The sequence below is a fragment of the Craurococcus roseus genome (assembly GCF_039523795.1).
In the GTDB taxonomy this organism is placed as follows: Bacteria; Pseudomonadota; Alphaproteobacteria; order Acetobacterales; family Acetobacteraceae; genus Craurococcus; species Craurococcus roseus.
The window spans coordinates 217,881-329,977 of sequence record NZ_BAAAFZ010000008.1; the positions used below are offsets into that span (position 1 = coordinate 217,881).

The following is a 112,097-nucleotide window of genomic DNA, read 5'->3' on the forward strand; positions in this document are numbered from 1 at the left end:
GCCCCGCTGCCGCCAGCCGGCAGCAGGGCTGAAACCACCATGATCTCCGGCACCTTCGTCGACCGGCCCCGGCTGGCCATCGTCATAGCCATCCTGACCACGCTGGCGGGGCTGCTCGCTTTGCTGCGCATCCCGGTGGCGCAGTTCCCCGACATCGTGCCGCCGCAGGTCTCGGTGCAGGCGACCTACCCCGGCGCCTCGGCGGCGGTGGTGGAGGCGACGGTCGCGCAGATCATCGAGAGCGCGGTCAACGGCGTCGAGAACATGATCTACATGCGCTCGAACAGCGCCAACGACGGCACCTACCAGCTCAACGTTTCGTTCCTGCTCGGCTCCAACCCGGACATCAACACGGTCAACGTCAACAACCGCATCCAGGCGAACATCGCCCGCCTGCCGCAGGAGGTGCAGCGGGCCGGGCTGATCGTGCGCAAGCAGTCCTCCTCCGTGCTGCAATTCATCGCGCTCGCCTCGTCGGACCCGGCGCACACGCCGCTGTTCCTGAGCAACTACGCCACGATCAACATGATCGACCGGCTCGCCCGCACGCCCGGCGTGGGCCAGGTGAACCTGTTCGGCCTGATGAACTACTCGATGCGGGTCTGGTTCGAGATCGACCGGCTGACCAACCTGAACCTGACGCCGAGCGACCTGGCCGACGCCATCCGGAGCCAGAACGTCCAGGCCGCGGTGGGCCGCATCGGCGCGCAGCCCATCCCGGACACCCAGCAGTTCCAGATCAACATCCAGACGCTGGGCCGCCTGGTCACGCCCGAGCAGTTCGGCGAGATCGTGGTGCGCGCCAACCCGGACGGCTCCGTGCTGCGGGTGAAGGACGTGGCGCGCGTGGAGCTGGGCGCGCAGTCCATGGACACCCAGAGCCGCCTGAACGGCCAGCCGGCGGTGACCATGGGCGTCTACCTCTCGCCCGGCGCCAACGCCGTGCAGGTCTCGGGCGCGGTCCAGCGCACCCTGGACGAGCTCGGCGGCCGCTTCCCGGAAGGTATGCGCTCCCAGGTCCTGTACGACAGCTCGACCTTCGTGGTGGACACCATCTACGAGGTCATCAAGACCCTGCTCGAAGCCTTCGTGCTGGTCGTAATCGTGGTGTACCTGTTCCTGGGGTCGCTCCGCGCCACCCTGATCCCGACCATCGCGGTGCCCGTCAGCCTGGTCGGCGCCTTCGTGGTCCTGCTCGCCATCGGCTACAGCGCCAACACGATCTCGCTGCTCGGCATGGTGCTCGCCATCGGCATCGTAGTGGACGACGCCATCGTGGTGGTGGAGAACGTCGAGCGGGTGATGGCGGAGCACCCGGACTGGACGCCGGCCCAAGCCGTCAAGCAGGCGATGCGGGAGATCACGGCGCCGATAATCGCCATCACCCTGGTGCTGCTCTCGGTGTTCGTGCCGGTGGCCTTCATCCCCGGCCTGTCGGGCGTGCTGTTCCGGCAGTTCGCGGTGACGATTTCGGCGGCGATGGTGATCTCCGCCATCAACGCCCTCACCCTGTCGCCGGCCCTCTGCGCGCTGTTCCTCCGGCCCCACCACGGGCCGAAGCGGGGCCCGATCAAGTACGTGCTGCGGAGCATCGACGCGGTGCGGGACGGCTACGCCGCGGTTGTGCGGCGGCTGGTGCGCGTTTCGATCCTGTCGCTCGTCGCCACGGCCGGGCTCGCCTTCGCCGTGTGGACCATCGGTTCCAAGACGCCGCAGGGCTTCCTGCCGCAGGAGGACCAGGGGACCTTCTTCGTACAGGTGCAGTTGCCGCAGGCCGCATCCCTGTCCCGCACCCGCGATGCCGTGGTGCAGGTGGAGGGCATACTGAAGCAGATCCCGGCGGTGGAGAACGTGCTCGCCATCGTCGGCTTCAGCCTGATCGACCAGGGCGCGCAGTCCAACTCCGCCTTCGTCGTGGCGCGGCTGAAGCCGTTCGAGGACCGGACGGCGGCGCAGGACTCGGTCTTCGCCGCCATCGGCCAGGTGTTCGGCGCCGGGCAAGCGGTGCGCACGGCGAACGTGATCGCCTTCAACCTGCCGCCCATCATCGGCCTCGGCACCGGCGGCGGCTTCGAGTACCAGCTCCAGGACCTCCAGGGCCGGGACGCCACGGAACTCGGCGGCGCCATGCTCGGCCTGATCGTGCAGGCCAACCAGGACCCGCGGCTGGCGCAGGTGTTTTCCACCTTCTCGCCCACGACGCCGAGCATCTTCCTCGACATCGACCGGGACAAGGCGCAGGCGCTCGGGGTGCCGATCTCCTCCGTGTTCACGGCGCTCCAGGCCTCGCTCGGCGGCCTTTACGTGAACGACTTCAACCAGTTCGGCCGGACCTGGCAGGTGAACATCCAGGCGGAAGCGGAGGACCGGAACGACATCCCGGACATCTGGCGCATCCGCGTGCGCAGCAGTCGCGGCGAGATGGTGCCTTTGCAGGCCTTCGCCGAGATCCGCACGGTGGTCGGGCCGCAGACGATCCAGCGCTACAACAACTTCCGCTCGCTCACCATCAACGGCGCGCCGCGGCCCGGCGTCTCCTCCGGTGACGCGCTGGCGGCGATGGAGCAACTCTCCGCCCGCGTGCTGCCCGCCGGCTACTCCTTCGAGTGGACCGGCACCGCCTACCAGGAGAAGCTGGCCGCGGGGCAGACCATCTACGTCGTGGCCCTCGCGGTGCTGTTCGCCTACCTGTTCCTGGTGGCGCTCTACGAGAGCTGGACCATCCCGATCCCGGTGCTGCTTTCGGTGGTGGTGGGCGGCCTCGGCTCCTTCCTGGCGATCCAGGTCGCCGGGCTGAGCCTGGACGTCTACGCGCAGATCGGCCTCGTGGTGCTGATCGCGCTGGCGGCCAAGAACGGCATCCTCATCATCGAATTCGCCAAGGAGGCGCGGGAGCGCGGCATGGGCATCCGCGACGCGGCCGTGGAGGGCTCGCGCCTCCGGTTCCGGGCGGTGATGATGACCTCCATCGCCTTCGTGCTCGGCCTGGTGCCGCTGGTGTGGGCCGAGGGCGCGGCCATGCTGTCGCGCCGCGCGGTCGGCACCCCGGTCTTCGGCGGCATGCTGGCGGCGTCGCTGGTCGGCATCTTCCTGATCCCGATGCTCTACGTGGTGTTCCAAACCATGCGGGAGCGGGTGAAGGGCTGGTTCGGCGTGCGCCCCGTCGAGCCGCCGGGCCAAGGCCCCGGGGAAGGGCCGAAGCCGGCGGCGGACCAGCGTGTGCCGGAGATGGCGAAGTGACGCCCGCCGCTTCCCGGGGCCTTCCCAAGGGCGCCGTCCTCAACACATGATGGGCAGGAACCGGAACGGGGGAACGACCTCATGGCAAAGTTCGGGCTGAGCCAGCCGCTGCGTCGCATCGAGGACCCGCGCCTGCTATTGGGCGGCGGCCGTTACACCGACGACTTGGCGCCGGCGGGTGCGGCGCACGGTGTGGTCCTGCGCTCCCCGCACGCCGCGGCGAAGATCCTGTCCATCGACACGGCGGCGGCGCTGGAGGTGCCGGGCGTGCTCGCCGTGATCACCGCCAAGGAGTGGCGCGAGGAAGGGCTCGGCGAGATCCCCTGCATCATCCCGCTCAAGAACGCCGACGGCTCCGACCGCGCCGAGACGCCGCGCATCGCGCTCGCCGAGGACCGGGTGCGGCACGTCGGGGATGCCGTGGCCTTCGTGGTTGCCGAAACGGCGCAGGCTGCGCGAGACGGCGCGGAAGCCGTGACGGTGGACTACGACCCCATGCCCGCCGTGGTCGATCTCGCGGTGGCGCACGAGCCCGGCGCCCCGAAGGTCTGGGACGGGATCGAGAGCAACATCGTCTTCGACTGGGAAGCGGGCGACAAGGCGAAGGCCGACGAGCTGGTCTCCAAGGCCGCGCACGTCACGCGGCTGACGGTGGTGAACAACCGCGTGGTCGTCGCCAGCATGGAGGGACGCGCCGCGACCGCCGAGTACGACAAGGCGGAGGGCAAGTTCACCCTCCACTGCGGCACGCAGGGCTCCTGGCTGGTGAAGAACCTCCTGGCCGACGCCGTCTTCAAGCTTCCGCCGGAGAAGTTCCGCGTCGTCACCCCGGACGTGGGCGGCGGATTCGGCATGAAGCTGTACCTCTACGCCGAGTACGCGCTGGTCTGCATGGCGGCGCGGCGCCTCGGCCGGCCGGTGCGCTGGGCGGCGGAGCGGAGCGAGGCCTTCGTGTCCGACACCCACGGCCGCGACAACATCACGCTGGGCGAGCTGGCGGTGGACAAGGACGGCAAGTTCCTGGCGCTCAGGACGCGCAACTACGCCAACATGGGCGCCTACCTCTCCACCTTCGCGCCCTTCATCCCGACCGGGGCCGGCACGAAAGTCCTAGCCAGCGTCTACGACTTCAAGGCGATCCACGCGCGCGTGCTCGGCGTGCTGACCAACACGGTGCCGGTGGACGCCTACCGCGGCGCCGGGCGGCCGGAGAGCAACTACCTCGTGGAGCGGCTGATCGACGCGGCGGCGCGCGAACTCAACATCGACCGCATCGAGATCCGCAAGCGCAACATGGTGCCGCAGAGCGCCATGCCCTACGTCACCGCCATCGGCCAGCGCTACGACAGCGGCGACTTCCGGACCGTGATGGACGAGGCGTTGCGCAAGGCGGACTGGGACGGCTTCGCCGCGCGCAAGGCGGCGTCCGAGCAGCGCGGCAAGCAGCGCGGCATCGGCCTCGCCTACTACCTCGAGGCCACCGGCGGCGGGCCGACGGAGCGCGCCGAGGTGCGCTTCGCCAAGGACGACATGGTCGAGGTGCTGGTCGGCACGCAGAGCACCGGCCAGGGGCACGAGACCGCCTATGCGATGCTGACCAGCCACGAGCTGGGCATCCCGATCGACCGCATCCGCATCGTGCAAGGCGATTCGGACCAGATCCCGACGGGCGGCGGCACCGGGGGCGCCCGCTCCCTCTACTCGGAGGGGCAGGCGATCCTCCTGACCACGGCGACGGTGGTCGAGAAGGGCAAGCAGGCGGCGTCCGAGCACCTGGAAGCGGCGGTGATCGACATCGAGTTCGCGCCCTCGGGCGGCGGCCGCTTCTCGGTCGTCGGCACCGACCGCGGCGTGGACATCATGTCGCTCGCCAAGATCCAGCGCGAGCGGGCGGCGAAGGGCGAGCCGGCGACGCTGCTCGACGCCGCGGAGGTGGCGGAGATCAAGTCCCACACCTTCCCCAACGGCTGCCACGTGGCGGAGGTGGAGATCGACCCGGACACCGGCGTCATCGACGTGCCGCGCTACATCGTGGTGGACGACGTCGGCCACGCCGTGAACCCGATGATCGTGCGGGGCCAGGTCCACGGCGGCGTGGCGCAGGGCGTGGGCCAGGCGATGCTGGAGCGCACCGCCTACGACAAGGACAGCGGCCAGCTCCTCTCGGCCTCCTTCATGGACTACTGCCTGCCGCGCGCGGTGGACCTGCCGGACATCGAGGTGGATCTGATCGAAGTGCCCTGCGAGACGAACCCGTTGGGCGTGAAGGGAGCCGGCGAGGCCGGCGCGGTCGGCTCGCCGCCGGCGCTGATCAACGCCGTGGTCGACGCACTCGCGGGCGCGGGCGTGAACCACATCGACATGCCGGCGACACCGGAGACGGTGTGGAAGGCCCTGCACGGGGCCAAGGCGGCCTGAGCGAAGGCGGGCGGCAGGGCGGAGACGCCCTCCGCCCGCCTCTAGTAGGGCCTTGGGGAGCGGCGGCGGATGGCGGGTTTCGTCGGGCGCTGGCTGTCGGACGCCCTCCGCCTAGGGCTTCCGCTCGCCCTCGCCCTGCTTGCGATGCAGGTGCCGGCCGTGGCGCACGGCTACGCCGCCGCGCTGCTGCAGATCGCCGAGGACGCGCGGCGCGACATCGAACAAAGGAAGGCGTCCGCTCGACGCTTCTACCGCGGCGCCGGGGAGGCCGACGAGGCGGTGATCGCGGCGCTACAGGCCGTGGAGCCGGCCAACGCGCAGGCGCTGGCGGCTTCGGTGGAGCGCGCCCGCGCCCTCCGCGCCGCGCACGACCGCATCGAGGCCGCGCCGCCGCTGCTGCGGCCCGTCACCGCCCTGGTGGACGCGGCCGAGGACCCAGCCGGAGGGGACAAATGGGCGGTGCTGCGGACCGCCTTCGACACCCACGTGCCGCAGGTCGTCCTCAGCGCGGCGGCGGCCGTCTACGGGATCGCCGGGCTGGTCGCCGGCTCGTTCGTGGCGGAGTTGCTCGTTTCGGCGTTCGGCGCGGTGTTCGGTCCAGGGCGGCGGGGCCGCGGCGACGCCGCCCGCTTCGCGCCCTGACCTGCAGGGCCGGTTTCAGCGCACGACGTAGTCGTTCATCTCGCAGGTGTTGATGTTGCGGCGCTCCTGCGCGTCGCCGCCGCGCCACACCACGCGCAGGTCGTACCGGCACTCGCCCAGCGGCAGGCGCACGGCGAAGCGGGCTCCGGGCTGGACGACGTCGTTGCCGAGCCGGTCCGGCCCCCAGCCCTGCTGCGAAGAGGGCGACGCGTAGAACTGTTCGATCACCCGCCCGCTCTGGTTGACCAGGTTGAAGGACGGGTTGGTCTGCGCCGCCTGGGGCGCCGCCGCCGCTTGCCCGCCGCCGTCCAGCACCACGTCCACCAGGTCGCAGGTGTTGAGGTTGCGCTTCTCCTCGCTCTTGCCGCCCTCGTACACGAAGCGGAGGTCGTAAACGCAATTCCCGTCCGCCGGCAGCCGCACGATGTGGCTGGCGCCCGGTTGGACGACGTCGGTGCCGAGCCGGTCCTGCCCCCAGTTCGGCTGCGTGGACGGGGAGGCGTAAAGCTCCTGCACCGCGCTCGGCGAACGGTTGACCACGCGAAAGGACGGGTCCTTGGACTGGGCGTAAACAGGCGCACCCGACCAGCCGAGCAAGGGCCCGCCGAGGAGCGCGGCGACGGTCAAGGCGCGGCGGCGGGGCATGCGGTCCTCCGGATGCGTGCGCCGCCATCCTACAACGGCCGTGCGCCGGCCGCACGCCGTACCGGCGGCGTCGGCACGCCCGGGAGGACGGCCCGGACCCGGCCCAGGCTGCGCGGCACGCTGTTCGCGCCGACTGCCCTTCAATCCTCGTCCGCGGCTTCGGCGGCATCCGCGCCGAGGGCGGCCAAATGGCGGTCGAGCCGCGACAACACCGCGCGCAACCGCTCCCGGTCGTCGGCGGAAAGCGGCCCCAGCATCTCGCTTTCCAAGGCGTGGACCAGCGGCATGGTGCCGGCCTGGACGCGGCGCCCGGGCGCGGTGATGGCGAGCCGCCGCATGCGCCGGTCGCGCCGGTCTTCCGCGCGCCGCACCAGCCGGCGCTCGATGAGGGACCGCACGGCGCGGCTCACCTTCACCTTGTCCATCGCCGCCTGCCTCGCCACGTCGGTCGCGGACAGGTCGCCGGAGCGCGCGAGCACCGACAGCACCTGCCATTCCGGCACGGAAAGCCCGGCCCGGTCCGCGTAGGCGCGCGCGAACAGGCGGTGCGCGCGGGCGCTGACCACGGAAAGCCTGTGGGGCAGGAATTCCTCCAAGGCGAACGCCGCCGGCGCGTCCCCCGCTCCCCCGGCCCCCGGCCGTTGCGCAGCGAGCCTCCGTTCCATCGGCTCCTCCCCCTCAGCCCGTCCCCTGGCCCCGCCCCCTGCCGGCGCGCTTGGCAAGGCGGCCGCGGCGCGCCATGTCACCCGTCGCAGCGGCGCGCGGGAGGGCACCACATGGCCGGCTTCGCCTCCACCACCGACACGGCCGAGAAGGCCGTTTCCTTCGACGAACTCGGCCCCGGCCTCTACGCCTACACCACGGAAGGCGACCCCAACTCCGGCATCATCGTCGGCAATGATGGCGTTGTCGTGGTGGACGCGCAGGCGACGCCGGCGATTGCGCGAGATGTGATGGGGCGCATCGCCGCTGTCACCGACCGCAAGGTGACGCAGGTTGTCCTTTCGCACTACCACGCGGTGCGCGTGCTGGGCGCTTCCGGTTACGGGGCGCACGCGGTGATCGCCTCCGACGCGACGCGCGCGCTGATCGTGGAGCGCGGGCAGCAAGACATGGAAAGCGAGATCGGCCGCTTCCCGCGCCTGTTCCGCGGCCGCGAGAGCATCCCGGGCCTGACGTGGCCGACGCATTCCTTCGAACGGAAAATGGCGCTCTGGCTCGGTGAGCGGGAAGCGCAGGCGATCCACATCGGCCGCGCCCACACGGCGGGCGACACGGTGGTGTGGATGCCGAAGGAGCGCGTGCTGTTCGCCGGGGACACGGTGGAGTTCGGCGCCACGCCCTACTGCGGCGACGCCCATTTCGCCGACTGGCCCGCGACCTTGCGGGCCATCCGCGACCTCGGGCCGGAGAAGCTGGTGCCTGGGCGGGGCCGCGCCCTGCTCACGCGCGAAGACGTGGCGCAGGGCTTGGCCGACACCGAGGCGTTCACGAGCACGCTCTTCGCCCGTGTGCAGGAGGGCGTCGCCAAGGGCTGGGCGCTGCGGGAGATCTACCGCGACACGGTGGACCACATGCGCCCGCGCTTCGGCCACTGGGTGATCTTCGACCACTGCATGCCGTTCAACGTGTCGCGCGCCTACGACGAGGCGGGGGGCACGCATCACCCGCGCATCTGGACGGCCGAGCGCGACCTCGAGATGTGGCGCGCGTTGGAAGGCGACGCGCCGGTGAAGTCCGCCCAAGCCCGGCCCTGACCGCGCGATGCCGTCCTCCCACGTCTGCCCGCGCTACGCCTACCGCCGCCCGGCCGCGCTCGACGGCCCCGGGAGGGCGGAGGATGCGCGCGTCGTGGTCGTCGGCGGCGGCGTGGTAGGGCTGACGCTCGCGCTCGACTTGGCGCGGCGCGGCGTGGCGTCCGTCCTGCTCGACGAGGACGACACCGTCTCCGTCGGCAGCCGCGCCATCTGCTGGGCCAAGCGCACGCTGGAGATCTACGACCGGCTCGGGCTCGGCCAGCGCTTCCTGGAGAAGGGCGTCACCTGGAACACCGGCCGGGTCTTCTTCCGCGACGCGGAAGCTTACAGCTTCGACCTTCTGCCGGAGCAGGGCCACGCCTACCCGGCCTTCGTGAACCTGCAGCAATACTACGTGGAGGAGTGGCTGGTGGAGGCTTGCGCCGCTACCGGCCTCGTGGACCTCCGCTGGCGCAACCGCGCGGCGGCGATCGAGAACCGCCCGGACGGCCCGCTGCTGACGGTCGAGACGCCGGACGGCGCCTACAGCCTGCGCGCCGGATGGCTGCTCGCCTGCGACGGCGCCCGCAGCGGCATCCGCCAGGCGCTCGGCCTCCCGTTCGTCGGGCAGGTGTTCCGAGACCGCTTCCTCATCGCAGACGTGCGGATGGACCTCCCCTATCCCGCCGAGCGCCGCTTTTGGTTCGATCCGCCCTTCCATCCCGGCAAAACGGTGCTGCTGCACCGCCAGGCGGACGGCGAGTGGCGGATGGACTTCCAGCTCGACGCGGACTCCGACCCGGAGGCGGAGCGGCGGCCGGAGCGCGTGGAAGCGCGGCTGCGCGCGATGCTCGGTCCGGACGTGCCGGTCGGGATCGGCTGGGCCAGCGTCTACACCTTCCGCTGCCGCAGGCTGGAGCGCTTCCGCCACGGCCGCACGTTCTTCGTGGGCGACTCCGCGCACCAGGTCAGCCCATTCGGGGCGCGCGGCGGCAACAGCGGGGTGCAGGACGCCGACAACCTCGGCTGGAAGCTCGCGGCGGTGCTGGAAGGCGGCGCGCCGGAACCGCTGCTCGACAGCTACGACGCCGAGCGCGGCCCGGCCGCGGACGAGAACATCCTGCACTCCTCCCGCAGCACGGATTTCATCACGCCCAAGTCCGGCGCCGCCCTCGCCTACCGCGACGCCGTGCTCGAACTCGCGGAGACGCACGCCCTGGCCCGGCCGCTGGTGAACTCCGGCCGCTTGTCGCGCCCGACCGTGCTGGCCGGGAGCCCGCTCTCCACGCCGGACGGCGGCGCCCCGCCCGCGGCGCTGCCCACCGGGTCGCCGCCGGTGGACGCGCCGGTGCTGCGGGACGGACGGCCGGACTGGCTGCTGCGGCACCTGAACACCGGCGGCCGCTTCACCCTGCTCGCCTTCGACGAAACCGGGCTGCGGGCGCCCCCTGCGCCCCCCGGTGTGGACCTCGTCGTCGTCGCCGAGCGCGAGGCGGCGCCGGGGCACCTCCCAGGCGTGCTGGTGGACCACTCCGGCCTCGCCGCGCGCCGCTGGGGCTGCGTCCCGGGCGAGGCGCTGCTGCTGCGCCCGGACGGCCACGTCGCTGCCGGCTTCCGCGCGCCCACGCCCGAAGCGGTGCGGTCCGCCCACGCCCGGGCGCTCGGGAACGCGGTAGCGGCGGCCGCGGCATGACGGTCCTCCGCACCGAACCCCGCTTGGCGGACCCGGACGGCTTCTACGCCGCCTTGATGGAAGCGCACCGCGACCTGGACGAGGCGGCGTCGCGCCGCCTGGACGCCAGGCTGGTCATTCTGCTGGCCAACCACATCGGCGACGACGCCGTGCTCCGGGAAGCCATCGCGCTCGCGCGCGCGGCGGGCGGCGGCGGCGCGGCCCCGGACGCCGAACGCTAATCCTCCTCGCGCTTGGTCACCCGCAGGGTTTGCGGGTCGAGTTCAAGGTCGTACTCCTTCCCGTCGGTGGAGCGGGCGTCGTCCACCTCGACGCGGCCGTCCCGTTTCATTTCGATCTCCTCCCAAGCGGTGTAGCCCTGCTCGCGCAGCGCCGCTTCGATGCGGGCCTTCATCTCCGGCGCCGGCTCGCGCGCTTCGGCGGCGGCGAGCGGCACCAGGAACGCGGCGGCGAGGAACGGTGTACGGCGCATGGCGGCGGTGCTCCCTTGGTCGCCGCGAGAACGGCCCCGGCGCCGGCGGGTTGCGATCTCCCCTCGTGTGTCGCATCGGCGCCTCGACCAAGCGAGAAACGCGCCGGAGGCCCCGGCGGGTTTGCCCGGCCCCGCCGGACGGGGGATAATGGGGAGACCAGGAGACACCCTTGAACCCCATCGAGCACATCCGCGGCTGGCAGGACCAGCTCGCAGCGTGGCGCCGCGACTTCCACGCCCACCCCGAACTCGGCCTCGAGGAGCACCGCACGGCCGCCCTTGTGGCGGAACGCCTCCGTTCGTGGGGCATCGAGGTCCGGACCGGGATCGGGGGCGCCACCGGCGTCGTGGGCACCTTGCGGAACGGCCGCGGCAACCGGGCGGTGGGGCTCCGCGCCGACATGGACGCGCTGCCCATGGAGGAGGAGAACGGCTTCCCGCACCGCTCCACCGTGCCCGGCAAGATGCACGCCTGCGGGCACGACGGGCACACGACAATGCTGCTCGGCGCCGCCCGCTACCTCGCCGAGACGCGCCGCTTCGACGGCACGGTCCACTTCATCTTCCAGCCCGCCGAAGAGGGCGGCGGCGGCGCCCGCGCCATGGTGGCCGACGGCCTGTTCCGGCGCTTCCCCTGCGACGCGGTGTACGGGCTGCACAACCGCCCCGGCTTGGCGGTCGGGCGCTACGGCATCCGCCCCGGCGCCATGATGGCGGGCTGCGCCTTCTTCGACATCCACGTCCACGGCAAGGGCGGCCACGGCGCGCGGCCGGAGAACACGGTGGACCCGGTGGTCTGCGGCGCGCAGATCGTCTCCGCGCTCCAGTCCGTGGTGGCGCGCAACGTCCCCTCGGCGGAAGCCGCGGTGGTGAGCGTCACCGGCTTCGACGCGGGCCGCGCCTACAACGTGATCCCGGAGCGGGTGGCGCTGCGCGGCACGGTGCGCGCCTTCGCGGCCGGAACGATGCGGTTGGTGGAAGCGCGGATGCGCGCGCTGGCCGAGAGCATCGCCGCCGGCTTCGGCGCGACCGCCGCGCTGGACTTCCGCGAGGTCACCATCCCGGTGGTGAACGCCGCCGAGCAGGCGGAGGTCTTCGCGGACGCCGCCGCCTCGTTGGTGGGCGAGGAGGGCGTCGAGCGGGACCGGCCGGCGGTGATGGGGTCGGAGGATTTCGCCTACATGCTGGCCGAGTGCCCCGGCGCCTACATCGTCACCGGCAACGGCGTCGGCGGGGACGCGGGCGGCACCGAGGTCCACAACCCGCAGTACGACTTCAACGACGCCGCGATCCCCTACGGTGCCGGCGTGCTGGCCGCGGTGGCGGAACGCGAGCTGCCGCCGGTGTCGGAAGCGCCGCCCGCGCCATGACGGTCATCGTCGCCACAGGGATGCGGGCGGAAGCGGCGCTGCTGCCGCCCGGCCTGCGCGTCGTGGTCAGCGGCGGCGATCCGGCGCGCCTGCGAAGCAAGCTGGACGAAGCCGCGGAAGGCGCGACGGCGGTGCTGAGCTTCGGCATCGCGGGCGGGCTCGACACCGCGTTGGAGCCCGGCGCGTTGGTGGTGGCGACGCGGGTGCGCGCGCCGGGCGGCGCTTGGCCGGCCGACACGGTTTGGTCCTCGGCGCTGGTGCGCGCGAGCGGCGCGCGGCTCGGCGTGGTCGCCGGCGCGTCAGCGGTGGTCTCGGGGCCCGACGCCAAGCGCTCCTTGCGCCTGATGACGGACGCTCTGGTGGTGGACATGGAGAGCGCGGTGGCCGCGGCCTTCGCCGCCTCGCGCGGCCTGCCCTTCGCGGTGCTGCGCGCGGTGGCCGACACCGCGGAGGAGGTGCTGCCGCGCGCCGCCGCGGTCGGCCTCACGCGGACGGGCCGCCCGGCGCCGGGCCGCGTGGCTATGGCGCTGCTGCGCCGGCCGGGCGAGCTGCCGGCGCTGGTGCAGGTGGCGAAACGCAGCCGCACCGCCTTGGAGTCGCTCGCCAGGGCGGCGCGCGATCTGCCGCGGCCGGGAGGGGCGGCGCCCCTCCCGGCCAACGACATGGGCTAGCGGACGCCGCTCAGCCCTTGGCCTTGTTGTACAGCTTCTGCGCCATCTCCAGGATCTCCTGGGGGTGGTAGTCGGGGATGAACGCCTCGGACGAGCCGTCCAGGTCGTACTGCGGGCCGCCCTCCGGCGGGCCGTCGCGCACCTCCAGCGGGCCGGAGTTGTCCAGCGCTTGGCCCTGCCAGATGGACTTGATCTCGTCGTAGTCGTTCGTGGAGAAGCGGTACAGGCGGCGGTGCCAGCCTTCCTCCAGGAACGGGCGGCTTTCCGGGATCTGCTCCGGTTGCAGATTCGGGATCGGCAGCATCTTCTTCATGTCCACGCCCGTGAGCTGCTCCAGCGCCAGCGCGTAGGCGTGCGCGTGGACGCCGCCGCGGGTGAACAGGTAGCCCAGCATCCGCCGCGCCGCCGGGTTGGTGGTGAGCTGGTACGCGCGCAGCTTGGCGGTGCGGGCGCCGTTCTCCAGGAAGAAGTTGTGGAGCAGGTCGAGGATCAGGTTCCCCGAGTTGAAGATGTAGTCGCCCTTCCACGGGTTGCCGAGGCTGTCGGCGCACATGATGCCGGCGTGCGGCCCCGGCGCGACGTGCGCCTTCAGCGCGGCGCCGGTGAACATGCCGGCGAAGGACGGCTCGCCCTTGCTCATGTCGCCTTTCGGCTGGATGCCGTTGAGCAGCCCGTTCACAGCGGCGCCGACCAGCTCGATGTGGCCCAGCTCTTCCGTCGCGATGTTGGCGATCAGCGCGTAGAACGGGCGCAGCTTCTCGCGCTGGCGGAAGTTGAAGCTCTGGAACATGTAGGTGTTGAGCGTGGTCATCTCGCCGAAGCGCCCGCCCATCAGCTCCTGCACCGCAGCGGCCGCGACCGGGTCCGGCTCCTTCGGCAGGGGCATCTCCACCTGCAAGCGGTCGATCCTCAGGAACATATGCGTCCTCCTTCTCGGTGGACGGGAGGCTGCTGCCGCCCGCCGCGGAGCGAAACGTGGAGGCGGCGGCGCGATAGGGGAAAGAGATTGATCTTGTCGGCCCGATAGCCGTTGCCTATCGTGTTTGGCACAGCCCGGAGCGTCAACCCTGTCACTTGCCGGCTTGTCCCTGCGCGACCTTGAATATTTGGTGGCGGTCGCCGAGTGCCGCCATTTCGGGCGGGCTGCGGAAAGGTGCGGCGTGTCCCAGCCGGCGCTTTCCGCGCAGGTCCGCAAACTCGAATCCTGGCTCGGTGTGACGGTGTTCGAGCGGTCGCCGGGGCGCGTGCTGCTGACCGGCCAAGGCGCCGCCCTGCTGGCCCGCGTGCGGGGCGTGCTGGCCGAGGCCCAGGGCTTGGTGGAGTTAGCACGCGCCGCCGGCGCGCCGCTGGCCGGCGCCTTCCGCATCGGCGCGATCCCCACCATCGGCCCCTACTTCCTGCCCCACGCGCTGCGGCCCATGCGGGAGGCCTTCCCGGACACGCGCCCGGTCGTGTCGGAGGCCCGGACCGTCGACCTGGTGGACCGGCTGAAGAACGGCGAGCTCGACGCGGCGCTGCTCTGCCTCCCGCAAGAGGACCCCGCGCTCGCGCTCCACCCGCTGTTCTTCGAGCCCTTCCTGATGATGCACGCCGCCGGGGCGCAACCCGGCTGGCCGGAAGACGGCGGGGACGGGCTGCTCGTGTTGGACGAAGGCCACTGCCTCCGCGACCAGACGCTCGCCATCTGCGGCTTGCAGGCCCCGCCGGGCCGGCGGCACGCCGCCGGGTTGGAGTTGCTGCGGCAGATGGTCGCGGCCGGAGAAGGCTACGCGTTGATGCCGGCCCTCGCCGCCGCGGCGCTCGGCGATGCGCCGTCGCTCGCGTACGGGGAATTGGCCTCGGAGGTCGGGCGGGAGGTCGCCCTGGCCGTCCGCCGCACCGACCCGCGGGCGGCGCACTTGGCCGCGGTCGTCGGGCTGTTCCGCCGCATCGCGCCCGCGCCGTTGCGGGTGGCGTGTTGAAGGCGCGTCGCGGCCGGCCAATCCTCGCAGCGCACCAACGCAGAGGTTGAAAAAAACCGAACGAACCCTGCATTGTGGTCGCCATGCCCATCAAGCTTCCCCACCCCACAGGCCGACCCGCCGGCGCGCCCGGCATCGGCCAAGCGGCCTGGAGCTGGATCGCGCTTTGGGCAGGGGCCGCGACCGTGACGGGCCTCGCCGCCGCGACGGTCGAGCCCATCGTGGAACTCGGCCCGGGCGCCGTCGTGTTCGCCGGCCTGGGCGGCGCCTGCGCGGCGGGCTTGGCCTTCGCCACCGCGGTCCGGCTGGGGACGCCGCGCGGCGGCCCGTCCGCCGCCCCCGCCGCCGGGGGCGACCCGATCGTGCGGGAATTCGTCGCCGCGGTCTCGGCCCAGCTCGCCCGGCTCGACGACAAGCTGGGCACCGCGGCGACGGGCGGCGGCGGTGCGGGCCGGGAGGCCCAGGAGGCGCTCCTGCGCGCGGTGCAACGGATGGAGCGGGAGCAGGGCGCGATCCTCGCGCGGATCATGGCCGAGGCGGAAAACGCGGAGCGCCGGTCCAAGACTCAGGTCGAGGCGCTCAGACGGTCGGTCCTGCCCCAGGTGGCCGGGCTGGAGGAGCAGGTGGCCCAACTCCGCCACGCCCTCGCCGAGAAGGACGCGCGCATGCGCGACTTCGAAGGGCAGGTTTTCGACATCCTGCGCGCGCGCGATGCCGACGAGGTGCTGCGGCGCCTAGACGCCGAGGCGTCCGACCTGTTCGACCGGCTGTTCTACGCCGACGGCCGCAGCCACGCCTCGGCGGAGGCTTGGCGGGCCGACTACGCCGAGTGGCGGTCCCGCATCAAGAACTTCTGGGACATCGTGCGGGGCTACAAAACCAGCGTCGACCAGCCCTTCGCCGTGACCGACGCGGAGATCGAACGCGCCGGCGGCATACCGGACACCGCGCTGTTCAGCGGCCCGGAAATGCGGGCCCGGTTCAGAATGCTCGTCGTCGTCAACGAGCGGCACATCAAGTTCAGGGACGACGCCTTCTCGTTCAATGCGAAGAAGGGCACCCCGCCCGACGCGGCCGCCCAGCTCGCCCCGCGCGAGGCGAGCGCACCGCATGGCGGGCTGAAACCCGTCACCGCCTGAACGCCGCTGCCGAGCGCCAGGGTGCGACGACGGCGCGGGCGCGGCGCGGGAGGTGCGGGGCCGGTGCCCGAAAAAAGGTCCGCCGCCGCGGCGGCGCCAGCGACAAGGCCGGTAGCCTCCGAAGCGGCTGCCGGCGTCACGCAACGGCGCGGCGTCGCGCCCGGCGCCCCTCTCCATCGAGGCATGTCCGGCCCGCCGCGGGGAGCCGCGCGTCGCCGAAGGATCGAGCGCCTGATGCCGCTGAGCACCGGGCCGCGTTCCACCACACTTTTCGAGCACCGGAACCGGCGGTTCGCCGACCGCTGCGGCGCATGGTCGCCCACGCGTCGGCAAGGGCAGCGGGAAGCCGGTGCCGCGCCCGCGTCGCTCCAAGCGGAGCGGCCCGGAGCACAGGCGCGCGGACGGCGACGAAGCAGGCCGATTGTCCGATGCTCGCCCGTCGTCCAGGCCCGCGGGCACGCGCAAAGGAACGGCGCGCGGTCGGTGCCGCCGCCGCCCGATCCTCTTCCGGCGTCCCCGTCCGTAACCGCGCACCGGGCCGAGTTCCAGCGGATCGCGGCCGCCGGCCGGACGGAGAGGCCAGCGGTGAGGCGGCGCGGGCGGCCACGGGCCGCGCGCGCCGCCTGCCGTCGTTCAGGCTTCCCAGATGGGCTTGCCGTCCGGCCCCTTCACGCGGCGCCACACCTGCTTGATCGAATCGTGCAGGGCGGCCGGGAGCGGGACGAAGCCCAGGCCCGTGGTGGCTTCGCCGGCGTTGCTGAACGCCCAATCGAAGAACTTCATGGTGTTCAGGCTGGCCGTCACCTTGTCGGCTTCCGGGTTGGACGGCATCAGGATGAAGGTCGGCGTGACGATCGGCCACGCACCCTCCGCCTCAAGGTCGACCATCTCGGTGACGAAGCCCGGCGCCGACCAGTCGCCCGCCTCGGCGGCCTTGGCGAAGGCGGCGGCGTCGGCGGCCACGAAGGCGCCGGCGCGGTTCCTGAGCGACACCGTGGCGAGTTGGGCGCTCTTGGCGTTGGACGCCCCGGTGTAGCCGATCGCGCCCGGCGTGGCCTTCACCTTCTCGATCATGCCCCCGTCGGCCGTCACGCTCTGACCCGTCGGGAAGTTCACCTTGTTGGAGGCGCGCGGCCCCTGTGCCCAAGCCTCGGACACGCGGGTCAGGTAGGTGGTGAAGTAATACGTCGGGCCGGACGGGTCGGCGCGATGCACGGGCACCACGGGCATGTCGGGCAGGCGGAGGCCGGCGTTCTCGGCGGCCAGCTTCTTGTCGTTCCATTTGGTGATCTTGCCGAGGAACAGGTCGGCCAGCAGTTCGCCGGTCAGCTTGAGCTGGTTCGGCTGCACGCCCGGCAGGTTCACCACCGGCACGTAAGCGCTGAGCACGGCGGGGAATTGGATCAGGTGCTGCTCGCGGAGCATGCCCGGGCGCTTCGGGTTGTCGGTCCCGGCGAAGTCCACCTGCCGGGCGACGACTTGGTCCGCGCCGGTGTTCGAGTTGCTGCCCTGGTAGGTCATCTGGATGCCCAGGGCGGCCTGCGCCAGTTGCGCCCATTTTTCATAGGCTTGCCGGGGCGAAACGGCGCCGCCGCCGACGATGCTCGCCCCTTGGGCCAGCGCCAAGCGAGGCAGGAAGGGGGAGGCCGCCGCGAGGCTCGCCGCGGTGATGAGAGAGCGTCTACGCACGCGCTGGATTCCTTCCTTCGCCAAAGGCTTGCCGCCCAACAGGGTCCGACCGGACGGGGCCATAATGACGAAAATCTTACGGCTTATTCAACCATAAGGCAACAACGCCGCGTGCATCCTGGTGGGAGTTGCGAGTGCCAGTGCCGGGGCGCGCGACCGCCGGGTCGTGCGCGCCCATCCGGGACTGGCCAAAGGTCTACAGACGACCGTGGAGGCGATGAAGCGGCGGCAGGAAGGAAACCGCCCGGCGTCCGTGACGGGAAAGCGTCGGGAGACCTCGCGCCCCGCCGCCGTGCACCGCGAACATCGCCGGAGGGCGGCCGCGAGGGCGCTCCGCACCGAGCGGCAGACGGCATCGGGGCGGGACGGCCCCGCTCCGGTCCTCGCCGCGTCCGCCTCGCTTGGACCTGCGGCCTCGGCGCCGTCCGGGCTTCCCAGACCGGTTGCCCGTCAGGGTCCTTCACCCACGGCCAGACATCCTGGGCAAGCGCGTGCAAAAACGGGTAGTGGGTCAGTTTGAATGTTGCCGAACTGGAAGATAGGACGCATGTCTCCCTTGCCCGATTTCGGGGTGTCGGGCCACGGTGCCCGCCGCATCGTTCATCTTTCCCGTCCCGAGGCGCATGGCCGTAGCACCGACCCTCATTTCCGCCGCGCAGTCGCACAAGGAAGCCGTCGCCTTCATCGAAGCTTTCGCCCGGGTCAACATCGAGGTGATCCGCCGCGGGCTGGGGACGCCCGCGGCCGAGGTCGCGCGTGCCGAACGTGGCCTGCGTCCGGACTGGGACGACCCGCACCGCCTTTTGGAAAGCGGCATCCATCCGGAGCAGGTGGACGAGGACGTCCGCGCGGGTACGCGCCACCTCCATATAGACGTGGCGGCATCCGCAAGCGGCGTCCGGGCCACCAGGGCGTTCCTCGCCCTCACCGGCCTGTCGGCCAAGCTGCAATCCACCCTGTTCCCGGAACTTTCTTCGCAGCCGCCGCGCGATCGTGCCCGGCTGTCCGAGGAAGTCGTGCGGCTGAACGCATGGCTGCGGTGGGTGCGTGGCGGCGGCTTCGATCCCACCGCGTTCATCACCTACCAACGCAGCCTCACGACGCACGGCAAGACGCAGAACCTGACCGGCGCCATCGGCGCGACCGGCGCCGCCATCGCCTTCCTCGACGCCATCCGCGGCCTCGACGCGGCGGCCGTGGTCGATCATGCGGGGGAAATGCCCCCCGCTCGCGTGCGGTCGCCACAGGAGATATCCGACTGGCGCGCGGCGAACGCCAAGGCGACGCTCAAGGCCCTGCTCCTGCGGAACGGCCGCGCGCTGGTCTTCGCCAGCAGCAAGGACGCGAACATCTTCATGCCGCTCGGCGGCGAAGCGCCCTTCGCCGACGCTGCCGACGCCCTGGCGCGGTTCAACGAGGTCAGGAACGACCAGGAGGCGAGATCGCAGGTCCTGCACGAGTTCGCGGTGGGCGAGGTGAAGACCGCGACCGACCTAGCCAACCTGCACGAGCGCTTGGGGCTGGCGTCGCGCGAGACGCAAACGGAACTGAGGACCGACCGCTTCCTGATGATGGCCGTGCTCAACCGGGAGATCCTGGAGGGCGGCGTCCAGCGCAGGACGATGAACAACCGTGACCTCACCCGGTTCAGCCACGTCTTCAACCTGCACCATTGCTGGGGGTGGGACGGGGGCCGCACGCGGCACCCAGACCATTGGGGGCACTTCGTCTCCAGCGTGCGCAGGTGGTGCCGCCTCTGAGGCGCTAAGCCGCTCGCCGCACAGTCACGGGCGCGCCCGCCACGCGCCGCAGGTCCGACAGCCGCAGGCACGTCCTCGGCATCACCCACTCCGCCGGGTCCGGCTTCCGCCCCGTCACCGACCAATCGACGCAGGCGGCGATCTGCCACGCGACCAGCGGCGGCACGGCGTCGCCGATCGCCCTGTAGCGATTGGCGACGGATTTCGTGGGGAAGCGATACGTGAAGGGGAAGCCCTGCAACGTCGCCATCTCGCGCACGGTCAGGAGGCGGTTCCTTTCGGGATGCGCGTAGCGGCCGTTCCCGACGTGCGCGCATTCGCGCTTGATGGTCGGAGCCGGCCGGTCCCACCACATGCGGCCGTAGACGTCCGGGTGCGAGCCGAGGTCGCGTATCTCCCAACGCCGCAGACAGTCCGGGGTGCAGAGGTGCCGCGTTTCCGGGTCGCGGGCGACGTCCACCCAACCCCCGCCGTCGGCGGGCGTGGCCGCGAGCCGGGCCAGCACGTCTTCCCGCATCCCCGGAACGGCCGAGCCGTCCGGATCGTCCGGATGCTCCACCAGCCATTCGTCCAGCCGCGACAGGGCGCTGCGGACGGTCACCGCCTCCGGGGTGACCTCCCAGCCATCCCACAGGTCTTCGAGGGTCCGCGCCGGGCCGACCCGAGACGCCACGATGAGCGCGCGTTCGCGGACCTGTGGCAGCCCGAAGCGGCTGAGGAAGTGCACGTCGGCCCGCACGTCGTAGCCCGATCCGACCAGCCGCTCGCGCAACCCGCGGAAGTGCTGAGGGTGGTTCCCGGTGATGAGTTCCCTCGCGTTCTCCATCACGAAGGAGGCGGGGTCGAGGGCGGCGGCGAAGTCCCCGGAGCGTCCGACCAGCGTGTTGCGGTCGCGGTCGGCCATGTGGTTGTCCGGGTTGGCCCGCGAGAAGTCCGTGCACGGCGCGCAGGATATCAGGCACCCCGTCTCACCGCGCCGCAGCCCGGCCGCTTCCAGGAGCGCGGCCGGCTCCATGACCGCGAGGTCGGCCGAAATGGGGCGGATTCCATGGTTGGCTTCGTAGATGTCGTTGCAGCCGGTTTCCCCGGCCGCCTTGCCCGAGGGCTTCGCCACCTCCAAGTCAACGGCCGCCGCGAGCCGCCAACCGGGCCGTTCGGCGAAACCGGCGCTCATCCCGCCGCCGCACGAGAAGAGGTCCACGACCACGCGGGGCTCCGCCTCTGCCGCGGCGGCCTCATGCTCCGGATTCGCTCCCGCCATGCCCGGACCGTAGCACACCGGCCGGCTTCCCGGCTTCCCGGTTTCGTGCGGGGTGGCGCCCGACACCCCGCGCGCGGGAGGGCCGAGGAAATCGCGGACGCGTCCCGAGAGGGCGCGCGTGTCGGTGAGTTCGCATTCCCAGAGCACTAGAACCTCCCAACCCATCCGCTCGATCGCAGCCAGGTTGCGCGCGTCCCGTGCGGCGTTGCCATCCAGCTTCTCCCTCCACCAATCCCGCCGCGTGCTCGGGAGCGAGGCGCGCGCGCATCCGGGATGGCGGTGCCAGAAGCACCCGCGCACCTCGATGGCCTTGCGCCGGGGACCGAATGCGAGGTCGGGTCGTCCGGGGAGGTCGCGGCGGTGCAGCCTGTAGCGGTATCCAAGGCCGTGCACGATCCGGCGCACGAGCATTTCGGGACCGGTGTCCTTGCCGCGCACGGCCGACATCATCTTGCGGCGCGTGCCGGGCACGTCGGGCATCGGTCGCGTCACGGCTGTTCCCCGTCAGGCATCCGCCTTCGCCTCCCACTCTTCCAAGACCCGGACCATGTCCGCGAGGTCCCAAAGCCTCCGCGTCACGCCGGCAGCCATCGCCGGGGTCACACGCAGCGTCTGGTGGATGCGGACGAAGTTGTAGTGCATGAAGTAGATGGCGAGCGCGTGCGCGTGGTTCTCGGCCTTCTTCGAGAAGGCGTTGGTCAGACGGGTGAAGCGCCGCATTCCCATACGCATCGACAGGTTGGCGCGCTCGGCATAGCTGGTGCTGATGTGCGCGGGGTTCGGGTTGCCCTCCACGCGGCGTTGCACGGCGCCGACGCACTCCGCGGGGCTGTAGCGACCCGCCGGGCCGGGGGCTTCGCCGTAGATCTTCACCAGCATCGCGTAGTCGATGTCGGCGCCGAAGGACTGCTCCACGGCCTCCAAGTACGGTTTGTGGCCGTCGCTCGTTAGCTGCACCCGGTTCGCTAGGCGCCCCGCCAAGTCGCCGATGAAGTGCTGCGCGGCGGCGCCGTCGCGGGCGCCGACGTACCACGACGGGATTAGCTTCGTATCGGCGTCGATGGCCGTCCACGTCCAGATGTCGCCCGCGTCCGCGGGGGCGGCCTTCGCGCTCGGGACGTTCTTCTGCTTCGCGTAGACGAAACTCCAGATCTCATCGACTTGGATGCGCTTGCACGTGAGGTTACGCAGGGTGCGGTCCTGGTAGTCCGAGAACGCCTCCCCGGCGTCCGCCAGCAGCTTGACGACGGTGTTCTTGCTGGCCCCCGTCATCCGCGAGATGGCGCGGATGGAAACGCCCTCGACCATCATCCCGAGGATCTCGGCACGCCGTTCCGGGGGCAACTTGTTCATGCGGCCATGTTGTGACCTTTGCATTTGTCGGTCAAGCATAAAGGTCAGTTAAGCGTTGGAAATCCAACGGTCCATCACGGCTTGCCGAGCGATTCCGGAGTGTGCTACGCGCAAAAGCGCCGGGACCTGATGGCCCCGGCGCCGCGCCGCCTACTGGTCCGCCGAGATCCCGTGCGGGACAGTGGGCGTCAGGAAACGGGTCTGTTGCTGGGCTGCCAGCCCATGAAACGCGGCCTCCTTTCTTCGCAAACTAGTGTCGGTTGAAGGGGAGCCCCGGGTCCGATCCGGGGTTCCTCCCCTCCGCGGAACCCGCGCCACTCTCGGGCGCAGGTGGCGGCTCGGACGTCACGGACGGCCGCAGGCTGAAATTGCCTTTGCCGTCGGACGCGAATTCATCCCTCCAGTCGGAAAGGTAAGCGGCGAGGGTCGCCATCGGATTGCCTTCCCGGGTCATGATCCCTGCGTCTTGCAGGCGTTCGAGTAGGGCCGAGCGGTGCAGCGTTCCGTTGGCGGCCAAAAGGCCCCTGGCGGCTGCCTTCAAACGGGCGGCCTTGGTCCGACCGTCTTGGACTTCCGGGCGTGGCACGGCCGGCAGGGCTGGCGTGGGCGGGATCGGGAACGATGTCGCGTGGTGGGGAGAGGTCGGGTCAAGGGCGGCGTTCGGCGGTCCGTCGTCTCCCGCCGGGTAGAGCGTCAACAGTTCGACGATCTTCTCCGCCCTGCGCGCGCGCGGGTCGTTGCGAAGCTCCTCTTGGAGCCGCGCCAACTCCTGCTCAAGCGCGTTACGGAATTGGTCCATGGCCCGCCCTATATGCAGGCCATCCCCAACGTGTCAACGGAGGCGTTGGAGAATCGTTGAGAAACCCAATCCGCGGCCTGGGGCATAGAACGAGCTTCTATTTCTTTCCCCAACGGCGAGCGGCGGCAGCCCGGGCGATTTCAGCCCGTTGCGTAGGCGTCAACCGTTCAGCCCTCGCTTTGCCGCCCTTCAGCCCGCCGCTCCTCCCCAACTCCGACGCGGCGGGATCCTTCCCGTCTTCAACGCGATCCTCGACCTGCCCCGTGGCGATGTCGCCGACGAGCTTCGCCAAGGCGATCGGATCGCGGGGTCTGGGGATGCGCTTCTGAGCCATAGCTAAGACCTTAGTTAAGGCCGTAGCCAAGGGCGAGCCAAACCGGTCAGCGTGATCTAGGAAACTATTCAAACTGACCCACTACCCAAAAACGCCCGGAGCGTTGCAAACCCGGGCCCTGTCGCCCCTCGCCGGCGTCGCGGCAGGCCCGATAAAGGACGTCGGTGCCGCCGAAGTCCAGTCGGCGGGCGGCGACCTGCCCCGTCCCCGCGCTCGACCCGACCGGCCGGCGGTTCAACCCGACGCCACGGGCGCCCCATGACGGTTCGCCCTGTCGAGCGAAGCACCGCCTCGGACCTTGCGCTGGGGGCGGAGCCCCGGGGCCGAAGGCTTACTTGGCCGCGACGGTCGCCGCCGCCGCCGCGCCGCCGTGCTTCGCGCCGCGGCGTCGGGCGGTGGGCGGCGGCGGTTCGTGCGCCATGTCCGCCAACGCCTGCTGCACGTGGCGGCTGAACACGAACTCCGCTGGCCGCTGCCCGTCCAACGGGATCTCCGGCGCCATCCCGCCCTCGGTCTTCGGCCCGCGGAGCTGCGCCGCTACCGCCTTCCAGGGCTTCTTGATCGCGTCCACCACCGCCGTCGCCTCGAAGCCGCTGTGGACCATGCAGTCGGCGCACTTCTCGTAGTTGCCGGTGCCGTAGCGGTCCCAGTCGGTGGTCTCCATCAGCTCGGTGAAGCTTTTCGCGTAGCCTTCTCCCAGCAGGTAGCAGGGCCGCTGCCAGCCGAAGACGTTGCGCGTCGGGTTGCCCCAGGGCGTGCAGTGGTACCGCTGGTTGCCGGCGAGGAAGTCGAGGAACAGCGGCGAGTTGCCGAAGCGCCAGCCCTTGCCCTTGCCGCGCGCGAAGATGCCGCGGAACAGCTCCTTGGTCTTGCGCCGGTTGAGGAAGTGCTGCTGGTCCGGCGCGCGCTCGTAGGCGTAGCCGGGCGAGACCATGATGGCGTCCACGCCCATGGCCGTCACGTCGTCGAAGAACCGCGCCATGCGCTCCGGCTCGGCGTTGTTGAACAGCGTGGCGTTGATGGCGGTGCGGAAGCCCTTCGCCTTCGCCAGCTTGAGCGCGGACACGGCACGGTCGTACACGCCCTTCTGGCTCACCGCCCAGTCGTGCTGCTCGCGGTCGCCGTCGAGGTGGATGTCCCAGGTGAAGCGCGGGTGCGGCGCGTAGTCGCCGATCCGCTTTTCCAAAAGCAGCGCGTTGGTGCAAAGGATGACGATCTTGCCCCGCGCCAGGATGCCGCGGACGATCTCCGGCATCTCCTTGTGCAACAGCGGCTCGCCCCCGGCGATCGCCACCACCGGCGCGCCGCACTCGTCCACCGCGTCCAGGCACTCCCGGACCGAGAGGCGCTTGTTCAGGATGGGGTCGGGATAGTCGATCTTGCCGCACCCGGCGCAGGCCAGGTTGCAGCGGAACAGCGGCTCCAGCATCAGCACGAGCGGGTAGCGCTTCCGGCCGCGCAGGTGCTGGCGGAGGACGTAGGCGCCGACCTTGATCTGCTGGCGCAGCGGGATGCCCATGCGTGGCGGACTCCGTCGAGGCGTGAAGACGTGCGAGCGGCGCTGGTAGCACAGCCTTCCAGCGAACGCACCACGCCGGTCGCGCGCCCCTGGCTTGCGGGGGCCGCGGTGCTCGCGCATACGCCGTGGCACCCCGGCACCGCAGGAGGATCGCATGGACGCGCCGGATTGGTCCGAAATCCCCGCGCCGACCGACGACGGCGCAGCCCGCCACCTGCCCCGCTCCCGCGTGCCCTCCATCCCGCTCGCCGCGACGGACGGCGGCACCGTGGACCTGTCCGCCCTGCCCGGCCGCGCCGTGGTCTACGCCTACCCGCGCACCGGCCCGCCCGACGGCGCCAATCCCGAAGGGTGGGACATGATCCCCGGCGCGCGGGGCTGCACGCCCCAGTCCTGCGCCTTCCGCGACCACTTCGCCGAACTGAAGGCCCTCGGCGTCCCGCGCCTGTTCGGGTTGTCCACCCAGGACACCGCCTACCAGCGCGAAGCCGCCGAGCGCCTCCACCTCCCCTTCCCGCTGCTGTCCGACAGGCGCTTGGCCCTCGCCGGCGCCATGCGCCTGCCGACCTTCGAAGCCGCCGGGATGGTGCTGTTGAAGCGCCTGACGCTGGTGCTGCGCGACGGCGCCGTCGAGCGCGTCTTCTACCCCGTGTTCCCGCCGGACCGGGGCGCCGCGGACGTGATCGCCTGGCTTTCCGCGGAAGGCGAACGGCCCGGCTAGGACGCCCCGCCCGCGCCCGGTTGCCTCCGCCGCGCTTTGCGTCATTCTGCGGCGGCACATCCGCCCGTGCCCGTGCCGACCGACCGAACGACCGCGTCCGGCCAACGGAGGCGCCCGCCGCCGCAGGAAACGCGCCCTTGCCGCCCAACACCCGCCGCCTTGTCCTCCCGGCGTCCGCCGCGCTGGCGCTGGCCGCGCTGCTCCTGCGGCGCGCGTGGGCGCACATGCTGGTGGTCGAGGCCGAGCCGGCCGCCGGCGCCGTGTTCGCGGAAGAGCCGCCGCCCCGCGTGCGGCTGCGCTTCAACGGCCGCATCGACCGGACCCGCAGCCGCCTCGTGCTGCACGCCCCGGACGGCGGGCAAACGCCGTTGCCGCTCGCCTCGGGGAGCGACCCGACGCTGCTGGAAGCCCGGACCGACATCGTCCCCTGGAAGCCCGGCGCTTGGCGCTTGCGCTGGCAGGCGCTGGCGCTGGACGGCCAGATCACCCGCGGCGACGTGCCCTTCACGGTCCGCGCCGCGCCGCACTGAAAGCGGCCGACCCGCCGCCTTGGAGCAACTCCTCGACCTCTACGGCGTCGTCGGCGTGGTGCCGCGCGCCGCCGGCCTCGCCGCCGCGCGGGCGCGCTCGGCGGCGGCGCTGCTGCACGCCTTCAAACGCTACGCGGGCGCCGAGCGGGCCAGCGCGCCGCTTGCGGCGCCCTCGGCGGTTGGGTAGGTGCGACCGATGTTCGCGCCCTTCTTCGCATCCTTGTCCCGGCTGCCGGCGCGTCCGGCGCTGGCGACGGCCTTCGGCCTCGGCCTCCTGTCGGCCCTGGCCTTGCCGCCGATCCACGCCGTGCCCGTGCTGCTGGTCGCCTTTCCCGGGCTGCTGGCCTTGGCGGCCGGCCGCGACCGCACTTGGCGCGGCGCAGCCCTGGTCGGCTTCGCCTGGGGTTGGGGCCACCACCTCGCGGGCATCTACTGGGTGACGCACGCCATCCTCACCGATGTCGAGACTTGGTGGTGGCTGGTGCCCCTGGCGGCGCCGGGCCTCGCCATACCGCTCGCCTTGTTCGCCGTGCCGCCGGTGCTCGCCGCGCGCGCCCTGCCGGCGGGCTGGCCGCGGGTGCTGGGCTTCGCCGGCGTTTGGGTCTTTTCCGAGATGGCGCGCGGCGTCCTGTTCACCGGGTTCCCTTGGAACCTGATCGGCAGCGTCTGGGCCTTCGACGCGCTGCCGGTGCAAGGCGCCGCCCTGGTCGGTGTCCACGGCCTGTCCTTGGCGACGGTGCTGCTTGCCTGCCTGCCCCTGCTCGGCCGCGTCCGCCCGCTGATGGTCGGCGCGGCGGCGGTGGCCGCAGCGGCGGCGCTGGGTGCGTGGCGCATGTCCGAACCGCCGCCTCCCGCCGCGGCTCCGGGCCCGCGCTTGGTGCTGGTGCAGGGCAACATCGCGCAGCAGGTGAAGTGGCGCGAGGACCAGCGCGTCGCGATCTTCCAGCGCTACCTGGACATGACGGCCGAGGCCGCCCGCCGCGCCGCCGTCGCCGAAGGTCCTGGCGACCAACCGTCCGTGGTGGCCATCTGGCCGGAAACCGCCAGCCCCTTTCTGCTGGCGCAAGACCCCGAAGCCAAGCGCCTGATCGCCGAAACGCTGCCGCCCGGCGGCGTGCTCCTGGCCGGCACCATACGGGGCGAATGGGGCGAGGACCGCATCCTCCGCCGCGTCTTCAACAGCTTGGTGGCGCTCGACGACGAGGGCGAGGTGGCGGCGCTCGCCGACAAATTCCACCTCGTGCCCTTCGGCGAGTACATGCCGCTCGCGGGCCTGATCCCGATCCGCATGGTGGTGGGCGGCATGGACTTTTCAGCCGGGCCGGGGCCGGAAACCATGTCGGTGCCGGGCCTGCCGCCCTTCGGCGCCCTGATCTGCTACGAGGTGATCTTCCCCGGCGCGGTGACGCCGACGCCGCGCCCCGCTTGGCTGCTGAACATCACCAACGACGCATGGTTCGGCTTCTCGTCCGGTCCCTGGCAGCACTTGGCGGCGGCCCGGATGCGCGCCGCCGAAGAAGGTTTGCCGCTGGTGCGGGCGGCGCAGACCGGAATCTCCGCCGTGTTCGACGCGCAAGGGCGGCGGCTCGCCTTTCTGCCGCTCGGCACCGCCGGGACGCTGGACATCGGCTTGCCGGGCGCCCTTCCGCCGACGCCGTTCGGCCGCTTCGGCCTGCTCATTCCGGGAGCGCTGGCCGGGTTGTGCCTCCTCGCGGCCTTCGCGGCGGTACATCGCGCGTCGCGAAGGGTTGTGCCCGAGCCGATGCCACCAACCATTGCAGGACGTCTTTAAAACTGAGATTTCTCAAATTCATTGACCTTCGTTGCAGTATGCTGAATAAACGGTATTCGAGGCGAATGGGCGTGAGCGGCATCCACAACCGGGGCGGAGCGGACATGCAAAGCGACGAAATTGCCGATCGCCCCGACCGCGAACACCGCCCCAGCCCCATAGACGTGCATGTCGGCGGCCGCGTGCGCCTGCGTCGGACGCTGATGGGCATGAGCCAGGAAAGGCTCGGGGAGGCGCTCGGCCTCACCTTCCAGCAGGTCCAGAAGTACGAGCGCGGCGTCAACCGCATCGGCGCGAGCCGGCTGTTCGACCTCGCGCGCGTGCTGGACGTGCCGATCGGCTTCTTCTTCGACGACATGCCCGACGGCGTGGGAGGCGGCGCGTCCCCCGGGCTCCCGCGCCGGTCCGTGAGCGGTTTCGCCGACTCCCAGGACGGTTTCGAGGACGACACGTTGCACCGCCGCGAGACCCTGGAGCTGGTGCGCGCCTATTACCGCATCACCGACCCGGCGGTCCGCAAGCGCGTCTTCGACCTCATCAAGAGCCTCACGCCGACGGAGTGACGCCCGCCCCCCCCGGCGGCGCCTTCACTCCCGGAGTTGCGGATTGTCGAACACCGGCTCGCGGTAGCGCCGCAAGGCTTCCGACAACATCGCGGCCAACTCCCGCCGTTCCGCGTCTCCGAGCAACCCCCCGATCTCGACGTCGCGCCGGCGCTCCCTGAGCACGAGCCGACTCACCGTGCCGGGCCGCTCTTCGACGGACACGCGCGCCCAATACGGATCGAGCGTCAACTCTTCCCGCCTTCCCCGCGCGTCCGTGCGGCGCACCTCCAGTCGGTCGCCGACCAGGGCCAGGATCTCCACCGCCCGCCGCGCGCCGCGCCGGTGCCGCGACAGCAGGCCGAGCACCAAAACCACCTCCAGGCCGGTGAAGCCGATCACCGGCCAAGCGCCCAGGGCCGAGAACAGGATCGCCACCGCGGCGGAGGCGACGATCACCAGGATGGCGACCGCCCGCATCCCCCGGTCATCGAGGCTTTGGTGGGCGGTGCATACGGCCTCGAACAGCACGGGCTCCGGCTGCGGCGGCGTCGGGTGGGCTGACATCGCAAGGATATCTGGGGTAGGCACCCAGACCTGCCATGCCCCTCCGCCCCGCCCCGCGGCGAAAAGCCGCCGCTCCACCGGCCGACGACGCGGCCCCGGCCCCCACCACCAAGCACCCGCCGGCGCTCGGCGCCCCGGTCCGGCGAACCCCGACGACGGCGGCGGTGCACGGCACCGTGCGCGAGCCGCTCGCCCCGTCCCCCCGCATGGACGCTGCGCAGGCGGCGGCCTTCATCCGGGCGCTGGCGGAGGCCAACCCGCTGCCCCGAAGCGAACTCGCCCACCAAGACCCATTCGAGTTGCTGGTGGCCGTGGTGCTCTCCGCCCAAGCGACCGACGCCGCGGTGAACCGCTGCACGCCGGCCCTCTTCGCCGCCGCGCCCGACCCGGCCGCCATGGCGGCGCTGGGCGAGGCCGGCATCGCCCCCTTCATCCGTTCCATCGGGTTGTGGCAGGGCAAGGCGCGCAACCTAGCGGCGCTCTCGCGCCTGCTGCTGGAGCGGCACGGCGGCCAAGTGCCGCGCGACCGCGCCGCGCTGGAAGCCCTGCCCGGCGTCGGGCGCAAGACCGCGAACGTCGTGCTCAACGTCGCCTTTGGCGAGGACGCCATGGCGGTGGACACGCACATCTTCCGCCTGGGCAACCGAACCGGCCTCGCGCCCGGCCGCACGCCGCGCGAGGTGGAGGACGGCCTGGTGGCGCAGTGCCCGCCGGAGCTGCTGCGGGACGCCCACCATTGGCTGATCCTGCACGGGCGCTACGTCTGCAAGGCGCGGATGCCGGAGTGCTGGCGCTGCGTCGCCCTGCGGTTCTGTAGCTACTCGAGCAAAGTGCTGGCGCTGCCGGCGGCGGGCGGGCCGAAGTCGCGCCGGACCGCCTGATGCGGCGCCGGCGCGGCGCGCCATGCCCCGGCGATCAGGCGGGCCGCTCGAAGCCGACGTCCTGATTCATGGCCGGCTCGGGCAGGGCCGGGCGCGGCGGCGCGATGCGGGCTGGCGCGGTTCTGCGGGGGAGACGGTCCAGGCCGTAGGGGTCCGGATGCAGCACGAGCCGCCCGTCCAGGCCCGGCCAGGCCGTCAGGTAGGCGATGGCGACGCGGACCTCCTGCGTCGGCACCAGCTCGCGGGTGCGGCCGGTCGCCACGGCGGCCCGCAGCGCCTCCGGCGTCATGTCGAGCATCCAGGCCGCGAGTTCCACCACCCGCTCCACCCGGACGCAACCGTGGGAAAGGGTGCGGTGTTCGCGCGCGAACAGCCGCGGATCGCTCGTGCCGTGCAGGAACACGCCGTCCGAATTCTCCAGGCCGATCCGGACTGGGCCGAGCGGGTTGCGCGGGCCCGGCGGCTGGACGAGGCGGCCGTTCACCGTGCGGAAACCCGCCGCGCCGGACGCGCGGACCGACGGCTCGATGCTCGGCGGGACGTACCAAGGCGGGTTGAGCCGGACGGAGGGCACGGCGCTGGCCAGTTGCGGCGTGCGGGTCCGACCCGCCCCGACGATGGCGCGGGAGCGCAGCACCTCGCGGCCGTCCTCGTAGGCGACCACCTCGGCGGCCGCGATGTTGGCCAGCACGAAGCGGCCCCGCGCGTGGTCGGGGGCGAGCACGTCCAAACGCGCCAAGGTGCCCTCGACAGCGGCCTTCGTGCGGCCGTCGAGACCGGGCGACGCGAGGGACGCTTGGCGGACGAGCGACGCGAAGTCGACGGCGCCCTCGGACGCCGCGGCCGCGGCGCCGTCCTGGGCACGCGCGGAGGCGCAGGGCAAAGCGGCGATGGCCGGGAGCGCGACGGCTCCGGCCAGGGTTTTGACGAAGGATCGGCGGGTACGGACCATCGGGGGGAGACAGTCTGCATGTTTGGATATCGATATGATATCTGGAGAGACCCGGCCCATACACGTCGCGATTTCGTTATGAGACGGCATCATGTTTTTTGCGCAGTCGCAGGCGACGGTCTCGCCAGCGCGGGCGCCTGACCGGCCGTCGGGGCGTTCCGGCCGGATGCGCCCGACCCTGCACCCGCGCCTGCTGAACGGACGGACCGGCGATCCAGGCGTTTACCTGGAAGCCCTCCACCTGCCCGGAGCGATCCTCCTCGATTGCGGCGACCTGTCGGCCCTGTCGCCGCGGCACCTCCTGCGGGTCGGCGCTCTCGCGGTGTCGCACGCGCACATGGACCATTGGGCCGGCTTCGACCGGCTGCTGCGGCTGCTGGTCGGCCGCGAGAAGCGTCTGCCTGTGGTGGGCCCCGCGGGCTTCGCGGAGCGGCTGTTCCACAGGTTGCAGGCTTACACGTGGAACCTGGCCGACCGCATCCCGGCCGATTTGGCGTTTGAGGTGACGGAGGTGGCCCTGCCCGGCGCAGCCGGGTGGCCCCGCACCCGCTTCGGGCTGCACGGCGGCTTCCGGCCTGAAGCCCTGCCGCCATCGCCGGCCGGGCCGGACGGCGCCGTGCTGCGCCTCGGCCCGCTCCGCCTCCGCGCGGCGGCGCTCTACCACGGCACGCCGTCCCTCGGCTTCGCGGTGGAGGAGGCGATGCACGTGAACGTCTGGCGGACCAGGCTGGCGGAACGCGGCCTGCCCACCGGCCCGTGGCTCGCGGCGCTCAAGGCGGCGGTGGCCGCGAACGGCCCCGACGACCTGCCGATCCCGGTCTTCGCCCGGGCGTCCGACGCGCCCGGCGCCCCGTCGCTGCCGCTGGGCGCGCTCCGCGACCTCGTCGAGGTCACGCCCGGGCAGCGCTTGGCCTACCTGACGGACTTCGCCGACACGCCGGAAAATCGCACCGTCGCAGTGTCCTTGGCGCGCGACGCCGACATCCTGTTCATCGAGGCGCCCTTCGCGGCCGAAGACGCCGCCATCGCCGCCGACCGCCGGCACCTCACGACGCGCGCGGCGGGCGAGATCGCACGGGCGGCGAGGGCGCGCCGCGTCGAACCGTTCCACTTCTCGCCGCGCTACCAAGGGCAGGAAGCCCGGTTGCTGGCCGAGGTCGCGGAAGCGGCGGGTTTGGGGAGGGGCTTGGTAGCGACGGGCGGACTTGAACCGCCGACCCCGGCATTATGAGTGCCGTGCTCTAACCAGCTGAGCTACGTCGCCGAAACCGGGCCGGAGTTAGGCCGCTGCCCCAGCGGTGTCAACGCTTTCGGCCCGCCGGATGAAGCCGCCGCCCAGCACCCGCTCGCCCCCGTAAAGCACGCAAGCTTGGCCCGGCGCGGCGACCGAAGGCGACGCGGGCCGCACCCGCAGCAGCCCCGCGCCGGCGTCCCACTCGGCCACCGCCGGCTGCGGCGCCTCCCGCGCCCGCAGCTTCACCTCGCAGGGGAAGACGCCGGCGGGCGGCGGGCGGAGCCAGTTCACCTCGCCCGCCACGACCTCCTCCCGCGGCAGCGCCGCGCGCGGCCCGACAACCACGCGCCGCCGACCGGCTTCCACCGCCGCAACGTAGAGGCGCTCTTCCCCGTCGCGGGAAGCGGAGCCGAGGCCCCGCCCCTGCCCCACAGTGTAGCGCGCCACACCCGCGTGCCGCCCGAGCACCCGGCCGTCGATGTGCGCGATCTCGCCCCCCTCCGTCGCGTCCGGGCGGAAGCGCCCGACCACCTCGTGGTAGCGCCCGGAAGGGACGAAGCAGATGTCCTGGCTGTCCGGCTTCTCCGCCACGCGCAAGCCGAGCCGCGCCGCCTCCGCCCGCACCGCCGCCTTGTCCCGGAAGCCGCCGAGCGGGAAGCGGGAGAAGGCGAGTTGGTCCGGCGTGGTGGCGAACAGGAAGTAGCTCTGGTCCCGCGCCGGGTCGGCGGCGCGGCGCAGTTCCGGCCCGTCGGGGCCGTCCACCCGGCGCGCGTAGTGGCCCGTGGCCAGCGCCTCGCAACCGAGATCGCGCGCCAGCTCCACGAGGTCGTGGAACTTGACCGTCTGGTTGCAGCGCACGCAAGGGATGGGCGTCTCGCCGCGCGCGTAGGCGTCCGCGAAGTCGCGCACCACCGCGTCTCGGAACCGCTCCTCGCGGTCCAGCACGTAATGCGGGATGCCGAGCCGGTCGGCCACCCGCCGCGCGTCGTGGATGTCCTGCCCCGCGCAGCAGGCGCCGCGCTTGGCCGTGGCGGCGCCATGGTCGTAGAGCTGGAGCGTGGCGCCGACCACCTCGTGCCCCTGCTCGTGCAGCAGGCCCGCGACGACGCTGCTGTCCACGCCGCCGGACATGGCGACCAGGATCCTCATCGCGCCGCGTCCAGGCCCTGCTGCCAGAACCGCGCCTCCAACCGCGCCGCCTCCGCGAACACCGGCGCGAGCAGGGCGAAGCGCGCCTCGCCGCCGTGGCTCCGCCCGAGCGCGTCGATGCGCGCCGCCGCGCCGCGCGCGAGGCGCTGGTACTCGTCGCCGGCGTACATGGCGATCCAGCTTTCGTAGGGATTGCCGCGCGCCATGCGCCGGTCGTCGGCGAGGATGCGCAACGCCACCTCGCCGTACCCCACGGCGCAAGGCGCCAGCGCCACCTCCAGGTCGAGGATGTCGCCCGACAGGCCGCGGTCCATCACGTAGCGCGTGTAGCCCACCGTCTCAGCCGACTCGGGCTCCGCCCGCACCCCGGACTCCGGCAAGCCCCAGTCGGCGCAGTACAATAGGTGCATCCGCGTCTCGTCGAGGATGGCGCCGACCGCCGCCGCCTTTTCGCGCATCGCCTCCACGCTCTCGGCCTTCACCACCGCCAACGCCTCGGCCCGCGCGAAGTGGAGCAGGAAAAGGTAGTCCTGCACCAGATACCGCCGGAACGCGGCGAGCGGCAGCGTGCCGTCCGACAGCGCCCGCACGAAGGGGTGCCAGGTGTAAGCCTCCCACTCCGCGGCGCAGCCGTCGCGCAAGCGGCGGAACAGCCCGCCCTTGGCGCCGAACTCCGTGCTCCAGCGGTCCACGGCGTGCCTACCCCTGCGCGTTCCGCGTCCCGGCCGGCAGCCTCACCACGAGGCCGTCCAGCGCCTCGGTCATGATGATCTGGCAGCCGAGCCGGCTGGTCTCCTGGAGGTCGAAGGCGAGGTCCAACATGTCCTCCTCGTCCTCGGTCGGTTTGGCGAGCTTGCCGAACCAGGCGCCGTCCACGATGACGTGGCAGGTCGAGCAGGCGAGCGAGCCTTCGCAGGCGCCCTCGATGTCCACGCCGTGCTTGTGCGCGATCTCCAGCACCGACAGCCCGAGCGGCGCCTCCACCTCGCGGCGCGAACCGTTCTGCTCGACGAAAACCATCTTGGGCATATCTGGGGCCTACTCCACCGCCTCGGGGGCGCGGGCGGGTTCGGTCCCCGCAGCCACGCGCCGCCACGCGGCGGCGAGGGCCGCCGCCGCCCGGTCCACATCCGCGGGCGAGGTAAAGCGGCCGATGCCGATCCGCAAGGTGGCCCGCGCCTCCGCTTCCGGCAGCCCGATGGCCCGGAGCACGTAGGAAGGCTCCACCGCCGCCGAGGAGCAGGCCGAGCCGGTGGACACGCACACCTCCGGCGCCGCCGCCATCAAGGCCTGGGCGTCCACGCCGCCGGGGAAGGTCAGGTTGAGGTTGCCCGGGACGCGCCGCTCCGGGTGGCCGTTCAGCCGCACGCCCGACACCTCGGCCCCCAGCGCCGCCATGAAGCGGTCCCGCTGGCTGGCCACCCGCCCACCGTCCAGGATCATCTCCGCCGCCGCCAGCCGCGCCGCCTCGCCGAACCCCACCACCAGCGGGGCCGGCAAGGTGCCGGAGCGCAGGCCCCGCTCCTGCCCGCCGCCGGAGAAGAGCGGCGCCAAGCGCACGCGGGGCCGCCGCCGCACGTATAGGGCGCCGATGCCCTTCGGCCCGTAAACCTTGTGCCCGGACAGGGAAAGCAGGTCGATGCCCGCCTCCCCCACGTCGAGCGGCACGCGCCCGGCGGCCTGCGCCGCGTCCGTGTGGAACAGCGCGCCCGCCTCCTTGGCCATCGCGCCGATTGCGGCGAGGTCCTGCGCCACCCCGATCTCGTTGTTCACCGCCATGACGGAGACCAGCAGGGTCGGGGCGGCCGCGAAGGCTCCGCGTAGAACGTCCAGATCGAGCAATCCGTCCGCCCCGACCGGCAGCACCACCGCCTCGAAGCCCTCGGAGGCGAGGTCGCGCACGCACTCCAGGACGCACTTGTGCTCGGTGGCGAGCGTCACCACCCGCTGCCGCCCGCTCCCTTGCGAGGCGGCGAAGCGCGCGGCACCTTTGATGGCGATGTTGTTCGCCTCCGTGGCGCCGGAGGTGAAGACGACCTCGCGCGCCTCGGCCCCCACCAAATCGGCGACATGGCCGCGCGCCGCCTCCACCGCCTCCTCGGCCTCGCGCCCCATGGCGTGCTCGACGCTGTGCGGGTTGGCGAAATTCTCCTCCCACCAGGGCCGCATGGCCGCGAGCACGCGCGGGTCGGGCGGCGTGGTGGCGTGGTTGTCCAGGTAAACGGGGCGGTTCGTCGGGCGCATGGCGCCCTCGACATGGGCCTTCAGGCGGCGCGGCGCGAGAGGCGCGAGCGCATGGCGGACCACCCGAGGAGGAAACGCTCCGGGGCGTCGTCCGGCGCGTCCCACGGCAGGGACACCCGGATGGCGCAACCCGCCTCCGCCCCCAGGCCCATGGCCGCGAGCACGTGGCTCCGTGCCACCTTGCCGGAGGAACACGCCGCGCCGGCCGAGACCCGCACGCCCGCCAAATCCAGCGCGATCACCTGCGCCTCGGCCGCGACGCCGGGCAGGAGGATGCAGCTCGTGTTCGGCAACCGGCGCGGGGCGTCCGCGCCCACCACCACCGCTTCCGGCGCCGCGGCGAGCGCACCGGCCTCCAACCGCCCGCGCAGCGCCGCGAGTCTGTCCGCGGCTTCCGGCTTGGCGGCGACCGCCGCCGCGGCGAAGCCGGCGATGGCGGGCAGCGGTTCCGTGCCGCCGCGCCGCCCCCGCTCCTGCCCGCCCCCCCCGATGAGCGCCGGCAGGTGCAGCCCCGGCCGCAGCAGCAACGCCCCGGCCCCCGGCGGTCCGCCGAGCTTGTGCCCCGACAGGGCCGTGCTGTCGGCGAGGCCGGGATCGAGCGCCACCCGCCCCGCCGCCTGCACCGCGTCCACGTGCAGCAGCGCCCCGTGCGCCCGGCACAGCGCCGCCGCGTCCGCCAGCGGGTGCAGCACGCCGGTTTCGTTGTTCGCCGCCATCAGGCACACCAGGGCCGGCGCGCCGGCGTCGGCCGCGAGCAGCGCCGCCAGGGCGTCCAAATCCGCCGTCCCGTCGCGCCGCACCGGCACCGTCGCCGCCCCGGCCGGCGCGGCGGCCAGCACGGCCGCGTGTTCCGTGGCCCCCACCAGCACCCGGCGCTCCCGCCCCAGCCCCGCCAGGGCGAGCGCGTTCGCTTCGGTGCCGCCGGCGGTGAACACCACGTCGCCGGGATCGGCGCCGAAGCGTTCGCCGATCGCCTCTCGCGCGTCCTCCAACCGCCGCCGCGCCGCCCGCCCGGAGGCGTGGACGGAGGACGGATTGCCGGTGAGGTCCAAGGCCTCGACCGTCGCCCGCCGCGCTTCCGGCCGCAGGGGCTCGGTGGCGTTGGCGTCCAGGTAGAGCGGCTCCCCCGCCGTCACAGCGAACCCGCTGAGATGTCCACGGGATGCGCGTCGTCGCACGCGTCGGACGCCAGGAGGGGGCGCGCGGCGCGGCCGAGCACCCGCCCTTCGACGACGTCGAGCAGCGTCACATGCGCGAGGAACAGGTGGATCTGCTCGCCGAGTTCCACCCACAAGTCGTGCGTCGGGCACCGCTTGCCGGCGGCGCAGCCGGGTCCGCCCTCCTCGCAGCGCGTGGCGCGGATGGTTTCCTCAACCGCCTCGGTGATCTCCGCCAAGGTGATCTCCCCCGGAGGCCGGCCGAGCCGGTAGCCGCCACCCGGTCCGCGCACGGACGCGACAAGGCCGCTGCGGCGCAGCCGGGCAAACAATTGTTCGAGATAAGCCAGGGACAGGAGCTGCGCGTCGGCGATCTCGGCGAGGCTGACCGGCCGCCCGGCATCCCGCTTCGTGCCACGGCTGCCATTGCGCGACGCGAGCTCCACCATCGCCATGACGGCATAGCGACCTCTGGTGGAAAGTCTCATTCAGCAGCTCTCTCGTACCGGTTCACCGCCACGGATGTGTGGTGGTCGGGACGTGCCGGCACGCGTCCACGCCGGTAAATCCGTTATGAAACCTAGCGGTAACTGCCTATATTCAAGGAGCCTCGGAATCCGGAAGCCTGTCCGGGGCGCACGACGACAGCGTTTGAACCGCGGCCGAGGTGGCGTGTCTGACCAGGAAGCGTCGGATCGGACCGAGGCTATTTCGCCCGACACCGGTGGTCAACCGCCGTGCCGCGGGGGGCGTTTGTCGCGTGTGGTCCCGGCGTGGCGCCGCCGGGAAGGTTTCCCCATCTAGCGCCACGCGCGCTCGGGCCGGGTCGTCGGGGGCATGCCTCCGCCGGGCCGCTGGCCGGGCCCTCGTGGCGTGAGCGGAACAGGAGCTCCTGCACGATGCCTGAGGTGATGTTCGCCGGTCCGGACGGACGGCTTGAGGGCCGGTACCACCACGCCAAGAAGCCCAACGCGCCGGTCGCCCTCCTGCTCCACCCGCATCCGCTGCACGGCGGCACGATGAACAACCGCGTCGTGCACGCGCTGTACCAGCGCTTCCAGGGCATGGGCTTCTCGGTGCTGCGCTTCAACTTCAGGGGCGTCGGCCGCAGCCAAGGGCGGTACGACGGCGGCGTGGGCGAGATCAGCGACGCGGCCTCCGCGCTCGACTTCCTCCAGGCGGTTAACCCGAACGCGCAAAGCCTCTGGGTCGCGGGCTACTCCTTCGGCGCCTATGTCGGCATGCAGCTCCTGATGCGCCGGCCGGAGATGGGGGGGTTCGTTTCGATCGCCGCGCCCGCCAGCCACTACGACTTCGGCTTCCTCGCGCCTTGCCCCTGCAACGGCCTCATCCTGCATGGCGCCGACGACGAGCTGGTGCCCGAAGGCGCCGTGAAGAAGCTGGTGGAGAAGCTCAACACCCAGCGCGGCATCGCCATCGACTACCGCGTGATGGCCGGCGCCGGCCATGTGTTCACGCCGGACCAGACCGCGCAGGTGGTGGACATGACGGAAGACCACGTCTCGTCCGTGCTCAACCGCAGCCGCATGGCGCTCGCCGCGGACTGAAGCCGCGGCGGCGCGCGGGATCGACATTCCGAAGGGCCGGCGGGTCGCACCGCCGGCCCTTCTCGCATGCACCGCCCCAGGGAGGAAAAACGAATGACCACCCGCCGAGCGCTGCTCGCCGCCGCCGCGGCGCTGCCGCGCCCCTCCGGCGCGGCCGAGTGGCAGCCGGACCGCCCCGTCACGATGATAGTGGCCTTCGCCGCCGGCGGCGGCACCGACACGGCGGCGCGCACCCTGGCCGGCTTCATGGAGCGCGACCTCGGCCAATCCGTCGTGGTGGTGAACCGCGCCGGCGCCGGCGGCGAGATCGGCTGGGGCGAACTGGCCCGCGCCAAGCCGGACGGCCACACCATAGGCTTCACCAACACCCCCAACATCATCACCGTCCCGATCGAGCGGCAGGCGCGCTTCCGCTTCGAGGACTTCGCCTTCATCGCCAACATCGTGGACGACCCCGGCGGCATGTGGGTCCTCGCCGGCAGCCCGATCGCCTCCCTGTCCGCGCTGGTCGAAGAAGCGCGCCGCCGGCCCGGCGAGATCTCCTACGGCACCACCGGCGTCGGCTCCGACGACCACCTGGCGATGCTGGCGCTGCAACGCCTCACCGGCACGCGCTTCCTCCACGTCCCCTTCGGCGGCTCCTCGCAGGTCCGCACCGCGCTGCTGTCCCGCCAACTCGCCCTCGCCGTAGTCAACATGGCCGAGGGCGTCGCCGACTGGCGCCAGGGCTTGGTCCGCCCCCTCGGCGCCATGGCGCCGAGCCGCTGGGAGGGCGCGGCCGCGGTGCCGACCTTCCGCGAGCAGGGCTTCGACGTCGTCGAAAGCTCGCTCCGCGGCGTGGGCGCCCCCGCCGGCCTTCCCCGCCCGGTGCTCGACCGGCTGGCGCTCTCGGTCAAGCGCGCGGTGGAGCACCCGGAATTCAGGGCCGCGGCCGCGCAGCAACTCCTGCCCCTGCGCTACCTCGGCCCGGACGAGTACGTGGCCGAGCTGATGGCGCTCAAGGCCGGCTACGAACGCCTTTGGCGCGAGCACCCCTGGCGAGAGTGACGCCGGCACGCGTTCGGTGCATGGCGCACCTGCGGTGCCATGCGCCCCGCGCAATTGCGGCCGCGCTCCCCTCCTTGCCACTGTTCCGGGAGCGCGGCTGACGACGCGCGGATGTGGAGACGCCGAACCGCATGACGACCGCCGCCGCCCCCGACCGCGTCCCGGGCCTCCGCGTTTCCGTGGGCGTCCTGCTCGCCTGCGCCATGCTCGCCGCCGCCCTAGGCATGGGCTTGCGCCAGACCTCCGGCCTCTTCCTCGCGCCCATGACAGCGGCCCACGCCTGGACCGCCTCCGGCTTCGCCTTCGCCATCGCGCTCCAGGTGCTGGTCAACGGCATCACCCAGCCGATCTGCGGCCAGGTCGCCGACCGCATCGGCGGGCGGACGGTGCTGATGGCCGGCGCCGCGTTGCAGGCCGTGGCCGTGGCCGGCATGGCGCTGTCCTCCTCGCTCGCCGCCTTCACCTTCTTCGCCGGCATCGTCATGGGCGTCGCCGTGTCGGCCGCGGGGATGCCGGTGGTGATGGCGAGCCTCACGCGCCTCCTGCCCGAGTCGATGCGCTCCCGCGCCACCGGCCTCGGCACCGCCGGCTCCTCCTTCGGGCAGTTCCTGGTGGTGCCGCTCGCTGGCCTCGGCATCGAGGGCTTCGGCTGGCAGGCGGCGCTGCTGGGCGTCGCCGCCGCGTCCCTGCTCATCATCCCCCTCGCCCTGCCGCTGAACGACGCGCCGGCGCCCGCGCCCGCCGCCGGCACCGCGGGCGCGGTCGGCGACGGGTCGGCGCGGGAAGCGCTCGGGGCGGCGCTGCGCGACACCACCTTCTGGTGCCTGTTCTTCGGCTTCTTCGTGTGCGGCATGCACGTCAGCTTCATGTCCGTCCACCTGCCGGGCTTCGTCGCCTCCTGCCACCTGCCCCTCGCGGTGGGCGCGGGCGCCATCAGCCTCATCGGCCTGTTCAACGTCGCCGGCTCGCTGATCTCCGGCGAGCTGACCGGGCGCTGGAAGCGGCGGGAGCTGCTGGTGACGATCTACGCCGGCCGCGGCGTGGTGATCGCGGCGTTCATGTTCGCCGAGAAGACCACCGCGACGGTGCTGGTCTTCTCCGCCGCGATGGGCCTGCTCTGGCTCTCCACCGTGCCGCCCACCGTGGCGCTCTGCGCGCGCAACTTCGGCACGCGCTGGCTGGCGACGATCTTCGGCCTGGTCTTCCTCGGCCACCAGATCGGCGGCTTCACCGGCGCCTTTCTCGGCGGGCTCGTGCTGGACCGCACCGGCTCCTACGACCTGATGTGGACGATCAGCATCCTCGCCGCCGCCTTCGCCGCCCTCATCCACCTGCCGGTGCGCGACGGGCCGAAGCCGGCGCCGGCCGTCGCCACGGCCTGACCGCCGTCACAAGGGCGCCCCGCCCGGCGGCTTCAGCGCCTGCAACACGAAGGAGCTGCGCGTCTCCTTCACGCCTGGCATCCGCAGCAGCGCCTTGAGCGCGAAGTCGGCGTAGGCCTCGAAGTCCGCGGCGGCGACGTGGAGCAGGTAATCCATCTCGCCGCTCATGGAGTAGGCGGCGAGCACCTCGGGCCGCCCGGACAGCGCGGCCTGGAAGCGCGCCACCACGTCCTCGGCGTGGCTGTCCAGCGACACCAGCACGAAGGCCTGCAAGGGCAAGCCGAGCCGCGCGAGGTCGAGCACGGCCGTGTAGCCGGCGACGACGCCCTCCTGCTCCAGCCGCCGCACCCGGCGCTGGCAGGGCGTCGGCGACAAGCCGACCTCCTCCGCCAGGGCCACGATCGAAAGGCGCCCGTCGCGCTGCAAGGCGCGCAGGATGCGCCGATCCACGGCGTCCAGCTCCGGAGCGTTTTTTCCTCTCTTGCCGTCCATTTTTGGTGATTTCCACCACGATCGGCCGTGGTCGAGCCGTTTTTCCGCCTCGCAACCCTACGCGCCCTCGCGGAAAATGCCAGCAACAACAGGAGGACTCGGACATGCTGGCGAACGCCCCCGCACCGGCGCTGCCCGAGGGCCTGCGCGGCGACTACGCCGCGGCGCGGCCCGACTTCACCGTCGCCCAGGACATGGCGTCCTACACCGAAGCCGACCACGAGACCTGGCGCACGCTCTACCGCCGCCAAGCGGAGATCCTGCGCGACCGCGCCGCGACCGCCTACCTGGAGGGCCTGGACCGCTTGCCCTTCCGCGACGGCGTGCCCGACTTCGCCGCGGCCTCCGCGGTGCTGGAGCGCGCCACCGGCTGGACCCTGGTAGCCGTCCCCGGCCTGATCCCGGACGACGCCTTCTTCGACCACCTCGCCGAGCGCCGCTTCCCCGTCACCCATTGGATCAGGAAGCCGGAAGAGCTGGACTACATCGTGGAGCCCGACATCTTCCACGACGCCTTCGGCCACGTCCCGATCCTGCTGCAACCCGACTTCGCCGAATTCCTCGCCGCCTACGGCCGCATGGGCGCGCACGCCAAGCGCCTCGGCGCCCTCAAGCCGCTGTCCCGCCTCTACTGGCACATGGTCGAGTTCGGCCTGCTCCGCGAAGGCGGGCGCATGGTGGCCTACGGCGCCGGCATCCTGTCCTCCGCCGCCGAGACCATCCACGCGACGGAAAGCGACAAGCCGCGACGGCTCCGCTTCGACCCGTGGCGCGTGCTCCGCTCCGACTACTTCATCGACGACCTGCAACCGACCTTCTTCGTCATAGAGGATTACGCCGAGCTGTTCGCGGCAATGGAAGGCTTGCCGGCGCTGCTGGAAGCGGCGCGCGACGCCGAGCCCATCCCGCCCGGCGCCGCCTCGCCCGACGACAAGCCCTACGCCCCCACCGGAGAGGAGTGACCCCGCCATGGACATCGCCCCCGACCGCACCGCCTTCGCCGGCGTCTTGTCCGAACACAACCCGATGGGCACGGACGGCTTCGAGTTCGTCGAATTCACCGGCCCCGACGTGCCCGGCCTGGAGGCGCTGTTCCGCCGCCTCGGCTTCTCGCCCGTCGCCCGCCACCGCTCCAAGGCGGTGACGCTGTGGCGCCAGAACGGCGTCAACTTCATCCTGAACGCCGAGCCCGGCAGCTTCGCGCAAGCCTTCCAGCGCGAGCACGGCCCCTCCGCCTGCGCCATGGCCTTCCGCGTCGCCGACGCCGACGCCGCGATGAAGCGCGCCGTCTCGCTCGGCGCCAAGCCCTTCAAGGGCCGCAACGGGCCGGGCGAGCTGGACATCCCGGCGATCGAAGGCATCGGCGGCAGCCTGCTCTACTTCGTGGACCGCTTCGGCCCGCGCGGCTCCATCTACGACCACGACTTCGCCTGGCTCGACGGCGCCGACCGCGCGCCGCGCGGCCACGGCCTCACGGTGATCGACCACCTCACGCACAACGTCCACCGCGGCCGCATGGACGTTTGGTGGGGCTTCTACGAGAAGCTCTTCAATTTCCGCGAAATCCGCTACTTCGACATCGAGGGCAAGCTGACCGGCCTCAAGAGCCGCGCCCTGACCTCGCCCTGCGGCCAGATCCGCATCCCGATCAACGAGAGCTCCGACGACAAGAGCCAGATCGAGGAGTACCTGCGCGCCTACAAGGGCGAGGGCATCCAGCACATCGCGCTCGGCACCGACGACATCCACGCCAGCGTCGAAGCGATGCGCGCCGCCGGCGTCGAGTTCATGGACACGCCCGACACCTACTACGAGCTGCTGCCCCAGCGCCTGCCCGACACCGGCGAGGACATCGACCGCCTGCGCCGCAACCGCGTCCTGATGGACGGCGCGCCGACGCCGGAGGGCGGTCGGCTGCTGCAAATCTTCACCGGCACGGTGATCGGCCCGATCTTCTTCGAGCTGATCCAGCGCAAGGGCGACCAGGGCTTCGGCGAGGGCAATTTCCGCGCGCTGTTCGAGAGCATCGAACTCGACCAGGTGCGCCGGGGCGTGCTGAAACCGGCGGCGGAGTAACCCGCCTCCGATGAGGCGCGGCGCTCGCCGAGGGCGCCGCGCTTCACCCCCGCCCGCGCCCGCCGGAGGCGAGGCTGTGGGCCTTTCTGCCGGCCGCGTCGTCGGCGGCGAGTTGCGCCTTCCCCAACAGCCGCGCCCGCGCCTCGGCCTCGCGCTCCGCCAGCAACTGCTCGATGCACCGCTCCGCCACGCGCGCCTCCGCCAGCGCAGCCCGGCCCTGCGCCATGCGCTCCACCGCGTGCGCCGCGCCCAGCGTCGACCGGTCCCGCTCCGCCATGCCCTTGCCGAGCCAGGCCGCATAATCCGCCGCGGCCCCGGCGCCCTGCTCCGCCAGCAGCGCGGCGCGCGCCGCCTCGGCGCGCGCTTCGGCCGAGGAAAGGCGATCGGCCGCCTCGGCCAACCTGCGCCGCGCCGTCCCCGTCTCGAGCCGCCGCAACCGCGCCAGCGACTCCAAAGGATCAGTCCGCGCCGCCATCGTCGTCCTCCATGGCGGCCGCCAGCGCGGCGAAGGCCCCCTCCACGGTGCCGCGCTCGCCCTTGCCCTGCGCCAGCACGGCCTCGATCCGCGGCGCCAAGCGCAGCGCCTCGTCCACCGCCGGGTCCGTCCCCGCGCGGTAGGCGCCCAACCGCACCAGGTCGGCCATCTCCGCCTGCACCGCCAGCAAGCGGCGCGCGCGCTTCGCCAACGCCCGCTCCCCGGGCAGCAGGCACCCCGGCACGGTGCGCGAAAGGCTCCGCAGCACGTCCACCGCCGGGTAGCGCCCGCGCTCGCCGATGCTCCGGTCCAGCACGACGTGGCCGTCCAGGATGCCGCGCACCGCGTCGGCCACCGGCTCGTCGTGGTCGTCGCCCTCCACCAGCACGGTGAACAGCCCGGTGATGGCGCCGGCGCAGCCCTCGCCGCGCGGGCCGGCGCGCTCCAGCAGCCGCGGCAACTCCGCGAAGACGCCCGGCGTGTAGCCCCGCGTCGCCGGCGGCTCCCCCGCCGCGAGGCCGATCTCGCGCAGCGCCAAGGCGAAGCGCGTCACGCTGTCCATCAGCAGCAGCACCTGCTTGCCGGAGTCGGCGAAGTGCTCCGCCACCGCCATCGCCGCGTAGGCCGCTTCCCGCCGCATCAGCGCCGTGCTGTCGGAGGTGGCGCACACCACCACGGAGCGGCGCATCCCCTCCGGGCCGAGGTCGTCCTCGATGAACTCCCGCAGCTCGCGCCCGCGCTCGCCCACCAGCGCCAGCACCGCCACGTCGCAATCGGCGCCCGCCGCCAGCATGGACAGGAGCGTGGACTTGCCCACGCCCGAGGCCGCGAACAGGCCGAGCCTCTGCCCGCGCCGGCAGGTGGCGAAGGCGTCCAGCGCCCGCACGCCGAGGTCCAGCCGGGGGCCGAGCCGCCTGCGCCGGCCGGCTTCGGGCGCCGCCGTGCGCACCGGCCGGAACCGCGGGCCGGCCGGCAACGGTCCGAGGCCGTCGAGCGGCCGGCCCAGCGGGTCCACCACCCGCCCGAGCCAACCGTCGCCCACCGGGAGGCCCGCCTCCGAGGACGCCAGCACCGCCGGGCACCCGGCCGGCACGCCGTCGAGCGGCTGGAAGGCCACCGCCTCGGCCCGCCCGTCGCGTAGGCCGACCACCTCCGCCGTCACAGGCGGCCGCCCCGGCGCCTCAATTGAGAGACGAGTCCCGACGCACAACCAGGGCGCGAGTCCTTCGATGGTTACAGATGTTTGCCCCGCCGCGACCACCCGCCCGGCCAGCGCCGCGCGGGGGAGCGACGAACACATTGATTTTGCTTGCGAAAATATGGAGCTGGTCACACAACCCTGGCGAGCATAGCCGCTGACCCCTCCTTTCGAATGCCGTGTCTCAACTTTCGATACGCCTCAAACGTGAAAAACATCTTTGCGACACACGCAAAAGTGGTAGTTTTGATTCAGCAACGCTCTGTCGGAGATACCAGGATGCGTATCCTTTTGGTTGAAACTGACCACAACGTGAAACAGGGTCTGGTCGCCGTGCTCAAGGCCGCTTCCATGGTGGTGGACGCCGTGGACACCGGGGAAGAGGCGCTGGAGTACTGCCGCCTCTGCGACTTCGACATGGTCCTGCTCGCCGCGCGCCTGCCGGACATGGAGGGCTACGACGTGGTGCGCCGCCTCCGCGCCGCGCGCCTCGCCACGCCGGTTCTCATGCTGTCCGAGAGCGCCGCGCCCCAGGCCAAGATCAAGGGCTTCGCCGCCGGCGCCGACGACGTGATCGCCAAACCCTTCGACACCCAGGAGCTGGTTGCCCGCATCCAGGCAGTGGTGCGCCGCGCCAAGGGCTTCGCCCAGCCCAACTTGACGGTGGGCGAGCTGACCCTGAACCTCGGCTCACGCGAGGCCACGGTCGCCGGCACGCCGGTCCACCTCACCGGCAAGGAGTACGCCATCCTCGAACTGCTGGTGCTGCGGAAGGGCATGGTCCTCACCAAGGAAGCCTTCCTCAACCACCTCTACGGCGGGATGGACGAGCCCGAGGTGAAGATCATCGACGTGTTCATCTGCAAGCTCCGCAAGAAGCTCGCCCAGGCCGGCGCCGACAACCTGATCGGCACGGTGTGGGGCCGCGGCTACATGCTGCGCGACCCGGCCGCCGCCGCCGCCAGGGCCCAACCGGCCATGCCATCGAAGGTGCCGGCGCTCGCCCAGGCGGCCTGACCGCCGCCGCCCATCGCCCCAACGGCGGGCGCCCACCCCGCCGGCAACCAAGCCTCGAGGACGGTTCCCGACACTCCCACCCAGGGCGGAAGTGTTGGAACCGCCGGAACAAAACGCGTACGATACCGCCATGTCCCACGCGGAGGCCGGCGCATTGGTCGAAGCACAGCACGAGCCCGAGAGCGGGCACCGAGCGGCGAGCCGGCGTCTCGCGGAGCCACACGGCCCCGCTGCGCGCGCGCCTCCGGGCGATTTGTCCGAAACGCGCGAAAGCGGCCCGCGAGCGGCCCGCGGCCTCGCGGGCTGCCGCCCCGCGGCGCGGATGACCCGGCATCCCTTCCCCATCCGCCGCCCGGCGGCCGATTTGTCCGATTGCTGCAAAAGGCCGCCGGGAAGCGGGACCGTCCGGCCCCCGGCCCGCCCGACCCGGCGGCACGTCGCCCGAAGCGCCCCGCACCGGCCGCACCCCAGGCCGGCTGGGCGGGATCGCGAGGCGGCCAGAAACAAAGGCGTGGGGTCCGGGGCCGTTGCGGGGGCCGGCGGCGGGTGGTCTGCTCCCTCCCCGATGCTTCGCGGACACCCGGCGGCGCCATGCCGAGCCACATAGAACCCGGGATGCGGGTGCGGCACCCCGACCGCCCGGACTGGGGCGACGGGCAGGTGCAGTCCGTGATCGGCGACCGGGTCACGGTCAACTTCCCCGAGGCCGGCAAGGTCCTCATCAACGCGGCCGTAGTGGACCTGACCATCCTTTCGGACGACGAGCCGCGGCGCGGCTGACTCGCACGGGCCGGGGTCTTGCGGAGGGGCGGCCGGGACGCCCAATTGCAGGGCGCTCCCGCGAACGAGCGCGCATCGCCAAGGACACCGACCCATGATCGATCCGTTCGGCCGGCGGATTTCCTACCTCCGCGTCTCGGTGACGGACCGTTGCGACCTCCGCTGCGTCTACTGCATGGCGGAGGACATGACCTTCCTTCCGAAAGCCGAGGTGCTGAGCCTGGAGGAGCTGGACCGCCTGTGCGGCGCCTTCATCGGCCTCGGCGTGGAGCGCATCCGCCTCACCGGCGGCGAACCGCTGGTGCGGAAGAACGTGATGAGCCTCGTGCGCTCGCTCGGGAGCCGCGTCGGCAAGGACCTGCGCGAACTCACGCTCACCACCAACGGCACCCAGCTCGCCAAGATGGCGGGCGACCTCCACGCCGCCGGCGTCCGCCGCCTCAACGTCTCGCTCGACACGCTGGACCCCACCGTCTTCGCCGCCGTCACCCGCTGGGGCAAGCTGGAGCAGGTGCTGGACGGCGTCTTCGCCGCGAAGGCCGCCGGCCTCGCCATCCGCATCAACGCCGTGGCGCTGAAGGGCGTGAACGACCACGAGTACGACCGCATGATCGCCTGGTGCGGCGAGCACGGCTTCGACCTCTGCCTGATCGAGACCATGCCGCTCGGCGACATCTCCGGCGACCGCACGGACCAGTACCTGCCGCTCTCCGTCGCCCGCGACCGCATCCGCGCCGTCTGGACCCTGGACGAGACCGACTACCGCACCGGCGGCCCCGCCCGGTACTACACCGTGAGGGAGACCGGCCGCCGCGTCGGCTTCATCACGCCGATGACCCACAACTTCTGCGAGTCCTGCAACCGCGTGCGCCTCACCTGCACCGGCACCCTCTACATGTGCCTCGGCCAGGAGGACGCGGCGGACCTCCGCGCCGTCCTGCGCGACCCGGCCGTGTCCGACGAAGGGCTGAAGGAGGCCATCCAGGACGCCATCGCCCGCAAGCCGAAGGGCCATGACTTCGTGATCGACCGGCGGAACGCCCGCCCGGCGGTGGCGCGGCACATGAGCGTCACCGGCGGCTGAGGTGCCGCCTCCCGCGCCTTCGTGCTTGGTCGCGCCCGCCGCGGCGGGATACATAGGCCCCGCCCGCGTACCGTTGGGGAGGCACGATGGCTTCGCTCCAGGACCTCGCGGCGCGCTTGGCCATCCCCGGCTTGCCGGAGTGGACCGGCGTGGCCGCCCTGATCGCCCTGCTGCTGGTGGGCCTCGCCTACCTGCTGATGCCCTTCAGCGTCTTCGGCGTGAAGGGGCGGCTGGACGCGCTCGAAGCCCAGCTCGACGAGATCCGGGACGAGATCCGCGGCCTGTCCATCCGCATGTCCGACGGCCCGCGCCGCCCAGCCGCCGAGGACTGGGTGGACCCGCCCCGGATGCGCAACCCCGCCATCGACGAGCAGCCGCGCACGACACCGCCCATCCCGCCGCCGGCCTCCTGGCCCGACCCGCCCCGGGGCGGCCGGCCGGAACCGCGGTTGGACTGGCCGACCCGGCGCTGACCTTGGATCGCACGGGGCGGAAACACCCGAGGCGCGCATCGCCGGGCCAACGGAGCAGGCCCGTCCCGAACCGACCGAGATCGGGCCGGAATGGGGGCCAACCCCGGTACGCGGATCGGAGCCCCACGCTGTCGGGTCGTTGATGAGCCCACCGGCTTACCCATTGCCACCCCGATCCAGTCCCCCGGCTCCAGCCAGCGCGCCCCGCGCCTCGTTAGCGCCCCGGCCTGGAGCAGCGACGGCCGGCGTGGGCCGAGTTTCGCCGTGAGGGCCACCGCGCGCCGCCGTCCACGGCACCGGAGCGGGCCTCGCCTCTTCGAACGAATCTCACCAAGCGCCCCGCCGCCGAGGCCACCTGTCGTTCATCCAGCACCCGCGTCCGGCGTATCTCGCGGTCCGGCGGAGGCGTGTCCAGCGCGCGTCCGGCCAGACGGCGCTCCCCCGCCCACGCCAGGTGGGCGGGCGGGTGGAGCGCCGGCGACGATCACCGCCGGGTGGTGCTGCACCCGGTCCGGATGAAATTCTGTTCCGCCGCGGATAGGCGTGCGCCTTGCTGGAAGCGGAACAAGGCTTGGCTGCACGCGCGGTCGATGACCGGCGAGGGCCGGGACGAAGGTTGCGACGAAACCGCCCGTACCGGCGGCGGTGTTGGGGCCCGCGGCGGCGCCGGCGGCAAAGCTTCGCCGAGCGGCACCGCGTGCGACACCCGCGTCTCCAAAGGCGGTGCAGCCTGGGCCGGGGCCGCGGCCCCGGCAGCGGCACCCAGAGCCAGGCCGGCGACCCTCTGCATGGCGGCGGGATCGTCGGGCACCGCCGGCGGCGGCGCTTCCGCGGTGGCGGGCTCCGGCACCGGATCGGGTCGGGCCGCGGAGGACGACGGCACCGCGGGTACGGTCCCGCCCGCCGCGGCCGTTCCGGACGCGGCGGCCTCGGCTTGGGGCGCCGCGGCCGCTTCGGTCACCGGCTTGGGCGCCTCCGTTGATGCAGCCGGGGTCGCCGCCGCGACCTCCAGCGGCTTCGGTGGCGCCTCCGGCGGCGCAGCGACGGCGGCGGACTGGGGCTGCTCGGCGGCCGGGGCCGGCTGGTCCACGGACGCGGGCGACTCCAAGAGCAGGAAGCCCGAAACGAGGCCCAGGCCGAAGACCGTTGCGAAGGACAAGGGCAAGATCGCCAACCGGCCCCAGCGGCGCGGCCGTGCCGAAGCGCGCGACGATGCCCGGCCCGGTCGCGGGGCGACCGCGTCCTCGACGTCCCGGGTGGTGGCAGGCGGCGTGTCCGGCATCGGTTTGGGTTGCCCCGGTAGTTCCCAAGCAGGATCAACCGCCATCGCTCGTCGTACTCCTTCGATCCATGCGGACCCGCCCGGCACGGTCAGCGGCGGCAGCGCCGAAAACCAGCGCTCCAAAGCCCACGGCAGGCTGCGGAGCGCCGCCGCGTCCAAGCGGTTGTGAACCACCGGCAAGGTGCCGGGGAAATCGGGCCAGAACTCCACGGCGGTGAGGGCGCGACGCAGGCGGGCTTCGGCGTTGGGCGTCGCGTCCGGGACGATGTCGATCAAGGCGACACCGGTTTTCGGGTGGGCGAGCGCGTAGCATCCAGTCGCGTGCGGCCCGGGCACCCCCGTTCCGAAGCGGCACCGGCCGATGACGCTCCACCCGTCCGGCAAGGCCGGGAACGGCGACTGTTCCTGAGACGCCGACCAGGAGGGCGATGCCGCGGCCAGGCGCGCCGCGCCTTCGACCGCCGGGGACCCGACCCTGACATCCTCATGGGTTTCCGATGACGTGCCCAAACACCTCTCCTCCCGTCCCGAGCCGTCCTCTCTGTGGCGCAACGACCATTGCAGGTCCAGGTTGCGCGCTGGGACTTCAACTCAAAACCGAGTCCGGCTGTCACAAGCCAACTACGGATCGGGAGGCCGCGTCCAACGGGCCGACGGCGCAAGAGATCACGCCGTCGAGAGCGTGGCGCTTACGTCACGCTGTGGCGTTTGGGTCAAATTTCCTTGCTTTATTCAGAACGATCGCGTGAGCGACTTCCCTGTCGCGCGGCTCCCGCAGGCTCGTCCTTCAAACGACGCCGAGGCCCATCCAGACCAGCCGGTGGTCGGAACCCGGGAAGCCGCCCGGCAGCGCCGGATCGAAGTTGCCCACCAGCGGGAAAAGCGGGTCGTCGGACTGCGGCCAGAACACGCCCGCCGCGCGGCGCCAACCCCTCAGCGGAAGGCAGCGCGTAGTCCACGCGGAGGTTGCCGGGCGCGGTGTCGGAGAAGTCGGCCGTGTCGAACGCCGGGTCCCCGCGGTGCGACGCGTTGGCGCCGCCCCGCAGCGCCGCTTGCTCCGGTCCGCCCGCGGCCGCCGGCCGGAGCGAGTCGTCCACGGCCGGATTGTCGAGCAACTGGCGGATGGCGTCGTCCACGCTGTCGCCGTTCTCGTCGGCATTGCGCAGCCCGTTGCGGTCCTCCGGCCCGTCGAAGGCCGGCGGCGTCGGGTGCGCCGCCAGCAGGTGGACGACCTCTCCGCCCACCAGCACGGGCACGTCCCAAAAGCTCTTGGACGGGAGGCGGAACACCTCCAACTCCTCGGCTGAGTACCAGTCGCCCGGCCCCGGCGTCGCGGGGTCGTCCGGCAGGCGGGCGCCGGGCATGTCCTTCCACAGGAAGGGTTGGAAGGTGCGGACCTCGTCGCGCAGGATCGGGTATTCAGAGAACACCGCCATCCCGTACTGGCCCGGGAAGACGCCGAAGCCGAGTGCGTCCTCGCCGTAGCCGCGGTCCCCCGGTTCGGAGGCCACGGCGCCGTTGTTGTCGAGGTCGAAGCCGGAGGCTACGCCGGTGTTGGACGGCGCGACGAAGACGGGGGGGTATTCGATCGGCGGCGCGGCCGCGCCCAGGCCGAGCGTGTCCTGGCCGCGCTCCAGGTAGTTCAAGCGGAACAGGTCGGCCGCCGCGTCGTATGCGGCATAGTCGAACTCGTTCACCAGCAGCAGGTCGGGCGCCACGCGCTGCACGATCTCCGCGGCGGTCCTCGCCTGCGTGTCGCCCGGCGTGGCGAGGTCGGACACGAGGCCGCCCTCCGCATTGCGGAAGAGCGAGGCGTTGAAGGTGGCGACGCGGATCTGGATCTGGTCCGCGCCGGCCGGCGTGGCAGGCGTGATGGCTTCGGTCATTTGGTCGGCCCTTGCTGCGGCGGCGCGCCGGTCGCCGGCGCGCCGCGCGTCCAATCACGGTCAGGCGAAGAGGGCGTCCACGTCCCCGCGCATCAGCAGGAGCTGGCCGCCCTCCACCATCTCGATCCGGCCGGAGCTGCCCGGGGCGCCGAACGGGTAGTGCGCCTGCACGTCGAGCAGGATAAGCCTCTTGCCCGTCGCGGCCGAAGATGCCCGTCACGTCCACCACGCCCGAGGACTCCTCGTTCGTGTTGAAGGGCGGCGTCGGCGCCAAGCCCGTCTCGTCGCCGAAGCGCGCCGGGTCGTGCCGCGCCACCTCGACCAGCTTGTCGGTCTCCGGGTCGTAGGCCCAGATGCGGGCCGACCGGGCCTCGTTGCCGGGATCCTCCTGGATGACGACCTTGCCGGTGCTGGAGACCGTGAGGTTGTCGAGCGCCCGGATGCCCTCCGACCCGTCTAGGAGCTGCGTCACGGTGCCGCCCAGCTCCGGCCGGGCGCCGTCGATGAAGTCGAGTGCCCAGAGGCGCGTCGGGGCGTCGGCGGTGCCCGTGGTGGCGAAGAAGAAGCGGTTCGGGTCCTGCGTGTCCCAAGCGCCGTCCTCGGGTCGGCCGAACTCCGTCACGCCGCGCTCGGCGCTCATGGCCTGGAGCTGGGCGCCGGTCATGCCGCTGACGTCGCCGAGGTCTTCCAGCAGGAAGGCGGACTGCTCGGGGGAGGCGTCCGTGTCCAATTCGTAGCTCGCGCGGACGCCGTAGAGGCTGCCATCGGTGAGGCCGGCGCGCTCGACGGTGTTGCCCTCGCTCCGCTTCTCGCCGACGTAGACGTAGGCCTGCCCGGGCGTCTGGTCGTCGAGGCCGACCACGACCGTCCTCTCGCCCGCGTTCGGGTTGGCCACGGAGTTCTCCCAGGAGAGCTTGCCGAGCCAGGGCAGGTCGTAGACGTTGCCGGTTTCCGCGCCGGACGCGACCCAGGCGAACGCCCGGCCTTCGTCGCCGATCTCCTCGCCGTTGAGGAGGATGCGGTCATGCGTCCCCTTGCCGGTGGCGGCGTCGAAGAACGCCGACGGGAGCGCCAAGTCGGCCGAGCAGAGGCGGCCGAGGGCGGTGGTGCCGAGGGCGAAGGCGCCCGTGGCGGCGTCGTACCGGCAGAACCGGTCGCCGAGGCCGTCGGCGGCGGCCACTTCGAGCGTGTCGATGTCGACGACCAAGCGGCTGACGAAGGCGCCGATCGAGCCGTGCTCGCGCACCACGCCGTTGGCGGCGCCGATCCCGTGGTTGACCAGTGCCGTCGCCGTTGCCGAAGGCGCCGATGCCGTCCGTGATTCCGACGAAGCGCCACGCGGTGCCGTCGGGGTTGGTGGCGCCGACGATCTCGTCGCCGGCGCTGAGGATGGAGGTGAAGGCGACGCCGGGCGCCGCCGGGACGAGGTACGGCGTTTCGGGCGTCGAAGGCCCGGTCGCGGGCGTGGTCATGCAGGTGCGTGCTCCCCTCGGCCCCGCGCGCTCGCCGCGCGGGGACCGGGGGCATCTCTGGCCACCCGGCGTGACACCGGCGCGAGCCGGCAAAGATGATCGCATGACGTGTTGATGCCGCAAGAAGCCGGTCCCGTGGCGCGGGTGCCTCGGCCGGGTTTGCGCCGCGGGCGGCCGATGGCCACACTGGCTGCAACAGCGGTCGGGAGGCCCTGGGCCCCGCCGCGCGCACATGGAGGGCGCCATCGCAATGTACCCGAACGTCCGATTGCACATCGCCGGCGAGTGGCGCGACGCGCGCGCGGGCAAGACCATCCCGGTCATCAACCCTGCCACGGAGGAGGTGATCGGGCAGGTCGCGCACGCCGAGCGGGCCGATTTGGACGAGGCGCTGGAGGCGGCGGAGCGCGGCTTCGCGGCGTGGCGCAAGGTCTCGGCCTACGAGCGCGCCAAGGTCATGCGCAAGGCGGGCGATATCCTCCGCTCCCGTGCCGATGACATCGCGCGCTTGATGACGCAGGAGCAGGGCAAGCCGCTGGTCGAGGCGAAGATGGAGACGCTCGCCGCGGCCGACCTCATCGACTGGTTCGCCGAGGAAGGGCGCCGCGCCTACGGCCGTGTCATCCCGGCGCGCGCCGAGGGCGTGTACCAGCTCGTGATCCGCGAGCCGGTCGGGCCGGTCGCGGCCTTCACGCCGTGGAACTTCCCGATCAACCAGGTGGTCCGCAAGCTGTCGGCGGCGGTGGCGACGGGCTGCTCCATCATCGTCAAGGCGCCGGAGGAGACGCCCGCCTCGCCGGCCGAGCTGATCCGCGCCTTCCTCGACGCCGGGGTGCCGGGCGACGTCGTGGGCCTCGTCTACGGCGTGCCGGCGGAGATCAGCTCCTACCTCATCGCGCACCCGACCATCCGCAAGGTGACGTTCACCGGCTCCACGCCGGTCGGCAAGCAGCTCGCGGCGCTGGCCGGGCAGCACATGAAGCGCGCGACGATGGAGCTGGGCGGGCACGCGCCGGCCATCGTCTTCGACGACGCCGACCTCGACCTCGCCGCCAAGACGCTCGCCGGCGCCAAGTTCCGCAACGCCGGCCAGGTCTGCGTCTCGCCCACGCGCTTCCTGGTGCAGGAGAAGCTCTACGAGCCGTTCGTGGAGAAGTTCGTCGCCGCGGCGAAGAAGGTGAAGGTCGGCAACGGGCTGGAGGAGGGCGTGCAGATGGGCCCCCTCGTCCACGACCGCCGCATCCCCTGGGTGGAGGGCCTGGTCGCCGACGCCCGGCAGCGCGGCGCGGAGGTCCGCACCGGCGGCGAGCGCATCGGCAACAAGGGGTACTTCTACGAGCCGACGGTGCTGACCGGCGTGGACCGCGAGGCGCGCATGATGAACGAGGAGCCCTTCGCCCCCGTCGCCATGATCGCGCCGTTCCGCGAGTTCGACGAGGTGGTGGAGGAGGCGAACCGCCTGCCCTACGGCCTCGCGGCCTACGCCTTCACCCGCTCCGCCAAGACGGCGAACGCCATCGCCAACAAGGTCGAGAGCGGGATGATGACCATCAACCACCTCGGCCTCGCCCTGCCCGAAGTGCCGTTCGGCGGCGTGAAGGACAGCGGCTACGGGAGCGAAGGCGGGTCCGAGGCGATCGAGGCCTACCTGAACACGAAGTTCGTGTCCCAGGCCGGGCTCTGACCGGGGCGGCGGGCGCGTCGGAAGCTCCGGTCGGGCGGCGGCTTCGGCGGCGCGCCCGTCGCCGCTGCCGGGAGGAGCAGGGTAGCATGGCCATTGCGCAGGAGGGCGTCACCGACGACGAGATCGCCGGCCTCGTCCGGCGCTCCGCCGACGCGAACGCGGCGTTCGTGCGCGGGGACATGGGCGGGTTCCTCGCGCTGATCGCCCACGCGGACGACTACACGCTCATGGCCCCGTTCGGCGGCGCGCCAGTGCGCGGTTTTGACGCCTCGCCCGAACGTTTGGCGGAGTTGTCACGCTGCTTCCGAGCCGGCGCGTTCGAACAGGAGCTGGTGCAAACCCAGGTCTCGGGCGACTTGGCGGTCCTGGTGACGATCGAGCGGCAGCGGGGCGAGATCGGCGGCCTGCCTGAGCAGGACTGGCCGCTGCGCGTCACCCAGGTCTTCCGCCGCGACGCATCCGGGTGGCGGCTGGCGCACCGCCACGCCGACCCCCTCCTGCGGAACATCGGCCTGGAGCGGGCAGCGGCGATCGCCCGCGGCGACTGACCCGGCGCCGGCGCCGCACCACGCGGCTCAATCGAGCGTCGCGCCCGACAGCTCCACCAGCTCCTTCCACACCTGCTCCTGCGCGCGCCAGTAGGCGCCGAATTCCGCCGGCGTCGCGTCCGTGACCGGGGTGAAGCCCGTTGGCTGAAGGCGCCCCCGGAAGTCGTCGGACATCGCCACCTGCCGGAAGGCGGCGTGCAGCGTACCGACGCGGTCCGCCGGCACGCCCGCGGGCGCGACGATGGCGTACCAGCTCTGCATGTCGATGCCGGCGCCGGGCAGCAGCTCCTTCATGCCGGGCACGTCGCGGATCTCCGGCACGTAGCCGACGCGGTTGGCGGAGCCCACGGCGAGCGCCCGGAAGCGGCCCTCCCGCACGTGCGGCATGAGGGCCGGCATCACGTCGAACATCATGTCGATGGAGCCGCTGAGCAGGTCCTGGATGGCCGGGCCGCCGCCCCGGTAGGGGACGTGGGTGATGTCCACGCCGGCGCTCTTCTTCACCTTCTCGATCGTCAGGTGGCTGATGGTGCCGGTGCCGGAGGAGCCCATGGTGAGGCGGCCCGGGCTCGCCTTGGCCGCCGCGACCATCTCGCCGAAGTTCTTCCACGGCCGTTCGGCGTTCACCACCAGCAGCACCGTGCCGGTGGCCACGCGGGTGATCGGCTGGAGGTCGCGCAGCGGCTCGAAGGGCATCGAGCGGCGGTACAGGAACTTGTTGGCGCAAAGGATGCTGGCCGCGCCGAGCAGGAGCGTGTGGCCGTCCTTCTCGCCCTTCGCCACCGCGTCGGCGCCGAGGTTGCCGCCGGCGCCGCCCCGGTTCTCCACCACCACCTGCCCGAGCGTGGGTTGCAGGCGCTCGGCGAGCAGCCGCCCGGTGATGTCCACCGCGCCGCCGGGCGCGAAGGGCACCACCAGCCTTACGGGGCGGGCGGGGAAAGCGCCCTGCGCGAAGGCGCGGGACGCGGCCGGCAACAAGGGCGCGGCGAGGAGGGCGCGGCGGCTGGCGGGCATGGCGGGAACTCCGGCGGTTCCGGCGTCCAACACCGCACCCGCCGAACCGTTCCGGGCCGGCTTGTCGCGGCGCCAAGAGAGCCGCGGGCCGGGCCGCCGGCGGGCACAAAAAAGCGGCCCGTGCCGGCGAACCGCCCCTCTCTCCCGAACCGGGCGCGGCGCTACTCGGCCGCGGCCGCTTCCTCGCTCTCCTCGCCACCGCCGGAGGCGTCGAGCATGGCGTCGGCGACGATGCCGGCCTGCGCGCGCACCCGCTGTTCCACCGACTGCGCCATCTCGGGGTTGTCGCGCATGAACTGCTTGGCGTTCTCGCGCCCTTGCCCGATGCGCTGCCCGTCGCAGGAGAACCACGCGCCGGACTTCTCGACGATGTTCGCCTTGACGCCGAGGTCGATCAGCTCGCCGGTCTTGGAGATGCCCTCGCCGTACATGATGTCGAAATCCACCACGCGGAACGGCGGCGCCATCTTGTTCTTGACCACCTTCACGCGGGTCTGGTTGCCCACCACGCTGTCCCGGTCCTTGATCTGGCCGATGCGCCGGATGTCCATCCGCACGGAGGCGTAGAACTTCAGCGCGTTGCCGCCGGTGGTCGTCTCCGGGTTGCCGAACATCACGCCGATCTTGAGGCGGATCTGGTTCAGGAAGACCAGCAGCGTGTTGGAGCGCGACACCGAGCCGGTGAGCTTGCGCAGCGCCTGCGACATCAGGCGGGCGTGCAGGCCGACGTGGCTGTCGCCCATCTCGCCTTCCAGCTCGGCGCGCGGCACCAGCGCGGCGACGCTGTCCACCACGAGCACGTCGACGGCGCCGGAACGCACCAGCGTGTCGCAAATCTCAAGCGCCTGCTCGCCGGCGTCGGGCTGGCTGATCAGCAGGTTGTCGATGTCAACGCCGAGCTTCTTGGCGTAGCCGGGGTCGAGCGCGTGCTCGGCGTCGATGAAGGCGCAGGTGCCGCCCTTCTTCTGCGCCTCGGCGATGGCGTGGAGCGCCAGGGTGGTCTTGCCCGAGCTCTCGGGGCCGTAGATCTCGACGATGCGCCCCTTGGGCAAGCCGCCGATGCCGAGCGCGATGTCGAGGCCGAGCGAGCCGGTGGAGACGGTCTCGATCTCCTGCGCCTGCGCCTGCTTCGCGCCCATCTTCATGATCGAGCCCTTGCCGAAGGCCCGTTCGATCTGGCTGAGCGCGGCGTCGAGCGCCTTTCCCTTTTCCATTCTGGACTTCCCGTTCGAGGAGGGGTTGCCCCCGACCACAACCAATGATTGCGGAGCGGGGCTTTTATCGCGTCGGCCGCGGCGCGTCACCGGCCATTCGACAGCCAGCAGAGTATGGCGATTCCGGACAGCAAAAACAAGAACATTTGGGAAACAGGAGCCTCGCCTAAGCGCCGCGGGCTACCCCGCGGACGCGCCCCCGGCGCGGGCGGAGGGCCGGCGCAGGCGCAACACGTAGGCGATGATCTCGGCCACCGCCTGCCAATGCTCCGCCGGGATCTCCGTGTCGAGGTCCAGGCGCCACAGGGCGCGGGCGAGCGGCGGGTTCGGCACTATCGGCACCCCGTGCTCGGCCGCCGCCTCCCGGATGCGCGCGGCCACGGCGTCCACGCCCTTGGCGACGACCCGGGGCGCCGCCGCCCGCCCCTGATCGTAGGCCAGGGCCACGGCGTAGTGGGTGGGGTTGGTGACCACCACCGCGGCCTTGGGCACCGCGGCCAGCATCCGGCGCCGCGCCCGGCTTTCCCGCATGCGGCGGAGCCGGCCCTTGACGTGCGGGTCGCCCTCGCTGTCGCGCATCTCCTGCCGGAGGTCCTCGCGGCTCATGCGGAGCTGCCGGTGGTGCTTCCAACGCACCCAGGCCAAGTCGGCGCCGGCGACCGCGGCGAGCGCCGCCGCGGCGGCGAGGAACAGGCGCAGGAGCGCCGCGGCGGCGTCGCCGAGCATGGCACCCGCGGGCCGGTGCAGCGCGCCTTGCAGGGCGTCGAGGTCCAAGCGATGCCACACCACCGCGCCCACCAGGGCCATCTTCGCCAGGGCGCGCGCCGCCTCCGTGACGCCCTGCACGCCGAACAGGCGCTTGAAGCCCGACACGGGGTCGAGGCGCGACCAGGACGGCGCCAGCGCCTTGCCGTGCACGAGGCCGCCCGTCTGCCCCATGGTGGCCGCGACCGCCGCGGCCGCGACTGCGAGGAGCACCGGCAGCGCCGCGAGCGCCCCGGCCCGCAACACGGCGAAGGCCTCGGCGCCGAACAGCGCACCGTCCGCGGCGCCCGCCGCCGCGCCCACGGACAGCGCCGCCCGCATGGCGCGCAGCCATTCGGCGGCCGCGCCCGGCATCGCCAGTATGGCGACCAGCGTGGCGCAGAGCAGCGTCGCCAAGCCGACGGCGTCGCGCGAGAGCGGGACCTGGCCCTCTTCCCGGGCCCTTTCGATCCGCTTGGGTGTCGGGGCTTCCGTGCGGTCCTCGGCGTCGGCGCCCTCGCCGCCTCCCTCCGCCACGGCTCAGCGCGCCTCCAGGAGGTGCAGGAAGGCGTCCTGCACCGCCGCCGCCCAGACCGGGACCAGCGCCGGCAGCACGAGGGCGAGCAGCAGCAGCCCGGCGAGGACCTGCCCCGCGCCGGCCACCGCGTAGATCTGCAGGTTCGGCGCCAGCCGGGCGACCAGGCCGAGCGCGACCTGCCCCAGCACCGCGGCGAGCACCAGGGGCGCGGCCAGCCTGAGCGCCAGGCCGAAGCTCTCGGCGACCGCGCCGGCGACCGCTTCCGCGCCCTCGCCGAGCGGCAGCCCCTGCCCCGGCGGCAGCACGGCGTAGCTCTCGGCCAAGGCGCCGAGCGGCAGGGCGTAGAGGCCGGTGTTGAACACCAGCACCGCTGCGAGCAGGCCGAACAGGCGGCCCGTCGCGGTGCCCTGGCCGCCGAACACGGCGTCCGTCTGCAACGGGGAGGACAGGCCGACCATCAGCGCCACCACCTGCCCCGCCTGCGCCAGCGAGAGGACGGCCACGCGCGCCAGGAAGCCGAGGAACACGCCGACCAGCGACTCCGTCGCCACCAGCCGCGCCAGTTCCGGCACCGCTTCCGGCAGCGCGGGCAAGCCCGGCGCGAGCGGCGGCAGCAGCAGCGCGACGAGAGCGAGCAGCAGGCAGAGCCTGACGGTGGGCGGCACCTCCGGCTCGCCCACGCCGGGCAGCAGCATGAGCGCGCCGCCGACCCGCGCGGCCACCAGCACGGCGCCGAACGCAAACCCGGGCAGCGCGTCGAACACCATCAGGGCATGCCGCCGGCGGAAACGATGCGGCCGAGCAGCGCTTCGGCGTAAGCGCTCATGGCGCCGCCGATCGCCGGGCCGGACAAGAGCAATACCAGCGCCATGGCGACGAGCTTGGGCAGGAAGGCCAGGGTGGGCTCCTGCACCTGCGTCACGGCCTGCAACACGGACACCACGAGCCCGACGGCGAGCATGGCCATCAGCGGCAGGCCGGCCACGCGCAGCGCCAGCCACAGCGCCTCCACCGTCGCGGACATCACCCCGCCGTCACCGTCCATCGTTTCCGCCTCCTGCGGAACGCCGCCGACCTGGGACCGCCCGGGTCAGACCGGTTTGGCGGAACGCCACGCCGACACGAGAGAGAGAACGCAGCGATCGCAGATGTTTGTGGGCACAAGGGCGATCCTTTTGTAAACATCCTGTCCGGCAGGAACATCCTGGCCCGGACTTGTTTACATTCGGTATCGAGACGGCGCGAGAAGATCTAGCGGCGGAGATTCGATTTGCGGTGCGGTGCGGGGCCGGGCGGCCAGAATGGCGTGCACTGCCCCGGCGCGTGGCTTCGCCGGGACGACGCGGTTGCCCGAGTTTCGCGGGGGCTCTGCCCCCACGCCGCCGCTCGGCGGCGGCTCCCCCGGGATACGGGGCACAGAAACGCCGGAGCGCGACGCAAGGGACGGCGAGCCCGCCGTCGACAGGCGGCTCATCGCCCGTCGGCAGCGCGCGATCTTGTCGGCACACGTCGCCGTCCTTGGCGATGACCGTGCCGCTCCCGAGTTGCGGGCTTCGGCGCGCTCCCCCTCGAGCGAGACCGCGCAACGTGCGCATCATCGCACCGCGGACCCCGGGGACGGATAGGCCGCGCACGGAAACCGGGACACCGCCAGCCGCGCCGCGGCCGGCGGTGTTTCGTCCCCGTCTCGTCAAGCAGGCCAGAGCGCGTCGTGCGCCGGCGGCACCGCTCGTGCCCGGACGCACGCTCGCGCGGTATTAGGTAGCAACCGCCACCACGCGGCCGTTGATGCAGAACAGCATCATCCTAGCTGGCGGGATGGAAAACGAACATGTCCTGTTCGGCCTGATCCGCAAGCGCGCGGAGGTGGCCGGCGAGTTGGAGGCGGCGCAGCAGCGCGTCCGGCAACTCACCATCTGGAGCGCACCCCAATTCGACCGGACACACGGCGCAACCGTGAGGGCCTAGGCGGAAGCCTAGGCGTGCGCCCATGTCGAAGCCCGCCGAGCGCGTCGAGATCATCACCGGCCGGGAGCGCCGGAGGCGCTACACTGCCGCCGAGAAGGTGCGGCTGGTCGAGGCGGCGGCCCGGCCCGGCATGACGGTTTCCGCCGTCGCCCGGCTGCGCGGCGTCTCGCCCAGCCTGCTGTTCGGGTGGAGGCGGCTCATGGCGGAAGGCGGGTTCGAGGCCGTCCGGGCCGACGAGGACGTGGTCGCGGCCAGCCGGGTCCGCGAACTCGAGGCCAAGGTGCGCGAGCTGGAGCGCCTGCTCGGCCGCAAGACCATGGAGGCCGAGATCCCCCGCGAGGCGTTGGGGCAGGCCCGCCCCAAAGAACACGCGTGGCGCTCGCCGTCGCCGCCACCGGGCGCTTCCCGGTGAAGGCCGTGGCCAAGGCCCTGGACGTGGCCCGTTCCAATCTGGTCGACCGGCTCCGGCGTCCCGAGCGGCGCCGCCGCGGCCCGCACCGGCGCGGGGGCGACGACGAGCTCCTCGCCGAAATCCGCGCCGTCACCGATGCCCGTCCGACCTACGGCTACCGCCGCGTCGCCGCCTTGCTGAACCGCGCCAGGCGCAATTCCGACGAGCCGCCGGTCAATCGGAAGCGTGTCTTCCGCCTCATGCGGCTCGGCTCGATGCTGCTCCGGCCCTGCACCGGCAGGCGCGCCGGGCGGGCGCACGACGGCACCGTCGTGGCCCCGGCCTCCAACCGCCGCTGGGCCTCGGACGGCTTCGAGGTCCCCTGCTGGAACGGCGAGGTGGTCCGCGTCGCCTTCGCCATCGACACCCACGACCGAGAAGTCATGGCCTGGGTCGCCACCGCCGGGGCGGGGATCAGCGGCGGGATGGTCCGCGACATGATGCTGGAATGCGTCGAGCGCCGCTTCGACGCCGTCCGTGCCCCGGAGCCCGTGCAGTGGCTCGCCGACAACGGCTCGGCCTACACCGCCGGAGAGACGGTCGACTTCGCCGCCGCGCTGAACCTCGTGGCTTGCTTCACACCGGTCCGCAGCCCGGAAAGCAACGGCGTCTGCGAGGTCTTCGTGAAGACCTTCAAGCGCGACTACGCCCGGGTGAGTCCACGGCCGGACGCCATCTCCGTCCTCCAGCGGCTCCCCGCTTGGTTCGACGACTACAACACCGCCCACCCGCACAGCGGCTTGCGCATGCGGTCGCCCCGTGAGTTCATCGCTGACCAGTCGTCCACCCCTGCCGGGTGTCCGGTTTGATGGGGAGCACTCCAGCTTTGGAGCCCCCTTTCGCGAAGGCCTCCCGCGCGGCCGGATCCGCCTTGGGATGCGAGGGCCTGGCCTTCTGCCGCGACAAGCCCAGCGCGCGCACGAGCTTGGACATGTGCCCCTCGTGGCGGCGGACGCCCCAGCGCGCTTCCGCCTCATGGCGCAGCTCCGCCAGCGTCCAGGCCGATACGCCCGTGGCTTCCACCTCCGGCCCGTCCAGGACCAGTTGGCGCAGCGCCGCCCGGCGCGCCTCGTCCAGCCGCGGCTTGGACCCGGGCCGGGGCCGGTCGTGCAAGCCCGCCAAGCCTTCGGCGTTGCAGCGCACCACGGCATCGCGCAACGCTTGCCGCTCCATGCCGGCCAAACGCGCCGCCTCCGCCCGCGTCATGCCCTCCATCGCGTCGGCGATGGCGGACATCCGCGCGGCGGCGGCGCGGCCGGGTTCCCGCCGGGCCAGCCGCCGTAGCGTCGCCGCCGACACGTCGTCGCGGATCGCAAGCCGCTTGCCGTTCATCGTGCCCGCCCCGTCCAGGTCAGGCCGCAACGGCACCAGAAGGCTCCGCGTCGCGCCAAGTCACAGGCGAGTCAGTTCCGACGCGGACCGGTATAAGCGCCCCGCGGGCTCAATCCGCCAAGAAGGCCCGCACCCGCTCGCCGACCGGCGCCACGTTCAGCACCCCGTTCAGGTGGCCGCGCTCGCCGCCGATCTCCACGACCTCCACCGGCCGCCCGGCGCGGCGGAGGATCTCCACCATCTCCTGCACCCCTTCGCGCAGGAACACCCGATCGGTCGGCGAAGGCACCACCAGCCAGCGCGCTTGGCTGCGGGAAAGCGCCGCTTCCAGGCTCGGGTACTCCCGCAAGGCGAGTTGGTTGGCGCGGACCATGTAGAGGAAGGAGTTGGCGTCCGAGGTGCGGGCGCGCGCCTGGCCCGTGGCGTCGAGCGCCCGCTCCACCTCGAAGCGGTCGCCGATGCGCTTGGCGGGGTCCTGCCCCTCCGGGATGCGGCGCTCGAACTGCCGGGCCCAGGGCCGGTCGTTGGCTTGCAGAGTCACGATCTTCCAAGCTTCGGCCAAGCCGCGCAGCGGCGGTTCGCGGCCGGGCGCGTAGTAGTCGCCCTCGCGCCAGTTCGGGTCGAGGCGGATCGGCGCTTCCCACACGTCGAGCCAGCCCTGCATCCAGGCGTCGATCTCGCCGGCGATCACCGGCATGACGCGCTCCACCATCTCCGGATAGGCGGCGGCCCACTCGATGGCCTGGAGGCCGCCGTTGGACGGGCCGGCGACGAGGGCGAGGCGCTTCACGCCCAGGCTGTCTAGCAGCTTCTTCTGCACCTCCACGAAGTCGCGCATGGACACGACGGGGAAGGCCATGCCGTAAGGGCGGCCCGTGTCGGGGTTTATGGTGGCCGGGCCGGTCGTGGTGGTGTTCGGGTCGCCGACGTTGACGTTGACCAGGGTGTCCGAGGACACGACGAAGAAGCGGTCGGTGTCGATCGGCTTGCCCGGGCCGATGATGGCGTCCCAGTAGCCGACCGGCCCGGTGGCGCCGCCGAGCCGGCCGAAGGCGTGGCTGTTGCCGGAAAAGAAGTGGGCGATCAGCACGGCGTTGTCACCGGCGTCGTTCAGGCGACCCATGGTCTGGTAGCCGATCCTGACGTTGGCGATCGTGCCCCCGCCGCGGGTCTGGTAGCTCCCGGCCTCGAAGACGCGCTTCTCCACCTGATCCTGCGCCATCGCCGCTCCGCCGGATAGACCCAGCGCCAGCAGCGCCGCCGCCGCCAGCACACCGCCGCGCGTCATCGCCGTTCCCCTTCCCCTGTCGCCCGATCCGGCGGACGGAAAGACGATATCCGGTTCCGGGCGGCGCCGGCAATGCGGAGCGCGGCGGTTCCGCGCCGCTATTTCCAGCGGAGGCGGCGCATCGTGGCACGGCGGAAGGCGCCGATGCTTCGTCCGGACGCGCAGCATCGGGCCGCTCGAACGGCGGAGACTGCCCGGCGCACGGAACGCACGGGGCCCTGCCATGAACCCTCCTCGACACCGATCTTCGCCCCGGGAGCCGCGCACGGCTCCCGCGGCCGGACCCGCGCGCGAAGGCCCGATAGCGCGCGCATTGCGGTGGGCACAGGACCGACGGAGCTTGGTAGAACTCGACGACCGGCTGCTCCGCGACGTGGGCCTGACGCGCGGCGACGTCACGCTCGGGACTCCTCTCGCTTCGCCACCGGGGCGCGGCCGGACGGGGTTGCGCGCCGCCCCTCCGCCGGGTGCCTTCCGCGCGGGTCGCCGCGCGTGAGCGCCGGCGCCGCGGAGCGGCCGGCGGTGTTCTTCGGTTGGCGGGTGGCCTGGGCCGCCTTCGCCATCGCCGTGTTCGGCTGGGGCGTCGGGTTCTACGGGCCGCCGGTGTTCCTGCATGCGATCCGCGAGGCGCGCGGCTGGCCGGTGTGGCTGGTGTCGGCGGCCGTCACTTGCCACTTCCTGCTCGGGGCGCTCGCGGTCGCCAATCTGGCGTACCTGCACCGCCGCTTCGGCCTCGCTGCCATCACCCGAGCGGGCGGGGTGGCGGCGGCGCTGGGCGTGCTCGGTTGGGCGCTGGCGCGGGAGCCGTGGCAGCTCTTCGCCGCCACGCCGCTCAGCGCCTTCGGCTGGGCCGCGACGGGCGCGGCGGCGATCAACGCCATGGTGGCGCCCTGGTTCGACCGCCGCCGCCCGGCGGCGCTCTCCACCGCCTACAACGGCGCGAGCGTCGGAGGCGTGCTCCTGTCGCCGCTCTGGGTGGCGCTGATCGCGGCGGTCGGCTTCCCGGGCGCGGCGGCGCTGGTGGGCGGGGCCATGGTCTTGGCGCTGTGGTGGCTGTCGGCGCGGTTCCTCGCCCGGACGCCGGCGGCGATGGGGTTGGAGCCCGACGGCGGCGCGCCGCCAGCGGCCGGCACCGCGCGGCCCGTCCCGCAAACGGCGGCGCTGCCCGGCGCCCTGCTGTGGCGCGACCCGCGCTTCGCCACGCTCGCCGCGGCGACCTCCATCGGCCTGTTCGCGCAGGTCGGCCTGATCGCGCACCTGTTCTCCTTGCTCGTGCCGGCGCTGGGCGCGCAGTTCGCCGGGTTCGCCGCCGGGCTGGCGACGGCCTGCGCCATCGCAGGGCGCACCGGCCTTGGCTGGCTGCTGCCGCCGGATGCCGACCGGCGGCGGGCCGCGGCGGCCAACTACGGTTTGCAGATCTGCGGCTGCTTGGCGTTCTTCGCGGCGGGCGGCGCGGACGTGCCGACCCTGCTGCTCGGCGTGGCGCTGTTCGGCCTGGGGATCGGCAACGCCACCTCGCTGCCGCCACTGATCGCGCAGCGGGACTTCGCGCACGCGGACACGGCGCGGGTCGTCGCGCTGGTGACGGCATGCAGCCAAGCGGCCTACGCCTTCGCGCCCGCCGCCTTCGGCGCTTTGCGGGACCTGCTGCCCGCCGCGCCCGGTGCCGCGGAAGGCGCGGCGCCCGCGGTGTTCCTGGTGGCGGCAGGGTTGCAGGCCGCGGCGGCCGCGGTGCTCCTCCTCGGGCGGGGCCGGCCTAGCGGCCCCTGGACGGTTCGAGGGCCGACACGCCTTCGCCCTCGCCCTTCGCCTTCGCCCGCTCGATCGCCTCTTGGATGAGCCGTCGCGCTTCGGCGGCGTCGCCCCACCCGATGACCTTCACCCACTTGCCGGGCTCGAGGTCCTTGTAGTGCTCGAAGAAGTGCTGGATCTGCTCCAGCGTGATGGGCGGCATGTCGGTGTAATTCTTGATGTGCTCGTAGCGCCGCGTGAGCTTCGGCGCCGGCACGGCGATGATCTTCTCGTCGCCGCCGCCGTCGTCCTCCATCTTGAAGACGCCGACCGGCCGCACGTTGATCACCGCGCCCGGCACGATGGGGCGCGTGTTGGCGATCAGCACGTCGATCGGGTCGCCGTCCTCCGACAGGGTGTGCGGCACGAAGCCGTAGTTCCCGGGGTAGCGCATCGGCGTGTACAGGAAGCGGTCAACGACCAGCGTGCCGGCCTCCTTGTTCATCTCGTACTTGATGGGCTCGCCGCCGATGGCGACCTCGACGACGACGTTGACGTCCTCGGGCGGGTTCTTGCCGATGGGGATGGCGTCGAGGCGCATGGGGAAACTCCGGGAGGTGCTGGGCTAACGGGCGCTGTGGCGCCGCCGGGCCGAGGCGAGTAACAGAACCCGCCCCGCGGCGCCACAGCGCGGCCCGAACGCACAACGGCCGGGCCACGCGCCGTTGCGGGCGCGGCCTGCCCAGCTTAGCTTGCCGCCCTTCACAATGACGTGGCGCCGGTTCCGCAACGGTTACCGCGCGGACACGAGGGGGGCTTAACATCCGATGACGTTATCCTTGTTGCTGGTGATCCTGCTGGGGGCGGCCTCCATCGCCTACGGCGTGGTCACCGGGCGCCAGGTCTTGGCGCTCAACGCGGGCACCGCCCGCATGCAGGAGATCGCCAAGGCGATCGAGGAGGGCGCCTCCGCCTACCTCCGGCGGCAGTACACCACCATCGGGATCGTCGGCGCAGTGCTGTTCGTGCTGGTGGCGATCTTCCTGGGCATCGCGGTGGCGATCGGCTTCCTGATCGGCGCGGTGCTCTCGGCCGCGGCGGGCTTCATCGGCATGAACGTCTCGGTCCGCGCCAACGTCCGCACCGCGCAGGCCTCGACCCAGTCCCTCGCCGCCGGCCTCGACGTGGCGTTCAAGTCGGGCGCCATCACCGGGATGCTCGTCGCCGGCCTCGCCTTGCTCGGCGTCGCCGTCTACTTCTTCATCCTGACCTCGCTCGGCGGCTACGCGCCCAACGACCGCACGGTGATCGACGCGCTCGTCGCGCTCGGCTTCGGCGCCTCCCTCATCTCCATCTTCGCGCGGCTGGGCGGCGGCATCTTCACCAAGGGCGCCGACGTCGGCGGCGACATGGTGGGCAAGGTCGAAGCCGGCATCCCCGAGGACGACCCCCGCAACCCCGCCACCATCGCCGACAACGTGGGCGACAACGTCGGCGACTGCGCCGGCATGGCGGCGGACCTGTTCGAGACCTACGCCGTGACCATGGTGGCGACCATGGTGCTGGCCGCCATCGCCTTCCCGGCCGACTGGATCAGCGCGGGCATGCTCTACCCGCTGGCGATCGGCGCGGTGTGCGTCATCACCTCCATCGCCGGCACCTACTTCGTGAAGCTGCCGGCCAACAACTCCATCATGGGGGCGATGTACCGGGGCTTCGCCGTCACCGGGGCGCTCTCGCTGGTGGCGCTGCTGCCGCTGACCTACCTGGTCTTCGGCTCCGGGCCGATCTCCGCCGGCGGGGTGAGCTTCTCGCCTTTCTCGCTGTTCCTCTGCGGCGTCGTCGGCCTCGCGGTGACGGGGCTGATCGTGTGGGTGACGGAATACTACACCGGCACCAACTTCCGGCCCGTGCAGGCCATCGCCGAGAGCTCGGTGACGGGGCACGGCACCAACGTGATCCGCGGCCTCGCCGTCAGCATGGAGAGCACGGCGATCCCGGCGCTCATCATCATCTTCGGGGTGCTGATCTCCTTCAACCTCGCCGGGCTCTACGGCATCGCCATCGCGGTGACGACCATGCTGGCGCTGGCCGGCATGGTGGTGGCGCTGGACGCCTTCGGGCCGGTGACGGACAACGCCGGCGGCATCGCCGAAATGTCGGGCATGCCCGCCGAGATCCGCCACACCACGGACGCGCTGGACGCGGTGGGCAACACCACCAAGGCCGTCACCAAGGGCTACGCCATCGGCTCAGCGGGCCTCGGCGCGCTGGTGCTGTTCGCCGCCTACACGCAGGATCTCGCTTATTTCCAGGCCAACGCGGCGACCTACCCGTACTTCGCAGGCATCCCGCCGCTCACCTTCTCGTTGGCCGATCCCTATGTCGTGGTCGGGCTGCTGTTCGGCGGGCTCTTGCCCTTCCTGTTCGGCGGCATGGCGATGACGGCGGTGGGCCGGGCGGCGATGAGCGTGGTGGAGGAGGTGCGGCGGCAGTTCCGCGAGAAGCCCGGCATCATGCAGGGCACCGACCGGCCGGACTACGCCCGCGCGGTGGACCTGCTGACCAAGGCGGCGATCCGGGAGATGATCATCCCGTCCCTGCTGCCGGTGCTGGCGCCGCTGGTGGTGTACTTCGGCGTGCTGCTCATCGCGGGCAAGGCCGCGGCCTTCTCGGCGCTGGGCGCGATGCTGCTCGGCGTGATCGTCACCGGCTTCTTCGTCGCGGTCTCCATGACCACCGGCGGCGGGGCGTGGGACAACGCCAAGAAGTACATCGAGGACGGCCACCACGGCGGCAAGGGCTCGGAGGCCCACAAGGCCGCCGTCACCGGCGACACGGTGGGCGACCCTTACAAGGACACGGCGGGGCCGGCGGTGAACCCGATGATCAAGATCACCAACATCGTGGCGCTGCTGCTGCTGGCGGTGCTGGCGCACTCCTGACCTGTTGAGGGGGAAGGGCGGGCCGGAGCGGGGCCCGCCCTTTTCGCACGCGCCCCGGTTGCGCTCCGCGCGGGGCGGCGCACATGGACGGCGGGGCAAGGGACCCGCAGCGGTCCCGCCCGGCGGAGGCGAGCGTCCATTCATGTGCAACCTGTACGCGTCCCAGGAGCCCGAGACCTACGCGCAAGAGACGCGGGCGGTCCGGCTCAATGGCCACTGCACCAGCATCCGGTTGGAAACGGCCTTTTGGGACGTCCTGGAGGACATCGCGGCGGCGGAAGGGACCACCGTGGCCCGCTTCGCCTCGACGCTTTACGGCGAGGTGCTGGAGCGGCGCGGCGAAGTCGGCAACTTCGCGTCCCTGCTGCGCGTGGCCTGCACCGTGTGGTTGCGGCAGCAAGACCACGCACGCCGCCGTGAAGCCCCGCGCGAGGCCGCGATAGCATAATACTACCCGCCCTTCCGGGCGGCTCCCTACCCTTTCAGCCCTGACGGAGCGCCGCCCCTCGGTGACGGCGGACCCGTTCGACCGCCAAAGAGGAAGGGAGCAGCCAGCCGTGGCAAAAGCCATCCACACCATGATCCGCGTCTTGGACGAGGAGCGCTCCTTGCGCTTCTACCGAGCCGCCTTCGGGCTGGAGGTGGCCGACCGCTTCGCCTTCGACGGCTTCACGCTGCTTTATCTCCGCAACCAAGACGCGGATTTCGAAGTGGAGCTGACGGTCAACCACGACCGCAAGGAGCCCTACGACCTGGGCGACGGCTACGGCCATCTCGCGGTGGCGGTGGACGACCTCGAAGCCGAGCACGCGCGCTTCGAGCGCGAAGGGCTGTCGCCCCGGCCGGTCAAGGAAATGGGGCACGGCGGCAAGCCGCTGGCCAAGTTCTTCTTCGTGCAGGACCCGGACGGCTACCTGATCGAGGTGCTGCAACGGCAGGGCCGCTACCGCTGAGCAACGGCGGAGCGGAAGACACAACGGAGGGGCGTTCGATGAGAGACGTGGACAAGCGCGCCAGGGCGACGCGCAGGGTGTTCCTGCGCGGCGCCGCGGCCGCCGCGCCGGTGGCGGCCGTGGGGTCGGCCGGGCTGCTGGCCGCCGACGCGGCCTGGGCGCAGGCGGCCGTGAACCTGAAGCCGGGCACCATGGTCGCGCTCGCCAAGCTGGCGCGCGACATCTTCCCGCACGACAAGGTGCCGGACCGCTTCTACGTCGCCGCCGTGCGGCCCTACGACGGGAAGGCCGGGCCGGACGCCGCGTTGCGCGCCATGCTGGAGGACGGCGTGGCGAAGCTCGACACGGCGGCGACGGAGCGGTTCGGCGTCCGCGGCGGCTACGTCGCGCTCAACTGGGAGCGGGACCGGCTGCCGCTGATCGAGGCGATCACCGGCACGCCCTTCTTCCAGACGCTGCGGAGCGACCTCGTGGTGTCGTTCTACAACCAACCGGAGCTGTGGCCGCGCTTCGGCTACGAGGGGTCGAGCTTCGAGCACGGCGGCTACCTGGAGCGCGGCTTCAACGACATCGACTGGCTGCCGCAGGCGTAGGGGGGCGGGCGCGACATGGCCAAGTTCGACCTGGACGACGACGGCGTCGTCGTCATCGTGGGCTCCGGCGCCGGCGGCGGCACGCTCGGCAACGAGCTGGCGCAGAAGGGCGTCAAGGTGGTGGTGCTGGAGGCGGGCAGCCGCCACGAGACCTCCGATTACATCAACGACGAATGGGCCTCCTTCGCCCAGCTCGCCTGGAAGGACATGCGGACGACGTCGGGCTCCTGGCGCGTGGCCCGGGACTTCCCGAACCTGCCGGCCTGGGTGGTGAAGGCGGTGGGCGGCAGCACCGTCCACTGGGCCGGCGCCTCCATCCGCTTTCAGGAGCACGAATTCCGCGCCCGCACCACCTACGGCGAGCTTTCCGGCGCGCAGCTCATGGACTGGCCGATCACGCTGGCCGACATCGCGCCCTTCTACGACCGGGCCGAGCTCAAGATGGGCGTCGGCGGGACGCACGGCATCGCGCGGCTGCCGGGCAGCAACAACTTCAAGGTGATGGAGGCCGGGGCGCGCAAGCTCGGCTACAAGGACATCACCACCGGCAACATGGCCATCAACAGCGAACCGCGTGACGGGCGCACCTCCTGCCGGCAGCTCGGCTTCTGCTTTCAAGGCTGCAAGATGGGCGCCAAGTGGTCCACCACGTACACCGAGATCCCGGCGGGCGAGGAGACCGGCAACTTGGAGGTCCGGCCGGACTCCATGGCGCTCCGGATCGAGCACGACGCGCGCGGCAAGGCGACCGGGGTGGTCTACGCCGACGCCCAGGGCAACCACCACCGGCAGAGGGCCAGGGTGGTCTGCGTGGCTGGCAACTCCATCGAGAGTCCGCGCCTGTTGCTCAACAGCGCGTCCTCCATGTTCCCGGACGGCATGGCCAACTCCTCGGGCCAGGTCGGGCGCAACTACCTGCGGCACCTGACCGCGAGCGTCTACGCCGTCTTCGAGAAGCCGGTGCGGATGTACCGCGGCACCACCATGGCCGGGCTGGTCAAGGACGAGAGCCGCTTCGACCCCTCGCGCGGCTTCGTCGGCGGCTACGAGATGGAGACGCTCTCGCTCGGCCTGCCCTTCATGGCCGCCTTCCTCGACCCCGGTGGCTGGGGGCGCGGCTTCACCTCGGCGCTCGACAGCTACGACCACATGGCGGGCATGTGGATCGTGGGCGAGGACATGCCGCAGGCGAGCAACCGCATCACCCTCGACCAGTCCGCCAAGGATCAGTACGGGCTGCCGGTGGCCCACGTCCATTTCGACGACCACCCGAACGACGCCGCCATGCGCGAGCACGGCTACCGCCAGGGCAGCGCCATCTACGACGCGGTGGGCGCGACGCGGGTGATGCACACCACCGCCTACCCCTCCACGCACAACCTGGGCACCAACCGCATGAGCGCGAACGCCCGGGACGGCGTGGTGGACCGGAACGGCAAGGCGCACGACCTGCCGAACCTCTACGTCTCCGACGGCAGCCAGTTCACGACGGGCGCGGCGTGCAACCCGACGCTGACCATCGTGGCGCTGGCCATCCGGCAGGCCGAGCACCTGGCCGGTCGCATGGCGCGCGGCGAGGTGTAGCCCCGCCGGCGCGGGGTGCGCGAGAGGCGGGAAAGGGGCGGGCCGAAGCCCGCCCCCGCCTTTCGTCCGTCCGGCCCGGGCGTCAGAGAGCCCAATCCAGGTCGTTGCGAGCCTCCTGCGTCATGGAAAAGTGCAGGGCGACCTCGCCCCGGCCCACGGCGCCCGAGGCGAGGAGGCCCACCCAGAAGTCGAGCCCCGCCGCGTCCGCCCCGCGGCCGGCGCCGTCCCGGTACAGGCTTTCGACGAACGCCTCGTCCGAGGACGCGCCGTGGCGCGCCCCGAACTCTGCCGAGTCGTCGAACACGTCGCCGAGTGTCCGGAGGTCGATGCCCTGCCCCAGGAGGTTCGACCAATGGAGCAGCCCCGGCGCGTCCGCCTCGCGGCCGAGCGCGCAGTGGTAGAGGCTGCGCGCCTGGATGCCCTCCACGTCGGCGACGAACACGCCCGTCGTGGAAGCCTGCATGTGGCCTCTGGCTTCGCCGCTGCCGGCGATGGCGGCCGCGATCTCCGCCCGGGAAAGACCCCCGTCCAGCGCGTCGGTCCAGAAGCCGCGCTCCGAAGCGTCGCCGCCGCGGCCGAGGAAGGCGGTGTAGAGGCCTTCCACGAACCCGGCGTTCGTCTGCTCCCCGTGGCGCGCTCCGTACTCCCCGCTGGCGAGGAACATGCGCGCCAAGTCGGCCCGTGACGCGCCGTCTTCCAACGCCTGCCCGGCATGGGCCAAGCCCTCCACGTCGCCCCCGCGCCCGAGCAGGCCGAGGTAGAGGCGCGCGAGGAAGGCTTCCGCGGTGCCCGTCCCGATGGACAGGACGCCGTCGGCGAGCCGGACGCTTTCCACGCCGGCCGGCGGCGCGAAGGAGCCGCCGTCGGCGATCATCCCGGCAAGGTCCGTCGAGGTCCACTCGTCCGCGGCGGAGTCCCGCTCGGTCTCGCCGCTTTCCGGCGGCGGCAGCATGATGGCGCGCGCGGCGACCACGCCGGTTTCGGCGGACACCGTCTCGGCCGTCCCGTGCCCGTCGGCCCACGTGGCGACCACGCGGAGGACGTGCCCCACATCGGCCTGCCCGAATGTGTAGGCGGCGGCCGTGGCGCCGGCGATGGGCGTCCAGGCGTCCCCGTCCGCGCGCTCCCATCGCAGCGAGATCGGGCCGATCCCGTCCGCGTCGGCGAGCGGTGAGGTGGAAGCGGCGACCGTCTCGCCTCGCACGGTTCGGCCGGACAAAGCGACCGCGCCGGTCGGGGCGTCGTTCGCGTTGGCGACCGCGGAGGCCGTCACCAGCGTGAAGCGCTCCACCGCGCCGCCGCCGTCGGTGTAGCTCGCCTCGACCTTGAGGCGGCCCCCGACATCGGCGTCGCCGGGGGAGTAACTGGCCCCGTCGGCGCCCTGGATGACCGTCCAGCCGCCCTGCCCGTCCTCGCGTGACCAGACGTAGGCGAAGGCGCCCAGGCCGTCGGCGTCGGTGACGCCTGCGACACTCACCGTGACCGGGCCGTCCTCGGCCGGCGCCCCGCCAGGGCCTGCGAGCAAAGCGGGCGCGCCCACGGGCGCGTCGTCGGCGTTCTCGACCGCTGCGGTCGCGGCGCTGGCGAAGGTTTCGGGCGTTCCGTTGCCGTCGATGTAGCGGACCACCCCGCGCACGGCGCGGCCGACCTCGGCTTGCGTGAGGGTGAAGGTTTCATCCGCGGCGCCGGCGATGTCGGTCCAGCCGCCGTTGCCGTCCGCCACCTGCCATTTGTAGGTGCCGTCCGCGGCTTGGTAGCCGTCGGCGTCGGTGACGCTGGCCGCAGCGGTTAGGGTCTGGCCCTGCCGGGCCGTGCCGGCGACGAGCACGGCACCTTGCGGCTCGTCGTTGACGTTCTCGATCAGCGGCGTGCCGCCGGTGGCTGGCGTTTCCCACTGGCCGTGATCGTCTTGGTAGGCCAGCACCGCGCGTACCGAACGGCCGACTTCGGCCTGGGTCAGGCTGAATGTCGCGGCCGTGGCGCCCGCGATGTCCGTCCAATCCCCGGCGCCGTCGCGCACCTGCCATTGGTACTCGCGGATCGCGTTCTGCATCCCGTCGGCGTCGGTCACCGTGTCCACCAGGGACAACACCTCGCCCTGCTTGGCCGTGCCGACGACGGCCAAGGCGCCGCCCGGCTCGTCGTCGACGTTCTCGACCGCGAGGGTCGGCTCGCTTTCCACGGTTCCGGCCGCGCCCAGACCGTCGGTGTAGGACAGCACCGCGCGGACCGCGTGGCCCACCTCGGCCTGCGTCAGCGTGAAGGTCGCGCCGTTGGCGCCGGCGATGTCGGCCCAGGCGCCGGGCGAGCTTCCCACCTGCCACTTGTAGGCCCGTGCGCCGGCAGCGATGCCGTCCTCGTCGGTCACGCCGTCCAGCAGGCTGAGCGTCTGGCCTTGCCGCGCCGAGCCGGTGAGCGTCACGCTGCCATTCGGCGCGTCGTTGGTGTCCTCGACCGCCAGGGTCGGGGCGCTGGCGACCGTCTCCGGCGTGCCCTGGTCGTCAATGTAGGACACGACCGCCCGCACCGCGCGGCCCACCTCGGCCTGCGTCAGGTTGAAGAAGACCTCGGTGGCGCCGGCGATGTCGGTCCAGGCGCCGGGCGCGGTTTCCACCTGCCACCTGTAGCTGAAGGCGGCGTTCTGCGTGCCGTCGTCGTCGGCCACGGCGTCCACCGCGAACAGGGCCTCACCCTGCCTGGCCGTGCCTACGATCGTGACGTCGCCTTGCGGCAGATCGTTGACGTTAACGACGTCTTCGCCGTCGCTGGAAGCCGTTTGGCCCTCGCCGAACTGATCTTCGTACAGCACCACGACGCGCAGCGACATGCCGGCCTCGGCGTCGCTGGGGATGAAGGTTTCCTGCGTGGCACCGGAGATGTCGGTCCAGGTGATCCCGTCGGCGGAGGCTTGCCATCGCTGGCCGATGACGGCCCATTCCATCGGCGCGTTGGAGTTGTAGCCCAGCGTCGCGTCTTCGGTCGGCACGCCGTCCAGCGTCACATTCCAAGCCATCTAGCTCACCGCTCCAGATCACCGGAGGCGGGGGTCGGCCTCCCCTTTGGAGCACGACTTTCCCGCTTCACGCGAAGCATCCGGGAGCCGGGTTACCGCGGAGTATAGAAACCTGCCTGTTCGTCGCTTTTGGCGACGGTCGGTCACGGCGCGGCGGACCGGAACCGCGAGACGCACAGCCGAAACGCGACGGGGGGCGGGCCGAAGCCCGCCCCCCGCGTTCGCTGGTCCAGCCGCGGTTCTCAGAGAGGCCAGTCGAGGCCGTTGCGGACTTCCTGCGCCATCGAGAAGACGAGGGCGAGTTCGCCCCGCCCCATCTGGCCGGACTCGAGGAAGCCGGTCCAGTAATCCAGCCCCGCCGCGTCGGCCTGCCGGCCCATGCCGGTTTGGTACAGGCTCTCGACGAACGCCCCGTCCGTCGAAGCGCCGTGGCGCGCGTTGAACTCGGCCGACTCGTCGAACTGGTCGCCGAGGGTACGCAGGGCGATGCCTTGCTCCAGCACATTCGACCAGTGGAGCAGGCCCGGGGCGTCCGCCTCGCGGCCCAGGGAGCAGTTGTAAAGGCTGCGGGCGTAGATGCTTTCCACGTCGGCGACGAACACGCCCGTCGTGGAAGCCTGCAGGTGGCTCCCGGATTCCGCGCTGCCCGCGATGCTGGAAGCGACGCCGGCCCGGGAAACGCCCCCGTCCAGCGCGTCGGTCCAGAAGCCGCGCTCCGAAGCGTCGCCGGCACGGCCGAGGAAGGCGGTGTAGAGGCCCTGCACGAACTCGGCGTCCGTTTGGTCCCCCACGCGCGCCTTGTACTCGGCGCTGGAAAGGAACACGTCCGCCAGGACGGCCTTCGGGAAGCCGTCCCGCGCCGCCTCACCCGTGAAGGCGAGGCCTTCCACGTCGCCTTCGCGCCCGAGCAGGCCGAGGTAGAGGCGTGCCACGAACGCCTCCGTCGTGCCCGTCCCGAAGGACAGGACGCCGTCGGCGAGTTGGACGCTTTCGACGCCGACCGGCGGGGCGAAGGTGCCCCCCTCCGCGATCATCCTGGCGAGGTCCGTCGAGGTCCACTCGTCCGCAGCGGCGTTTTCCCGCGTCTCGCCCGGCTCCGGCGGCGGCAGTTCGATGGCCTTGCCGGCGGCGGCGACCGCGCCGGTTTCGGCGACCACCTTCTCGTCGGTCCCGTGCCCGTCGGTCCAGGTGGCGACGGCGCGCAGGACGAGCCCGACGTCGGCCTCCGCGGGCGTGTAGGCCGCAGCGGTGGCGCCGGCGATGGGCGCCCAGCCGCCGTTGCTGTCCGCGCGCTCCCATTGCAGCGAGATCGGGCCGATCCCGTCCGCGTCGGCGAGCGACTCCGTGGACGCGGTTATCGCCTGGCCGCGCACGGCTTGGCCGGAGAGCGCGATCGCGCCGGTCGGGGCGTCGTTCACGTTGCCGACCGCGGCGGCCGTCTCCGCCGTGACGACTTCCTTCGCGCCGCCGCCGTCGGTGTAGCTCGCCTCGACCTTGAGCTTGGCGCCGACGTCGGCGTCGCCGGGTGTGTAGCTCGCCCCGGTGGCGCCCGCGATGGGGCTCCAGGTGCCGTTCGCGCCTTCCCGCGACCAAGCGTAGGTGAAGGTGCCCACGCCGTCGGCGTCCTTCACGGCCGTGACGTCCACCGTGATGGCGGCGTTCTCAACCGGCGCGTTGCCGGAGCCGTAACCCAGCACGGGCACGCCCGTGGGCGCGCTGTTGCCGGCGGCGGCGACGGGCGCGGACGGCGTGCCCAGGACGGTCTCGGCCTTGCCGTCGCCGTCGGTGAAGCTCACCACGGCGCGCAGCGGACGGCCTAGCTGGGCCTCCGTCAGGGTGAAAGGCTGGTTCCCCGAGGCGCCTTCGAGGGGGACCCAATCGCCGTTCGCGTTCTGCACCTGCCACTGGTAGGAGCGGCCGTCCGGCGCGATGCCGTCGTCGTCGTACACGAGGTCGGCCATGTTGACGGTTTGGCCCACCTTGAGCGTGCCTTCGACCGTCAGGCTGCCGCCTGGCGCGATGTTGGCTTCCGCGATGTTCGCAATGGCGTTGCTGTTGACCGACTCCGGGGTGCCCTTGTCGTCGGTGAAGCTCACCACCGCCCGCACCGACTTGCCCACCGTGGCCTGCGTAAGGGTGAAGGTCGAGTCCGTGGCGCCGTCGATCTTGGTCCATGTGTCGGGCGCGGTCTGCACCTCCCACTGGTAGGTACGGCCGCCCGTGGTGCCGTCGGCGTCGCTCACGAGGTCCGCCGAGGTGAGCGTCTCGCCCTGCGTCGCCGTGCCGGTGATGGTGAAGGTGCCGGTCGGCAGGTCGTTCAAGTTGGCGACCACGGCCGCGTCGCTCGTCGCGGTGGACGGGGTGCCGCCCTCATCGATCTGCACGACCACGCGCAGTGACTTGCCGGCTTCGTCGTCGCCCGGGGTGAAGGTCGGGGCCGTGGCGCCCGGGATGGGGGTCCACACGGTTCCGTTGGTGGAACTCTCCCACACCTGGGAGGTGGCGACACTCGCCGGGGGATCCAAAGTGTAGCTCAGTGCTGCGTCTTCGGTGGGGGTGCCGCTGAGGACTACGTTGGTGGCCATGCGATTGACTGCTCCAGGTCGTCGCGGACGGAGGCTGCGCCCCCTTTTGGAGTGCTTGCCTGCGGACGCCTCACGGACCCTCGCCGCCATCACTTACCAGAAAGTTGCTGGTCGCGCGATGAGCGCAACTGCTGGCTTTAACGTGAACCCAATTGCAACCGTTCCGGTATTGGCAGGCCCAGCCGATCCGGCACCTGCCACAGCTCGCGCACCGCCCTGACCGGGCGGAAGCCCGCGGCGATGTAGTTCGGCAGCGCGCGCGGGTGGTCGGCGGTGCAGGTGTTGACCGTCACCGCCCGCGTGCCGCCGGCCCAGGCCGCTTCCACCGCGTGGCGCAGCAGCGCGCGCCCCATGCCCCGCCCGATCGCGTGCGGCAGGAGGCCGAAGTAGGAAAGGTTCACCACCGGCCGGTTGCGCCGGTCCAGCTCGTAAAAGCCGGCCGGCTCCCCTTGGTGCATCAGCACATGCACGCTGTTCACCGGATCGGCGAGGATGCCCGCGAGTTGCTCGTCGGTGAGCGTCCGCCGCAGCCACCACACATGGCGGCGGCCGACGCCGTCGTAGAGGTAGCGGTAGAAGCCCACCGTGCATCGCTCCGCGACCACCACCGCCGCGCCGGGCGGCGATGGCGGACGGGGGCCCTCCGGCGGCCGGTCCATCCGGAGGAAGGTCACTTCGACGGCGACCGGCGTTGCCGGTTCCGCCGCGAAATCCACGCTCAACTGTCCAGGAAGGAGCGCAGCTTCCGGCTGCGGCTCGGGTGCTTCAGCTTGCGCAGCGCCTTGGCCTCGATCTGGCGGATGCGCTCGCGCGTCACGTTGAACTGCTGCCCCACCTCCTCCAGCGTGTGGTCGGTGTTCATGCCGATGCCGAAGCGCATACGGAGCACCCGCTCCTCGCGCGGCGTCAAGGAGGAGAGCACGCGCGTCGTCGCTTCGCGCAGGTTGGACTGGATGGCGGCGTCGAGCGGGATGATCGCGGCCTTGTCCTCGATGAAGTCGCCGAGGTGGCTGTCCTCCTCGTCGCCGATCGGCGTCTCGAGCGAGATCGGCTCCTTGGCGATCTTCAGCACCTTCCGCACCTTCTCGAGCGGCATGCCGAGCTTCTCGGCCAGCTCCTCCGGTTGCGGCTCGCGCCCGATCTCGTGCAGCATCTGCCGCGAGGTGCGGACCAGCTTGTTGATGGTCTCGATCATGTGGACCGGGATGCGGATGGTCCGCGCCTGGTCCGCGATGCTCCGCGTGATGGCCTGGCGTATCCACCACGTCGCGTAGGTGGAGAATTTGTAGCCGCGACGGTACTCGAACTTGTCCACCGCCTTCATCAGACCGATGTTGCCTTCCTGGATCAGGTCCAGGAATTGCAGGCCGCGGTTGGTGTACTTCTTGGCGATGGAGATCACGAGGCGCAGGTTCGCCTCGATCATCTCCTTCTTCGCCTGGTTCATGTCGCGCTCGCCGCGGCTCACCGTGGCGTAGACGCGGCGGAACTCGCCGACCGGCAGGCTGGTGTCCTGCGCGATGCGCGCCATCTGCGCCCGCACGGCCTCCGCGTCGCCGCGGGAGCAGGCGACGAACGTCTTCCACCCCTTGCCGGGCAGCTTCTCCAGGCGGTCGAACCAAGCCGGGTCCAGTTCGTGGCCGCGCCAGTGCTGGAGGAACTCCTCGCGCTTCACCTTGTTGGCCTCGGCCAAGCGCAGCACCTGGCCTTCCAGCGCGGTGAGCTTGCGGTTCAGCGCCTTGAGCTGCTCCACCAGTTCTTCGATGCGGTTGTTGTGCAGGTGGACCTTCTGCACGGCGGCCACCAAATCCTGGCGCTGGTTGTCGTACGCCTTCTCGTCCTCCGGCCCGAGCGCCTCGCCGGCGACGTAGGCTTCCATGCGCCGGGCGGAAAGCTCGGCGAAGCCGCCGTACAGCGCCTCGATCGCCTCGAAGGCGGCGAAGGCCTCGGGCTTCAGCTTTTCTTCGAGGGCCGACAGGGAAAGGCCGGGAGCTTCGCCCTCCTCGCCCTCCTCGAACTCCTCCTCCGGGTCGGGCTGGGCCGGCGGCTCCGGTGTGTCGGCGGAAGCGGTGGCCTCCAGGTCGATCACGTCGCGCAGCAGCATGCGGCCGTCCTTGACCGCCTCGTGCCAAGCGATGATGGCCTTGAAGGTCTGCGTGCTCTCGCAGAGCCCGCCGATCATCATGTCCCGGCCGGCCTCGATGCGCTTGGCGATCGCGATCTCGCCCTCGCGCGAGAGCAGCTCGACCGTGCCCATCTCGCGCAGGTACATGCGCACCGGGTCGTCCGTGCGGCCGAGGTTGGCCTCGTCCACGTTGCCACCGGACTCTTCCTCGTCGTCCTCGGACTTGGCGGCGCCTTTGGGCGCGTCGCCGCCGTCCTCGCCCTCCTCGGAGTCCACCACGTTGATGCCGATGTCGCTCAGCATCGCCATGGTGTCCTCGATCATCTCGGAGGAGACCTGTTCGGAGGGCAACGCCGCGTTGAGCTCGTCCACCGTGACGTAGCTGCGTTCCTTGCCCCGGGCGATCAGCTTCTTGATCGCGGAGCTCATGGTGTCGAGGAGCGCCCCGTCCACCACGTCGTCGCGGCTTTCGACCATGTCGGTGCCGTTCGCGAGCTTGCTAGCCATGCCGTGCTCCACTGCCGACGCGGGCGCCGCAACGCCCCCTGCGCCTCGTGCTGGTTACCGTTTGCTAAACGCCGTACCGTTCGGTCTGTGCGCTCCGTCTCTCGTCGAATGGGTAGCGAGCGGTTTTGTTCATGGGTCCGCGCCCGTCCCCAGGCCGATTTCGCCGCCGCGAAGCGCTAGTCGCGCCTCCGTGAGGTGCTTCAGGCGCCGCTCCGCCGCGGGATCGTTGGTCACGGCCAAGAGGCGCTCCGCCCGGGCGCAATCTTCGGACAATTCGGCTTCGCCCCTCAGGAGGGCGAAAAAGTGCCACCACGCGGCCAGTGCTTCCGCCGGTTGTGCGTCCGGCCGCGCTTCCTTGGCCAATCCCGGTCCACGCAGAGCCCATGTGACCGCCTCGCCTGCTCTCGAAGACGCGAGTTGATCCAGGAGCAATGTTGAGTCAAGCACATCTGCGCGAGCGAACCAGGCGAGTAGGGCGGCGCGAAGGGTCTCGGGGTGGCCTTCGGGGAGGTCAATGCCCGCCAGGGATTCCTCTATTTCCGGTATGATTACCGGGTTCTTTAACAGGATCGCGAGCAGATTCCGGGCCCGTTCGGAGCGGATCGCAGGGGGGTCCACCGCCGCACGTTGTGGCTTGACAGCCACTCTGAAATTTTTCTTGCGACTCGCCTCGAAGAAGCGGTCGAGCAGCGCCCGGCGGTATTCCGACGCCAGCGCCTTGTCGGTGATGGCGCGCGCCGCCGTTTCCAGCCGGGCGCGGAGCGCGGCGCGCTGCTCCGGCGTGGCGGCGGGGCGGCCCTCGGCCAGCAGGTCGTAGAGCGCGGTCGAGAGGGGCTTCGCGCCCGCCAGCACCGCCCGCACCGCCCCCGGACCGCCCTTGGCGAGCAGCGTGTCGGGGTCCTCGCCGTTGGGCAGCGTGGCCAAGCGCAGCGTGCGCTCGGGGGCGAGCAGGGGCAGGGCGATCTCCGCGGCGCGGGCGGCGGCGCGGGCGCCGGCGGCGTCGCCGTCGAAGCAGAGCACCGGCTCGGGCGAGAGTTGCCACAGCTCGCCCAACTGCTCGGCCGTCAACGCTGTGCCGAGCGGGGCGACGGCGCCGCCGAAACCGCCCTGGTGCAGGGCGATGACGTCCATGTAGCCTTCGACGGCGACCACCGCGGCGCCGCGGAAGGCCGCTTCGCGGGCGAGGTCCAGGCCGTAGAGGCCGCGGCGCTTCTGGAACAGCGCCGTTTCGGGGCCGTTGACGTACTTGGGCTGGCCGTCGCCGAGGACGCGCCCGCCGAAGGAGATGGTCCGCCCGCGCCGGTCGCGGATGGGGAACATGACGCGGTTGAAGAAGAAGTCGTTGTAGCCGCCGCCATTCCCCTCTCTCGGCTTCAGCAGGCCGGCCTCGGCGAGCTGCGCCGGCTCGATCCCTTCCGCCGCCTTGAGTTCGGCGGCGAGCGCCCCCCTGCCCTCGCCCGACCAGCCGAGGCCGAAGCGGGCGATGGTCTCGTCCGTGAGGCCTCGGCCGCGGAGATAGTCCAAGGCGGCGCGGCCTTCCGGGCGGTGGAGGCGGGCACGGAAGTTGGCTTCGGCGGCGAGGAGGACGCCGTGGAGGTCGCGCTGGCGCCGTTCGCGGGCCTGGGCTTCCCGGGTGGGCTTGGGGACTTCCAGCCCGGCTTCGGACGCGAGGCGCTCCACCGCTTCCGGGAAGGAGGCGCCTTCGGCGCGCATGAGGAAGGCGATTGCGTCGCCGTGGGCGCCGCAGCCGAAGCAGTGGAAGTGGTCGTCGTAGACGTAGAAGCTCGGCGTCTTCTCGTTGTGGAAGGGGCAGCAGCCCTTCCATTGGCGGCCGTTCCGGTTCAGCCGGACCTTCCGGCCGATCAGGCCGTGGAGCGGGGTGCGCGCGCGCAGCTCGTCCAGGAAGGCGGGGGGCAGGGCCATCTGTTCCGGCGACGGTAGCGGTCGCGGCGGTCGCTCCACAACCGGGCCCGGCCGGCGCGGGGCCGATTGGGGGCCGGGTGTGGCGCCGTTTCCTTGCCGCCTGCCTTATCTCCTTACCATCTTACTATAGCGCCATCCCGCTTCCTTGCCCGCCCTGGCCGCCGCCGGAAGGCGCGACTCGGGCGTTGGCGGGCCCAGCGTACCCTTTACGTTCCAGCGGGGCGAGCGTTTCCGCCGCGCCTCCGCTCCTTGTACCCGGCCCTTGGGGCGCAACCTGTCCCGCGGCGGGCAACGGAAGCGGGGCGGGCGTGGCGGCGAGCAACGGCGGCGGGGGACGGCGGAAGGGTGGTAAACGGCTCCGGGCGCTTCTCCTGGGAGCGGTGGCGGCGACCTTGCCGGGGTGCGCCGCGCTGGCGCCCCGGGAGGCGGGCGTGGACCGGCGGCTCGCCGATCTGCCGCGCGCCGGGCTCGACCTCCGGCGTCCCGTCACCGTCCGCTGGAACGACCACTTGGTCCCTTGGATCGAGGCGGAGACGGACGCGGACCTCGCCTTCGCCCTCGGCCTGGTCCACGGCCACCTGCGCGGCGCCCAGGTTTCGCTGCTGCGGATGGTGGCGCGCGGGCGCCTGTCCGAGATGGCCGGCCCTTTCGCCCGCGACATCGACCACGCGCTCCGCGTCCTCGACTTCGGCCGGGCGGCGCCGGCGATCGAGGCGGCGTGGCCGGCGGAGACGCAGGAGTTCGTCCACGCCTTCCTGGCCGGGCTGAACCACGCGCTGCTCCGCGGCCGGCGGCCGCCGGAGTTCGGGCTGCTCGGCCTTTCGCCCGAGCCCTTCACCGTGGCCGACATGCTCGCGGTCGGGCGGCTGGCGGGCACCGACATAAACTGGCTCGCTTACTTTTCCCTGCTGGCGGAGCGCGGCAACCCGGGTTTCACGCGGCTGTGGCGGCGGACGCTGGAGGCCGGGGCGGGCTTGGCCGACCCGGCCGAGCACGCCGGCGCCGACCCCAAGCGCGCGGCGCTGGGGTCCATCCTGGCCGGGGTCTCGCGGAGCGGCAGCAACGCGGTGGCGGTGGCGCCCTCCCGCAGCGCGTCCGGCGGGGCGCTGCTGGCCTCCGACCCGCACCTCGGCCTGTCCCTGCCGAACCTGTGGCTGGTCGCCGGGATGCGCTCGCCCTCCTTCCACGCGGTCGGGATGATGGTGCCGGGGCTGCCCATCATCGGCCTCGGCCGCAACCCCGGCGTCGCCTGGGGCGGGACCAACCTGCGCGCCGCCTCTTCCGACCTGTTCGACGTTTCGCGGCTGCCGCCTTCGGCCTTCGCGGAGAGCGAGACGGTGATCCGGCAGCGCCTGTGGTTCCGCGCGCGGCGCAAGGTGCGGACCACGACGCTCGGGCCGGTGGTGACGGACGCGCCGCCGGTGCCTTCGCGGAACGGCGAGGCGCTGGCGCTCCGCTGGGCCGGGCACGAGCCGACGGACGAGATCACCGCCCTGTTGCGCGCCGTCCGGGCCCCGGACGCGGAAGCGTTCCGCGAGAGCTTCGCGCGCTTCGGCGTGTCACCGCAGAACATGCTCTACGCCGACCGCGCCGGCACCATCGGCCGCGTCACCGCCGCCGTGCTGCCCGGCCGCGCCGGCTTCCCGGCGGACGGCCCGGTGTTGGACGGGAACGACCCCGCCGCGACGGCGCCCTGGGACCGGCTGCGCGACGCGCGCGACCTGCCGCGGCTGGAGAACCCGCCGGAGGGCGTGATCGCTTCCGCCAACGAGAACCCGAACACCTGGGCGGAGGACCCGCCGCCGATCGGTTGGTTCTTCAGCGACGGCGACAGGGTGGAGCGGCTGCGCCAGTTGCTGCTGGCCAAGCCGAAGCTGACGCCGGCGGACATGGCGGCGTTGCAGATGGACACGCGCGCCCCCAAGGCCGCCGCCCTCGCCGCCGGGCTGCTGGCGCGGTTCGACGCGCTGCCGGGCGGCCCGCCGGAGCCGGCGATGCTGGCGCGGTTGCGCGGCTGGGACGGCGACTACGCGGAGAACAGCGAGGCGGCGCTGGTGTTCGAGCTGCTGCTCGGCAAGCTGGTGCCGGCGTTGCTGCCGGAGGGCCGCAGCGGGGGCGGGCGCGGCGCCGAGACCGGCTGGAATTTCTTGACCACCTTCGCGCTGCGCGACCTCGACGCCCTGCCGCCGGAGCGGCGGGAGGCGGCGCTGCGGGCCGCGGCGGCGGAGGCGGCGCCGCTCGCCGCCCGGTACCGGACCTGGGGCGAGGTCCACCGGCTGCGGGCGGCGCATTGGCTGGTCAACGCGCCGGTGGTGGGCCGCCGCTTCGTGTTCGGCACCTACCCGGTCGGCGGCTCGCGGGAGACGCCGATGAAGACCGGGCACGGGTTGGTGTCCGGCCCGCACGAGGTGAGCTTCGGCTCCATGGCGCGGTTCGTGTCCGACCTCGCCGACCCGGACGCCAATTGGTTCACGCTGTTCGGCGGCCAGGACGGCTGGCTCGGCAGCGCGGCCTTCGCGGACCAGGTGCCGCTCTGGCGCGAGGGCCGCGGCATCCGCGTGCCGCTGCGGCCGGCCACGGTGGCGGCCGAATTCCCGCGCGCCACGGTGCTGTCGCCGCGATGAGCCGGCGGAACGCCCCCTTCGACGCCACGCCGCTGCTGCGCGCGGTGGCGGGGCGGCGGCTGGCGCGGATCAAGGCGCTGGACCCTGCGGAGGCGCAGCGCTCCTTGCTGCTCCGCCTCGTGCGCCGCGCCGCCCGGACGCGCTTCGGCCGGGCGCACGGCTTCGGCTCCGTCGACAGCATCACCTCGTACCAGGCGCGCGTGCCGCTCCGGCGCTACGAGCAGTTCTGGGAACAGTGGTGGCGCCCCACGGCGCCGGTGCTGGTGGACGCCACCTGGCCGGGGCGGGTGCCGTACCTCGCGCTGTCCTCGGGCACCACATCGGGCACCACCAAGTACCTTCCGGTGACGCGGCCGATGGTGCGGGCGAACCGCGGCGCGGGGCTGGACACCTTGGCGTGGCACCTCGCCGCCCGCCCGCGGAGCCGCGTCTTCGGCGGGCTGTCCTTCATGCTCGGCGGCTCCACGGCGCTGGAGCGGGTGGCGCCGGGCGTGCGGCAGGGCGACCTGTCGGGCATCGCCGCGGCGGAGGTGCCGGGCTTCCTCGGCGCCTGGAGCTGGCCGCCTCGCCGGCTCGCCTTGATGGCCAACTGGGACGCCAAGCTGACGGCGCTGGCGGAGGAAACGCCGGCGGCCGCCATCCGCGTGTTGACCGGCACGCCCTCCTGGCTGCTCGTGCTCTTGGAGCGGCTGGCGGCGCGGCACGGCTCCCCGCCCCTGCCCGGGCTGGAGCTGCTGGTCCACGGCGGCGTGGCCTGGGCGCCCTACCGGGACCGGCTCGCGCCCTTTCTGCCTCCGGGCGGCTGCGACACGCGCGAGGTGTACCCGGCGAGCGAGGGCTTCGTCGCCATCGCCGACCGCGGCGAGGGCGAAGGGCTGCGCCTCAACCTGGACCGCGGCTGCTTCTTCGAGTTCGTGCCGGTGGGCGAGCTGGACTCGCCAGCGCCGACGCGGCACTGGGCGGCAACGGTCGAGACCGGGGTGGACTACGCGGTCGCGGTGACGTCCTGCGCAGGGCTCTGGTCCTACCTGCTGGGCGACACGGTGCGCTTCGTGGACCGTTCGCCGCCGCGGCTCTTAGTAACGGGACGCACCGCCTACGGGCTCTCGGCCTTCGGCGAGCACCTGACGGGCGAAGAGATCGAGGCGGCGCTGCTCGGCGCGGCGGCGGCGGAGGGCCTGCTGGTGGCGGAGTACACCGTGGGTCCGGTGTTCGAGGGCGTGCGCGGCGGGCACCGCTGGCTGGTGGAGACCACGACGCCCGCCGGCCCAGGCGCCGCGGTGTCGCTCGCCGAGTCGCTGGATCTCGCGCTGCGGGAGGCCAACGACGACTACGCCGCGCACCGGCGAGGCGCGCAACTCGCCCCGCCCGAGGTGGTGTTGCTGCCGCCGGGCGCCTTCGCGGCGTGGATGCGCTCGCAGGGCAAGCTCGGCGGCCAGCACAAGGTGCCGCGCGTCATCGCCGACCCGGGGCGCTTCGCAACGGCGGAGGCGGCGTTGCGAGGCGTCGGCGGCGGCAAATGAGGGCGGGGCGGCTCAGCCGCCTTTGGCGCCCGTCTCCTCGTCTTGGTCCGGCGCCGGGGCGCTGTTGAGCTGGATGTAGCGCTCGATGCCGATCTGCTTGATGAGGTCGAACTGGCGGTCGAGGAAGTCCTCGTGCTCCTCCTCGTTCGCCAGGATGCGCAAGAGCAGGTCGCGCGAGACGTAGTCGCGGACCTCCTCGCAATGGGCGATGCCGGCGCGAAGGTCGGTCAGCGCCTTCTCTTCCAGCTTGAGGTCGGCTTCGAGGACCTCCCTCACGCTCTGCCCGACCAGCACCTGGTTCAGCCGCTGCACGTTGGGCAGGCCGCCGAGGAACAGGATGCGCTCGATCAGCCAGTCGGCGTGGTGCATCTCCTCGATGCTCTCCTCGTACTCCTTCTTGGCGAGGAGGGTCACGCCCCAATGGCGGAGCGTGCGGGCGTGCAGGAAGTACTGGTTGACCGCGGTCAGCTCGTTGGTGAGCTGGGTGTTCAGGTGTTCGACGACCTTCGGATCGCGCAACGCCATGACGGCCCGTCTCCCGGTTGGACGGGCGCCATTCGCGGCCGACCGCGCCCCGCGGTCAAGGGGCGGGGACGGGCTCCCCCTTGGGTCGGCCGGGCGGCGGCGCCCAGGCCGCCGCGGCGTCCCGGATGGCCGCCACCATCGCCCGGGCGCAGGAGCTGCACTGGGCGCGGCACCCGCAGGCGCCGTAGATGTCTCGCGGGCGGCAGGCGCCGTCGGCGACCGCTTGGCGGACCTGCTTGTCGGTCAGCGCGTTGCAGAGGCAGATGTACATCCCCCGGCCGCCCCCGCTCAGCGCCAGCCCGCGCGCTGCATGATCTGGAGCGCCTGCGGCCCGAGCTTGGCGTACTCGGCGGCGTTCAGCCGGTCCTCCCGGAAACTCCCGAACGCGGCCAGGGCGGGATGCACGGGCGCGTCCTCCACCACCGGGTACTCCATGTTGCCGACCGCGAAGATCTCCTGGGCGCGGGCGCTGGTGAGGTATTCGACGAAGCGTACCGCGGCTTCGCGGTTGGGCGCGGTCGCGACCACGCCCGCGCCCGACACGTTGACGTGGGCGCCGCGGTCGCCAGGCGCGCCGTTCGGGAAGACGACGCCGATCCGCTCGGCCACCTGGCGGTCGTCGGAGCGCTGCGAGATCGCCATCTGGCCGAGGTAGTAGGTGTTGGAAATGGCGAGTTGGCACTGGCCGGCGGGGATGGCGCGGAACTGGTCGCGGTCGCCGCCCTGCGGCGGCCGGGCCATGTTGGCGACCACGCCGCGCGCCCACTCCTCCGTCTTCTCCGGCCCGTTCGCGGCGAGGATGGAGGCGACCAGGCTGATGTTGTAGGGGTGGTTGGAGGAGCGGACGCAGACCTGGCCGCGGAAGCGCGGGTCCGCGAGGTCCTCCCAGCGCGCGAGGCCGGCGGGCGGCCCCTTCTGCTTGTCGTACATGACGACGCGGGCGCGCTTGGACACGCCGAACCAATTGCCCTCCGGGTCGCGCAGGCTGGCCGGGACGCGGGTTTCGAGCACCTGGGAGCGGACCGGCTGGAGGATGCCCGCCTCCTTGGCGCGGGCGAGGCGGGCCGCGTCCACGGTGATCAGCACGTCGGCCGGGCTGTTCCGCCCCTCGCTCTGGATGCGGGCGATCAATTGGTCGGCGTCGCCCTCGATCAGGCGCACGCGGATGCCGGTGTCCTTGGTGAAGGTGTCGTAGAGCGTGCGGTCGGTGTCGTAGTGGCGCGAGGAGTAGAGGTTCAGCTCCCCGCCCTGCTGCTGCGCCGAGGCAGGGAAGGCCCCCGCGGCGCCGGCGGCGGCGAAGAGCGACAGGCCGGTGATGAAGCGGCGGGCGACGGCGCGCATGGCGAAACCTCTCCGGGCGTTGTTCCCGGGGGTGTATCGCAAATGCGAGGCGTTCGCAAACCTGCTTTTCCGGCTTCCTTTTTCAGCCCTGGAGACTGCGCAGGAAGCGGCTGCGGGCTGTGGCGCCTGCCATGAGCATGGTGTGGTCCGAACCGCTCAAGAGGAAGCGCGCGCCGAGCTTGATGTAGGCGGCGGCGTGGGTCTCGTCGTAGACGCCGCCCATGCCGAGGGTCTTGCCCGACGCTTGGCAGGCCCTCGCCACGGTTTCGTAGGCCGCGCGCACGTCCGGGTGGCCGATCTGCCCGGCGATGCCCATCGAAGCCGTGAGGTCGGAAGTGCCGATCAGCAGCACGTCCACGCCGGGCACCGCCGCGATGGCGGCGGCGTTGCGCACCGCCTCCGGCGTTTCGACCATGCAGGCGACGAGGATCTCGCGGTTCAGCTCCGCCTGCGCCTCGGCCGGCGGAGGCGCTTGCAGGCCGTAGGCGAAGGGGGGGCCGCCCCAGGAGCGGTGGCCGGCGGGCGGGAAGCGGTAGGCGGCGGCCACCCCCCGCGCCTCCTCGGCCGTGTCCACGTGCGGCACGACGACGCCCATGGCGCCGTTGTCGAGCGCGCGCGTGCCCTCGTGGAGCGCGTCCTTGCAGCAGCGGACGACGGGGGTGATCCCCTGGCCGAGCGCGGCAATGGAGATCTGCGTCGCTTCCTGCACGGACATGGCGCCGTGCTCCATGTCGATGAACAGCCAGTCGTAGCCGGCGGCCGCCGCCAGCATCCCGACCGCCGCGCCGCGGAGGTGATGCACGCCGAAGCCGAGCGCGAGTTCGCCGCGCGACAGGCGTTCGCGCGCGTGGTTGATGCCGATCGGCATGGCGCTTCCTCGCTTGTTCCCTTGCGGGGCGAGGGCACCACGCGGCCTCCCGGGGGTCAACCGGGCCGGGCGCGCGGCGGAACGCGTCGCCGCTACAGCCGGTCCGCCGGCGGCGGTTCCTCCCCGAACCAGCTCTTCTCCATCATCGCCTTCGCGGCGGTCGCGCCTTGCGCGTCGCCGCGCGCTTCCGCCGCCCGCAACAGGCCCGCCGTCGCCCAGCCGTTGTTGGGCGTGCGCTTCAGCGCTTCGCGGAAGGCGGCCTCCGCTTCCGCGTGCTTGCCCTGCGCCAGCAGCGCCGCGCCGAGCGACTGGTGGACCGGGTAGTACCAGAAGGGCGGTTCCATGTAGGGCAGCCCGTCCTGCGTCGCGGCCGCTTCGGCGTAGAGGCGGGCGGCGGCGGCGTGGTCGCCGGCGGCCTGCGCCGCCCGCGCCTCCACCACCCGCCTCGCGATGCCGAGCACATCGGGCGCCGGCACGCCCTCCGCGGGCAGCGCCGCGACGGCGGGCGCCCCCTCCAGCCGCGCGATGGCCGCCGCCTCGGCCCGCGCCTCCGCGACGCGCCCGAGCCGCGCCAACGCCTCGCCGCGGGCGTAGTGCCAATGGGCGCGGATGAACGGGAACTCCTCGGCCGGCGCGGGGAGCGCCAGCACCGCTTCGGGCGGGGAGAAGCGGGCGTGCGCCACGAAGGGCGCCGAGGCGATCGGCTGGGTCAGCGCGGGGAAGGCGCGCTTCGCGTCCTCCGGGATGAGGGTGGCCAAGCGCGTCGCCGCCTCCACCGCCGTCGGCCCATCGCCGCCCATCATGGCGGAGGCCAGGACGAAGTGGACGTTGTGCGCGAAGTAGCCGCCGGCGTAGAGCGGGCTGGCGCCGCCGCGGGCGAGTTGCGCCTCGTCGGCCGCGACCGCGCGGCGGTTCGCCTCCAGGCTCTCCTTCCACAGGCCGAGGCGGTACCAGATGTGCGCCGGCATGTGGACTATGTGCCCGGCCGCGGGCATCAGCGCCTCCAGCCGCGCCGCGTGCGGCGCCGCGCGCCCCGGCCGGTCGGACGCCTCGACGGTGTGGATGTAGAGGTGGATCGCGCCGGGGTGCAGCGGGTTGGGCGCGATCGGCGAGGGCCGGTCGCCCAGCACGCCTTCGAGCAGCGCGACGATCCGTTCCGCGGCGCCCTTCGGCTTCCGGCCGCTGTCCTCCCAATAGTCCCAAGGGCTCAGGTTCATCAGCGCGTCGGCGGTCAGCACCGCGATCTCCGGGTCGGCGGGCCAGCGCGCCTGCACGGCCTCCATCGCCTCGGCGTAGGCGCGGTCGAGCGCCTTGCGGTCGGCGTTCGGGTCGGCCGAGTAGCGCTTGGACAGCGCCTCGATCAGCGCCGCCCGCGTTTCGCCGGCCTTGGGCGCGAGTTGGCGGGCGCGCTCCAGCGCCGCGACGGCGCGGCGGTTGGCGTCCTCCTCCATGACGAAGTTGATGTGCGGGCCGAGCACCCAGGCCTCGCCCCACAGGCACATGGCGCAATTGGGGTCGAGTCGCTGGGCCGCCCGGAAGGCGCGGGCCGCCTCGGCGTGGTTGAAGCCCCAGGCGAAGCGGTAGCCCTGGTCGAAGAAGGCCTGGGCCTCGGCGTTCGCGGTGCCGGCCGGCCAGCTCAGCTTGCCCAGTTTGTCGAGCAGCGGCGGCGGCTCGTCGCTGGTCGGCGCCGCGGCGCCGCGCGGCAGGTTGGGGATGGAGCCGCCGAGTTCGGTGCGGCGGCTGGGCGCGGGGGCGACGCCGGCCGGGGCGGGCGCGGTCGCGGCGGGCCCGACGTGGTGGGCGCCGTGTTCGGCGGCCGTGGGCGGCGGCTGCGCGCCGGTTTGCGCCTGGACCAAGTTGAGGCGCGGCCGGTGGTGGTCGGCGTGCGATTGCGCCGAGGCAAGGGTCGCCGCCGGGCCGGCCGTAGCAAAGGCGGCGCCGGCGAGCAGGAAGGACCGGAAAGCCTGTGATTGCCGGCGCGCGGAGCTGCTGAGCGTCATCGGAGGAGTTCCGTTCCCGTGGATGGGCGGATGCGGGCCCGGTCTCGATTGCGGGACGGGGGGCGCCGAATGGCTGGCGCGCGGACCGCCGGTCGGAACCCGATCGGGCGAGGCGCCGCGGCGGCCACATGGGGCGTGGCCCCGCGGCCCCGGGTCGCGCTCCGTCGGGCTTCCTGGGCCGTTTCCGTACGGCCGGTGGTCATGCGTCACCCCCTTCCGGTGTGAGGCACGGTGGGCACGCTTCCGCACGGGCATCATAAGCGAGGCGCGGCTGAAACCGCCACGGTTCTGTTGCCGGCAACGGCCGCACGGGAGCCTGAGCGCAGCCGGTCCCCGGGCGCCGCCTCCAGCCGCGGAGGCCTGCCACCCCGCGCCCTTGTGCTACGATACGGCCCCATGTCCCTCGCCCGCAGCCCCGCGCCGACGACCGTGGCCGAGTTCCTCGCCTGGGAGGAAAGGCAGGAACTGCGCTGGGAATACGACGGCTTCGCCCCGGTGGCCATGACCGGCGGCACCGTGGCGCATGACACCATCCAGTCGAATCTCGTGATCGCCTTGGGCAACCGGCTGCGGGGAACGCCGTGCCGGGTCCACGGCAGCAACCTGAAAATCGAAGTCGCGGGGCGCGTCCGCTACCCGGACGTCTTCGTGGCCTGCACGCCATTCAATCCGCGCGAAACCGTGCGGCGCGATCCTGTTGTCGTGTTCGAGGTGCTCAGCTCGGGTACGGCCAGGACCGACCGCGTCGAGAAGATGCACGAGTATTGGGAAACGCCCAGCATCCAACGCTACGTCCTGATCGAACAGGACGCGGTCAGCGCGATGGCGTTCACGCGGGGCGAAGAAAGCTGGTCCGGGCGCGTGTTGTGGCCCGGCAGCGTCCTGGCCTTGCCGGAGATCGGAATCGAGCTGCCGCTCGACGAGCTGTACGAGGGCCTGGACCCGGCCGCGCTGCGCGACCCGCCGCCCCCGCCCGAGTAGCGCCCGGTCAATCCGCCGCTTCGGCCGCGCTCCCCTTCTCCACCAGGTTCATCAGGTTCTCCAGCCGGTCCGCCTCGCCCGCCGGCTTGTCCTTCCTGATCCGCAGGATGCGCGGGAAGCGCAGCGCCACGCCGCTCTTGTGGCGGTTGGAGAGCTGCGCGGCGTCGAACACCACCTCCAGCACCAGCGACTTCTCCACCTCCCGCACCGGGCCGAAGCGCGAGACGGTGTGGTTGCGTATCCAGCGGTCGAGCCAGACCAGCTCCTGGTCCGTGTAGCCCGAGTACGCCTTGCCGACCGGCACCAGCTCCTCGCCGCCGTTCCCGTCGGGGCGCCACAGGCCGAAGGTGTAGTCGCTGTAGAAGGACGAGCGCTTCCCGTGGCCGCGCTGCGCGTACATCATCACCGCGTCCACCGAGAGCGGGTCGCGCTTCCACTTCCACCAGAAGCCCTTCTGCCGCCCGGCGACGTAGGGGCTGTCCGCGCGCTTCAGCATCAGCCCCTCGATGGAGGCGGCGCGGGCGCCGGCCCGGATTTCCGCGAGCTGCGCGAAGGAGGCGAAGGCGATGGGCGCCGAAAGGTCCATGCGGGCCGGCTTCGCGCGCTCCACCCACTCCTCCAGCCGCCGCCGGCGCTCGTCGAAGGGCAGCGGGCGCAGGTCGTCCCCGCCGTCGAACAGCAGGTCGTAGAGCCGCACGCCGACCGGGAAGTCGCGCTGCATCTTCGGCGTCACCGCCTTGCGGTTCAGCCGCTGCTGGAGGTCCGCGAAGGGCGCCACGGCGCCGCCCTCGCGGACCACCAGCAACTCGCCGTCCAGCACGGCGTGGAAGTCCATCTCCTCCACGATCTCGGGGAAGGCGCCGGAGACGTCCTCGCCGCCGCGGCTCCAGATGCGCCGGCCGCGCGGCCCGGCGGTGAGCTGCACGCGGATGCCGTCCCACTTCCACTCCGCCCGCCACTCGGACGGGTCGAGCTTGGCGACGTCGGCGTCCTCCAGCGGGTGCGCCAGCATCAGCGGCCGGAACACCGGGGCGTCGCGCGGGTCCGGGCGCTCCGCCTTGCCTTCCAGCCAGCGGAACAGCGGCAGGTAAGGCGGGGCGACGCCGTGCCAGACCTCTTCGATCTCCTCCACCGGCTTGCCGGCCCAATCCGCGAGCGCCAGCCGCGTAAGGCGCGCCGAGGCGCCGACGCGCAGCTCGCCGGTGAGCAGCTTGATGAGGGCGTAGCGCCCGCTCGCGTCCAAGGTGTCAAGCCAGCCGGCGATCAGCGCCGGCAGCTCGGCCTTGGGCGTGACCTCCAGCGTTTCGACCACTTCGGAGAGGTCGGGCGGCGGCGCGTTCACCCCTTCCCGCTCGGGCCAGATCAGCGCCACCGTCTCGGCGAGGTCGCCCACGTAGTCGTGGGAGAGCGCCAGCAGCACGGGGTCGGTGAGGGCGGCGACCAAGCCCTTCACCAGCGCCGGCTTGGCGGCGGTGAAGACCAGCTCGTCCGTCAGCGCCGCGAGGCCGAGGCCGCGCTCCGGGTCCGGCTGGGTCTCGAACCAGCGCCGCAGCAGCGCGACCTTGGCGTTGCGGCCGGGGGTGAAGACCAGCCGTTCCAGCAGGTCGGCGAAGGCCGGGACGCTCAAGCCGTGGCGCCTTCGGCCGCCGCGGCGTGCTCCCCGGCATCCCCGCCGCCGCCCGGCGCCGCGTCCTCCTCGTCGTCGCCGAGGCCGATCAGGTGCAGCGCCCGGCCGCGGATGCCGCGCCCGGCCATGGCGTGGATCAGCGCGTCGTCGCGCCCGTGCGTCACCCACACCTCGGGCGCGCCCACCTCGTCCACCGTGCGGTTCAGCTCAGCCCAGTCGGCGTGGTCGCTGATGACGAGCGGCAGCTCCACGCCGCGCAGCCGCGCCCGCTGGCGCACCCGCATCCAGCCCGACGCGACCGCAACCACCGGCTCCGCCAGCCGCCGCGCCCAGCGGTCGGCGACGGCCGAGGGCGGCGCCAGCACGATCGCGCCGCGCAGCGCCGCCTTCTCGGCCACCGTCGCCGGCCGGAGGTCGCCGAGCCTGACGCCCAACTCCTCGTACAACCGGCACAGGCCCATCAGCGCGCCGTGGAGGTGGATCGGCCGGTCCCACCCGGCTTCCCGCAGCAGCGCGATCAGCCGCTGGCACTTGCCGAGCGCGTAGCAGCCGACGACGTGGGTGCGCTCCGGGAACAGCGCCACCGAGCGCAGCAGCTTGGCGACCTCGCCGTCGGCCGGCGGGTGGCGGAAGATCGGCAGGCCGAAGGTCGCCTCGGTCACGAACACGTCGCAGGGCACCGGCTCGAAGGGCGCGCAGGTCGGGTCGCGCGCCCGCTTGTAGTCGCCGGACACCACCACCCGGCTGCCCTTCCACTCCAAGCACACCTGCGCCGAGCCGAGCACGTGCCCGGCCGGCGCCAGCCGGATGCGCACGCCGTTGTGCGTCACCTCCTCGCCGGGGCGGATCGGCTGTTGGCTCTCGCCCGCGCGCCCCTCGCCCATGCGCGCCCGCATGATCGCGAGCGTCTCGGGCGTCGCCAGCACGGCGCGGTGGCCGGGGCGCGCGTGGTCGGCGTGGCCGTGGGTGACGACCGCGCGCTCCACCGGCCGCACCGGGTCCACCGTGAAGCCGCCGGGCAGGCAGTGCAGCCCCTCGGGCGTGACCCGGAGCCAGGTTTCGGGATGCGGCGGCGGCATTGGCAGAATGTTTTCCTTCGGCATCGCCATCTGTGGCCGCCGCGCAAAGGATCAAGCCTGCCCGCTTTCCGGCTGCAACCCGGGCGCCTTTCGCGCGTCAGGCGTGTGCGGTCGCGCAACGGCCCGCTCGAGCACGACCCTCAGGCGCCGGCGGCGCTCTGGCGGGCGCCTGCCCGGCGGCCCCCCGGCCCGCGTTGGAGGATGGACGTGGAGCGCCGGCAGCCCCCCACGGCGGACGAAGCACCTGTGATGGTGTGGCGCGCGGGCGCCGGCCGGTCCGTGGACTACGTCAACCAGGCTTGGCTGGACTTCACCGGCAAATCCTTCCGCGAGGAAACGGGGCTGGCCTGGACGAGGCACGTCCACCCGGAGGACCTCGCCCGCCTCCTGTCCGTGTACGCGGAGGCCTACGCCGAACGGCGCGAATTCTCGTCCGAGTACCGGCTGCAACGCCACGACGGCGCGTGGCGGTGGATGCTGGACCGGGGCCGCCCGTGCTACGAGAACGGCGTGTTCGCCGGCTACGTGGGCTCTTGCACCGACACCTCCGACATGAAGGCGGCCCTGGAGGAGCGGCAGCGGAGCGTCGCCCAGCAGGAGCACCTGCTCCTGGAGCTGAACCACCGGGTGAAGAACAACGCCCAGGCGACCGCGTCCTTCCTCACGCTCCAGGCGAACCGCGCGACCGACCCCGGCGTGGCGCTGGCGCTGCGGCGGGCCGCGACGCGCGTGATGCTCTCCACCCTGATCCAGGACCGGATGTTCCGCGCCGGCGCCGAGGACGGCGTCGAGATCGGCGAGGAACTGGAGGCCGTGGCGCGCTCCGCGCTGGAGATCACGGGCCGCACCGGCTTGACGCTGGAGGTCTCGCGGAACGGCAGCTTCGTGCTGCCGGTCTCGCGGGCGTCGCTCCTGGCGCTGATCGTGAACGAGCTGATGGTCAACGCCGCCGTACACGCCTTCCCGCAAAGCCGGGAGGGCCGCGTGCGCTTGGCCGTGCGGAATCCCGAGCCCGGGTTCGCCGAGGTCGTGGTGGAGGACAACGGCGTAGGCCTGCCCGAAGCGCCGGACCAGCCCGCGGCCGAGGGCAGGCTCGGGCTGCACCTGGCGCCCAGGCTGGCGCAGCAGGCGCAGGCGACCTTGCAACTCCATTCCGACGGCGCGGGGACGCGGGCGACGCTGCGGTTCCCGGTGGGGTGACGGCGGCGGACCCGCTCTCCGTTGCGTGTCGCCAGGACCTGCCATGCGGCGATCGCCCGCGGCGGAGGGCGCTTGCCGGCCCACCTGACGCGCGAGGCGCGGGCGACGGATGCCGGCGCGACGCCGGGGAAAAACGGGGCGATGCGGTACAGGGTGGAATGCGAGTTGGGCTACGAGGTCCTGGCCTCGGGCGGCGCGCCGTTCGTGTTCAACATCGAAGCCCAGCGCGGGCCGGGCCAGGAGGTGGTCGAGGAGGAACTGACCCTGTCGCAGGATCTCCCCTTCGACCGCTTCACCATGCCGGAAAGCGGGAACCGCTACTTCCGGGTCCTCGCGGGGCGCGGCGGGCTGACGGTGCGGTATCGGGCGGTCGTGGACCTCGCCCCGCGCCGGGCCGCGCCCGCGTCCGTACGGGAGATGCCGGTCGGCCGCGTGCCGCTGGAGGTGCTCACCCACCTCTACCCGAGCCGCTACGCGGAGTCGGACCTGCTCCAGCGCTTCGCGCGAAGGGAGTTCGGCCACCTGCCGCCCGGCCACGGCCGCGTGGCCGCGGTCTGCAACTGGCTCCATGACAACATCGAGTACGCCGCTGGCAGCAGCGACGAGCACACCTCGGCGCGCGACACGCTGTTGCAGCGCCGGGGCGTGTGCCGCGACTTCGCCCACCTCGCCATCGCCTTCTGCCGCGCCCTCGGCATCCCGGCCCGCTTCGTGAGCGCCTACGCCTGGCGCTTGTCGCCGCCCGATTTCCACGCGGTGGTCGAGGCGTGGCTGGAAGGCCCGGAGGGCGGCGCCTGGTTCCTGTTCGACCCGACCAGGAAGGCCGCCGCGGACGGGCTGGTGCGCATCGGCGTGGGCCGCGATGCCGCCGAGGTGGCGTTCTGCTCGCCCTGGGGCGCGGCGGAGTGCGGCGTGCCCAAGGTGGGCATCCAGGCGCTGGACCGCCCCGGCGACGCCGCGTCGACGACGGAAGCGGTGACGGTCGCCGCCGCCTGAGGGCAGGCCGGGCGGCGGCGGGTCCGAGGCCCGCACGGTCCCGTGCGTCCCGGGCTGGAACGGCTTGGGCCCGGCCGGTATATGCTCCCCATGGGAACATTGCCGGAACCCTTCGCCGGGTGGTTCGCCGCCCGCGGCTGGGCGCCGCGACCGCACCAGATGGCTTTGGTGGACGCGGCGGAAGCGGGCCGGTCGGTTTTGCTGGTCGCGCCGACCGGCGGCGGCAAGACCTTGGCGGGGTTCCTCCCCAGCTTGATCGACCTCCACCGTGCCCCGAGGCCGGACGGGGCCGGGGCGCTGCACACGCTCTACGTCTCGCCGCTGAAGGCGCTGGCGGTGGACATCGCGCGCAACCTCGACGCGCCCGTGTCGGAGATGGGCTTGCCCGTCCGCATCGAGACGCGCACCGGCGACACGCCGCAGAACCGCCGCGCCCGCCAACGCGCCGCGCCGCCCAACATGCTGCTGACCACGCCGGAGAGCCTGGCGCTGCTGCTCTCCCAGCCGGAGGCGGGCGCCTTCTTCGGGGGCTTGCGTGCCGCGGTGGTGGACGAGGTCCACGCCCTCGCCGGCACCAAGCGCGGCGACCAGCTCGCCCTCTGCCTGTCGCGCCTGGCCACGCTGGCGCCGGACGCGCGGCGGGTCGGGCTCTCGGCCACCGTGGCGCACCCGGACCCCTTGCGCGCCTTCCTGTCGGCGGACGGCGCGCCGGGTGGCGTGGAGCTTGTGCAAGTGCGCGGCGGCGCGGCGCCGGAGCTGTCCGTCATGCTGCCGGAGGGGCACCTGCCCTGGGGCGGGCACATGGGCCTTGCCTCCATGCCGGAGGTGTACCGGCGCATCCAGGGGGCGGGTGTCACCATTGTCTTCGTCAACACCCGCGCGCAGGCCGAGTTGTGCTTCCAGGCGCTGTGGCGGCTGAACGACGACAACCTGCCGATCGCGCTGCACCACGGCAGCCTCACGGTGGAGCAGCGGCGCAAGGTCGAGGCGGCGATGGCCTCCGGCAAGCTGCGCGCCGTGGTCGCCACCGCCTCGCTCGACCTCGGCATCGACTGGGGCAGCGTCGATCAGGTCGTGCAGGTGGGGGCGCCGAAGGGCGTGGCGCGGCTGCTCCAGCGGGTGGGCCGCGCGAACCACCGCATGGACGAGCCGTCCCGCGCCGTGCTGGTGCCGGCCAACCGCTTCGAGGTGGTGGAGTGCCTCGCCTCCCTGGAAGCGGTGAAAGCCGAGGAGCTGGACGGCGACCCACCCCGCCCCGGCGGCCTGGACGTGCTGGCGCAGCACATCATGGCCGCCGCCTGCCACGCGCCCTTCCGGCCGGACGGCCTCTACGCCGAGGTGGCGCGCTGCGGCCCCTACGCCGGCCTCTCGCGCCGGGACTTCGACGACACGCTCCGCTTCGTGGAGGACGGCGGCTACGCGCTCCGCAACTACGACCGCTGGCGGCGGCTGTTCCGCGACGCGGAGGGCTTGGTCCACGTGCGGGACGGGCGGGCTGCGCGGCAGCTCCGGATGAACCTCGGCACCATCGTGGACAGCCCGATGCTCAAGGTGCGGCTGCGCGGCGGGCCGGTGCTGGGCGAGGTGGAGGAGTGGTTCGCCTCCACGCTCCAGGCCGGCGACTGCTTCATGTTCGCCGGCCAGACGCTCCGCTTCGAGGCGCTGGACGCCATGACCTGCGTGGTCACGCGCGGCGGCGAGGGCGATCCGCGGGTGCCCACCTACGCCGGCTCCCGCCTGCCGCTCTCGACCTGGCTGGCGGCGCGGGTGCGAGACATCCTCCACGACCCCGCGCGATGGAAGGCGCTGCCGGCGCCGGTGCGGCAATGGCTCCGGATGCAGGAGCGGCGCTCCGCCCTGCCGGCGCCGGACGGCCTCCTGGTGGAGACCTTCCCGCGCGGCGGGCGCTGGTTCCTGGTGGCCTACTGCTTCGAGGGGCGGCTGGCGCACCAGACGCTCGGGATGCTGGTGACGCGGCGGATGGAGCGCGCCGGGCACGGGCCGCTCGGCTACTTGGCTACGGACTACGTGTTGGCCGTTTGGTCGGCCTTCGAGCCGTCGGGCATGGACGAACTCTTTTCCGAGGACATCTTGGGCGAGGACCTGGAGGAGTGGATGGCCGAGTCCTCCATGCTCCGCCGCACCTTCCGCAACATCGCCACCATCGCGGGGCTGATCGAGAAGAACCACCCGGGCCAGGAGAAGTCGGGCCGCCAGATGACCATGAACGCCGACCTGATCTACGACGTGCTCCGCAAGCACGAGCCCGACCACGTGCTGCTCCGCGCCACCCGCCAGGAAGCGGCGGGCGGGCTGACCGACGTGTCGCGCATCGCCCTGGTCCTGGCACGCGCCAAGGGCCGCATACGGCACATGCGCCTCGACCGCGTCTCGCCGCTCGCCGTTCCGGCCCTGATCGAGGAAGGGCGCGAATGGGTGGCCGGCGGCGCCGAGGATGCGCTGCTCGCCGAGGCCGCGGCGCTGGTGGACGAGGCGACGGACGGCGACGAAGTTTTCGCCGAGACCTTGGCGCAGGTGACGGAAGGCGTGCGCGTGCGCGCCGGCGTGGTGGACCGCCCGCGCCACCGGGACCGCGGGCGCCGCGACCGCGCATCCCGCGCCGCGCCCAAGAGCCTGACCCGCGCGTGACCGCATCGGGGCGCCTCCGCGCGGACGACGGCTCGGCTCCGCCGGGTGGGTGCCGGCGGTCGAAACCGCGCGGCGCCGCGCCTCCCCTTTGACCCCGCCCCGCATCCAGAGCCCCGCATGACCCCTGCCCCCGTGCATTTCGGCGGCGAGCGGCTGATGCTCGACCCCGCCGGCGTGCTGTTCTGGCCCTCGCGCCGGCTGCTCTGCGCCTCCGACCTCCACTTGGAGAAGGGCAGCCACTTCGCCGCCGGCGGGCGGGGGTTCGTGCCGCCCTACGACACGCGGGAGACGCTCGGCCGGTTGCGCCTCGCCCTGTCGCGCTGGCGGCCGGAGCGGCTCGTGCTGCTGGGCGACAGCTTCCACGACGCGCGCGGGGCGCTGCGCCTGCAGGCCGACGACGCGGCGGCCTTGCGGCGGCTGCTGGACGGCTTGGAGGTGGTCTGGGTGCTCGGCAATCACGACCCGGAGCCGCCGCAAGGGATGCCGGGCGCCCCTGCCCACGAGTGGCGGGACGGCGCCTTCGCCTTCCGGCACCAAGCGCTGCCGGACGCCGTTTCGGGCGTCGAAGTTTCGGGGCACTTCCACCCCAAGGCGACGGTGCCGACGCGCGCCGGCGGCGTCACCCGGCCGTGCTTCGTGGCGGACGCGCGCCGGTTGTTGATGCCGGCCTTCGGCGCGTACACGGGCGGGCTGGACGCGGGCGACCCGGCGGTTTCGGGGCTGTTCCCGCGCGGGGCGCGGTTGTTCCTGCTCGGGCGGGACCGGTTGTTCAGCATGCCCGCCCGGCGCCGCCCCCCGCCGCCTCCGGCCGATCCCCTCCGCGGCCGGGCGGTCGCGCCCACATAGGGGGAATGACCGAAGCCCGTCCCGCCCTGGTCTGGTTCCGCCAGGACCTCCGCCTCTCCGACAACCCCGCCCTCCACGCCGCCGCCGGGCGGCCCCTCCTCCCGGTGTACGTCCTCGACGACGAGGCCGCCGGGCAGTGGGCCTTGGGCGGCGCGTCCCGGTGGTGGCTGCACCATTCCTTGGCGGCGCTCCGGGCGGATCTGGCGGAGCGCCGCCTGCCGCTGGTGCTGGCGCGCGGGCGGGCGGAGGCGGTGGTGCCGGCCTTGGCCGAGGGCGTGGGCGCGTCCGAGGTGTTCGCCGGGCGGGCGCACGAACCCTGGGCGCGCGAGGCCGACCGGCGCGTGGCCGAGGCGCTGGGTGCCGCCGGGCGGGCGCTGCGCCTGTTCGCCTCCGCGACCTTGCGGGCGCCAGCGGAGATCGCCACCGGCGAGGGCCGGCCCTATTCCATGTACGCGCCCTTCGCCAAGGCGGCGCTGAAGCTCGGCCCGCCGGGCGATCCGCTGCCGGTGCCGGAGGGGCTGCATCCGGTGTCCTCTCCACCGGGGGGCGAGGCGCTGGAAGCGTTGCGGTTGCTGCCGCAAGCGCCGGTGCCGGACTGGGCGGAGGAGTTCGGCACGCTGTGGCGGCCCGGCGAGGCGGGGGCGCGGGAGCGGCTCGAACGCTTCTTGTTGCGCCCCCTCGCCGACTACTCGGCGGCGCGGAACGACCCGGGCATCGAGGGATCGTCCGGGCTGTCTGCGCACCTGCACTGGGGCGAGGTTTCGGCGCGGCAGGTGTGGCACGCGGCGCTGGCGACCGCGGAGGACGACCTGGAGCGGGCGCGGCCGTTCCTCGGCGAGATCCTGTGGCGCGAGTTCTCCTTGCACCTCCTTTGGCACCGGCCGGACATGGTGGAGGCGCCGCTGCGTCCGGCCTACGAGCGGTTCCCTTACGCACCCGACGCGGGGCTGCTGCGGGCGTGGAAGCGGGGCCGGACCGGGTACCCGATCGTGGACGCCGGGATGCGGCAGCTCTGGCGCTTCGGGTGGATGCACAACCGGGTGCGGATGGTCACGGCGAGCTTCCTGGTGAAGCACCTGCTCCAGCCTTGGCAAGAGGGCGCCGCCTGGTTCTGGGACACGCTGGTGGACGCCGACGCAGGCAACAACAGCGTGTCCTGGCAGTGGATCGCCGGCAGCGGGCTGGACGCCGCGCCCTACTTCCGCGTGTTCAACCCGGTGGCGCAGGGCGAGAAGTTCGACCCGGCCGGGCGGTACGTGCGGCGGTTCGTGCCGGAGCTGGCGCGGCTTCCGGACAAATACATCCACCGCCCCTGGGAGGCGCCGGAGGCGGTGCTGCGCGGGGCGGGCGTGGCGCTCGGCCACGACTACCCGCGGCCCGTGGTCGAGCACGCGGAAGGGCGGAAGCGGGCGCTCGACGCCTTCGCCGCCATGCGCCGGGAGGCGGCCGCGGCGTGAGCTTGTCGCAGGCGAGGGACGATCTGCGCGCCCGCGGCTTCCGGGGGCTGCGCGTGGTGGGCGACGTGCACGGCGACGCCAGGGCCTTCGCCTACGCCATCCGCGGGGCGGAGGCCGAGGACCTGTTCGTGCTCCAGCTCGGCGACCTGACGGATTACGGGCCGGACAGCCCGGAAGCGCTGCGGCTCGCTTTCGCGCTGCTGGACGGGGGTCGCGGGCGCTTCCTGCTCGGCAACCACGACCACAAGCTGCACCGCGCCCTGTCCGGCGGGCGGGTGCGGGTGGCGGAGGGGCTGGGCCGGACGTTGGCGCAGTTGGAGGAGGCGCCGGACGGCGAGGCGCTGGCGCGGCGCGCGGTGGAGGAGATCGCGCGCGCGCCGGCTTGGCTGGCGCTCGGCGATTGGGGCTTCGTTCATGGCGGCTGGCACGTCGCGATGCGGCACCAGACGCCGCCCCCGGACGCGGGGGCGCGGAAGCCGGACCAGTTGCTGTCGCGCGCGCTGTACGGGCAGGTGACGGGGCGGATGCAGCCGGACGGGTATCCGGAGCGGCTGCACGGCTGGGTGGACCGCATCCCGGCGGGCTTCGCCGTGTATTGCGGGCACGAGCGGCGCTCGACGGACGGGCGCCCTTACCGGCAGCGCGGGGCGGGCGGCGGCGAGGCGGTGTTCATGGACACGGGCGCCGGCAAGGGCGGGCACCTGTCCTGGGTGGACCTGGCTTGGTGACGGCCGGGCGCCGGGCCGGGGCGCGGGGCGGTCCGCCGGCGGCGACCGGCTCGGCATTGGGGAAGCGGCGTTTTGCGCGATTCGGACTAATGGCCGCTCCCCTCGGAGCGGGTCGCGCATTGGGGGGCGACCGGAGTCGCGGCGCCGCGTTTTGCGCGTTCCGGACAAATGCCCTCCCCACCCAGGCAGGTCGCGCGGTGCGGGGGCGCGGCCGTGGCCGCGGCGCGCGTTTTGCGCGTTTCGGACGAAATCCGCGCTCGCCGGGGTTGGGCGCGTGCCGCGAACGACGGGGCCGTGGCCGCGGCGTGTGTTTCGCGCGATCGGGACGAAATGGCCGCCAGCCTCGGGGGCGCGCCTCGTGGGTGCGCCGGGCTGGGTCGTTTGGTCGTGGAGTTCGGACGCATGGCTTCCACCCCAGGCTCGTGGCACACGGCTCCGCGGCCGCCCGCGCGGCGCGCGGGTATCTAGGAATATCATCCTTTTTCGTTCCTGTTTTGTCAAGAACGGCGCAGACGCGGCCCGGTGGAGAGACTATGCTGGCCGCGGGCGGTTCGGGACGGAGAAGGCGCGGATGACGGCGCTGCGGAAACCGGCGGGCGCGGACATGACGGTGGCGGAGTTCCGCGAGTGGGAGCCGGAGGAGCACCCGGAGCGGCGGTGGCAGCTCTTCGACGGCGAACCCGTGTCCATGGCGCCGGCGAGCCCGAACCACCAGCGCATCCACGCGGAGGCCACGATCCTCCTCGGGGTTCACCTGCGCGAGCGGCGGCCGGAATGCGCGGTGCTGGTGGCGCCGGGCGTGGTGCCGCGCGTCCGGTCGGCCATCAACCATCGTGTCCCGGACCTCGGCGTGACGTGCGCGCCGCTCGCGTCGGGCGGGGAGGTCGGCACCGATCCGGTGCTGCTCGTGGAGATACTCCCGCCGTCCAACGAGCGGCTGACGCGGGCGAACGTGTGGGCCTACACCACCATACCCAGCGTCGCGGAGATCCTGCTGCTCGGCGGCGTCCGGGTGGAGGCCGAGGTGTTGCGGCGCGGGGCGGACGGGAGCTGGCCGGAGGCGCCGGTGTTCCTCGACGCGGAGGACGAGCTGGAACTCGCCTCGATCGGGTTCCGGGCGCCGCTGCGGAGCTTCTATCGGACCACGGACCTCCTGGCGGCGCGGCGGTGAGGGCGGCAGCCGTTACGCCCTCGCGGGCGGCGCGGCGGTGAGGAATTCGACCAGCAGGCGGTTCACCCGCTCCGGCTCCTCGTGCTGCACCCAATGCGTCGCGCCCGGCAGGTGGAAGGCTTCGCCGCGGTCGCAGAGCGCGAGGCCGGCTTCGACCAAACGGGGGTCGAGGAAGGGGTCGCGGTCGCCCCAGACCACGCGGAGCGGGACGCGGATGCGTGGAGGGCGCGGCGGCGGGCCGTGGCGCGCGAGGGCGCGGTACCAGTTCAGCATGGCGGTGAGCGCGCCGGGGCGGGCCCAGGCGTCGCGGTAGCGGCGGAGGTCGTCTGCCGAGAAGGCGCCGGGGCGGGCGCTGCGGGCCAGGGAGGCGCGTAGCCAGGCGAAGTCCCCGGCGCCGAGCGTCCATTCGGGCAGCGTCGGCGCTTGGAAGAAGGCGGCGTACCAGCTCCGCAGCATTTGCGAGGGGCGGGCGCGCATGAAGGGGCGCACCGTCGCGGGGTGTGGGCCGTTGAGCACGGCGGCGCGCTCCACGCGCTCCGGGTTCCGGCCGGCGAGGTGCCACGCGACCACGGCGCCCCAGTCGTGGCCGACCACGGCGAAGCGCCCGCGGCCGAGGGCGCCGGCGAGGCCGAGGACGTCGTCGGCGAGGGTGTCGAGGGCGTAGGCCGCCGTGCCGGGCGGCTTGTCGGAGAGGTTGTAGCCGCGCTGGTCGGGCGCGATGACGCGCAGGCCGGCGGCGGCGAGCGGGCCGATCTGGCGGCGCCAGCCGTACCAGAACTCGGGGAAGCCGTGCAGGAGCAGGACCAGCGGCCCGTCCGGCGGGCCGGCGGCGGCGGCGTGGAGTTCGACGCCGTTGGTCCGCAGCCGGAGGAACTCGACGTACGGCGTCCGGTGAGTGTCGTCCATGTCTGTCCTGATGCTGCCGCACCATGGCGCATCGCGCGGGGCGGCGGCGGGGTTTCCTCGCGGCGTGGAGGAGCGCGGTGCCGGGGGCGGCGGAACGCTCTCGGCACGCGCGCCGAGGAGCCGGCCGCCAGCGTCCCGGCCGCGCACGCTCCGGAACGGCCCGCGCGCCGGAGGGGCACAGCGGGGACGCGACGCGCCCGCGGGGCGGCCGGAGGTCTGGCCCGCGGTCCCATACCGCCGAGCCGGATGCCGACTTGCCGAGGTGGGCCGCGCCTCCGAGGGTCCGTTCGGCCGGAGGTGGCCCGCTTCACACTGCCCGGTGGTGGGTTAGGACACGGGTCGGCGGTGTGGATGCCGGCGTCCGTCGGCGTCGCGGGAAGCGCCGCCGCTGCGCGCGGGAGGGGCGCAGCAGACGCCACGGCGGAGGATTTTCGTTTCCGGGCGGCGCGGGCGGACAAATTTCGCGCAGGTTCCTCGAAAATCGGCGCGGGCCGCATCACAAGATCTCGCGCTCGTGTGGGCGGCACTTGGCCGGGGCTTGGCCGGGATGGTGTCGGAAAGCATGCTTCCCCCGGATCGGGCCGGTGAGCCTGACAATCCGGGGAGAAATCAAACGTGCCAACCGACGTCCGCCTCGGCCGGATCGGCGCTTGCGCGCTGGTGTGCGGCATCGCCCTTCACGGGCTGCATGACTCCGCCAGCGCGGCCGATCCGGTGACGCAAGAGCGGCTGCTCAACCCGGACCGCGAGCCGGGCAACTGGCTGCACCACCACCGCGACTACGCTTCGCAGCGCTTCACCCCGCTCAACCAGATCAACCGCGATTCCGTCAAGAACCTCCGCGTGGCCTGGACCATGCACCTCGGCGGCACCGAGGGCGGCGGCATCTGGAGCCACGGGGGGCTCGAAGGCACGCCGATCGCCGAGAACGGCTTCCTCTACGTCACCGACGGCTGGGGGTCGGTCTACAAGATCGACACGCGCGGCGGCCGCGGCCGGCTGGTGTGGAAGATGGACCCGAAGACCGACCGCGACTGGGCGGGGGCCGTCGCTTGTTGCGGCGTCAACAACCGCGGCGTCGCGCTCTGGGGCGAGATGGTGGTGTCGCACACCCTCGATGGCCGGCTCCTGGCGACGAACAAGGAGACGGGCGAGGTGGCGTGGCACCGCCAGGTCGCCGACCCCGAGAAGGGCGAGACGATCACCGGGGCGCCGCTGATCGTGAAGGACCTGGTGATCACCGGCGTGGCGGGCGCCGAGTACGGCATCCGCGGCTGGATCGCCGCCACCGACATGAAGACGCAGAAGGAGGTCTGGCGGACCCACACCATCCCGGCCAAGGGGGAGCCCGGCTCCGAGACCTGGAAGGACTCGCACAACGCGGCGGCGACCGGCGGCGGCTCGACCTGGGTGACCGGAAGCTACGAGCCTTCGACGAACACGCTTTACTGGGGCGTCGGCAACCCGGGGCCGGATTGGGACCACGAGTACCGCCCCGGCGACAACCTCTACACCGACAGCACGCTGGCGCTCGACCCCGACACGGGGCGGATCAAGTGGCACTTCCAGCACACGCCGAACGACCCCTACGACTACGACAGCGCGGCCGAAAAGGTGCTGGTGGACCTGCCCGCCGCCGGCGGCCAAGCGGCGCGCCGCTTGGCGCTGACGGCCGACCGCAACGGCTTCGCCTACGCCCTGGACCGGGCGAACGGCGGCTTCGTCTGGGGCACGCAGTTCGTCAAGCGGGTCAACTGGACCTCCGGCCTGAACCCGGAAACCGGCAAGCCGAACGAGTACGACCCCAACAAAGCGGTCCAGCCCTACGTCGCGGCGTCGATCCCGAACCGCCAGAACGCCAAGGCGGTCATCTGCCCCGGCAACATGGGCGGCAAGAACTGGCCGCCGACCGCCTACAACCCGGCGCTGCGGTACTGGTACATCCCGGTGATCGAGAGCTGCAACACGATCACGAACGAGGTTATGAAGCCCGGCGAGTCCTTCAAGCCGCGCGAGTTCTTCACCGGCGGCGGGCCGAGCCAGCACGAGCGCATCACCGGCAGCGTCACCACGATCGACGCCACCACCGGCAAGATCGTGGCCAAGCTGGAGACGCACTTCCCGCAGCTCGGCGGGTTCCTCGCCTCGCGCGACCTGCTGTTCGGGAGCCAGCCCGACGGCGAGGTCTTCGCGCTCGACGCGAAGACGCTGGAGAAGCTCTGGTCCTTCCACACGGGCGGAGGCGTCAACGCGCCCCCGATGACCTTCACCGTGGACGGGAAGCAGTACCTCGCGGTCCTGGTCGGCCTCGGCGGCGCGTGGGACAAGTGGTTCATCGACTCGACGCCCGAGCTGAAGACGGTGCCGCCGAGCTCCACGCTCTACGTCTTCGCCCTGTGACCCGGCCCCGCTCCGGCCGACGGGGGATGGGGCCGCCGGGACGGGCGGTCCCGGATGGGCGGGCGTGATGGAGCGCGACCGGGCGGCTCGGCACCGCAAGAGAACAGCGTACGCCGCCGCCCCGCTGGCGGCCTGCGTCGCAGCCGTCGCGTGCGCGGTCGGCGGCGCCTTCTTGCTGGCCCCGCCGGCGTTCGCCCAGGAAGGCGGTCCCCGCGCCGGGCCGGCGGCGGGGGCGGCGGGGAAGAAGATCTACCAGGAGGCCAACTGCGTGGGCTGCCACCGGTGGCACGGCGGCGGGGGCGGCGGCTACGGCGGCGCGGCCTTGTCGCTGCGCTCCACCGCCTTGACGCGGGAGCAGATCGTCGAGGTGGTGCGGTGCGGGCGGCCCAACACCGGCATGCCCTATTTCGAGCGCGACGCCTACGCGGCGGACGGCTGCTACGGGCTCACCAAGCAGGACCTCGGCGACGCGGTGCCCGGCGCCGGGGTGCGTTTCCTCCGCCCGAGGGAGATCGAGACCGTGGCCGACTACGTGGTGGCCGAGATCAAGGGCAAGGGCGATCCGGACCACGCCGACTGCACGGCCTATTTCGGCGAAGGGTCGCGCGTCTGCCAGCAGTACCAGAGGCCCGGGAGCGGCGAGGCCGGCGGACGACCGCCAGGGGAGCGCTGAGATGCAGGGGCCTTCCTCGCGCCGTTCCTTGGCGGGCGCGGCGCTCGTGGCCGCCTGCGCCTGCCTCGCCGCCGGACCGTCGCCCGCCGAGGAGGCCGCCGAACTGCGCGGGTTCCGCATCGGCATGGCCGTGTCCGACCTCCCGTCCGAGGGGTACACCGGCTTCGCGTGCGGCGCGCGGCCGGAGACCGCGCTCGACGGCTGGGGCGGCTTCCGCGCCTGCCCGCCCGACCCCGCCACCGGGCTGCGCGAGGTCCGGTTCCGCTACGACGACGCGGCGAACCCGCTCGCCCGTTTGCACGACCGGTACGCCGGCACCAAGGTCGGCGGGCAGCCCGTGCTGCTGTCGCTGCTGATCGGTGAAGGGGCGCGGGTCGAAGGGCTGCGCATCCGGACCGACCCCGGGGCGCGGCTATTCGAGCGGAAGCGGGCGATGCTGTTCGGCGAGCAGGTCAAGAACCGCTACGGCGAGGAAGGTTGGACCTGCACGGACGCCGCGCCGGAGGCCGGCGAGGAGCCGGTCGGCGGCGTGTTCATCAAAGAGCACTGCGACAAGACGACGGCCGACCGCCGGTTCTCCCTGGACCGTTGGCTCTATCGCCGCGCGGGCGAAGATTTGCGGCGGTTCTCCGGCGGTACAGCGGTGACGATCCTGCGCCGGGGCGGCTGAGTCTCGGTACCGCGGTTGGGCCGGTGTCGGGCGGCCCACGGGCGTCCCTGCCGCGTCACCCCCAAAGCGCCGCGTTCCTCAGCATCGCCGCGATGCGCTCCGCCGCCTTGTCCAGCAGCTTCTCGCCCTTCTCGGCCGATGCAGGGCGCGCGTCGCCGACCACGCCGGAGGGCGAGATGTCGCGGAAGGAGCGGCGCAGGGCGAGCGTGGGCGGCTGACCTTCCACGCGCGTGGAGGCGGGGCCGTGCGCCTCCTCCAGCCTTTCGCGGCGGACGCTGTCGGGGCGGAGCGCCAGCATCATGCTGGTTTCGGCCTCGCAAGCGTGCATGACGTTGGATTGCCGCTCCAGGACGGGCGCGAAGGCATCGCCGATCAGGTGCCAGTAGGTGCCGGCCGCGACCTTCATCCCGAACTCCGTCGAAACGGAGGTGGCGGCGACGGCGACCGCTTCCGCGTTGCCGCCGTGGCCGTTGAGCAGCATGGCGCGGCGGAAGCCGCAGCGCTGGGCGGAGCGGAGGATGCCGCGGAGGACGGCGGCGAAGGCGTCGTAGTCCAAGGTGACGGTGCCGCCGAAGGCCATGTGGTGCTCGGCGAGGCCGGTCCAAACCGGGGGCGTCACCACCACAGGCGCCCCGCTCTCAGCCATGCGGCGGGCGACGCGCTCGGCTACGGCGGTGGCGAGCACGATGTCCACGCCGGTCGCCAGGTGCGGGCCGTGCTGTTCGAGCGACGCCACCGGGACGATCACCAGCGCGTCCGCTCCGGCGCGGGCGCGCAGTTCCTCCGCGGTGAGGCGCATCCACTCGATCTCGTCCGGCATCGCCCTCCCCTCCCCTTTCAGTCCAGCCCGTCCAGGAACGCCGCCGCCTGTGCGCGCACCTGCGCGAGCTTCTCCGGCCCCAAGCGCCGCATGTTCTCCAGCGCCGGCTCCATGCGCGGATTCGCGGCGAAGCGCGCTTCGTGGCGGGCCAGGAAGTCCCAGTACAGCAGGTTGAAGGGGCAGGCGTCAGGGCCGGTGGCGCGCTTCGGGTCGTAGGGGCAGAGGCGGCAATAGTCGGACATGCGGTTGATGTAGGCGCCGGACGCGGCGTAGGGCTTGGAGCCGGTGATGCCGCCGTCGGCGTGGATGGCGAGGCCGTGGGTGTTGGGCAGTTCGACCCATTCGTAGGCGTCGGCGAAGACGACCATGTACCACTCGTTCACTTGCGCCGGGTCGAGGCCGGCGATGAGGGCGAAGTTGCCCGTCACCATCAGGCGCTGGATGTGGTGGGCGTAGGCGAGGTCGCGCGTTTGCCGGACCACTTGGCGGAGGCAGGCCATGTCGGTTTCGCCGGACCAGTAGAACCACGGGAGCGGCCGGCGGGCGTCGAGCGCGTTCAGCGCCGCATAGCCGGGCATCTTGAGCCAGTAGATCCCGCGCACGTATTCGCGCCAGCCGAGGATCTGGCGGACGAAGCCTTCCACGGCGTTGAGCGGCGCGCTCCCGGCCTTCCACGCCTCCACCGCCGCGTCGCAGCACTCGCGCGGCGACAGGAGGCCGGCGTTGAGGCTGGTGGAGACGAGGCCGTGGAACAGCGTCGGCTCGCCGGCGGCCATCGCGTCCTGGTAGTGGCCGAAGCGCGGGAGGCGGTTGGACACGAAGTCGTCCAGCGCCGCGCGGGCGTCGCGCGCCGTGGCCGGCCAGCCGAAGGCGTCGAGGGTGCCGAAGTGGCCGGGGAAGCGGCGCTCCACCGTTTCCATCGCTTCGCGGGTGATGGCGTCGGGCGGGAAGCGGCGCGGCTCCGGCACGGGGAAGCGGGCGGGCAGGCGGCGGCGGTTCTCGGCGTCGAAGTTCCAGCGGCCGCCGGCCGGGGCGTCGCCCTCCATCAGGATGCCGGTGGCGCGGCGCATCTCGCGGTAGAAGAACTCCAGGCGGAGCTGTTCGGGGGCGTCCGGGCCGCCCTCCCCCATCGCCTCCTGCTCCCGCGCCCAATCGCGGAACCAGTCGGGCGGGCAGAAGAAGCGGTCGTCGTCGCGGATCTCGACGGGGAGGCCGGTCAGCGCTCCCCAGCCCAGCATGTCCTGCAGCACGCGCCATTCGCCGGGGTGGGTGCAGACGATGCGGGCGGGACGGTGGCGCCGGGCGGCGCGCTCCACCTCGCCCGCGAGGGTGCCGGTGTTGCCCCCGTCCTCCAGGCGGACGTGCTCGACGCGCACGCCGCGCGCGGCCAGGGCGCGAGCGAAATGGCGCATGGCGGAGAGGACCAGCGCGATCTTCTGCTTGTGGTGGCGGACGTAGGTGCATTCGGCCTCGACCTCGGCGAGCAGCACGACGTCGGCCGCGGGGTCGAGGTCCGAGAGCGCGGAAAGGCCGCGGGAGCACTGGTCGCCCAGCACCACGCGCATGGCGCCGCCCAAGGTTCAGGCCCGCTCGTAGACCACGGTGCTGCCGTCCTCGGCCACCGTGCGCCAGCCGAGCCAAGTGCCGTCGGCGGCGTACACCCCTTCGCTTTCGGTGTCGCCGGTGGCGGTCCAGCGCACGCCGCCGCCCGGCGCCGGGGCGCGCGACCACTGCACCCGGAGCGGCTTGCCGGTGCTGTTGTCGAACAAGGGCCGATTGAAGTGGCCGGGGTTCCACCAAGTGAGGGGCGCCGCCTCGCCGGGCAGCCGCTGCGCGCCGTCCGGCCCGCGCACCAGGAGCGCGTTCCCCTCGGCCCGCGCCTCCATCTCGGTGACGCGGCCGTTGCGCTCGTGGCGGGACACGGCGAGGCGGAGCCGGTCGTTGGCCCAGGTTTCGGCGAAGCGGTGGGTCAGGCGGAACACGGTGATGCCGGCGAGGCGCACGGCGATCTCCACATCGATGCGCGCGGTCGTCGCGTCGCCGGCGGAGGAGAAGGAAACGCGGTGGTTGCCGATCTGCGACCCGTCGCGCATCACGCGGAAGCGGTACTCGGGGACGGGTTGCGCGGAGGCCGGGCGGGGTAGAGCCGGCAGCAGCAGGAGCGGGAAGGCGCGACGCTGGAGCATGTCAGCCTTTGCTCCGCACGGTGGAGCGGCCGCCATCCACGCCGACCACCTGGCCGGTGATCCAGCCGGCGGCGTCCGACAGGAGGAAGTCGGCCAGCGCCGCCGGGTCGTCGCCTTCGCCGAGGCGCGGCAGCGGGTGCAGCTTGGCGATGGCCTCGGCCATCTGTGGGCTCTTGGTCAGCGGCTCGGCGATGCGGGTGCGGGTGAGGCTCGGGGCCACGCAGTTCACCCGCACCGCGGGCGCGAGTTCCGCCGCGAGCGACAGCGCCAGGCCCTCGACCCCGGCCTTGGCCGCCGCGATGGCCGCGTGGTTGGGGAAGCCCGCGCGCGCGGCGACGGAGGAGAAGAGGACGACGCCGCTCGGGGTGCCCCCTTCCTTGGCGCCCGCCGCCAGGGCCGGCGCGGCGGCCTGAACCGCCATGGCCGCCGCCAGGGTGTTGAGCCGGAAGGCGTCGAGGAAGTCCGCCTCGGTGAGACGGGCCAACGGCTTCAGCGGGATGGAGCCGACGCAGAAGGCCAAGCCCGCCAGCGCCGGGCCGGCCGCGGCCACCGCCGCGCGCAGCGCCGCCGCGTCGGTCGCGTCCGCAGGGTGGAAGGGGGCGCCGCCGAGTTCCGACGCCAGCGCCTCCAGCCGGCCCCTGTCGCGGGCGACCAGGAAGGGCGTTCCGCCGCGGGCGCGGAGGCGCCGGGACAGGGCGGCGCCGATGCCGCCGGTGGCGCCGAAGACGAGTACGTGGCCGGTCATCCGGATTCCTTCGCCAATTTGGGCATCGACAGGGGCGCTTCATGTGGGCGCGCCCGCCCGCGCGGGTAGGCCGGGCGCGGGCCGCCGGTCCGGCGCGGGCCGCGCGGGCTGGGGGGGCAGGACAATGCCGCGCTTCCGTGCCAACATCCAGCCGATGCGCCAGCTCCTGCTGTTGCGGCACGCGAAGTCCTCTTGGGACGACCCGGGCCTGTCCGACCACGCACGCCCGCTCAACGCGCGCGGGCGGCGCGCCGCTTCCGCCATGGCGGGGGCGATGCGCGACCTCGGCCTGCAGCCCGACTTGGTGCTGGTGTCCTCCGCCCGGCGCACGCTGCAGACGCTGGAGGCGCTGACGCCCTTCGAGGACAACGCCCTGGTGGAGCCGATGGACGCGCTCTACCTGGCCTCCGCGTCGCAGCTCATGGACGCGGTGCGCAAGACGCCGGAAACGGTGCGGAGCCTGCTCCTGATCGGGCACAACCCCGGTCTGCACGAGCTGGCCGTCGCGCTGGCGGGGGAAGCGGCGGCCGTTCGCGGCGGCAAAGGCTCCGCCGCCGGTCGCCTCGCGGAAGCCTATCCCACCGGGGCGCTCGCCGAGTTCACGGTGGGCGTCCCCTGGCGCGCGGTGGCGCCGGGCAG

General features: G+C 72.5%; 101 protein-coding genes and 1 tRNA gene (1 of these 102 only partly in view). 54 read left to right on the forward strand and 48 right to left on the reverse strand.

The genetic code is table 11. The features are described from left to right. Positions 1–39 precede the first annotated feature (39 nt). From ABD067_RS03980 to ABD067_RS03990, 3 genes are all read left to right on the forward strand, one after another. A complete protein-coding gene (locus ABD067_RS03980; protein ID WP_343894177.1) occupies positions 40–3,240 on the forward strand; it encodes an efflux RND transporter permease subunit in 3,201 nt (1,066 codons plus the stop codon). An 81-nt stretch (positions 3,241–3,321) separates the two neighbouring features. After that, a complete protein-coding gene (locus ABD067_RS03985; RefSeq protein ID WP_343893866.1) occupies positions 3,322–5,658 on the forward strand; it encodes a xanthine dehydrogenase family protein molybdopterin-binding subunit in 2,337 nt (778 codons plus the stop codon). Between the two features lie 69 nt (positions 5,659–5,727). Beyond that, on the forward strand, positions 5,728–6,300 hold the full coding sequence (locus tag ABD067_RS03990; protein WP_343893867.1) for a DUF2937 family protein: 573 nt from the start codon (positions 5,728–5,730) through the stop codon (positions 6,298–6,300). Between the two features lie 15 nt (positions 6,301–6,315). Here the strand turns inward: ABD067_RS03990 and ABD067_RS03995 are convergent, their stop codons facing one another. Then, a complete protein-coding gene (locus ABD067_RS03995; protein WP_343893868.1) occupies positions 6,316–6,945 on the reverse strand; it encodes a hypothetical protein in 630 nt (209 codons plus the stop codon). A gap of 140 nt (positions 6,946–7,085) precedes the next feature. Continuing rightward, entirely contained in the window at positions 7,086–7,610 is a 525-nt protein-coding gene (locus ABD067_RS04000) for a MarR family winged helix-turn-helix transcriptional regulator (protein WP_343893869.1), read from the reverse strand. A gap of 111 nt (positions 7,611–7,721) precedes the next feature. Between ABD067_RS04000 and ABD067_RS04005 the strand changes: the two genes are divergently transcribed. Genes ABD067_RS04005 through ABD067_RS04015 form a run of 3 tightly spaced genes read left to right on the forward strand, consistent with a single transcriptional unit; the run spans position 7,722 to position 10,595 of the window. Then, on the forward strand, positions 7,722–8,702 hold the full coding sequence (locus ABD067_RS04005; RefSeq protein WP_343893870.1) for an MBL fold metallo-hydrolase: 981 nt from the start codon (positions 7,722–7,724) through the stop codon (positions 8,700–8,702). Positions 8,703–8,709: 7 nt separating this feature from the next. Next, positions 8,710–10,374 carry an FAD-dependent oxidoreductase gene (locus ABD067_RS04010; protein ID WP_343893871.1) on the forward strand — a complete coding sequence of 555 codons (1,665 nt, stop codon included), beginning with the start codon at positions 8,710–8,712 and terminating at the stop codon, positions 10,372–10,374. Further along, positions 10,371–10,595, forward strand: coding sequence for a DUF2783 domain-containing protein (locus ABD067_RS04015; RefSeq protein ID WP_343893872.1), 225 nt, complete (start codon positions 10,371–10,373; stop codon positions 10,593–10,595). The genes ABD067_RS04010 and ABD067_RS04015 overlap by 4 nt, the downstream gene beginning before the upstream one ends. Here the strand turns inward: ABD067_RS04015 and ABD067_RS04020 are convergent. After that, a complete protein-coding gene (locus ABD067_RS04020; RefSeq protein ID WP_343893873.1) occupies positions 10,592–10,846 on the reverse strand; it encodes a PepSY domain-containing protein in 255 nt (84 codons plus the stop codon). The genes ABD067_RS04015 and ABD067_RS04020 overlap by 4 nt on opposite strands. A gap of 170 nt (positions 10,847–11,016) precedes the next feature. On the opposite strand from ABD067_RS04020, the gene ABD067_RS04025 reads away from it, so the two are divergent. Both ABD067_RS04025 and ABD067_RS04030 read left to right on the forward strand, forming a co-directional pair. Further along, positions 11,017–12,216, forward strand: coding sequence for a M20 aminoacylase family protein (locus ABD067_RS04025; RefSeq protein ID WP_343893874.1), 1,200 nt, complete (start codon positions 11,017–11,019; stop codon positions 12,214–12,216). Continuing rightward, on the forward strand, positions 12,213–12,887 hold the full coding sequence (locus ABD067_RS04030; protein ID WP_343893875.1) for a phosphorylase family protein: 675 nt from the start codon (positions 12,213–12,215) through the stop codon (positions 12,885–12,887). Before ABD067_RS04025 ends, ABD067_RS04030 begins: the two co-directional genes overlap by 4 nt. Positions 12,888–12,897: 10 nt before the next feature. Here the strand turns inward: ABD067_RS04030 and ABD067_RS04035 are convergent, their stop codons facing one another. Then, entirely contained in the window at positions 12,898–13,806 is a 909-nt protein-coding gene (locus tag ABD067_RS04035) for a manganese catalase family protein (protein ID WP_343893876.1), read from the reverse strand. 163 nt (positions 13,807–13,969) lie between these two features. Between ABD067_RS04035 and ABD067_RS04040 the strand changes: the two genes are divergently transcribed. Together ABD067_RS04040 and ABD067_RS04045 are read left to right on the forward strand one after the other, a co-directional pair. Then, entirely contained in the window at positions 13,970–14,848 is an 879-nt protein-coding gene (locus ABD067_RS04040; RefSeq protein WP_343893877.1) for a LysR substrate-binding domain-containing protein, read from the forward strand. Positions 14,849–14,931: 83 nt separating this feature from the next. Beyond that, the gene (locus ABD067_RS04045; RefSeq protein ID WP_343893878.1) at positions 14,932–15,987 is read left to right on the forward strand and encodes a hypothetical protein; all 1,056 of its coding nucleotides are present in this window, start codon (positions 14,932–14,934) and stop codon (positions 15,985–15,987) included. A 633-nt stretch (positions 15,988–16,620) separates the two neighbouring features. On the opposite strand, the gene pstS is transcribed toward ABD067_RS04045, so the two are convergent. After that, complete coding sequence (gene pstS / locus ABD067_RS04050; RefSeq protein ID WP_343893879.1) at positions 16,621–17,676, reverse strand: phosphate ABC transporter substrate-binding protein PstS; 1,056 nt, start codon at positions 17,674–17,676, stop codon at positions 16,621–16,623. Between the two features lie 623 nt (positions 17,677–18,299). Between pstS and ABD067_RS04055 the strand changes: the two genes are divergently transcribed. Then, a complete protein-coding gene (locus tag ABD067_RS04055) occupies positions 18,300–19,436 on the forward strand; it encodes a hypothetical protein (protein WP_343893880.1) in 1,137 nt (378 codons plus the stop codon). Positions 19,437–19,440: 4 nt separating this feature from the next. On the opposite strand, the gene vsr is transcribed toward ABD067_RS04055, so the two are convergent. The 4 genes from vsr to hpnH all read right to left on the reverse strand — a co-directional run bounded on the left by vsr (position 19,441) and on the right by hpnH (position 24,702). Beyond that, a complete protein-coding gene (vsr, locus tag ABD067_RS04060) occupies positions 19,441–21,189 on the reverse strand; it encodes a DNA mismatch endonuclease Vsr (RefSeq protein WP_343893881.1) in 1,749 nt (582 codons plus the stop codon). A gap of 12 nt (positions 21,190–21,201) precedes the next feature. Then, positions 21,202–22,050 (reverse strand): IS1 family transposase, encoded by an 849-nt coding sequence (locus ABD067_RS04065; RefSeq protein ID WP_343893882.1) that lies wholly within the window; start codon positions 22,048–22,050, stop codon positions 21,202–21,204. Positions 22,051–22,300: 250 nt separating this feature from the next. Then, a complete protein-coding gene (locus ABD067_RS04070; RefSeq protein WP_343893883.1) occupies positions 22,301–22,849 on the reverse strand; it encodes a hypothetical protein in 549 nt (182 codons plus the stop codon). 665 nt (positions 22,850–23,514) lie between these two features. After that, positions 23,515–24,702 carry an adenosyl-hopene transferase HpnH gene (gene hpnH, locus ABD067_RS04075; RefSeq protein ID WP_343893884.1) on the reverse strand — a complete coding sequence of 396 codons (1,188 nt, stop codon included), beginning with the start codon at positions 24,700–24,702 and terminating at the stop codon, positions 23,515–23,517. A 154-nt stretch (positions 24,703–24,856) separates the two neighbouring features. On the opposite strand from hpnH, the gene ABD067_RS04080 reads away from it, so the two are divergent. From ABD067_RS04080 to ABD067_RS04100, 5 genes are all read left to right on the forward strand, one after another. Next, a complete protein-coding gene (locus tag ABD067_RS04080; RefSeq protein ID WP_343893885.1) occupies positions 24,857–25,423 on the forward strand; it encodes a peroxiredoxin in 567 nt (188 codons plus the stop codon). Positions 25,424–25,560: 137 nt separating this feature from the next. Continuing rightward, on the forward strand, positions 25,561–25,953 hold the full coding sequence (locus tag ABD067_RS04085; RefSeq protein WP_343893886.1) for a copper resistance CopC family protein: 393 nt from the start codon (positions 25,561–25,563) through the stop codon (positions 25,951–25,953). 19 nt (positions 25,954–25,972) lie between these two features. Further along, positions 25,973–26,140 (forward strand): hypothetical protein, encoded by a 168-nt coding sequence (locus ABD067_RS04090; protein WP_343893887.1) that lies wholly within the window; start codon positions 25,973–25,975, stop codon positions 26,138–26,140. Positions 26,141–26,149: 9 nt separating this feature from the next. Next, positions 26,150–27,745 carry an apolipoprotein N-acyltransferase gene (lnt, locus tag ABD067_RS04095; RefSeq protein WP_343893888.1) on the forward strand — a complete coding sequence of 532 codons (1,596 nt, stop codon included), beginning with the start codon at positions 26,150–26,152 and terminating at the stop codon, positions 27,743–27,745. 104 nt (positions 27,746–27,849) lie between these two features. Further along, positions 27,850–28,308 carry a helix-turn-helix domain-containing protein gene (locus ABD067_RS04100; protein ID WP_343893889.1) on the forward strand — a complete coding sequence of 153 codons (459 nt, stop codon included), beginning with the start codon at positions 27,850–27,852 and terminating at the stop codon, positions 28,306–28,308. 24 nt (positions 28,309–28,332) lie between these two features. Here the strand turns inward: ABD067_RS04100 and ABD067_RS04105 are convergent, their stop codons facing one another. After that, positions 28,333–28,854: a DUF2244 domain-containing protein gene (locus ABD067_RS04105; protein WP_343893890.1), complete on the reverse strand. Its 522-nt coding sequence runs from the start codon at positions 28,852–28,854 to the stop codon at positions 28,333–28,335. Between the two features lie 206 nt (positions 28,855–29,060). On the opposite strand from ABD067_RS04105, the gene nth reads away from it, so the two are divergent. Continuing rightward, entirely contained in the window at positions 29,061–29,735 is a 675-nt protein-coding gene (nth, locus tag ABD067_RS04110; RefSeq protein ID WP_343894178.1) for an endonuclease III, read from the forward strand. Positions 29,736–29,769: 34 nt separating this feature from the next. On the opposite strand, the gene ABD067_RS04115 is transcribed toward nth, so the two are convergent. Beyond that, on the reverse strand, positions 29,770–30,687 hold the full coding sequence (locus ABD067_RS04115; RefSeq protein ID WP_343893891.1) for a L,D-transpeptidase family protein: 918 nt from the start codon (positions 30,685–30,687) through the stop codon (positions 29,770–29,772). A 166-nt stretch (positions 30,688–30,853) separates the two neighbouring features. On the opposite strand from ABD067_RS04115, the gene ABD067_RS26335 reads away from it, so the two are divergent. Beyond that, entirely contained in the window at positions 30,854–31,918 is a 1,065-nt protein-coding gene (locus ABD067_RS26335; protein ID WP_408871512.1) for an MBL fold metallo-hydrolase, read from the forward strand. On the opposite strand, the gene ABD067_RS04125 is transcribed toward ABD067_RS26335, so the two are convergent. The 7 genes from ABD067_RS04125 to ABD067_RS04155 all read right to left on the reverse strand — a co-directional run bounded on the left by ABD067_RS04125 (position 31,875) and on the right by ABD067_RS04155 (position 36,959). After that, a tRNA-Met gene (locus ABD067_RS04125) sits at positions 31,875–31,951 on the reverse strand. The two genes, ABD067_RS26335 and ABD067_RS04125, sit on opposite strands and share 44 nt — an antisense overlap. Positions 31,952–31,966: 15 nt before the next feature. After that, complete coding sequence (gene mnmA / locus ABD067_RS04130; RefSeq protein WP_343893893.1) at positions 31,967–33,070, reverse strand: tRNA 2-thiouridine(34) synthase MnmA; 1,104 nt, start codon at positions 33,068–33,070, stop codon at positions 31,967–31,969. Next, the gene (locus ABD067_RS04135) at positions 33,067–33,762 is read right to left on the reverse strand and encodes a TenA family protein (protein ID WP_343893894.1); all 696 of its coding nucleotides are present in this window, start codon (positions 33,760–33,762) and stop codon (positions 33,067–33,069) included. The genes mnmA and ABD067_RS04135 overlap by 4 nt, the downstream gene beginning before the upstream one ends. A gap of 7 nt (positions 33,763–33,769) precedes the next feature. Next, positions 33,770–34,099 carry a ferredoxin family 2Fe-2S iron-sulfur cluster binding protein gene (locus ABD067_RS04140; protein WP_343893895.1) on the reverse strand — a complete coding sequence of 110 codons (330 nt, stop codon included), beginning with the start codon at positions 34,097–34,099 and terminating at the stop codon, positions 33,770–33,772. A 9-nt stretch (positions 34,100–34,108) separates the two neighbouring features. Beyond that, complete coding sequence (locus tag ABD067_RS04145) at positions 34,109–35,314, reverse strand: cysteine desulfurase family protein (RefSeq protein ID WP_343893896.1); 1,206 nt, start codon at positions 35,312–35,314, stop codon at positions 34,109–34,111. 20 nt (positions 35,315–35,334) lie between these two features. After that, a complete protein-coding gene (locus ABD067_RS04150) occupies positions 35,335–36,450 on the reverse strand; it encodes a cysteine desulfurase family protein (RefSeq protein WP_343893897.1) in 1,116 nt (371 codons plus the stop codon). After that, the gene (locus ABD067_RS04155; RefSeq protein WP_343893898.1) at positions 36,447–36,959 is read right to left on the reverse strand and encodes an Rrf2 family transcriptional regulator; all 513 of its coding nucleotides are present in this window, start codon (positions 36,957–36,959) and stop codon (positions 36,447–36,449) included. Before ABD067_RS04155 ends, ABD067_RS04150 begins: the two co-directional genes overlap by 4 nt. Positions 36,960–37,370: 411 nt before the next feature. Here ABD067_RS04155 and ABD067_RS04160 point away from each other — a divergent pair, with 411 nt between their 5' ends. The 3 genes from ABD067_RS04160 to ABD067_RS04170 all read left to right on the forward strand — a co-directional run bounded on the left by ABD067_RS04160 (position 37,371) and on the right by ABD067_RS04170 (position 40,468). Next, complete coding sequence (locus ABD067_RS04160; protein WP_343893899.1) at positions 37,371–38,039, forward strand: alpha/beta hydrolase; 669 nt, start codon at positions 37,371–37,373, stop codon at positions 38,037–38,039. Positions 38,040–38,132: 93 nt separating this feature from the next. Continuing rightward, complete coding sequence (locus ABD067_RS04165; protein ID WP_343893900.1) at positions 38,133–39,086, forward strand: tripartite tricarboxylate transporter substrate binding protein; 954 nt, start codon at positions 38,133–38,135, stop codon at positions 39,084–39,086. A gap of 131 nt (positions 39,087–39,217) precedes the next feature. Then, positions 39,218–40,468 carry an MFS transporter gene (locus tag ABD067_RS04170; RefSeq protein ID WP_343893901.1) on the forward strand — a complete coding sequence of 417 codons (1,251 nt, stop codon included), beginning with the start codon at positions 39,218–39,220 and terminating at the stop codon, positions 40,466–40,468. A 6-nt stretch (positions 40,469–40,474) separates the two neighbouring features. Here ABD067_RS04170 and ABD067_RS04175 read toward each other — a convergent pair whose 3' ends face one another. Next, positions 40,475–40,918: an Lrp/AsnC family transcriptional regulator gene (locus ABD067_RS04175; protein WP_343893902.1), complete on the reverse strand. Its 444-nt coding sequence runs from the start codon at positions 40,916–40,918 to the stop codon at positions 40,475–40,477. 146 nt (positions 40,919–41,064) lie between these two features. Here ABD067_RS04175 and phhA point away from each other — a divergent pair, with 146 nt between their 5' ends. Both phhA and hppD read left to right on the forward strand, forming a co-directional pair. Continuing rightward, positions 41,065–41,922: a phenylalanine 4-monooxygenase gene (phhA, locus tag ABD067_RS04180; protein ID WP_343893903.1), complete on the forward strand. Its 858-nt coding sequence runs from the start codon at positions 41,065–41,067 to the stop codon at positions 41,920–41,922. A gap of 7 nt (positions 41,923–41,929) precedes the next feature. Then, a complete protein-coding gene (hppD, locus tag ABD067_RS04185) occupies positions 41,930–43,036 on the forward strand; it encodes a 4-hydroxyphenylpyruvate dioxygenase (protein ID WP_343893904.1) in 1,107 nt (368 codons plus the stop codon). Positions 43,037–43,079: 43 nt separating this feature from the next. On the opposite strand, the gene ABD067_RS04190 is transcribed toward hppD, so the two are convergent. Beyond that, positions 43,080–43,511, reverse strand: a complete 432-nt coding sequence (locus tag ABD067_RS04190; RefSeq protein ID WP_343893905.1) for a hypothetical protein — start codon at positions 43,509–43,511, stop codon at positions 43,080–43,082. Next, the gene (locus ABD067_RS04195) at positions 43,495–44,811 is read right to left on the reverse strand and encodes a FliI/YscN family ATPase (protein ID WP_343893906.1); all 1,317 of its coding nucleotides are present in this window, start codon (positions 44,809–44,811) and stop codon (positions 43,495–43,497) included. The genes ABD067_RS04190 and ABD067_RS04195 overlap by 17 nt, the downstream gene beginning before the upstream one ends. 177 nt (positions 44,812–44,988) lie before the next feature. Here ABD067_RS04195 and ABD067_RS04200 point away from each other — a divergent pair, with 177 nt between their 5' ends. From ABD067_RS04200 to ABD067_RS04215, 4 genes are all read left to right on the forward strand, one after another. After that, entirely contained in the window at positions 44,989–45,726 is a 738-nt protein-coding gene (locus tag ABD067_RS04200; RefSeq protein ID WP_343893908.1) for a response regulator transcription factor, read from the forward strand. 591 nt (positions 45,727–46,317) lie between these two features. Then, entirely contained in the window at positions 46,318–46,506 is a 189-nt protein-coding gene (locus tag ABD067_RS04205) for a DUF3553 domain-containing protein (RefSeq protein WP_343893909.1), read from the forward strand. 94 nt (positions 46,507–46,600) lie between these two features. Continuing rightward, complete coding sequence (gene moaA / locus ABD067_RS04210) at positions 46,601–47,590, forward strand: GTP 3',8-cyclase MoaA (RefSeq protein WP_343893910.1); 990 nt, start codon at positions 46,601–46,603, stop codon at positions 47,588–47,590. A gap of 86 nt (positions 47,591–47,676) precedes the next feature. Further along, positions 47,677–48,063 (forward strand): hypothetical protein, encoded by a 387-nt coding sequence (locus ABD067_RS04215; RefSeq protein ID WP_343893911.1) that lies wholly within the window; start codon positions 47,677–47,679, stop codon positions 48,061–48,063. A 484-nt stretch (positions 48,064–48,547) separates the two neighbouring features. Here the strand turns inward: ABD067_RS04215 and ABD067_RS04220 are convergent, their stop codons facing one another. Both ABD067_RS04220 and ABD067_RS04225 read right to left on the reverse strand, forming a co-directional pair. Continuing rightward, positions 48,548–49,621, reverse strand: a complete 1,074-nt coding sequence (locus tag ABD067_RS04220) for a hypothetical protein (RefSeq protein ID WP_343893912.1) — start codon at positions 49,619–49,621, stop codon at positions 48,548–48,550. A gap of 452 nt (positions 49,622–50,073) precedes the next feature. After that, the gene (locus ABD067_RS04225; RefSeq protein WP_343893913.1) at positions 50,074–51,231 is read right to left on the reverse strand and encodes an endonuclease/exonuclease/phosphatase family protein; all 1,158 of its coding nucleotides are present in this window, start codon (positions 51,229–51,231) and stop codon (positions 50,074–50,076) included. A 392-nt stretch (positions 51,232–51,623) separates the two neighbouring features. Here ABD067_RS04225 and ABD067_RS04230 point away from each other — a divergent pair, with 392 nt between their 5' ends. The 4 genes from ABD067_RS04230 (at position 51,624) to ABD067_RS04245 (ending at position 54,935) form a co-directional block, all read left to right on the forward strand. Next, positions 51,624–51,968: a hypothetical protein gene (locus ABD067_RS04230; RefSeq protein WP_343893914.1), complete on the forward strand. Its 345-nt coding sequence runs from the start codon at positions 51,624–51,626 to the stop codon at positions 51,966–51,968. A gap of 287 nt (positions 51,969–52,255) precedes the next feature. After that, positions 52,256–52,552, forward strand: coding sequence for a hypothetical protein (locus ABD067_RS04235; RefSeq protein ID WP_343893915.1), 297 nt, complete (start codon positions 52,256–52,258; stop codon positions 52,550–52,552). A 401-nt stretch (positions 52,553–52,953) separates the two neighbouring features. Then, entirely contained in the window at positions 52,954–54,387 is a 1,434-nt protein-coding gene (locus tag ABD067_RS04240; protein WP_343893916.1) for an NAD-dependent succinate-semialdehyde dehydrogenase, read from the forward strand. A gap of 86 nt (positions 54,388–54,473) precedes the next feature. After that, on the forward strand, positions 54,474–54,935 hold the full coding sequence (locus tag ABD067_RS04245) for a YybH family protein (RefSeq protein WP_343893917.1): 462 nt from the start codon (positions 54,474–54,476) through the stop codon (positions 54,933–54,935). 27 nt (positions 54,936–54,962) lie between these two features. On the opposite strand, the gene ABD067_RS04250 is transcribed toward ABD067_RS04245, so the two are convergent. From ABD067_RS04250 to ABD067_RS04270, 5 genes are all read right to left on the reverse strand, one after another. Then, positions 54,963–55,949, reverse strand: coding sequence for a Bug family tripartite tricarboxylate transporter substrate binding protein (locus tag ABD067_RS04250; protein WP_343893918.1), 987 nt, complete (start codon positions 55,947–55,949; stop codon positions 54,963–54,965). Between the two features lie 161 nt (positions 55,950–56,110). Continuing rightward, positions 56,111–57,163 (reverse strand): recombinase RecA, encoded by a 1,053-nt coding sequence (recA, locus tag ABD067_RS04255; RefSeq protein WP_343893919.1) that lies wholly within the window; start codon positions 57,161–57,163, stop codon positions 56,111–56,113. 180 nt (positions 57,164–57,343) lie between these two features. Beyond that, on the reverse strand, positions 57,344–58,444 hold the full coding sequence (locus ABD067_RS04260) for an EscU/YscU/HrcU family type III secretion system export apparatus switch protein (RefSeq protein ID WP_343893921.1): 1,101 nt from the start codon (positions 58,442–58,444) through the stop codon (positions 57,344–57,346). A 3-nt stretch (positions 58,445–58,447) separates the two neighbouring features. Beyond that, positions 58,448–59,212: a flagellar biosynthetic protein FliR gene (locus tag ABD067_RS04265; RefSeq protein WP_343893922.1), complete on the reverse strand. Its 765-nt coding sequence runs from the start codon at positions 59,210–59,212 to the stop codon at positions 58,448–58,450. Beyond that, the gene (locus ABD067_RS04270; RefSeq protein ID WP_343893923.1) at positions 59,212–59,490 is read right to left on the reverse strand and encodes a flagellar biosynthetic protein FliQ; all 279 of its coding nucleotides are present in this window, start codon (positions 59,488–59,490) and stop codon (positions 59,212–59,214) included. Before ABD067_RS04270 ends, ABD067_RS04265 begins: the two co-directional genes overlap by 1 nt. Positions 59,491–60,233: 743 nt before the next feature. On the opposite strand from ABD067_RS04270, the gene ABD067_RS04275 reads away from it, so the two are divergent. Together ABD067_RS04275 and ABD067_RS04280 are read left to right on the forward strand one after the other, a co-directional pair. Then, positions 60,234–60,413, forward strand: a complete 180-nt coding sequence (locus tag ABD067_RS04275; RefSeq protein WP_343893924.1) for a hypothetical protein — start codon at positions 60,234–60,236, stop codon at positions 60,411–60,413. Positions 60,414–60,435: 22 nt separating this feature from the next. Beyond that, positions 60,436–61,673, forward strand: a protein-coding gene (locus ABD067_RS04280) for an IS3 family transposase (RefSeq protein ID WP_343893925.1) whose coding sequence is annotated in 2 segments (ribosomal slippage) — positions 60,436–60,778 and positions 60,778–61,673 — 1,239 coding nt in all. Because the reading frame shifts where the segments join, the coding sequence is not laid out codon by codon here. Here ABD067_RS04280 and ABD067_RS04285 read toward each other — a convergent pair. Both ABD067_RS04285 and ABD067_RS04290 read right to left on the reverse strand, forming a co-directional pair. Beyond that, complete coding sequence (locus ABD067_RS04285; protein WP_343893926.1) at positions 61,630–62,232, reverse strand: IS630 family transposase; 603 nt, start codon at positions 62,230–62,232, stop codon at positions 61,630–61,632. The two genes, ABD067_RS04280 and ABD067_RS04285, sit on opposite strands and share 44 nt — an antisense overlap. 73 nt (positions 62,233–62,305) lie before the next feature. Further along, complete coding sequence (locus ABD067_RS04290; protein ID WP_343893927.1) at positions 62,306–63,484, reverse strand: E22 family MetX-like putative esterase; 1,179 nt, start codon at positions 63,482–63,484, stop codon at positions 62,306–62,308. A gap of 223 nt (positions 63,485–63,707) precedes the next feature. Here ABD067_RS04290 and ABD067_RS26340 point away from each other — a divergent pair, with 223 nt between their 5' ends. Both ABD067_RS26340 and ABD067_RS04295 read left to right on the forward strand, forming a co-directional pair. Next, positions 63,708–63,980, forward strand: coding sequence for a DUF1127 domain-containing protein (locus tag ABD067_RS26340; protein ID WP_408871504.1), 273 nt, complete (start codon positions 63,708–63,710; stop codon positions 63,978–63,980). Further along, a complete protein-coding gene (locus tag ABD067_RS04295) occupies positions 63,977–65,323 on the forward strand; it encodes an MFS transporter (protein ID WP_343893928.1) in 1,347 nt (448 codons plus the stop codon). The genes ABD067_RS26340 and ABD067_RS04295 overlap by 4 nt, the downstream gene beginning before the upstream one ends. Here the strand turns inward: ABD067_RS04295 and ppa are convergent. Then, on the reverse strand, positions 65,241–65,816 hold the full coding sequence (gene ppa, locus ABD067_RS04300) for an inorganic diphosphatase (protein ID WP_343893929.1): 576 nt from the start codon (positions 65,814–65,816) through the stop codon (positions 65,241–65,243). The genes ABD067_RS04295 and ppa overlap by 83 nt on opposite strands. A gap of 226 nt (positions 65,817–66,042) precedes the next feature. Between ppa and ABD067_RS04305 the strand changes: the two genes are divergently transcribed. The 5 genes from ABD067_RS04305 (at position 66,043) to ABD067_RS04325 (ending at position 71,290) form a co-directional block, all read left to right on the forward strand. Then, positions 66,043–68,160, forward strand: a complete 2,118-nt coding sequence (locus ABD067_RS04305) for a sodium-translocating pyrophosphatase (protein ID WP_343893930.1) — start codon at positions 66,043–66,045, stop codon at positions 68,158–68,160. Between the two features lie 142 nt (positions 68,161–68,302). Next, positions 68,303–68,608, forward strand: coding sequence for a ribbon-helix-helix domain-containing protein (locus ABD067_RS04310; protein WP_343893931.1), 306 nt, complete (start codon positions 68,303–68,305; stop codon positions 68,606–68,608). Between the two features lie 109 nt (positions 68,609–68,717). Next, positions 68,718–69,113 (forward strand): VOC family protein, encoded by a 396-nt coding sequence (locus ABD067_RS04315; protein ID WP_343893932.1) that lies wholly within the window; start codon positions 68,718–68,720, stop codon positions 69,111–69,113. 38 nt (positions 69,114–69,151) lie between these two features. After that, positions 69,152–69,706, forward strand: a complete 555-nt coding sequence (locus ABD067_RS04320; RefSeq protein ID WP_343893933.1) for a gluconate 2-dehydrogenase subunit 3 family protein — start codon at positions 69,152–69,154, stop codon at positions 69,704–69,706. Between the two features lie 15 nt (positions 69,707–69,721). Beyond that, positions 69,722–71,290, forward strand: a complete 1,569-nt coding sequence (locus ABD067_RS04325) for a GMC family oxidoreductase (protein ID WP_343893934.1) — start codon at positions 69,722–69,724, stop codon at positions 71,288–71,290. An 82-nt stretch (positions 71,291–71,372) separates the two neighbouring features. Here the strand turns inward: ABD067_RS04325 and ABD067_RS04330 are convergent, their stop codons facing one another. From ABD067_RS04330 to dnaG, 5 genes are all read right to left on the reverse strand, one after another. After that, positions 71,373–74,303: a DUF4214 domain-containing protein gene (locus ABD067_RS04330; RefSeq protein WP_343893935.1), complete on the reverse strand. Its 2,931-nt coding sequence runs from the start codon at positions 74,301–74,303 to the stop codon at positions 71,373–71,375. Between the two features lie 242 nt (positions 74,304–74,545). Continuing rightward, on the reverse strand, positions 74,546–76,888 hold the full coding sequence (locus tag ABD067_RS04335; protein WP_343893936.1) for a DUF4214 domain-containing protein: 2,343 nt from the start codon (positions 76,886–76,888) through the stop codon (positions 74,546–74,548). A gap of 137 nt (positions 76,889–77,025) precedes the next feature. Then, entirely contained in the window at positions 77,026–77,547 is a 522-nt protein-coding gene (locus tag ABD067_RS04340) for a GNAT family N-acetyltransferase (RefSeq protein WP_343894179.1), read from the reverse strand. Between the two features lie 59 nt (positions 77,548–77,606). Beyond that, positions 77,607–79,520, reverse strand: a complete 1,914-nt coding sequence (gene rpoD / locus ABD067_RS04345; RefSeq protein ID WP_343893937.1) for an RNA polymerase sigma factor RpoD — start codon at positions 79,518–79,520, stop codon at positions 77,607–77,609. 129 nt (positions 79,521–79,649) lie between these two features. Continuing rightward, positions 79,650–81,443 carry a DNA primase gene (gene dnaG / locus ABD067_RS04350; protein WP_343893938.1) on the reverse strand — a complete coding sequence of 598 codons (1,794 nt, stop codon included), beginning with the start codon at positions 81,441–81,443 and terminating at the stop codon, positions 79,650–79,652. A gap of 431 nt (positions 81,444–81,874) precedes the next feature. Between dnaG and ABD067_RS04355 the strand changes: the two genes are divergently transcribed. Both ABD067_RS04355 and ABD067_RS04360 read left to right on the forward strand, forming a co-directional pair. After that, a complete protein-coding gene (locus ABD067_RS04355) occupies positions 81,875–84,067 on the forward strand; it encodes a penicillin acylase family protein (RefSeq protein ID WP_343893939.1) in 2,193 nt (730 codons plus the stop codon). Further along, positions 84,064–85,590, forward strand: a complete 1,527-nt coding sequence (locus ABD067_RS04360) for a GH3 family domain-containing protein (RefSeq protein ID WP_343893940.1) — start codon at positions 84,064–84,066, stop codon at positions 85,588–85,590. The genes ABD067_RS04355 and ABD067_RS04360 overlap by 4 nt, the downstream gene beginning before the upstream one ends. A 12-nt stretch (positions 85,591–85,602) precedes the next feature. Here the strand turns inward: ABD067_RS04360 and bfr are convergent, their stop codons facing one another. From bfr to ABD067_RS04385, 5 genes are all read right to left on the reverse strand, one after another. Continuing rightward, the gene (bfr, locus tag ABD067_RS04365) at positions 85,603–86,115 is read right to left on the reverse strand and encodes a bacterioferritin (RefSeq protein WP_343893941.1); all 513 of its coding nucleotides are present in this window, start codon (positions 86,113–86,115) and stop codon (positions 85,603–85,605) included. 55 nt (positions 86,116–86,170) lie between these two features. After that, entirely contained in the window at positions 86,171–86,386 is a 216-nt protein-coding gene (locus ABD067_RS04370) for a (2Fe-2S)-binding protein (protein ID WP_343893942.1), read from the reverse strand. Between the two features lie 17 nt (positions 86,387–86,403). Next, complete coding sequence (locus tag ABD067_RS04375; RefSeq protein WP_343893943.1) at positions 86,404–87,456, reverse strand: Fe(3+) ABC transporter substrate-binding protein; 1,053 nt, start codon at positions 87,454–87,456, stop codon at positions 86,404–86,406. 82 nt (positions 87,457–87,538) lie between these two features. Then, positions 87,539–88,324 (reverse strand): HpcH/HpaI aldolase family protein, encoded by a 786-nt coding sequence (locus tag ABD067_RS04380; RefSeq protein WP_343893944.1) that lies wholly within the window; start codon positions 88,322–88,324, stop codon positions 87,539–87,541. 92 nt (positions 88,325–88,416) lie between these two features. Next, positions 88,417–90,324 (reverse strand): tetratricopeptide repeat protein, encoded by a 1,908-nt coding sequence (locus tag ABD067_RS04385; protein WP_343893945.1) that lies wholly within the window; start codon positions 90,322–90,324, stop codon positions 88,417–88,419. A gap of 396 nt (positions 90,325–90,720) precedes the next feature. Between ABD067_RS04385 and ABD067_RS04390 the strand changes: the two genes are divergently transcribed. Further along, positions 90,721–91,305, forward strand: coding sequence for a Uma2 family endonuclease (locus ABD067_RS04390; RefSeq protein WP_343893946.1), 585 nt, complete (start codon positions 90,721–90,723; stop codon positions 91,303–91,305). Between the two features lie 7 nt (positions 91,306–91,312). Here the strand turns inward: ABD067_RS04390 and ABD067_RS04395 are convergent, their stop codons facing one another. Further along, complete coding sequence (locus tag ABD067_RS04395; protein ID WP_343893947.1) at positions 91,313–92,932, reverse strand: cisplatin damage response ATP-dependent DNA ligase; 1,620 nt, start codon at positions 92,930–92,932, stop codon at positions 91,313–91,315. Continuing rightward, positions 92,929–94,011 (reverse strand): ligase-associated DNA damage response exonuclease, encoded by a 1,083-nt coding sequence (locus ABD067_RS04400; RefSeq protein WP_343893948.1) that lies wholly within the window; start codon positions 94,009–94,011, stop codon positions 92,929–92,931. The genes ABD067_RS04395 and ABD067_RS04400 overlap by 4 nt, the downstream gene beginning before the upstream one ends. Positions 94,012–94,212: 201 nt before the next feature. Here ABD067_RS04400 and ABD067_RS04405 point away from each other — a divergent pair, with 201 nt between their 5' ends. The 7 genes from ABD067_RS04405 (at position 94,213) to ABD067_RS04435 (ending at position 103,058) form a co-directional block, all read left to right on the forward strand. Further along, on the forward strand, positions 94,213–95,211 hold the full coding sequence (locus tag ABD067_RS04405) for a sensor histidine kinase (RefSeq protein ID WP_343893949.1): 999 nt from the start codon (positions 94,213–94,215) through the stop codon (positions 95,209–95,211). 141 nt (positions 95,212–95,352) lie between these two features. Then, positions 95,353–96,207, forward strand: coding sequence for a transglutaminase-like domain-containing protein (locus ABD067_RS04410; RefSeq protein ID WP_343893950.1), 855 nt, complete (start codon positions 95,353–95,355; stop codon positions 96,205–96,207). 90 nt (positions 96,208–96,297) lie between these two features. After that, complete coding sequence (locus tag ABD067_RS04415; RefSeq protein WP_343893951.1) at positions 96,298–98,856, forward strand: ligase-associated DNA damage response DEXH box helicase; 2,559 nt, start codon at positions 96,298–96,300, stop codon at positions 98,854–98,856. Between the two features lie 117 nt (positions 98,857–98,973). Next, on the forward strand, positions 98,974–99,702 hold the full coding sequence (gene pdeM / locus ABD067_RS04420; protein ID WP_343893952.1) for a ligase-associated DNA damage response endonuclease PdeM: 729 nt from the start codon (positions 98,974–98,976) through the stop codon (positions 99,700–99,702). 5 nt (positions 99,703–99,707) lie between these two features. Further along, entirely contained in the window at positions 99,708–101,159 is a 1,452-nt protein-coding gene (locus tag ABD067_RS04425; RefSeq protein ID WP_343893953.1) for a cryptochrome/photolyase family protein, read from the forward strand. Continuing rightward, complete coding sequence (locus ABD067_RS04430) at positions 101,156–101,887, forward strand: metallophosphoesterase (protein WP_343893954.1); 732 nt, start codon at positions 101,156–101,158, stop codon at positions 101,885–101,887. The genes ABD067_RS04425 and ABD067_RS04430 overlap by 4 nt, the downstream gene beginning before the upstream one ends. 571 nt (positions 101,888–102,458) lie before the next feature. Continuing rightward, positions 102,459–103,058 carry a Uma2 family endonuclease gene (locus ABD067_RS04435; protein WP_343893955.1) on the forward strand — a complete coding sequence of 200 codons (600 nt, stop codon included), beginning with the start codon at positions 102,459–102,461 and terminating at the stop codon, positions 103,056–103,058. A gap of 12 nt (positions 103,059–103,070) precedes the next feature. Here the strand turns inward: ABD067_RS04435 and ABD067_RS04440 are convergent, their stop codons facing one another. Continuing rightward, on the reverse strand, positions 103,071–103,964 hold the full coding sequence (locus ABD067_RS04440) for an alpha/beta fold hydrolase (RefSeq protein ID WP_343893956.1): 894 nt from the start codon (positions 103,962–103,964) through the stop codon (positions 103,071–103,073). Positions 103,965–104,579: 615 nt separating this feature from the next. Here ABD067_RS04440 and ABD067_RS04445 point away from each other — a divergent pair. The 3 genes from ABD067_RS04445 (at position 104,580) to ABD067_RS04455 (ending at position 107,707) form a co-directional block, all read left to right on the forward strand. After that, positions 104,580–106,364 carry a PQQ-dependent dehydrogenase, methanol/ethanol family gene (locus tag ABD067_RS04445; RefSeq protein ID WP_343893957.1) on the forward strand — a complete coding sequence of 595 codons (1,785 nt, stop codon included), beginning with the start codon at positions 104,580–104,582 and terminating at the stop codon, positions 106,362–106,364. A 67-nt stretch (positions 106,365–106,431) separates the two neighbouring features. Further along, on the forward strand, positions 106,432–107,037 hold the full coding sequence (locus ABD067_RS04450) for a c-type cytochrome (protein WP_343893958.1): 606 nt from the start codon (positions 106,432–106,434) through the stop codon (positions 107,035–107,037). A 1-nt stretch (position 107,038) separates the two neighbouring features. Further along, positions 107,039–107,707 (forward strand): hypothetical protein, encoded by a 669-nt coding sequence (locus tag ABD067_RS04455; protein ID WP_343893959.1) that lies wholly within the window; start codon positions 107,039–107,041, stop codon positions 107,705–107,707. Between the two features lie 55 nt (positions 107,708–107,762). Here ABD067_RS04455 and ABD067_RS04460 read toward each other — a convergent pair whose 3' ends face one another. From ABD067_RS04460 to ABD067_RS04475, 4 genes are read right to left on the reverse strand one after another with little or no spacing between them, the layout of a single operon-like run. Then, positions 107,763–108,527 (reverse strand): creatininase family protein, encoded by a 765-nt coding sequence (locus ABD067_RS04460; RefSeq protein WP_343893960.1) that lies wholly within the window; start codon positions 108,525–108,527, stop codon positions 107,763–107,765. A gap of 17 nt (positions 108,528–108,544) precedes the next feature. Further along, on the reverse strand, positions 108,545–110,092 hold the full coding sequence (locus ABD067_RS04465) for a cryptochrome/photolyase family protein (RefSeq protein ID WP_456305237.1): 1,548 nt from the start codon (positions 110,090–110,092) through the stop codon (positions 108,545–108,547). 15 nt (positions 110,093–110,107) lie between these two features. Further along, complete coding sequence (locus tag ABD067_RS04470) at positions 110,108–110,713, reverse strand: DUF6134 family protein (protein WP_343893962.1); 606 nt, start codon at positions 110,711–110,713, stop codon at positions 110,108–110,110. A gap of 1 nt (position 110,714) precedes the next feature. Beyond that, positions 110,715–111,458 (reverse strand): SDR family NAD(P)-dependent oxidoreductase, encoded by a 744-nt coding sequence (locus tag ABD067_RS04475; RefSeq protein ID WP_343893963.1) that lies wholly within the window; start codon positions 111,456–111,458, stop codon positions 110,715–110,717. Between the two features lie 124 nt (positions 111,459–111,582). Here ABD067_RS04475 and ABD067_RS04480 point away from each other — a divergent pair, with 124 nt between their 5' ends. Beyond that, on the forward strand, positions 111,583–112,097 hold the 5' portion of the coding sequence (locus ABD067_RS04480) for a SixA phosphatase family protein (protein ID WP_343893964.1). The gene runs 64 nt beyond the window's last position; only the first 515 of its 579 coding nucleotides appear in the window; it begins with the start codon at positions 111,583–111,585; its stop codon lies beyond the right edge, outside the window.

Excerpts from the sequence above, each read along its gene's own strand:
- ABD067_RS04105 (WP_343893890.1), bottom strand. The coding sequence starts at position 28,854 with ATGTCAGCCCACCCGACGCCGCCGCAGCCGGAGCCCGTGCTGTTCGAG.
- nth (WP_343894178.1), top strand. The coding sequence starts at position 29,061 with ATGGACGCTGCGCAGGCGGCGGCCTTCATCCGGGCGCTGGCGGAGGCC.
- ABD067_RS04015 (WP_343893872.1), top strand. The coding sequence starts at position 10,371 with ATGACGGTCCTCCGCACCGAACCCCGCTTGGCGGACCCGGACGGCTTC.
- dnaG (WP_343893938.1), bottom strand. The coding sequence starts at position 81,443 with ATGGCCCTGCCCCCCGCCTTCCTGGACGAGCTGCGCGCGCGCACCCCG.
- hpnH (WP_343893884.1), bottom strand. The coding sequence starts at position 24,702 with ATGGGCATCCCGCTGCGCCAGCAGATCAAGGTCGGCGCCTACGTCCTC.
- ABD067_RS04240 (WP_343893916.1), top strand. The coding sequence starts at position 52,954 with ATGTACCCGAACGTCCGATTGCACATCGCCGGCGAGTGGCGCGACGCG.
- ABD067_RS04155 (WP_343893898.1), bottom strand. The coding sequence starts at position 36,959 with ATGAGACTTTCCACCAGAGGTCGCTATGCCGTCATGGCGATGGTGGAG.
- ABD067_RS03980 (WP_343894177.1), top strand. The coding sequence starts at position 40 with ATGATCTCCGGCACCTTCGTCGACCGGCCCCGGCTGGCCATCGTCATA.
- ABD067_RS04235 (WP_343893915.1), top strand. The coding sequence starts at position 52,256 with ATGCGTCCCCTTGCCGGTGGCGGCGTCGAAGAACGCCGACGGGAGCGC.
- recA (WP_343893919.1), bottom strand. The coding sequence starts at position 57,163 with ATGGAAAAGGGAAAGGCGCTCGACGCCGCGCTCAGCCAGATCGAACGG.
- ABD067_RS03985 (WP_343893866.1), top strand. The coding sequence starts at position 3,322 with ATGGCAAAGTTCGGGCTGAGCCAGCCGCTGCGTCGCATCGAGGACCCG.
- ABD067_RS04385 (WP_343893945.1), bottom strand. The coding sequence starts at position 90,324 with ATGACGCTCAGCAGCTCCGCGCGCCGGCAATCACAGGCTTTCCGGTCC.
- ABD067_RS04065 (WP_343893882.1), bottom strand. The coding sequence starts at position 22,050 with ATGAACAAGTTGCCCCCGGAACGGCGTGCCGAGATCCTCGGGATGATG.
- ABD067_RS04230 (WP_343893914.1), top strand. The coding sequence starts at position 51,624 with ATGACGACCTTGCCGGTGCTGGAGACCGTGAGGTTGTCGAGCGCCCGG.
- ABD067_RS26340 (WP_408871504.1), top strand. The coding sequence starts at position 63,708 with ATGAACCCTCCTCGACACCGATCTTCGCCCCGGGAGCCGCGCACGGCT.
- ABD067_RS04035 (WP_343893876.1), bottom strand. The coding sequence starts at position 13,806 with ATGTTCCTGAGGATCGACCGCTTGCAGGTGGAGATGCCCCTGCCGAAG.
- ABD067_RS04360 (WP_343893940.1), top strand. The coding sequence starts at position 84,064 with ATGAGCCGGCGGAACGCCCCCTTCGACGCCACGCCGCTGCTGCGCGCG.
- ABD067_RS04145 (WP_343893896.1), bottom strand. The coding sequence starts at position 35,314 with ATGCGCCCGACGAACCGCCCCGTTTACCTGGACAACCACGCCACCACG.
- ABD067_RS04330 (WP_343893935.1), bottom strand. The coding sequence starts at position 74,303 with ATGGCTTGGAATGTGACGCTGGACGGCGTGCCGACCGAAGACGCGACG.
- ABD067_RS04170 (WP_343893901.1), top strand. The coding sequence starts at position 39,218 with ATGACGACCGCCGCCGCCCCCGACCGCGTCCCGGGCCTCCGCGTTTCC.
- ABD067_RS04405 (WP_343893949.1), top strand. The coding sequence starts at position 94,213 with ATGGACGTGGAGCGCCGGCAGCCCCCCACGGCGGACGAAGCACCTGTG.
- ABD067_RS04000 (WP_343893869.1), bottom strand. The coding sequence starts at position 7,610 with ATGGAACGGAGGCTCGCTGCGCAACGGCCGGGGGCCGGGGGAGCGGGG.
- ABD067_RS04325 (WP_343893934.1), top strand. The coding sequence starts at position 69,722 with ATGGCCAAGTTCGACCTGGACGACGACGGCGTCGTCGTCATCGTGGGC.
- ABD067_RS04305 (WP_343893930.1), top strand. The coding sequence starts at position 66,043 with ATGACGTTATCCTTGTTGCTGGTGATCCTGCTGGGGGCGGCCTCCATC.
- ABD067_RS04070 (WP_343893883.1), bottom strand. The coding sequence starts at position 22,849 with ATGGACCAATTCCGTAACGCGCTTGAGCAGGAGTTGGCGCGGCTCCAA.
- bfr (WP_343893941.1), bottom strand. The coding sequence starts at position 86,115 with ATGGCGTTGCGCGATCCGAAGGTCGTCGAACACCTGAACACCCAGCTC.
- ABD067_RS04265 (WP_343893922.1), bottom strand. The coding sequence starts at position 59,212 with ATGGTGTTCGACGCGCTGCCCGGGTTTGCGTTCGGCGCCGTGCTGGTG.
- ABD067_RS03990 (WP_343893867.1), top strand. The coding sequence starts at position 5,728 with ATGGCGGGTTTCGTCGGGCGCTGGCTGTCGGACGCCCTCCGCCTAGGG.
- ABD067_RS04415 (WP_343893951.1), top strand. The coding sequence starts at position 96,298 with ATGGGAACATTGCCGGAACCCTTCGCCGGGTGGTTCGCCGCCCGCGGC.
- ABD067_RS04435 (WP_343893955.1), top strand. The coding sequence starts at position 102,459 with ATGACGGCGCTGCGGAAACCGGCGGGCGCGGACATGACGGTGGCGGAG.
- ABD067_RS26335 (WP_408871512.1), top strand. The coding sequence starts at position 30,854 with ATGCGCCCGACCCTGCACCCGCGCCTGCTGAACGGACGGACCGGCGAT.
- ABD067_RS04465 (WP_456305237.1), bottom strand. The coding sequence starts at position 110,092 with ATGCGCGTGGTGCTGGGCGACCAGTGCTCCCGCGGCCTTTCCGCGCTC.
- ABD067_RS04340 (WP_343894179.1), bottom strand. The coding sequence starts at position 77,547 with ATGGACCGGCCGCCGGAGGGCCCCCGTCCGCCATCGCCGCCCGGCGCG.
- ABD067_RS04455 (WP_343893959.1), top strand. The coding sequence starts at position 107,039 with ATGCAGGGGCCTTCCTCGCGCCGTTCCTTGGCGGGCGCGGCGCTCGTG.
- ABD067_RS04225 (WP_343893913.1), bottom strand. The coding sequence starts at position 51,231 with ATGACCGAAGCCATCACGCCTGCCACGCCGGCCGGCGCGGACCAGATC.
- phhA (WP_343893903.1), top strand. The coding sequence starts at position 41,065 with ATGCTGGCGAACGCCCCCGCACCGGCGCTGCCCGAGGGCCTGCGCGGC.
- pdeM (WP_343893952.1), top strand. The coding sequence starts at position 98,974 with ATGACCCCTGCCCCCGTGCATTTCGGCGGCGAGCGGCTGATGCTCGAC.
- ABD067_RS04160 (WP_343893899.1), top strand. The coding sequence starts at position 37,371 with ATGCCTGAGGTGATGTTCGCCGGTCCGGACGGACGGCTTGAGGGCCGG.
- ABD067_RS04475 (WP_343893963.1), bottom strand. The coding sequence starts at position 111,458 with ATGACCGGCCACGTACTCGTCTTCGGCGCCACCGGCGGCATCGGCGCC.
- ABD067_RS04320 (WP_343893933.1), top strand. The coding sequence starts at position 69,152 with ATGAGAGACGTGGACAAGCGCGCCAGGGCGACGCGCAGGGTGTTCCTG.
- ABD067_RS04005 (WP_343893870.1), top strand. The coding sequence starts at position 7,722 with ATGGCCGGCTTCGCCTCCACCACCGACACGGCCGAGAAGGCCGTTTCC.
- lnt (WP_343893888.1), top strand. The coding sequence starts at position 26,150 with ATGTTCGCGCCCTTCTTCGCATCCTTGTCCCGGCTGCCGGCGCGTCCG.
- ppa (WP_343893929.1), bottom strand. The coding sequence starts at position 65,816 with ATGCGCCTCGACGCCATCCCCATCGGCAAGAACCCGCCCGAGGACGTC.
- ABD067_RS03995 (WP_343893868.1), bottom strand. The coding sequence starts at position 6,945 with ATGCCCCGCCGCCGCGCCTTGACCGTCGCCGCGCTCCTCGGCGGGCCC.
- ABD067_RS04195 (WP_343893906.1), bottom strand. The coding sequence starts at position 44,811 with ATGTGTTCGTCGCTCCCCCGCGCGGCGCTGGCCGGGCGGGTGGTCGCG.
- ABD067_RS04205 (WP_343893909.1), top strand. The coding sequence starts at position 46,318 with ATGCCGAGCCACATAGAACCCGGGATGCGGGTGCGGCACCCCGACCGC.
- ABD067_RS04215 (WP_343893911.1), top strand. The coding sequence starts at position 47,677 with ATGGCTTCGCTCCAGGACCTCGCGGCGCGCTTGGCCATCCCCGGCTTG.
- ABD067_RS04370 (WP_343893942.1), bottom strand. The coding sequence starts at position 86,386 with ATGTACATCTGCCTCTGCAACGCGCTGACCGACAAGCAGGTCCGCCAA.
- ABD067_RS04470 (WP_343893962.1), bottom strand. The coding sequence starts at position 110,713 with ATGCTCCAGCGTCGCGCCTTCCCGCTCCTGCTGCTGCCGGCTCTACCC.
- ABD067_RS04425 (WP_343893953.1), top strand. The coding sequence starts at position 99,708 with ATGACCGAAGCCCGTCCCGCCCTGGTCTGGTTCCGCCAGGACCTCCGC.
- ABD067_RS04245 (WP_343893917.1), top strand. The coding sequence starts at position 54,474 with ATGGCCATTGCGCAGGAGGGCGTCACCGACGACGAGATCGCCGGCCTC.
- ABD067_RS04165 (WP_343893900.1), top strand. The coding sequence starts at position 38,133 with ATGACCACCCGCCGAGCGCTGCTCGCCGCCGCCGCGGCGCTGCCGCGC.
- ABD067_RS04250 (WP_343893918.1), bottom strand. The coding sequence starts at position 55,949 with ATGCCCGCCAGCCGCCGCGCCCTCCTCGCCGCGCCCTTGTTGCCGGCC.
- ABD067_RS04275 (WP_343893924.1), top strand. The coding sequence starts at position 60,234 with ATGCAGAACAGCATCATCCTAGCTGGCGGGATGGAAAACGAACATGTC.
- ABD067_RS04290 (WP_343893927.1), bottom strand. The coding sequence starts at position 63,484 with ATGACGCGCGGCGGTGTGCTGGCGGCGGCGGCGCTGCTGGCGCTGGGT.
- ABD067_RS04200 (WP_343893908.1), top strand. The coding sequence starts at position 44,989 with ATGCGTATCCTTTTGGTTGAAACTGACCACAACGTGAAACAGGGTCTG.
- ABD067_RS04440 (WP_343893956.1), bottom strand. The coding sequence starts at position 103,964 with ATGGACGACACTCACCGGACGCCGTACGTCGAGTTCCTCCGGCTGCGG.
- hppD (WP_343893904.1), top strand. The coding sequence starts at position 41,930 with ATGGACATCGCCCCCGACCGCACCGCCTTCGCCGGCGTCTTGTCCGAA.
- moaA (WP_343893910.1), top strand. The coding sequence starts at position 46,601 with ATGATCGATCCGTTCGGCCGGCGGATTTCCTACCTCCGCGTCTCGGTG.
- ABD067_RS04080 (WP_343893885.1), top strand. The coding sequence starts at position 24,857 with ATGGACGCGCCGGATTGGTCCGAAATCCCCGCGCCGACCGACGACGGC.
- rpoD (WP_343893937.1), bottom strand. The coding sequence starts at position 79,520 with ATGGCTAGCAAGCTCGCGAACGGCACCGACATGGTCGAAAGCCGCGAC.
- ABD067_RS04115 (WP_343893891.1), bottom strand. The coding sequence starts at position 30,687 with ATGGTCCGTACCCGCCGATCCTTCGTCAAAACCCTGGCCGGAGCCGTC.
- ABD067_RS04020 (WP_343893873.1), bottom strand. The coding sequence starts at position 10,846 with ATGCGCCGTACACCGTTCCTCGCCGCCGCGTTCCTGGTGCCGCTCGCC.
- ABD067_RS04010 (WP_343893871.1), top strand. The coding sequence starts at position 8,710 with ATGCCGTCCTCCCACGTCTGCCCGCGCTACGCCTACCGCCGCCCGGCC.
- ABD067_RS04375 (WP_343893943.1), bottom strand. The coding sequence starts at position 87,456 with ATGCGCGCCGTCGCCCGCCGCTTCATCACCGGCCTGTCGCTCTTCGCC.
- ABD067_RS04045 (WP_343893878.1), top strand. The coding sequence starts at position 14,932 with ATGCCCATCAAGCTTCCCCACCCCACAGGCCGACCCGCCGGCGCGCCC.
- ABD067_RS04140 (WP_343893895.1), bottom strand. The coding sequence starts at position 34,099 with ATGCCCAAGATGGTTTTCGTCGAGCAGAACGGTTCGCGCCGCGAGGTG.
- ABD067_RS04410 (WP_343893950.1), top strand. The coding sequence starts at position 95,353 with ATGCGGTACAGGGTGGAATGCGAGTTGGGCTACGAGGTCCTGGCCTCG.
- ABD067_RS04335 (WP_343893936.1), bottom strand. The coding sequence starts at position 76,888 with ATGGCCACCAACGTAGTCCTCAGCGGCACCCCCACCGAAGACGCAGCA.
- mnmA (WP_343893893.1), bottom strand. The coding sequence starts at position 33,070 with ATGAGGATCCTGGTCGCCATGTCCGGCGGCGTGGACAGCAGCGTCGTC.
- ABD067_RS04190 (WP_343893905.1), bottom strand. The coding sequence starts at position 43,511 with ATGGCGGCGCGGACTGATCCTTTGGAGTCGCTGGCGCGGTTGCGGCGG.
- ABD067_RS04100 (WP_343893889.1), top strand. The coding sequence starts at position 27,850 with ATGCAAAGCGACGAAATTGCCGATCGCCCCGACCGCGAACACCGCCCC.
- ABD067_RS04310 (WP_343893931.1), top strand. The coding sequence starts at position 68,303 with ATGTGCAACCTGTACGCGTCCCAGGAGCCCGAGACCTACGCGCAAGAG.
- ABD067_RS04055 (WP_343893880.1), top strand. The coding sequence starts at position 18,300 with ATGGCCGTAGCACCGACCCTCATTTCCGCCGCGCAGTCGCACAAGGAA.
- ABD067_RS04460 (WP_343893960.1), bottom strand. The coding sequence starts at position 108,527 with ATGCCGGACGAGATCGAGTGGATGCGCCTCACCGCGGAGGAACTGCGC.
- ABD067_RS04450 (WP_343893958.1), top strand. The coding sequence starts at position 106,432 with ATGGAGCGCGACCGGGCGGCTCGGCACCGCAAGAGAACAGCGTACGCC.
- ABD067_RS04380 (WP_343893944.1), bottom strand. The coding sequence starts at position 88,324 with ATGCCGATCGGCATCAACCACGCGCGCGAACGCCTGTCGCGCGGCGAA.
- ABD067_RS04030 (WP_343893875.1), top strand. The coding sequence starts at position 12,213 with ATGACGGTCATCGTCGCCACAGGGATGCGGGCGGAAGCGGCGCTGCTG.
- ABD067_RS04390 (WP_343893946.1), top strand. The coding sequence starts at position 90,721 with ATGTCCCTCGCCCGCAGCCCCGCGCCGACGACCGTGGCCGAGTTCCTC.
- ABD067_RS04400 (WP_343893948.1), bottom strand. The coding sequence starts at position 94,011 with ATGCCGCCGCCGCATCCCGAAACCTGGCTCCGGGTCACGCCCGAGGGG.
- ABD067_RS04270 (WP_343893923.1), bottom strand. The coding sequence starts at position 59,490 with ATGGACGGTGACGGCGGGGTGATGTCCGCGACGGTGGAGGCGCTGTGG.